The sequence below is a fragment of the Roseibium marinum genome (assembly GCF_002906165.1).
GTDB classification, from domain to species: domain Bacteria; phylum Pseudomonadota; class Alphaproteobacteria; order Rhizobiales; family Stappiaceae; genus Roseibium; species Roseibium marinum.
Genome location: NZ_PPCN01000008.1, coordinates 57,672 through 170,676, shown reverse-complemented (window position 1 = coordinate 170,676; position 113,005 = coordinate 57,672). Strand labels below are relative to the sequence as shown.

The 113,005-nt window shown below is 59.8% G+C and carries 107 protein-coding genes and 1 tRNA gene (2 of these 108 only partly in view); 47 read left to right on the top strand and 61 right to left on the bottom strand.

All coding sequences use genetic code 11. From position 1 onward, the window contains the following. From uvrB to CLV41_RS27825, 3 genes are all read right to left on the bottom strand, one after another. Positions 1-1,929: the 5' portion of an excinuclease ABC subunit UvrB gene (uvrB, locus tag CLV41_RS17895; RefSeq protein ID WP_103223793.1), read on the bottom strand. Its footprint begins 993 nt before the window's first position; the window shows 1,929 of its 2,922 coding nt (coding positions 1-1,929); it begins with the start codon at positions 1,927-1,929; its stop codon lies beyond the left edge, outside the window. 177 nt (positions 1,930-2,106) lie between these two features. Beyond that, positions 2,107-3,621 (bottom strand): choline-sulfatase, encoded by a 1,515-nt coding sequence (betC, locus tag CLV41_RS17890; protein ID WP_103223792.1) that lies wholly within the window; start codon positions 3,619-3,621, stop codon positions 2,107-2,109. A gap of 79 nt (positions 3,622-3,700) precedes the next feature. Further along, the gene (locus tag CLV41_RS27825; RefSeq protein ID WP_170107244.1) at positions 3,701-3,865 is read right to left on the bottom strand and encodes a hypothetical protein; all 165 of its coding nucleotides are present in this window, start codon (positions 3,863-3,865) and stop codon (positions 3,701-3,703) included. Positions 3,866-4,016: 151 nt separating this feature from the next. Here CLV41_RS27825 and CLV41_RS17880 point away from each other — a divergent pair, with 151 nt between their 5' ends. Continuing rightward, entirely contained in the window at positions 4,017-4,493 is a 477-nt protein-coding gene (locus CLV41_RS17880; protein ID WP_103223790.1) for a MerR family transcriptional regulator, read from the top strand. Then, positions 4,447-4,830: a carboxymuconolactone decarboxylase family protein gene (locus CLV41_RS17875; protein ID WP_103223789.1), complete on the top strand. Its 384-nt coding sequence runs from the start codon at positions 4,447-4,449 to the stop codon at positions 4,828-4,830. Before CLV41_RS17880 ends, CLV41_RS17875 begins: the two co-directional genes overlap by 47 nt. 337 nt (positions 4,831-5,167) lie before the next feature. On the opposite strand, the gene CLV41_RS17870 is transcribed toward CLV41_RS17875, so the two are convergent. Further along, positions 5,168-5,467 carry a SelT/SelW/SelH family protein gene (locus tag CLV41_RS17870; protein WP_103223788.1) on the bottom strand — a complete coding sequence of 100 codons (300 nt, stop codon included), beginning with the start codon at positions 5,465-5,467 and terminating at the stop codon, positions 5,168-5,170. Positions 5,468-5,538: 71 nt separating this feature from the next. Here CLV41_RS17870 and CLV41_RS17865 point away from each other — a divergent pair, with 71 nt between their 5' ends. Further along, positions 5,539-6,411 carry a choline kinase family protein gene (locus tag CLV41_RS17865; RefSeq protein WP_170107243.1) on the top strand — a complete coding sequence of 291 codons (873 nt, stop codon included), beginning with the start codon at positions 5,539-5,541 and terminating at the stop codon, positions 6,409-6,411. A 264-nt stretch (positions 6,412-6,675) separates the two neighbouring features. On the opposite strand, the gene CLV41_RS17860 is transcribed toward CLV41_RS17865, so the two are convergent. Beyond that, positions 6,676-7,638: a DUF1624 domain-containing protein gene (locus CLV41_RS17860; RefSeq protein ID WP_103223786.1), complete on the bottom strand. Its 963-nt coding sequence runs from the start codon at positions 7,636-7,638 to the stop codon at positions 6,676-6,678. A 383-nt stretch (positions 7,639-8,021) separates the two neighbouring features. On the opposite strand from CLV41_RS17860, the gene CLV41_RS17855 reads away from it, so the two are divergent. Further along, a complete protein-coding gene (locus CLV41_RS17855) occupies positions 8,022-8,282 on the top strand; it encodes a hypothetical protein (RefSeq protein WP_146048600.1) in 261 nt (86 codons plus the stop codon). Here the strand turns inward: CLV41_RS17855 and CLV41_RS17850 are convergent. The 4 genes from CLV41_RS17850 to CLV41_RS17835 form a co-directional block, all read right to left on the bottom strand. Continuing rightward, the gene (locus tag CLV41_RS17850) at positions 8,279-8,689 is read right to left on the bottom strand and encodes a DUF3775 domain-containing protein (protein WP_103223784.1); all 411 of its coding nucleotides are present in this window, start codon (positions 8,687-8,689) and stop codon (positions 8,279-8,281) included. The genes CLV41_RS17855 and CLV41_RS17850 overlap by 4 nt on opposite strands. Positions 8,690-9,304: 615 nt before the next feature. Next, positions 9,305-9,550 (bottom strand): hypothetical protein, encoded by a 246-nt coding sequence (locus CLV41_RS17845; protein ID WP_146048599.1) that lies wholly within the window; start codon positions 9,548-9,550, stop codon positions 9,305-9,307. A 47-nt stretch (positions 9,551-9,597) separates the two neighbouring features. Next, positions 9,598-9,825, bottom strand: a complete 228-nt coding sequence (locus CLV41_RS17840; protein ID WP_146048598.1) for a hypothetical protein — start codon at positions 9,823-9,825, stop codon at positions 9,598-9,600. 420 nt (positions 9,826-10,245) lie between these two features. Beyond that, the gene (locus CLV41_RS17835; protein WP_103223781.1) at positions 10,246-10,653 is read right to left on the bottom strand and encodes a RidA family protein; all 408 of its coding nucleotides are present in this window, start codon (positions 10,651-10,653) and stop codon (positions 10,246-10,248) included. A gap of 69 nt (positions 10,654-10,722) precedes the next feature. Here CLV41_RS17835 and CLV41_RS17830 point away from each other — a divergent pair, with 69 nt between their 5' ends. The 4 genes from CLV41_RS17830 (at position 10,723) to CLV41_RS17815 (ending at position 14,866) form a co-directional block, all read left to right on the top strand. Continuing rightward, the gene (locus CLV41_RS17830) at positions 10,723-11,295 is read left to right on the top strand and encodes a TetR/AcrR family transcriptional regulator (RefSeq protein WP_103223780.1); all 573 of its coding nucleotides are present in this window, start codon (positions 10,723-10,725) and stop codon (positions 11,293-11,295) included. 320 nt (positions 11,296-11,615) lie between these two features. Next, complete coding sequence (locus tag CLV41_RS17825) at positions 11,616-12,683, top strand: hypothetical protein (RefSeq protein WP_208987576.1); 1,068 nt, start codon at positions 11,616-11,618, stop codon at positions 12,681-12,683. A 312-nt stretch (positions 12,684-12,995) separates the two neighbouring features. Beyond that, a complete protein-coding gene (locus CLV41_RS17820) occupies positions 12,996-14,195 on the top strand; it encodes a pyridoxal phosphate-dependent aminotransferase (RefSeq protein ID WP_103223778.1) in 1,200 nt (399 codons plus the stop codon). A gap of 191 nt (positions 14,196-14,386) precedes the next feature. Further along, positions 14,387-14,866, top strand: a complete 480-nt coding sequence (locus tag CLV41_RS17815) for a DUF992 domain-containing protein (RefSeq protein ID WP_103223777.1) — start codon at positions 14,387-14,389, stop codon at positions 14,864-14,866. Between the two features lie 92 nt (positions 14,867-14,958). Here the strand turns inward: CLV41_RS17815 and CLV41_RS17810 are convergent, their stop codons facing one another. Then, positions 14,959-15,222 carry a hypothetical protein gene (locus tag CLV41_RS17810; protein ID WP_146048597.1) on the bottom strand — a complete coding sequence of 88 codons (264 nt, stop codon included), beginning with the start codon at positions 15,220-15,222 and terminating at the stop codon, positions 14,959-14,961. Positions 15,223-15,812: 590 nt separating this feature from the next. Between CLV41_RS17810 and CLV41_RS17805 the strand changes: the two genes are divergently transcribed. The 3 genes from CLV41_RS17805 to CLV41_RS17795 all read left to right on the top strand — a co-directional run bounded on the left by CLV41_RS17805 (position 15,813) and on the right by CLV41_RS17795 (position 21,483). Further along, positions 15,813-17,879 (top strand): elongation factor G, encoded by a 2,067-nt coding sequence (locus tag CLV41_RS17805; RefSeq protein WP_103223775.1) that lies wholly within the window; start codon positions 15,813-15,815, stop codon positions 17,877-17,879. 179 nt (positions 17,880-18,058) lie between these two features. Then, on the top strand, positions 18,059-19,021 hold the full coding sequence (gene msrP / locus CLV41_RS17800) for a protein-methionine-sulfoxide reductase catalytic subunit MsrP (RefSeq protein WP_103223774.1): 963 nt from the start codon (positions 18,059-18,061) through the stop codon (positions 19,019-19,021). A gap of 746 nt (positions 19,022-19,767) precedes the next feature. Further along, positions 19,768-21,483: a thiamine pyrophosphate-dependent enzyme gene (locus CLV41_RS17795; protein WP_103223773.1), complete on the top strand. Its 1,716-nt coding sequence runs from the start codon at positions 19,768-19,770 to the stop codon at positions 21,481-21,483. Between the two features lie 148 nt (positions 21,484-21,631). Here the strand turns inward: CLV41_RS17795 and CLV41_RS17790 are convergent, their stop codons facing one another. The 3 genes from CLV41_RS17790 to CLV41_RS17780 all read right to left on the bottom strand — a co-directional run bounded on the left by CLV41_RS17790 (position 21,632) and on the right by CLV41_RS17780 (position 24,597). After that, positions 21,632-22,528 (bottom strand): LysR family transcriptional regulator, encoded by an 897-nt coding sequence (locus tag CLV41_RS17790; RefSeq protein ID WP_103223772.1) that lies wholly within the window; start codon positions 22,526-22,528, stop codon positions 21,632-21,634. A 31-nt stretch (positions 22,529-22,559) separates the two neighbouring features. Next, a complete protein-coding gene (gene trxB / locus CLV41_RS17785; protein WP_103223911.1) occupies positions 22,560-23,528 on the bottom strand; it encodes a thioredoxin-disulfide reductase in 969 nt (322 codons plus the stop codon). A gap of 64 nt (positions 23,529-23,592) precedes the next feature. Continuing rightward, positions 23,593-24,597, bottom strand: a complete 1,005-nt coding sequence (locus CLV41_RS17780; protein ID WP_103223771.1) for a mitochondrial fission ELM1 family protein — start codon at positions 24,595-24,597, stop codon at positions 23,593-23,595. Positions 24,598-24,832: 235 nt separating this feature from the next. On the opposite strand from CLV41_RS17780, the gene CLV41_RS17775 reads away from it, so the two are divergent. After that, positions 24,833-25,300, top strand: coding sequence for an Lrp/AsnC family transcriptional regulator (locus CLV41_RS17775; RefSeq protein ID WP_103223910.1), 468 nt, complete (start codon positions 24,833-24,835; stop codon positions 25,298-25,300). 13 nt (positions 25,301-25,313) lie between these two features. Here the strand turns inward: CLV41_RS17775 and CLV41_RS17770 are convergent, their stop codons facing one another. From CLV41_RS17770 to CLV41_RS17755, 4 genes are all read right to left on the bottom strand, one after another. Then, a complete protein-coding gene (locus CLV41_RS17770) occupies positions 25,314-25,796 on the bottom strand; it encodes a hypothetical protein (protein WP_103223770.1) in 483 nt (160 codons plus the stop codon). Between the two features lie 252 nt (positions 25,797-26,048). Continuing rightward, a complete protein-coding gene (greA, locus tag CLV41_RS17765; RefSeq protein ID WP_103223769.1) occupies positions 26,049-26,522 on the bottom strand; it encodes a transcription elongation factor GreA in 474 nt (157 codons plus the stop codon). Positions 26,523-26,631: 109 nt separating this feature from the next. After that, positions 26,632-29,994, bottom strand: a complete 3,363-nt coding sequence (gene carB, locus CLV41_RS17760; protein ID WP_103223768.1) for a carbamoyl-phosphate synthase large subunit — start codon at positions 29,992-29,994, stop codon at positions 26,632-26,634. A gap of 172 nt (positions 29,995-30,166) precedes the next feature. Beyond that, entirely contained in the window at positions 30,167-30,445 is a 279-nt protein-coding gene (locus tag CLV41_RS17755; RefSeq protein WP_146048596.1) for a helix-turn-helix domain-containing protein, read from the bottom strand. Positions 30,446-31,437: 992 nt separating this feature from the next. Here CLV41_RS17755 and CLV41_RS17750 point away from each other — a divergent pair. Further along, the gene (locus CLV41_RS17750; protein WP_208987575.1) at positions 31,438-31,812 is read left to right on the top strand and encodes a MerR family transcriptional regulator; all 375 of its coding nucleotides are present in this window, start codon (positions 31,438-31,440) and stop codon (positions 31,810-31,812) included. Between the two features lie 221 nt (positions 31,813-32,033). On the opposite strand, the gene carA is transcribed toward CLV41_RS17750, so the two are convergent. Beyond that, on the bottom strand, positions 32,034-33,215 hold the full coding sequence (gene carA / locus CLV41_RS17745; RefSeq protein ID WP_103223765.1) for a glutamine-hydrolyzing carbamoyl-phosphate synthase small subunit: 1,182 nt from the start codon (positions 33,213-33,215) through the stop codon (positions 32,034-32,036). Between the two features lie 247 nt (positions 33,216-33,462). Between carA and CLV41_RS17740 the strand changes: the two genes are divergently transcribed. From CLV41_RS17740 to CLV41_RS27595, 5 genes are all read left to right on the top strand, one after another. Continuing rightward, positions 33,463-33,948, top strand: a complete 486-nt coding sequence (locus CLV41_RS17740) for a GatB/YqeY domain-containing protein (RefSeq protein ID WP_170107251.1) — start codon at positions 33,463-33,465, stop codon at positions 33,946-33,948. Positions 33,949-33,974: 26 nt separating this feature from the next. Beyond that, positions 33,975-34,199, top strand: a complete 225-nt coding sequence (locus CLV41_RS27600; RefSeq protein ID WP_146048595.1) for a hypothetical protein — start codon at positions 33,975-33,977, stop codon at positions 34,197-34,199. Positions 34,200-34,444: 245 nt separating this feature from the next. Then, positions 34,445-36,376 carry a DNA primase gene (dnaG, locus tag CLV41_RS17735; protein WP_103223909.1) on the top strand — a complete coding sequence of 644 codons (1,932 nt, stop codon included), beginning with the start codon at positions 34,445-34,447 and terminating at the stop codon, positions 36,374-36,376. Positions 36,377-37,039: 663 nt separating this feature from the next. Then, entirely contained in the window at positions 37,040-39,034 is a 1,995-nt protein-coding gene (gene rpoD / locus CLV41_RS17730) for an RNA polymerase sigma factor RpoD (protein WP_103223763.1), read from the top strand. Between the two features lie 176 nt (positions 39,035-39,210). After that, positions 39,211-40,401: a DUF930 domain-containing protein gene (locus tag CLV41_RS27595; protein ID WP_146048594.1), complete on the top strand. Its 1,191-nt coding sequence runs from the start codon at positions 39,211-39,213 to the stop codon at positions 40,399-40,401. Between the two features lie 22 nt (positions 40,402-40,423). Here CLV41_RS27595 and CLV41_RS17720 read toward each other — a convergent pair whose 3' ends face one another. Together CLV41_RS17720 and CLV41_RS17715 are read right to left on the bottom strand one after the other, a co-directional pair. Beyond that, complete coding sequence (locus tag CLV41_RS17720) at positions 40,424-40,990, bottom strand: hypothetical protein (RefSeq protein ID WP_103223761.1); 567 nt, start codon at positions 40,988-40,990, stop codon at positions 40,424-40,426. A gap of 70 nt (positions 40,991-41,060) precedes the next feature. Continuing rightward, complete coding sequence (locus CLV41_RS17715; protein WP_103223760.1) at positions 41,061-41,984, bottom strand: M91 family zinc metallopeptidase; 924 nt, start codon at positions 41,982-41,984, stop codon at positions 41,061-41,063. 251 nt (positions 41,985-42,235) lie between these two features. On the opposite strand from CLV41_RS17715, the gene CLV41_RS17710 reads away from it, so the two are divergent. Then, entirely contained in the window at positions 42,236-42,631 is a 396-nt protein-coding gene (locus CLV41_RS17710; RefSeq protein WP_103223759.1) for a DoxX family protein, read from the top strand. Positions 42,632-43,117: 486 nt separating this feature from the next. Next, on the top strand, positions 43,118-43,549 hold the full coding sequence (locus CLV41_RS17705) for a ketosteroid isomerase-related protein (RefSeq protein ID WP_103223758.1): 432 nt from the start codon (positions 43,118-43,120) through the stop codon (positions 43,547-43,549). A gap of 119 nt (positions 43,550-43,668) precedes the next feature. Here CLV41_RS17705 and CLV41_RS17700 read toward each other — a convergent pair whose 3' ends face one another. Next, the gene (locus tag CLV41_RS17700; RefSeq protein WP_103223757.1) at positions 43,669-44,469 is read right to left on the bottom strand and encodes a crotonase/enoyl-CoA hydratase family protein; all 801 of its coding nucleotides are present in this window, start codon (positions 44,467-44,469) and stop codon (positions 43,669-43,671) included. Between the two features lie 83 nt (positions 44,470-44,552). On the opposite strand from CLV41_RS17700, the gene CLV41_RS17695 reads away from it, so the two are divergent. After that, a complete protein-coding gene (locus CLV41_RS17695) occupies positions 44,553-45,158 on the top strand; it encodes a TetR/AcrR family transcriptional regulator (RefSeq protein WP_103223756.1) in 606 nt (201 codons plus the stop codon). Between the two features lie 64 nt (positions 45,159-45,222). Here the strand turns inward: CLV41_RS17695 and CLV41_RS17690 are convergent, their stop codons facing one another. From CLV41_RS17690 to CLV41_RS17670, 5 genes are all read right to left on the bottom strand, one after another. Further along, entirely contained in the window at positions 45,223-47,115 is a 1,893-nt protein-coding gene (locus CLV41_RS17690) for a bifunctional sugar phosphate isomerase/epimerase/4-hydroxyphenylpyruvate dioxygenase family protein (RefSeq protein ID WP_103223755.1), read from the bottom strand. A gap of 16 nt (positions 47,116-47,131) precedes the next feature. Beyond that, positions 47,132-48,406 carry a TRAP transporter large permease gene (locus CLV41_RS17685; RefSeq protein WP_103223754.1) on the bottom strand — a complete coding sequence of 425 codons (1,275 nt, stop codon included), beginning with the start codon at positions 48,404-48,406 and terminating at the stop codon, positions 47,132-47,134. Beyond that, positions 48,403-48,879 carry a TRAP transporter small permease gene (locus tag CLV41_RS17680; protein WP_208987574.1) on the bottom strand — a complete coding sequence of 159 codons (477 nt, stop codon included), beginning with the start codon at positions 48,877-48,879 and terminating at the stop codon, positions 48,403-48,405. Before CLV41_RS17680 ends, CLV41_RS17685 begins: the two co-directional genes overlap by 4 nt. A gap of 115 nt (positions 48,880-48,994) precedes the next feature. After that, positions 48,995-50,014, bottom strand: coding sequence for a DctP family TRAP transporter solute-binding subunit (locus CLV41_RS17675; RefSeq protein ID WP_103223752.1), 1,020 nt, complete (start codon positions 50,012-50,014; stop codon positions 48,995-48,997). A 110-nt stretch (positions 50,015-50,124) separates the two neighbouring features. Next, the gene (locus CLV41_RS17670) at positions 50,125-51,009 is read right to left on the bottom strand and encodes a shikimate dehydrogenase (RefSeq protein WP_235867169.1); all 885 of its coding nucleotides are present in this window, start codon (positions 51,007-51,009) and stop codon (positions 50,125-50,127) included. Between the two features lie 177 nt (positions 51,010-51,186). Here CLV41_RS17670 and CLV41_RS17665 point away from each other — a divergent pair, with 177 nt between their 5' ends. The 4 genes from CLV41_RS17665 (at position 51,187) to CLV41_RS17650 (ending at position 54,282) form a co-directional block, all read left to right on the top strand. Beyond that, positions 51,187-51,852: a TetR/AcrR family transcriptional regulator gene (locus CLV41_RS17665; RefSeq protein WP_103223750.1), complete on the top strand. Its 666-nt coding sequence runs from the start codon at positions 51,187-51,189 to the stop codon at positions 51,850-51,852. Between the two features lie 112 nt (positions 51,853-51,964). Continuing rightward, positions 51,965-52,315 (top strand): ArsR/SmtB family transcription factor, encoded by a 351-nt coding sequence (locus tag CLV41_RS17660; RefSeq protein WP_103223749.1) that lies wholly within the window; start codon positions 51,965-51,967, stop codon positions 52,313-52,315. Next, a complete protein-coding gene (locus CLV41_RS17655) occupies positions 52,308-53,423 on the top strand; it encodes a permease (protein ID WP_103223748.1) in 1,116 nt (371 codons plus the stop codon). Before CLV41_RS17660 ends, CLV41_RS17655 begins: the two co-directional genes overlap by 8 nt. Positions 53,424-53,433: 10 nt before the next feature. After that, positions 53,434-54,282 (top strand): transglutaminase-like domain-containing protein, encoded by an 849-nt coding sequence (locus tag CLV41_RS17650; protein WP_103223747.1) that lies wholly within the window; start codon positions 53,434-53,436, stop codon positions 54,280-54,282. Positions 54,283-54,412: 130 nt separating this feature from the next. Here the strand turns inward: CLV41_RS17650 and CLV41_RS17645 are convergent, their stop codons facing one another. Next, a complete protein-coding gene (locus CLV41_RS17645; protein WP_103223908.1) occupies positions 54,413-55,099 on the bottom strand; it encodes a dimethylsulfonioproprionate lyase family protein in 687 nt (228 codons plus the stop codon). A gap of 194 nt (positions 55,100-55,293) precedes the next feature. Here CLV41_RS17645 and CLV41_RS17640 point away from each other — a divergent pair, with 194 nt between their 5' ends. Continuing rightward, a complete protein-coding gene (locus CLV41_RS17640; RefSeq protein WP_103223746.1) occupies positions 55,294-56,391 on the top strand; it encodes an NAD(P)/FAD-dependent oxidoreductase in 1,098 nt (365 codons plus the stop codon). 48 nt (positions 56,392-56,439) lie between these two features. On the opposite strand, the gene CLV41_RS17635 is transcribed toward CLV41_RS17640, so the two are convergent. Continuing rightward, the gene (locus tag CLV41_RS17635) at positions 56,440-56,940 is read right to left on the bottom strand and encodes a cytochrome b (RefSeq protein WP_103223745.1); all 501 of its coding nucleotides are present in this window, start codon (positions 56,938-56,940) and stop codon (positions 56,440-56,442) included. 348 nt (positions 56,941-57,288) lie between these two features. Here CLV41_RS17635 and CLV41_RS17630 point away from each other — a divergent pair, with 348 nt between their 5' ends. Beyond that, positions 57,289-57,900 (top strand): GNAT family N-acetyltransferase, encoded by a 612-nt coding sequence (locus CLV41_RS17630; RefSeq protein ID WP_103223744.1) that lies wholly within the window; start codon positions 57,289-57,291, stop codon positions 57,898-57,900. A gap of 88 nt (positions 57,901-57,988) precedes the next feature. Here CLV41_RS17630 and CLV41_RS17625 read toward each other — a convergent pair whose 3' ends face one another. The 3 genes from CLV41_RS17625 to CLV41_RS17615 form a co-directional block, all read right to left on the bottom strand. Next, positions 57,989-59,467 carry a methyl-accepting chemotaxis protein gene (locus CLV41_RS17625; RefSeq protein WP_103223743.1) on the bottom strand — a complete coding sequence of 493 codons (1,479 nt, stop codon included), beginning with the start codon at positions 59,465-59,467 and terminating at the stop codon, positions 57,989-57,991. Positions 59,468-59,827: 360 nt separating this feature from the next. Beyond that, the gene (locus CLV41_RS17620) at positions 59,828-60,601 is read right to left on the bottom strand and encodes an SIMPL domain-containing protein (protein ID WP_103223742.1); all 774 of its coding nucleotides are present in this window, start codon (positions 60,599-60,601) and stop codon (positions 59,828-59,830) included. 110 nt (positions 60,602-60,711) lie between these two features. Continuing rightward, positions 60,712-61,782 carry an AI-2E family transporter gene (locus CLV41_RS17615; RefSeq protein WP_103223907.1) on the bottom strand — a complete coding sequence of 357 codons (1,071 nt, stop codon included), beginning with the start codon at positions 61,780-61,782 and terminating at the stop codon, positions 60,712-60,714. A gap of 338 nt (positions 61,783-62,120) precedes the next feature. On the opposite strand from CLV41_RS17615, the gene CLV41_RS17610 reads away from it, so the two are divergent. Next, positions 62,121-62,197, top strand: a tRNA-Ile gene (locus CLV41_RS17610). A 92-nt stretch (positions 62,198-62,289) separates the two neighbouring features. On the opposite strand, the gene CLV41_RS17605 is transcribed toward CLV41_RS17610, so the two are convergent. The 8 genes from CLV41_RS17605 to CLV41_RS17575 form a co-directional block, all read right to left on the bottom strand. Continuing rightward, positions 62,290-64,431 carry a class I tRNA ligase family protein gene (locus CLV41_RS17605; protein ID WP_170107242.1) on the bottom strand — a complete coding sequence of 714 codons (2,142 nt, stop codon included), beginning with the start codon at positions 64,429-64,431 and terminating at the stop codon, positions 62,290-62,292. After that, positions 64,421-65,827 (bottom strand): B12-binding domain-containing radical SAM protein, encoded by a 1,407-nt coding sequence (locus CLV41_RS17600; protein WP_103223740.1) that lies wholly within the window; start codon positions 65,825-65,827, stop codon positions 64,421-64,423. The genes CLV41_RS17605 and CLV41_RS17600 overlap by 11 nt, the downstream gene beginning before the upstream one ends. 10 nt (positions 65,828-65,837) lie before the next feature. Beyond that, positions 65,838-66,833: a hypothetical protein gene (locus tag CLV41_RS17595; RefSeq protein WP_103223739.1), complete on the bottom strand. Its 996-nt coding sequence runs from the start codon at positions 66,831-66,833 to the stop codon at positions 65,838-65,840. Next, on the bottom strand, positions 66,833-68,194 hold the full coding sequence (locus tag CLV41_RS17590) for a radical SAM/SPASM domain-containing protein (RefSeq protein ID WP_103223738.1): 1,362 nt from the start codon (positions 68,192-68,194) through the stop codon (positions 66,833-66,835). Before CLV41_RS17590 ends, CLV41_RS17595 begins: the two co-directional genes overlap by 1 nt. Further along, a complete protein-coding gene (locus tag CLV41_RS17585; protein ID WP_170107241.1) occupies positions 68,191-68,481 on the bottom strand; it encodes a PqqD family protein in 291 nt (96 codons plus the stop codon). Before CLV41_RS17585 ends, CLV41_RS17590 begins: the two co-directional genes overlap by 4 nt. Before the next feature lie 94 nt (positions 68,482-68,575). Beyond that, positions 68,576-68,743, bottom strand: a complete 168-nt coding sequence (locus CLV41_RS27820) for a hypothetical protein (protein ID WP_170107240.1) — start codon at positions 68,741-68,743, stop codon at positions 68,576-68,578. A gap of 903 nt (positions 68,744-69,646) precedes the next feature. Next, positions 69,647-69,931: a hypothetical protein gene (locus CLV41_RS17580; RefSeq protein WP_103223736.1), complete on the bottom strand. Its 285-nt coding sequence runs from the start codon at positions 69,929-69,931 to the stop codon at positions 69,647-69,649. Between the two features lie 128 nt (positions 69,932-70,059). Continuing rightward, a complete protein-coding gene (locus CLV41_RS17575; RefSeq protein WP_103223735.1) occupies positions 70,060-70,590 on the bottom strand; it encodes an ABC transporter permease in 531 nt (176 codons plus the stop codon). A 100-nt stretch (positions 70,591-70,690) separates the two neighbouring features. Here CLV41_RS17575 and leuD point away from each other — a divergent pair, with 100 nt between their 5' ends. After that, positions 70,691-71,317, top strand: coding sequence for a 3-isopropylmalate dehydratase small subunit (gene leuD / locus CLV41_RS17570; RefSeq protein ID WP_103223734.1), 627 nt, complete (start codon positions 70,691-70,693; stop codon positions 71,315-71,317). Positions 71,318-71,543: 226 nt separating this feature from the next. Here leuD and CLV41_RS17565 read toward each other — a convergent pair whose 3' ends face one another. Next, positions 71,544-72,248, bottom strand: a complete 705-nt coding sequence (locus CLV41_RS17565; protein WP_103223733.1) for a Crp/Fnr family transcriptional regulator — start codon at positions 72,246-72,248, stop codon at positions 71,544-71,546. Between the two features lie 225 nt (positions 72,249-72,473). Between CLV41_RS17565 and CLV41_RS17560 the strand changes: the two genes are divergently transcribed. Both CLV41_RS17560 and CLV41_RS17555 read left to right on the top strand, forming a co-directional pair. Beyond that, on the top strand, positions 72,474-75,053 hold the full coding sequence (locus CLV41_RS17560; RefSeq protein WP_103223732.1) for an EAL domain-containing protein: 2,580 nt from the start codon (positions 72,474-72,476) through the stop codon (positions 75,051-75,053). A 9-nt stretch (positions 75,054-75,062) separates the two neighbouring features. After that, the gene (locus CLV41_RS17555; protein ID WP_103223731.1) at positions 75,063-76,421 is read left to right on the top strand and encodes a globin-coupled sensor protein; all 1,359 of its coding nucleotides are present in this window, start codon (positions 75,063-75,065) and stop codon (positions 76,419-76,421) included. Positions 76,422-76,729: 308 nt separating this feature from the next. Here CLV41_RS17555 and CLV41_RS17550 read toward each other — a convergent pair whose 3' ends face one another. After that, positions 76,730-77,878 (bottom strand): MFS transporter, encoded by a 1,149-nt coding sequence (locus CLV41_RS17550; protein WP_146048592.1) that lies wholly within the window; start codon positions 77,876-77,878, stop codon positions 76,730-76,732. A gap of 287 nt (positions 77,879-78,165) precedes the next feature. Continuing rightward, positions 78,166-79,419 (bottom strand): Zn-dependent hydrolase, encoded by a 1,254-nt coding sequence (locus CLV41_RS17545; RefSeq protein ID WP_103223729.1) that lies wholly within the window; start codon positions 79,417-79,419, stop codon positions 78,166-78,168. A 147-nt stretch (positions 79,420-79,566) separates the two neighbouring features. On the opposite strand from CLV41_RS17545, the gene CLV41_RS17540 reads away from it, so the two are divergent. From CLV41_RS17540 to CLV41_RS17520, 5 genes are all read left to right on the top strand, one after another. Further along, positions 79,567-81,126 (top strand): ABC transporter substrate-binding protein, encoded by a 1,560-nt coding sequence (locus CLV41_RS17540; RefSeq protein ID WP_103223906.1) that lies wholly within the window; start codon positions 79,567-79,569, stop codon positions 81,124-81,126. A 362-nt stretch (positions 81,127-81,488) separates the two neighbouring features. After that, positions 81,489-82,433, top strand: a complete 945-nt coding sequence (locus CLV41_RS17535; RefSeq protein ID WP_103223728.1) for an ABC transporter permease — start codon at positions 81,489-81,491, stop codon at positions 82,431-82,433. Next, positions 82,433-84,370 (top strand): dipeptide/oligopeptide/nickel ABC transporter permease/ATP-binding protein, encoded by a 1,938-nt coding sequence (locus CLV41_RS17530; RefSeq protein WP_103223727.1) that lies wholly within the window; start codon positions 82,433-82,435, stop codon positions 84,368-84,370. The genes CLV41_RS17535 and CLV41_RS17530 overlap by 1 nt, the downstream gene beginning before the upstream one ends. Next, entirely contained in the window at positions 84,367-85,377 is a 1,011-nt protein-coding gene (locus CLV41_RS17525; RefSeq protein ID WP_103223726.1) for an ABC transporter ATP-binding protein, read from the top strand. The genes CLV41_RS17530 and CLV41_RS17525 overlap by 4 nt, the downstream gene beginning before the upstream one ends. Before the next feature lie 132 nt (positions 85,378-85,509). Then, on the top strand, positions 85,510-86,292 hold the full coding sequence (locus tag CLV41_RS17520) for a FadR/GntR family transcriptional regulator (protein ID WP_103223725.1): 783 nt from the start codon (positions 85,510-85,512) through the stop codon (positions 86,290-86,292). 108 nt (positions 86,293-86,400) lie between these two features. Here CLV41_RS17520 and CLV41_RS17515 read toward each other — a convergent pair whose 3' ends face one another. From CLV41_RS17515 to CLV41_RS17480, 8 genes are all read right to left on the bottom strand, one after another. After that, positions 86,401-87,312, bottom strand: coding sequence for an SMP-30/gluconolactonase/LRE family protein (locus CLV41_RS17515; RefSeq protein WP_103223724.1), 912 nt, complete (start codon positions 87,310-87,312; stop codon positions 86,401-86,403). A 10-nt stretch (positions 87,313-87,322) separates the two neighbouring features. Continuing rightward, positions 87,323-88,273, bottom strand: coding sequence for an ABC transporter permease (locus CLV41_RS17510; protein WP_103223723.1), 951 nt, complete (start codon positions 88,271-88,273; stop codon positions 87,323-87,325). Between the two features lie 25 nt (positions 88,274-88,298). Continuing rightward, the gene (locus CLV41_RS17505; RefSeq protein ID WP_235867167.1) at positions 88,299-89,339 is read right to left on the bottom strand and encodes an ABC transporter permease; all 1,041 of its coding nucleotides are present in this window, start codon (positions 89,337-89,339) and stop codon (positions 88,299-88,301) included. A 5-nt stretch (positions 89,340-89,344) separates the two neighbouring features. After that, entirely contained in the window at positions 89,345-90,868 is a 1,524-nt protein-coding gene (locus CLV41_RS17500) for a sugar ABC transporter ATP-binding protein (protein WP_103223721.1), read from the bottom strand. A gap of 271 nt (positions 90,869-91,139) precedes the next feature. Beyond that, positions 91,140-92,276: a sugar ABC transporter substrate-binding protein gene (locus CLV41_RS17495; protein WP_103223720.1), complete on the bottom strand. Its 1,137-nt coding sequence runs from the start codon at positions 92,274-92,276 to the stop codon at positions 91,140-91,142. 192 nt (positions 92,277-92,468) lie between these two features. Then, positions 92,469-93,197 (bottom strand): FadR/GntR family transcriptional regulator, encoded by a 729-nt coding sequence (locus CLV41_RS17490; RefSeq protein WP_103223719.1) that lies wholly within the window; start codon positions 93,195-93,197, stop codon positions 92,469-92,471. A 252-nt stretch (positions 93,198-93,449) separates the two neighbouring features. Continuing rightward, the gene (locus tag CLV41_RS17485; RefSeq protein WP_103223718.1) at positions 93,450-93,779 is read right to left on the bottom strand and encodes a hypothetical protein; all 330 of its coding nucleotides are present in this window, start codon (positions 93,777-93,779) and stop codon (positions 93,450-93,452) included. Positions 93,780-93,993: 214 nt separating this feature from the next. Next, complete coding sequence (locus CLV41_RS17480) at positions 93,994-94,728, bottom strand: LexA family protein (RefSeq protein ID WP_103223717.1); 735 nt, start codon at positions 94,726-94,728, stop codon at positions 93,994-93,996. Positions 94,729-94,832: 104 nt separating this feature from the next. On the opposite strand from CLV41_RS17480, the gene CLV41_RS17475 reads away from it, so the two are divergent. Continuing rightward, the gene (locus CLV41_RS17475; protein WP_146048590.1) at positions 94,833-95,270 is read left to right on the top strand and encodes a hypothetical protein; all 438 of its coding nucleotides are present in this window, start codon (positions 94,833-94,835) and stop codon (positions 95,268-95,270) included. Next, the gene (locus tag CLV41_RS17470) at positions 95,270-95,689 is read left to right on the top strand and encodes a hypothetical protein (protein ID WP_103223715.1); all 420 of its coding nucleotides are present in this window, start codon (positions 95,270-95,272) and stop codon (positions 95,687-95,689) included. The genes CLV41_RS17475 and CLV41_RS17470 overlap by 1 nt, the downstream gene beginning before the upstream one ends. Before the next feature lie 42 nt (positions 95,690-95,731). Here the strand turns inward: CLV41_RS17470 and CLV41_RS17465 are convergent, their stop codons facing one another. Further along, on the bottom strand, positions 95,732-96,076 hold the full coding sequence (locus CLV41_RS17465) for a hypothetical protein (RefSeq protein ID WP_103223905.1): 345 nt from the start codon (positions 96,074-96,076) through the stop codon (positions 95,732-95,734). A 95-nt stretch (positions 96,077-96,171) separates the two neighbouring features. On the opposite strand from CLV41_RS17465, the gene CLV41_RS17460 reads away from it, so the two are divergent. Then, on the top strand, positions 96,172-96,531 hold the full coding sequence (locus tag CLV41_RS17460; protein WP_103223714.1) for a DUF6362 family protein: 360 nt from the start codon (positions 96,172-96,174) through the stop codon (positions 96,529-96,531). Positions 96,532-96,596: 65 nt separating this feature from the next. On the opposite strand, the gene CLV41_RS17455 is transcribed toward CLV41_RS17460, so the two are convergent. From CLV41_RS17455 to CLV41_RS17430, 6 genes are all read right to left on the bottom strand, one after another. Further along, positions 96,597-97,889 carry an amidase family protein gene (locus CLV41_RS17455; RefSeq protein WP_103223713.1) on the bottom strand — a complete coding sequence of 431 codons (1,293 nt, stop codon included), beginning with the start codon at positions 97,887-97,889 and terminating at the stop codon, positions 96,597-96,599. A gap of 235 nt (positions 97,890-98,124) precedes the next feature. Continuing rightward, the gene (locus tag CLV41_RS17450; RefSeq protein WP_103223712.1) at positions 98,125-98,778 is read right to left on the bottom strand and encodes a DUF2848 domain-containing protein; all 654 of its coding nucleotides are present in this window, start codon (positions 98,776-98,778) and stop codon (positions 98,125-98,127) included. Between the two features lie 12 nt (positions 98,779-98,790). Next, positions 98,791-100,071, bottom strand: coding sequence for a TRAP transporter large permease (locus CLV41_RS17445; protein ID WP_103223711.1), 1,281 nt, complete (start codon positions 100,069-100,071; stop codon positions 98,791-98,793). Then, the gene (locus tag CLV41_RS17440; protein WP_208987573.1) at positions 100,068-100,601 is read right to left on the bottom strand and encodes a TRAP transporter small permease subunit; all 534 of its coding nucleotides are present in this window, start codon (positions 100,599-100,601) and stop codon (positions 100,068-100,070) included. Before CLV41_RS17440 ends, CLV41_RS17445 begins: the two co-directional genes overlap by 4 nt. Before the next feature lie 12 nt (positions 100,602-100,613). Beyond that, positions 100,614-101,660, bottom strand: a complete 1,047-nt coding sequence (locus tag CLV41_RS17435; RefSeq protein ID WP_103223710.1) for a TRAP transporter substrate-binding protein — start codon at positions 101,658-101,660, stop codon at positions 100,614-100,616. A gap of 36 nt (positions 101,661-101,696) precedes the next feature. Beyond that, positions 101,697-102,524, bottom strand: a complete 828-nt coding sequence (locus tag CLV41_RS17430; protein WP_103223709.1) for a putative hydro-lyase — start codon at positions 102,522-102,524, stop codon at positions 101,697-101,699. A gap of 114 nt (positions 102,525-102,638) precedes the next feature. Between CLV41_RS17430 and CLV41_RS17425 the strand changes: the two genes are divergently transcribed. Then, positions 102,639-103,517 carry a LysR family transcriptional regulator gene (locus CLV41_RS17425; protein ID WP_103223708.1) on the top strand — a complete coding sequence of 293 codons (879 nt, stop codon included), beginning with the start codon at positions 102,639-102,641 and terminating at the stop codon, positions 103,515-103,517. An 81-nt stretch (positions 103,518-103,598) separates the two neighbouring features. Here the strand turns inward: CLV41_RS17425 and CLV41_RS17420 are convergent, their stop codons facing one another. The 4 genes from CLV41_RS17420 to CLV41_RS17405 all read right to left on the bottom strand — a co-directional run bounded on the left by CLV41_RS17420 (position 103,599) and on the right by CLV41_RS17405 (position 105,853). Beyond that, positions 103,599-104,330: a matrixin family metalloprotease gene (locus CLV41_RS17420; protein WP_170107239.1), complete on the bottom strand. Its 732-nt coding sequence runs from the start codon at positions 104,328-104,330 to the stop codon at positions 103,599-103,601. 402 nt (positions 104,331-104,732) lie between these two features. Then, a complete protein-coding gene (locus CLV41_RS17415) occupies positions 104,733-104,951 on the bottom strand; it encodes a hypothetical protein (protein WP_103223706.1) in 219 nt (72 codons plus the stop codon). Between the two features lie 162 nt (positions 104,952-105,113). Beyond that, positions 105,114-105,524, bottom strand: a complete 411-nt coding sequence (locus CLV41_RS17410) for an SRPBCC family protein (RefSeq protein ID WP_103223705.1) — start codon at positions 105,522-105,524, stop codon at positions 105,114-105,116. After that, entirely contained in the window at positions 105,521-105,853 is a 333-nt protein-coding gene (locus tag CLV41_RS17405) for an ArsR/SmtB family transcription factor (RefSeq protein WP_103223704.1), read from the bottom strand. The genes CLV41_RS17410 and CLV41_RS17405 overlap by 4 nt, the downstream gene beginning before the upstream one ends. Positions 105,854-106,182: 329 nt before the next feature. On the opposite strand from CLV41_RS17405, the gene CLV41_RS17400 reads away from it, so the two are divergent. The 7 genes from CLV41_RS17400 to CLV41_RS17370 form a co-directional block, all read left to right on the top strand. Then, the gene (locus CLV41_RS17400; RefSeq protein WP_103223703.1) at positions 106,183-107,211 is read left to right on the top strand and encodes a LacI family DNA-binding transcriptional regulator; all 1,029 of its coding nucleotides are present in this window, start codon (positions 106,183-106,185) and stop codon (positions 107,209-107,211) included. A gap of 219 nt (positions 107,212-107,430) precedes the next feature. Then, entirely contained in the window at positions 107,431-108,750 is a 1,320-nt protein-coding gene (locus tag CLV41_RS17395) for an ABC transporter substrate-binding protein (protein ID WP_103223702.1), read from the top strand. Between the two features lie 150 nt (positions 108,751-108,900). Next, complete coding sequence (locus CLV41_RS17390) at positions 108,901-109,848, top strand: carbohydrate ABC transporter permease (protein ID WP_103223701.1); 948 nt, start codon at positions 108,901-108,903, stop codon at positions 109,846-109,848. Then, positions 109,845-110,786, top strand: a complete 942-nt coding sequence (locus CLV41_RS17385) for a carbohydrate ABC transporter permease (protein WP_103223700.1) — start codon at positions 109,845-109,847, stop codon at positions 110,784-110,786. Before CLV41_RS17390 ends, CLV41_RS17385 begins: the two co-directional genes overlap by 4 nt. Then, positions 110,783-110,971: a hypothetical protein gene (locus CLV41_RS17380; protein WP_103223699.1), complete on the top strand. Its 189-nt coding sequence runs from the start codon at positions 110,783-110,785 to the stop codon at positions 110,969-110,971. Before CLV41_RS17385 ends, CLV41_RS17380 begins: the two co-directional genes overlap by 4 nt. A gap of 4 nt (positions 110,972-110,975) precedes the next feature. After that, positions 110,976-112,073 carry an ABC transporter ATP-binding protein gene (locus CLV41_RS17375; RefSeq protein ID WP_103223698.1) on the top strand — a complete coding sequence of 366 codons (1,098 nt, stop codon included), beginning with the start codon at positions 110,976-110,978 and terminating at the stop codon, positions 112,071-112,073. Next, on the top strand, positions 112,066-113,005 hold the 5' portion of the coding sequence (locus tag CLV41_RS17370; RefSeq protein WP_103223697.1) for an ABC transporter ATP-binding protein. The gene runs 56 nt beyond the window's last position; 940 of the gene's 996 nt are visible here — the first part of the coding sequence; it begins with the start codon at positions 112,066-112,068; the stop codon falls past the right edge of the window. The genes CLV41_RS17375 and CLV41_RS17370 overlap by 8 nt, the downstream gene beginning before the upstream one ends.

The window sequence follows — 113,005 nt, the reverse complement described above, 5'->3', positions numbered from 1 at the left end:
GAGCGTGGTCACCAGCGTGCGGTAGCCCTTCAGCGCCACCTCGCGCACTTCGCCGAGAAGATCGTCCACCTGGCTGGTCGCCGGGCGGATTTCCACCGGCGGGTCGATCAGGCCGGTCGGGCGGATGACCTGTTCGGCGAAGACGCCGCCGGACTGGTCCATCTCCCAGGAACCGGGGGTGGCGGAGACCGCGACGGATTGCGGCCGCATGGCGTTCCATTCCTCGAAGCGCAGCGGCCGGTTGTCCATGCAGGAGGGCAGGCGGAAGCCGTATTCGGCCAGCGTAGCCTTGCGGCGGAAGTCGCCCCGGTACATGGCGCCGATCTGCGGAATGGTCACGTGGCTCTCGTCGGCGAAGACGAGGGCGTTGTCGGGCAGGTATTCGAACAGGGTGGGGGGCGGCTCGCCGGGCTTGCGGCCGGTGAGGTAGCGCGAATAGTTCTCGATGCCGGCGCAGGAGCCGGTGGCCTCCAGCATTTCCAGATCGAACACGGTGCGCTGTTCCAGCCGCTGCGCCTCCAGCAGACGGCCGTGGTGGTGCAGTTCCTCCAGCCGCTGCTTCAGCTCGGCCTTGATCAACCTGGTGGCCTGGTTCAGCGTCGGCTTGGGGGTGACATAGTGCGAGTTGGCGTAGACCTTGACGCTTTTCAACTCGCCGGATTTCTGGCCCGTCAGCGGGTCGAACTCGGTGATCGCCTCGATCTCGTCGCCGAACATGGAAATGCGCCAGGCGCGATCCTCATAGTGGGCCGGGAACAGCTCGATGGTGTCGCCGCGCACGCGGAAGGCGCCGCGCTGGAAGGCGGCGTCGTTGCGCTTGTACTGCAGCGCCACCAGATCGGCGATCAACTGGCGCTGGTCCATGCGCTCGCCGACCTCGATGGCGAAGGTCATGGCGGTGTAGGTCTCCACCGAGCCGATACCGTAGATGCAGGAGACCGAGGCGACGATGATGACGTCGTCGCGCTCCAGCAGCGAGCGGGTGGCGGAGTGGCGCATCCGGTCGATCTGCTCGTTGACCGAGCTTTCCTTCTCGATATAGGTGTCGGTGCGCGGCACGTAGGCTTCCGGCTGGTAGTAGTCGTAATAGGAGACGAAATACTCGACCGCGTTGTCCGGGAAGAAGGACTTGAACTCGCCGTAGAGCTGGGCGGCGAGGGTCTTGTTGGGGGCGAGGATCAGCGCCGGGCGCTGGGTGCGGGAAATCACCTGCGCCATGGTGTAGGTCTTGCCCGAGCCGGTGACGCCGAGGAGCACCTGGGTCTGTTCGCCGCCGCTGATACCCTCCACAAGCTCGGCGATGGCGGTCGGCTGATCGCCACGCGGCTCGTAGGCCGATTTCAGCACGATCGGTACGCCGCCTTCCGATTTCGCCGGCCGGTCCGGGCGGTGCGGCACCCACAATTCGCCGTTCTTGTGCAGCGGATTGCCGCTTTCGATCAGCGCGGACAGCGCCTCGACGGTCGCGGTCGCCCCCTGGTTTCCGGTCAGCTCGCCAAATTTGCTTTCCTTGTTCTTCTTCTTGTTGTCCTTGCGGTGCTCCTTGAGCTTCTTTTCAAGGCTTTCGGCCTCTTCCAGCGACATGTCGAGCCCGGCCACCGGATTCAGCCCGCCCGCCGCCCGCTCGCGGGCGCTGTCCGCCTTGCCGATGGAGGTGCCACGGGCCGATCTGGTGGTTTTTTCCTTCTTCGCACTCACGGGCGTTCGCGCTGGCGCGCTGTCGCGCTTGCCTCCGCTTTGCTTCTGAGATGCTTTTTCCTCGCGGGTCTCTTTCGGCGCCGGCCTGTCCGCTTCTTCGGCTATTTCCGCGGCCCAGTCACTCACGGAGCCGGAAAGAGGCGTGCCGGAGAGGGGCTTCTGCGGTGCTTCGCCGAAGCCTTCCGGGGAGATAGTGTCGTCGGAAAGGGTTTTGGTGGGGCGTTTGCTCATGCCCTGCAATATGGTCCGGTTGCGCCTGCGAGAAAAGGGGGCGGTTGCGGCTTTGTTCCGGAAATATCGACTTCCTGCCGGTCTCCTGACAGGAGGGTGTCAGGAAGCGCGGCGTTCAAACCGGAGCGCCGGGTGTGCGGGATAGCGATCTGCCGTTGGAGTGAGGGGGCTTTGCGCTCACTCCCCCCGTGGAAACCTCTGCCCCTCTTCCACCTCGTTCAGATCCATATGATTGCGCATGTAGCGTTCGGAGGCCTTTTGCAGGGGCTGGTAGTCCCAGGGGAAATAGGCGCCGTTGCGCAGGGCTTCGTAGACGATCCAGCGGCGGGCCTGGGACTGGCGGACTTCGGCGTCGTAGGCGGCCAGGTCCCATCGCCGGCCGGCCAGTTCCGCGAAGCGGACGGCGGTTTGCGCGTGAGCGGGATCGGCGGCGAGGTTGGTGAGCTCAAACGGGTCGTCGGCCAGGTTGAAGAGCTGCGGCGGGTCGAGTTCGCAGTGAATGTATTTCCAGTCGCCCTCGCGGATCCCGACCAGCGGCGCATAGGAGGCTTCGGCGGCGTATTCCATCAGCACGGGTTCGCCGCGCGGCGTTCCCTGAGCCAAGGGAACCAGGCTGATGCCGTCTGTCCAGGGCATGATCCCGCTCATGTCGATGCCGCCGAGGTCGCAGACCGTCGGCAATACGTCGAGCGTGCTGACGGGCGTTGCGATGCGCTGTGGCGCAAGGTCCCTGTCGGCGATCATCAGCGGCACACGGGACGAGCCTTCGAAGAAGGTCATCTTGAACCACAGGCCGCGCTCGCCGAGCATGTCGCCGTGATCGGAGACGAACAGGATCGTGGTGTCGTCGGCCAGGTGCATCGCCTCGAGCGCATGCAGGATCTCGCCGATCTTGTCGTCCAGATAGGAGATATTGGCGAAATAGGCGCGGCGGGACTTGCGGATGTCGTCTTCCGTGATGTTGAAACCGCGCCAGTCGTTGGCATCGAATATGCGCTTCGAATGGGGATCGTGATCTTCATACGCCATTGCCGGGATTTCCGGCAGCAAATGCTCGCAATCCTCGTAAAGGTCCCAGTATTTCCGGCGCGCCACGTAAGGATCGTGCGGGTGGGTGAAGCTGACCGTCAGGCAGAAGGGCCGGTCGTATTTGCCGCGGCCGTAATCGTGGATCTTGCGCACGGCCTGAAAGGCGACATCGTCGTCATATTCCATCTGGTTGGAAATCTCGGCGACGCCCGCGCCGGTGACCGAGCCCATGTTGTGGTACCACCAGTCGATGCGTTCGCCCGGCTTGCGGTAGTCGGGCGTCCAGCCGAAATCGGCCGGGTAGATGTCGGTGGTCAGGCGTTCCTCAAGGCCGTGCATCTGGTCCGGTCCGACGAAATGCATCTTGCCGGAGAGGCAGGTGGTGTAGCCGGCGCGGCGCAGGTGGTGGGCATAGGTCGGAATGTCGGAGGCGAATTCGGCGGCGTTGTCGTAAACGCCGGTCCGGCGCGGCAACTGGCCGGACATGAAACTGGCTCGGCCCGGCGCGCAGAGCGGCGAGGCGGTGTAGGTGTTTTCGAAGCGCACCGAGCGCTCCGCCAGTTTCTTCAGGTTGGGTGCGTGAAGAAATTCCGCCGGACCGTCGGGAAACAGCGTCCCGTTCAACTGGTCGACCATCAGGATCAGGATGTTCTTGCGGTCCATGGCTCGGCGTTCTCTCTCAGGTTCGGAAATCTGCGGTCTTCAGCACAGATTGGATGATGAGTTTTTTTTGATTGATCGATCAATCAAAATCGACACGGAGTTTGGGTTTTGCGGCGGAGCGGTGATCGGCGACAGGTTTTTCACCAACAGTCAGGGTTCCGTCCTGATAGTGAGCGAGGTCGTCCTTGCGGACAAGTGCGGCAAAGCTGCGCGCCGATCCGCAAAGCCGATATATTTCGCGCAACAGACGCGGCTCGCTCCGGATGGTTCGGTTTCGCCTCACTTCTTTGGAGTGATCGCGGAGGGGGTAATGTTTGCATCAGGGAAAAATAATTCTTGACCTGGAGTGCGCTCCAACTCGTAAGTCAGGGAAATCGTCCTGTTCGGAGACAGACATGCGTATCGGTGATCTAGCTGAAAAGTCGGGGCTTTCGACCGACACATTGCGATACTACGAGAAGATCGGTCTCATTCCGCGTCCCCTCAGGGATGCGGGAGGACGGCGGATCTATGATGGGACCATCCTGCGCTGGATCGAATTTCTCGACCGGCTGAAGGCGACCGGCATGGGGATCAGGGACCGGCTGCGCTATGCGGAGTTGCGGACCCTGGGCAGCGCATCGCTTGCCGAACGCAGATCCTTGCTGGAATCGCATCGCAGGAAGGTTGTCGCGGATATCGCGCGGCTGACCGAAACGCTGGAAGTCCTGGACGATAAGGTTGTTCTCTACAGAAGGATGGAAGCGGGCGAAACCGTCGATCCGGCCTTCGAAAGCTGCGCCCGCACCGAACACGGCGCGCCGCCAAATCAGGACAGTTCCCACCATGACAGACGCACTGGAGCGCGGCCGCGCGCTGATAGAAAAGCTTAATCCCGACCTCGAAGCCGTCCTTGCCGGGCGGTATGACGATCTGCTCCCGGGCTTCGCCGAGAGCCTCGTCGAATGGGCCTATGGGCGTCACTATGCCCGTCCCGGCCTGGATCTGAAGACCCGTCAGCTGTGCACCATCGCGGCGCTGACGGCGCTGGGCGGACAGACCGGGCCGCAACTGAAGATCAATATCGAGCACACGCTGGCGACCGGTGCGAACCGCGAGGAGGTCATCGAGGCCATCTGGCAGATGGCGGTCTATGGCGGGTTGCCGGCGGCCATCAACGGGCTGAACGCCGCGCGTGAGGTCTTCGACGAACTGGACGCGGCCGCCTGAGGGCACAGTTTCCACCGTCATCAACTCTGTCGAGCGACGTGAGAGGCTGAGCACAGCCCTTACAGCGGTTATTCCGGACGAGTGAGACGCAAGTCGAACGCAGGTCCGGAATCCAGCGCATCAGCGCGGGTGTGAGCGAGTTTTCTACAGTCATCGCTTTGGAAGAAATAGCCGCGCCTGGGGCGCGAATGATGCGCTGGATTCCGGGTCGGCGCGCAGCTTAGGCTGCGCTTGCCCGGAATGACGCCGGAGAGGCAGGCGCTCCGGCTCTCTGTTCGCTCAACGGGGTTGATGACGGAGGGGATGAGGGACGTGGTGCGTGTCTCTGACGTCAGGATCAGCCGCCGGCTTTTGGCAGGTCGGAATGGCCGAGGTCCTTCTCCGGCCACAACAAGTCGCGAAGCCGCTGTTTCAGAACCTTGGCTTCCGGGAAACCGCCGTCCTGCTTGCGGTCCCAGACCGGTTGGCCGTCGCAGGTGATGGTGAATGTACCGCCGGTGGCCGGGACGAGCGTGACCGCGCCGGTTTCCTCTGAAAAGGTGGAGAGAATTTCCTGGGCCATCCACGCGGAACGCAGCAGCCAATTGCATTGGCGGCAGTAGGTGATGATGATATGGGGAGCCGGAACGTCCGTCATGGCGTTCTCCTTTTCAGAACAGGTGATCTTCAGCGCTTGTGCCACATTCTTCAACCAATACGCCAGACGCCTTGAGCGCGGATATTCTCAAGGCTTTCGAGCGCCATCCGGACCTTTTGGAGATTTGCGGGGCGCCCGGCAGAGCCGTGCCGCAGGCCGGTCTGACCAACCGCGTCTACCGGCTTGAAGCCGAGCGCGGCCTCTTTTTCCTGCGCCTGCCGAGGCCCGAGAATGCCGGGCTTATCGACAGGCAGGCGGAGGCGCGGAACCTCGGTCTGGCGGCGGAGCTCGGGCTCGCGTTGCCACCGCTGTATGTCCATCCCGGCGAAGGCATTCTTGTGACCGGGGCGGTGGACGTCATGGATTGCGCGCCGGAGGATTTCCCGTCCCGGCTTGGCGATACGCTCGGCAGGCTTCACGGGTCCGGTGCGGAGTTCGCGGGTGTTCTCGATCCGGATGACGTCTACAGGGCGCAGCGGGATTTTCTTGCCTCGGCGGCGGAGCTCCGGCCGGAGATTGCGCCCCTCGATCAGGCCTTGCGGGAGCTTGCGAACCGGCCTGCGGATGCCGGCGCTATTCGGCGCGTGCCCGTTCATGGCGATCTCTCGCCGGGAAATTGCCTCTGGACACCGGATCGGCTGTGGCTGATCGACTGGGAATATTCCGCGATGGCGGATCCCGCCTGGGATCTGGCCTATGCGATCCTGGAACACGGGTTTTCCGAGGTTCAGGAAAGCGCCTTTCTCGCCGCCTACAAAGCAAAGCAGCCAACCTCCCTCGTCCCGGCCGGGGACCGGCTCGAAGCCATGAAAGCCAGATGCGATGCCGTATCAGCGCTCTGGGCGCTGGAGCAGGTGGCGAGAGGCCGGGATGCCGGTATTTTCCTCCCTTTCGCCCGGGGCAGGAGAGACCGCGCGCTGGCCCGGGTGCGCGTATTAATCTAGGGTCTGTGGACAATAAGGATTTGGTCGAGGTTTGGATGCAAAACGCCCAGTTCACGAAGCAAGGTCGCAGGAAGGGTGTTCCCTTTCAAGACATTGGGACGCCGAAATGGGCGTTTTGCGCCAAATCTCTTCGAGACGCGGCGGATTTCGGTCCCGACTGCGTCGGAAAGTCCTTGTGGTGGGCGGCACCACTGCGGACTTTCCTCCTGTTCGGACACCGAAATCCGGCTCGCGCCGCGACCCAAACCTAATTGTCCACAGACCCTAGTTCACCAGACCGGGCTTCAACTCCGGATCGGCGAGGCATTGCGCATACCTGCCGTTCATCCGGTCACGCAGGGACTGGTTTTCCGGGTCCTCGTTGAGCGCTGTCCAGATGCCGTCCGCCTTGAGAAAGGCGAGTGTGCAGCCACAGGCCTGCTCACATATATCGGGTGCGCCGAAATTCTCCTGACAGGCGGTGGAGCAATTGCGGACAAAGGCGTTTCCGGCCCGATCGACATCGCCCGCGACGAGCGTCGCGGCCCAGACGAGACCATAGAGCACCGGCTGGTGCAAAAGGTAGATGGGCAGGGAATGTCGTCCGATGAACCGGGTGAACCGGCCTGCGGGATCCGTCGCGCGGATGGCGGACAGTTTCTCCCAGATCCGGGCCCTGCGGAACAGCTTCGAGATGGCTACGCCCGAAAGTGTTGCTCCGGCCCAGGGTGCCAGCGGCACATAATCGACGCTGCCGAAGTCCGGCGTTCCCAGTCCCGTCCACAGCCAGAGCTGTCCGTTGAAGACGAAGGAGCTTGCCCAGAGGGGCAGGGTCAGAACGAAGGCTGCGGCGGCGGCCGCCATCCAGAGTGGCCAGCGGGTGAAGGGGAGGGCAATAATGCTGGAGGCGGCGATGCAGTGCAGAATGCCGAAGCGCACGAAACTGTCGCCGAAGGTGAACCAGGTCGCCAGGGAAACGGCTGCCGCGGCGGCGACGATCACCGCCAGCCGGCGCAGAAAGGCTTGCCGGCGAATGCCCCTGTGATGGGCCAGTTCCAGGCTGATGCCCGCGACAAACAGAAAGCTGCCGGCGATCGCGGCGGCGAAACCGCGCCAGCCCTCGCCCTGCGCAACAGCCCAGTCGACGAAACCGAACCAGGAAAGATCCCAGGACAGGTGATAGACCGCCATGGCGACAACGGCGAGACCGCGGGCGAGGTCGAGCACAGCCAGACGCGTTGAGGACATTTTCCGGTTTTCCGCAAAGTTCCACAGACCTTAGCGCGCCGGGAACGTTCATTTTGTGAAAGAGGTAGGCCTAACCGCTGAAAGTTACAACCAGTGTCGTGATCAGGGCCGTCGCGGCCACCATTGCGCCAACGTATGGCCACGGAGACGGCCGGTGAACGGTAAACACATCGCGGTTCGCCGGATCCTGCAGCATAGCCTTCAACCCCCTGGTCCCAAAACAGTCGGGCAAGAGTGCTGCAAACAGGACCGGACTGAAAGGCGGGCAGCCGGTTCCTGACCCGTTTTCCCAAGAAAACCGCCGCCTTGTGGACTATCCGGCAAAACCTGCCGGTCCGGCTTGACGTAACCTAGGGTGCGTGGACGAATTGGAGGCGCATTTCGTGAGAAAAGAGGCGGGAGATGGCCGGGAAGGATCCGCGGAGCGTATCGGCGATACGGTCAAGGATTTTTTCGCGTCGGATCGAAGCCTCTTGTCTCACCCGAAGGACCGGGTCTCCATCGCCCAATCCCAGCGCCAATCCGTCTTGATGATGGGCCGGCATCACCTGCACCGGAATGACTTGATCTTGAACGATGCAGCTCCCGGCGAAATGCATCTCCAACTCGTCCACACGGCCAAGCCTGTTGGAATTCCGATCTAAAGATCGAGGGCGTCGAGGCCGGCTTCCATGTGGTCGGCCAGCAGCGGCATGCCGAGCAGGTATTTCGCGGTGGGACCGACAGCGCGTTCACGGGCTTCCTGGAGGGCCTGTTCAAAATCCTCGGCCTCGAAATCGCCGCGGCCGATCCAGGTGATGGCGACCAGCTCGGCAGCTTCGTCAACGTTGAGGTCCTCGATCAGTTCGCGCAGTTCCTCATCGGAGAGGTCGTCGTTTTCCTCCTCCGCCAGACCGTCGTGACCGTGGCTCTGTTTCAGTGCGTCGGCGTCGAACTCCACGTCGCCCTCATGGCCGTCTTCGAACGTATCCTCCAGCGAGGAGGATACCGCTCGGGCCTTTTGGGCCAACAGGCGGATCGTATCCGCGGATAAAGTCAGGTCGATGTCCATGTCTGCCTCCGGCGAGCCTTCCCATCCTTTATCGATTCACTTTGCCCCCTTGGCAATGGTGATGATGTGAATCTGTCTCACGGGTGCCCGGAATTCGGGAGCAGATGCGCGAACCTGCCGGGCGCCGCGTGGAAGGCATTTCAACCTTTCCCCCAGGTTATCCCCGGTATTCTTGAATGATAAACGCGCATCGGGTTAATTGCCGGTTCTTCCAGCCCTTCAGGCAATAACTGTCTTGCAGACAGCCGGACGTGTTGCTTTACTTGGCCAACAAACAAATTTCCGCTCTTGACCGGGAGCCGCGCCGATGGCGCAGGACCTGGGTACCAGCCGGACTTCGGGCCTTCACGGGTCCTGAAATTAAGCCGGGGGCAAAGCGGAGAACATTTTACCGGGGGCGGACCGGGCACTTGGGGCCCGGCTTTCATACGAGACAAGTATGAGGCCGGGCCTCGGCTTTACTAGGCTTGTGCCTTGGCTCGCCCAGGCGAAATCATGATTTTATGGGTCCGCAGCCTGACTACCGGGAGCTTGTTTCGAATTCGATCGAGGGAAGCGCCGCAAATGTTGTGGCCGTCAGGTTGAATCACCCAATTGCCCCGAAGGGAATTGCCCTCAATAGGGCTGATGCATGCCTGGGGACGCGCGCATTTGTTGTCCCGACGGTTGCGAAGATTTTTCCGTCAGGATTTGCTGTGCGTGCTGCCCTTGCGGGGTGGCCATGGCGGCGGCGGCCATCAGGCCTCCGGCAAGCAGCAAGCCGAGAAAGATGGCCTGCAGGAGCGGGCGTGCTTCATTAAAATCGCTCTTCGCGGGGGCCTGCCCGCGGCTTTTCACTGTTCTAGGGTGTGCCATCGTCACGTCATCCGGTCTGTATTCAGTGGCCGGTTTGGCCGGCAGTCGTTCAATCAGTTCTTGCGGCCCGGGGCCCGGGCCAGTTCGCCGAAAAGGCGCCGGCCCATCCGGAATGTCAGCGCCGTCATCGCCAGGAAAGCGGCAAGCGGCGGAGCAAGCATCGGTTCCAGTGCGTAGATCATCAGCAGCAAGGGTCCGGCCGCCAGCATATAAAACAAAGCCGGTGGGAAGCTTGCGCCGGATTTGCCGGGCGATGTGACGTCAGTTTCCGGTGATTGCATGGGTGCCTCCTTCATCCTCGGAGCCGATACTCTCCGAAATAATTGCGCCGGCACCCGGACGCCATTCAGGCTGCAGATGTGAGTTTTCGTGACAATTTTGAGGCAAATTTTAAAGATTGCGGTCGGGGGCCAAAGAGGACCGTCCAGGCCGGGGCGGGACGGCCAGTCCCGCGAGCGCCCAGGCTTTGCTCCGCCACGATCCCAAAGGGAATGAAGTCGGGCTCTGAGACTGTGAGCTACAGCACTTTAAAAGAATACGGAGTCGCTTGATGGGCTGATAAAATCCACCGAAGGCTGGTTTTTCACGCCCGCCGGACAGCGTTGCGGTCAGCTTGTGGCCAGAAAGGCCACGGCTCTGACCGCGCCTTGCCGGCAGACCCGAAAAACGGGTCAAGCGGCTCCGTATTCTTTTAAAGTGCTCTAATTCGGCAGTCTGACCGTCAGTTCGAGTTCAACCTGCAGATCCGGCGCGGCGAGGGCCGCGACGCCGACCCCGGTAATACAGGGCTGGGCACCGCCGAAAAACGCCAGCAAGGGTGGAAATGCCTGTTCCAACCGTTCCGGCGTGAGATCGGTCATGAAACAGCGCGCGATGACAATATCTTCCGGCGCGGCACCGATGGCGGTCAGGGCGGAGCTGGCGTTGGCTGTCACGAGTTTCATCTGCTCGACAAGGTCACCGGGAACCGGCAGTCCGTCCGGGCGCCAGGCAACCTGGCCGGACACATAAGCCATGCGGCCCGCCTCGACGATGGAAATCTGGGAATATCCCAATTTCCCCGCATCCGGTAAGGAAGACGGGTTCATTCGGGTGATGGCTTGTGTCATAAGGAGGGCTACCTTTGCAGCGTCTGTGTATTCATATGTGATGAAAACCACTACAAATGTAGAGAAAAAATGTCAACGAAAAAAGCCGCCCGGCGGGAGCGCATCCTCAACGGCGTAATCGATCTGCTGGCCGGGCGGGGCCTGGAAGGCGTGACCCACCGTGCCGTTGATGAGGCGGCGGCCCTGCCGCAAGGTTCGACATCCTATTATTTTCCGAAAAAGTCGGCCCTTTTGGGCGCGGCGGCGGAGCATCTTGCCGGGCTCCTGGAAAAAGACTGCGACGAATTGCAGGTCGGATTTGCTGAAAAGGCAGCCGCGGAAGGGCTGGACGCGGCGGTTGCCTATGTGGCGGAGGAACTCGTGACCTACACCGACGCGTCCCGCCATCTGTTCCTGGCGCGGATGGAATTGACCCTGGCTGCCGCGCGCCGCGAGGATCTCGCTGGTGTCGGGGTGCATCTGACGGCAGCGGCGCGCCGGCCGATAGAATTTTTTCTGAAACTGATTTCCGAGGGCAGGGAGGATGTGCCGATCGAAACATGCGCGGCGCTGATTGACGGCATTTCGCTGATGTATGCCACCGGACAAGGGCCCAAGCCGACCACCGAGCAGGTCGCATCCGTCTTCAAGTCTATTCTCTAGATCAGCGGGTGTTCAATCGAAAACGATTGTAGCGGGAGAGGCTCCCGCTTCATGGGGCGGACCCGACATCAGCGGCCTCACCATTAATCTCCTGTAAAAATGACAATGAAAAATCTATAAAACCATGGAGTACACTACGCTAAACTTGAAAAATTGTGCGAAACACTTCGATTTTAAGATGCCATTTTAATGTTTGTTTTCTTTTAAGACAGATACTCCTCTCAAGGGTGAACGTCTACAAACAGGTCGGGCAAGGGATGACATTCAACGTAGCGCGAAGAACTGCTGCCGAAAAGCCTCAGGAGCCTGTCAATTCGCCGGTGACGCCTTCTGAAAAGGAGGAAGAAAGTCCGGCGCTTTCCCTGGCGGGTCTCCAGTTCTTCATCGCCGATATAAGCCGGAAGACGATCCTCTGGCACGAGATCGGCTCGCAGACCTTCAACAGCGAAGTCAAGGATCTGCAGGAGGCCCCTTCCAACGAGGCCCTGCGTCATCTGTCGCCGGAAGACCGCAAGACCATCCTGCGTCTGGTACAGGGGGCGATCCGCGAGGGCCAGGCCGGCCCGTTCGACGTCGGCGGCGGACCGGACCACCGCATTCCGGGTATTCCGATCGTCGCCCACAAGTATGAACTTCCGGACGGGCGCATAATCGCGATCTGTTTCCCGTCGATTGGCGAAAACGACGACAATCCGGGGCGCATGGTGCTCGGACTGGCGCCTATCCTTCAGCATTTTGTCGCCTCTTCAAATCGGGTGGTTCTGCTGGTCGACAATTTCGGCTACGTGCGCTTCGCCAGCGAGGGCTTTGTCAAATGTTTCCAGATTGAAGACGCCCGGATGATCCTGGGGCGCAACGTCGCTCATATTCAGAAAAAGGTCGGGAAAACCATCGTTTCGTTGGCGCTGGCCGCCCTCACCCGGCGGGCGAGCGCGACGGGTCGGGGCAAATTCCTGCTCCCGAACAATGACAGTCTCGAGCTCAACTACGATGCCATGTATTTCCGTATCGGCGGCTCCGTCGGCGGCGTCTTGTTCTCGGCCGGCCATGTCAGCGGGGATGTCGACTTCGCGAGGGTGTTTGAAATCTGCAGCGCACCGATCCTGGTGATCAATGGCAAATCGCGCATGATCGTTGCCGCCAACAATGCTGCCCTGAAAGCTTTTCACCTGACAGCCGACGTTATCGGCGAACGGCCCATCACGGAAATGCTGCTGCATGCCAACAGCTATTCCTCCCTGCTGGAGGCTGCGAAGCAGGGCTCTGAAGTACCGGTTTCAGTCCCGGTGAACCTGCTGAACGGCCAGACCAAGAAAAAGCGGTTCAAATGCACCCTGCTGGATGCGGACAAGAAAGAGCCGAAACTGATTTTGGAGACCCGGAGCTAATACATAGCGTAATTCCGGCGGCCACTCTCCCGCTTCAGCCCATTGGGGCGTTCGGTGCGACCCCGCATCATAGGCTTGGGAGAGTGGCCGCCGGAATTACGCTATGTATAAAGCGTGTCGCGGCAGGTGGACTGCCGGATACTCCCATACGTTAAGATCGATCGACTTTCAGACCTCCAGTGGATTTCGACTGGAGGTCTTTCGATTCGAGACGAGCCTTCGGCTCCATCGAAATTCGGATTGGGACTTGTCTTCCAGAGCGCGCGGATCTAGGGTCCGCGCGCTGTTATTCCCGCTTTCCTGGAGGATATTATGGGCTTTCTCGCTGACGCATTGGCGCGTGTACAACCTTCCGCGACCATAGCTGTCACCAACAAGGCGCGCGAGCTTAAGGCCGCCGGCCGCGATGTTATCGGACTTGGCGCCGGCGAGCCGGATTTCGACACGCCGGACAACATCAAGGCGGCAGCCATCAAGGCCATCAACGAAGGCAAGACCAAATACACCGCCGTCGACGGTATTCCCGAGCTGAAGGCGGCGATTGCCGCGAAATTCAAACGGGAAAACGGCCTTACCTACGAAATCAATCAGATCACTGTCGGCACCGGTGGCAAGCAGGTGCTTTACAACGCACTCGTGGCGACGCTGAACCCGGGCGACGAAGTCATCATCCCGACACCCTACTGGGTCAGCTATCCGGACATGGTGCTGATGGCGGGCGGTGAGCCGGTCATCGTGGAAGCCGACAAATCGACATTCAAGATCACGCCGGAAGCCCTCGACGCGGCAATCACCTCGCGCACCAAGTGGCTGATCTTCAACTCGCCGTCCAACCCGTCGGGAGCCGCCTACAGCGAAGCGGAACTGAAGGCGCTGACCGATGTCCTGGTCAAACATCCCCATGTCTGGGTGATGACCGACGACATGTACGAGCACCTGGTCTATGACGACTTCAGGTTCACAACGCCGGCGCAGATCGAACCGGAGCTCTATGGGCGCACGCTGACGGTCAACGGAGTGTCCAAGGCCTATGCCATGACCGGCTGGCGGATCGGCTATGCGGGCGGGCCGGCCGAACTGATCAAGGCGATCGCCAAGGTCCAGTCGCAGTCGACGTCCAACCCGTGTTCCATTGCCCAGTGGGCGGCGGTCGAGGCGCTGAACGGCACGCAGGATTTCATTCCGAAGAACAACGAGATCTTCAAGGAGCGCCGGGATCTGGTGGTCTCCATGCTGAACCAGGCGAAGGGCCTTTCGTGCCCCATGCCGGAAGGGGCGTTCTATGTATTCCCGTCCTGCGCCGGAACCATCGGCAGAACCGCACCCTCCGGCAAGGTGATCGAGAGCGATGCCGACTTCGTCACCGAACTTCTGGAAACGGAAGGTGTTGCCGTCGTGCAGGGATCGGCATTCGGTCTCGGCCCGAACTTCCGCATCTCCTACGCGACCGCCACCGAGGCGCTCGAAGAGGCCTGTACCCGCATCCAGCGCTTCTGCGGCAATTTGAAATAAAGACGCTTTTCAGCGACTTATGTCAGGAAGGGCGGCGTTTGCCGCCCTTTTTCGTTCGTTTGTTTCGCCCGGTCGCGGCGCGATGGGTTTATCGCCCCGATTTTGACGCGATGGACACGCATACCACGGTGTTGCCCGCTACCGCTGAGACGGTGCGGGCTTTTTACGCTCTTGATTAGGAGACTTCCTGAATGCGTTTTCCCTTATTTGCCCTTGCCGCGGCCGCGCTTTTCGTTTCCGGTCCGGTCCTGGCGGACGAAAACAGCCCGACAGTTGAAATCGGAACGCTGAAATGCCTCGTGGAGGGCGAGCACAGCTTTATCGTCGGCTCCACCGCGACACTCGGCTGCAGTTTCAATCCGGCCGATGGCGGCGCGGTTGAATATTACAGCGGCAAGGTCCGGGACTACGGCCTGGATATCGGCAAGACCAGCGAAGGGACCCTGGTCTGGGGTGTGCTGGCACCCTCCGCCAACCGCAAGCCGGGCCTGTTGGCCGGCACTTATGGCGGCGTGACCGCCGGTGCGAGCCTGGGAGCCGGGATCAACGTGAATGCGCTCGTCGGCGGCTTCGACCGTTCGATCGCGCTGAACCCGTTCAGCGTGGAAAGCAAGACCGGCACCAATCTGACCCTCGGTGTAAGCAAGATGACGCTTGAGCGCATCAACTGATCGCGAGATAGAGAGCCCATCCCCGGCTACCGCGCCGGGGACCGTGGCTCCTCCGCACCCTCAATCCATTGTGAGGATTGCTCCGCCGCCGTCTATTGCCCTTCCCGGCAGGTGGCATTCGCGCCCGCGCAAGGTCCGGTGCTTACGTTTGGCCGCATGTTCTGGCGGTTGATCTCTTGCGTGCGGTTCAGCCGGTTCGAGTTGTCGTTGCGCTGGTTGGTCGACAAATCCGATTCCTGGCGGTCGAGGTTCCGGTTGAGCTGTTGCTCGGCGGAGGGCAGGCGCGGAGAGCTGGACTGCGGCAGCACGCGAAGCTGGTTACTTTGGGCGGACGCGGAAATTGTGCAAAGGATCAAAAGCCCTGCTCCCAAAGCCGCCGCCGTCCGTGAGGAAAGCGAGGGGCACATTGCCTTATCGCGTTTTTTTTGCATTCGTTGAGTCCCTTTCAGGTACTTGCCGCTAAGCTGTTACGCAGTCTGGATGATAACGGATGACCTGGGCCGGGAACAGGATGCAGGTCAAACGAATTGCTGCGCTGCCGCGTAAGTTTCCCTTGCGTTGACGTCCTGATCGGCGCGACCATGAAAAACCGCCCCTGATCGATGCGCCGCAGAATTTGGGGCCAGGTGCCCGGGATTCTTGAAGATCTGGACCTGTATCGCAGCACGGTCAGGTTGCCGGTTCTCTTCAGATCCTGGCGTATCGGGTATCGGCCTTCGATCCCATCCGGGCGAGACGCGGCAGGCCCGCGTTCCTAGAGCGAGATGAGCTAAAGATGAATTGTTTCATGGCGGAATGCGGTCCATTCGACAGGGCGCGGAATGCCATTCGCTCCGTCCGCGGACAATCGCCCCGCGGCCGGACGGTTCCTCTTTAAGTCATCTCGCTCTTGCCGCCGGCCTTGCCGCGTTGTTGAGGGAATTTCCTCGAACACGGGAGGTAAACGATGGCAATCAATACCAATGGAAGGGGATCTGAAGCGGACGGTGCGCCGCGCTGCATCGCCCTGGTCGGTCCGTTCGGCAGCGGCAAAACCAGCCTGTTGGAGGCTTTGCTGGCGCGAACGGACAAAGTGGCCCGTCAGGGAACCGTGGCGGACAGGAACACGGTGGGCGATGCCGCGCCGGAAGCTCGGGCGCACGGCATGAGCGTGGAACTCAATATCGCGGATGCCACCTATCTGGATGACCGGTTCGTATTCGTCGATTGCCCTGGTTCCGTGGAGTTTCTGAGCGAAATGGACGGGGCGCTCAGCGGCGTCGATCTGGCCGTCGTTGTCGCCGAGGATGACGAGCGCAAGGTTCCTGCCTTGCAGCTTATCCTGAAAGCTCTTGAAGCCCGCGCCATCCCGCGGGTTTTGTTTTTGAACAAGATCGACAGGAGCAGCCGGCGTGTGCGGGATGTCCTCAACGTGTTGCAGCCGGCCTCCGCGGTGCCGTTGGTGCTGAGACAGATTCCGATCTGGGAAAACGGTCAGGCGACCGGGTTCATCGACCTCGCCCTGGAGCGGGCGCATGTCTATCACGAGAAGGAACCGAGCACGCGGATCGACATGTGCGACGCGGACCGGACCCGCGAGCACGAGGCCCGCTTCACAATGCTGGAGCATCTGGCCGATCATGACGACGATCTCATGGAAGCGCTGCTGGAAGACATCGCGCCCGACCGGGATCAGGTTTTCGCCGATCTCGTCAACGAGATGCGGGACGGACTGATCTGTCCGGTCTTTTTTGGTTCCGCCGAGCATGGAAACGGCGTCAGCCGCTTACTGAAAGCACTTCGCCATGAGGTGCCGGGTGTCGATCTGCTCGCGGGCCGCGTTCTGGGCAAACGCAATCGCGATGCGCTGCAGGTGATCAAGACCCTGCACACCCAGCACGGCGGCAAACTGTCCATCGCCCGGGTTCTCGACGGACAAGTCTCCGACGGCGACAGCCTGTTCCTGAACGGCGAGCGGGAAGTGAAGGTGTCCGGCCTGTTTTCGATCTTCGGCCAGCAGGCGTCGAAGATCGCAACGGCCGGCAAGGGGGCGCTGGTCGCGCTCGGCCGGATGGAAGATGTCAGGACGGGAGACCTGCTCTGCTTCGATACGGACGCGCTTTCAAGTCTCTACCTTGCCGAGGCGCGGCCGCCGGTGCTGGCCACCGCCATTTCCGCTGCCCAGCGCAAGGATGAAGTCCGCCTGTCAGCGGCCTTGGCCAAACTCGCCGAGGAAGATCCGTCTCTGACCATAAGCCAGAACCAGATCACGGCGGAGACGCTTCTGGCCGGCCAGGGCGAAATGCATCTGCGTGTCGCCCAGGAACGGCTTGCCGGAAAATACGGGTTGGACATCTCGGTCTATGCGCCGCATGTGCCCTATGCCGAAACCATCCGGTCCGGCACCAAAATACGCCGGCGGCACAAGAAGCAGTCCGGCGGGCACGGACAGTTCGGTGATGTTGCGCTGGAAATCGGGCCGCTGCCGCGCGGCGAGGGTGTTCAGTTCACCGACACGATTTCCGGCGGGGTGGTGCCCAAACAGTATATTCCTTCCGTGAAGGACGGCGTGCTGGAAGCTCTCGGCCGCGGGCCGCTCGGCTTTCCGGTAGTCGATGTATCCATATGCCTGACGGATGGTTCCTATCATTCCGTCGACAGCTCGGACCAGGCTTTCAAGATGGCAGGCATTCTCGCGATCCGGGAGGGCCTGCCGGAGTGCAAACCGGTGCTTCTGGAGCCGATCCAAAAGGTGGTGATCGCCTGTCCCAGCGAGGCTACCGCCAAGGTGAACGCCATCGTCTCGGCGCGGCGGGGACAGTTGCTCGGCTTCGACGCACGGCCCGGCTGGCCCGGCTGGGACGAGATTCAGGCCTTGATGCCCGAAGCCGAAATCGGCGATCTGATTGTCGAATTGCGCTCGGCAACGGCGGGTGTCGCAAGCTACACGGCCGAATTCGACCATTTGGCCGAACTCTCCGGAAAAGCCGCGGAACTGGCCCTGCAGCGCTCCGGCAAGCAGCAGGCCGCGTGAAAAGACGCCTGGCTCTCCCGCATCCCGAGGAGGGGCATTCGTGCCCCTCCAGGGTACGGATCCATGAAATTATGCTTTCAGGTCGTTCAGGTAACGAAAATTCCGGACCCGGTCACCAGGGCGTTATTTGCCATTGAAAGACGTTTCCGCTTTCCTCACGGATAAACGGGAGACTTGAAATGAACATTTTGAAAAAGCGCAGCTGGGATCTCCCCGAGCGCGAAGCTACACCTGAGCATATCTTCATGAACCGCCGCCAGATCCTCGCCGGGCTCGCCGGTGGCGGCGCGCTGCTTGCCAGCGGCCTTGCTCCGCGCCCGGCATTCGCCGAAGAAGACCCGAGCGCGGGGCTTTATCCGGTCAAGCGCAATGCAGCATATGAGCTGGACCGCGATCTGACAGCGGAAGAAATCGCCTCCAAATACAACAATTTTTATGAGTTCGGAACGCACAAGCAGACCTGGCCGGCGGCGCAGAAGCTCAAGATCCGGCCCTGGACCGTCACGCTGGACGGCATGATCGACAATCCGCAAACCCTCGACATCGACGATCTTCTCGCCAAAATGCCGCTGGAAGAACGCCTCTACAGGCATCGTTGCGTGGAAGCCTGGTCGATGGCGGTGCCCTGGTCCGGCTTCCCGCTGGCGGAACTGGTCAAGCTGGCCGGTCCCCAGAGCGGCGCAAAGTACATCCGCTTCGAAACCTTCTTCGACCCGGCCGTCGCCAATGGCCAGAACCAGTCGTGGTATCCTTGGCCCTATGTGGAAGGCCTGACGCTCGAAGAAGCCACGAACGAGCTCGCTTTCATGGCGACCGGTATTTACGGCAAACCGCTTCCCAAGCAGTTCGGCGCGCCGGTGCGCCTGGTAACGCCTTGGAAATACGGTTTCAAATGTATCAAGTCCGTCGTGAAAATCTCTTTCACGGACGAGCGTCCGGTGAGTTTCTGGGAAGAAATCCAGCCGCAGGAATACGGCTTCTGGGCCAATGTGAACCCGTCCGTTCCACACCGGCGCTGGCCGCAGTCCTCGGAATCCGTGCTGGGTACCGACGAGCGCCGCAACACATTGCTCTACAATGGCTATGAGGAGCAGGTTGCCGGGATCTACAAGGATATGACCGGCGAACTTCTGTTCTTTTAGAGCGTGACGCGTTTGAGCGGATTCATGGATTCAGGAGGACGCCCGAGGCAGCGTTTGCATTGCAAATGCGTTCGGGCGATTTCCTGAATTCAATTTAACGCGGCACGCTTTAATGACGGATTTACACGTCAGCGGAGAATAGGCAAAAAAAAGCCGGGTCCCAAAAGACCCGGCAGTCTGAATTGATTCACTGTAAACAGCGAATCACCTTCCAGAGGGGAACAGCTGATCTGGACATCACAGGGAGGAGGACGTGATGTCCGTCTGACCAACAGTGATGCTTATATGCGGTGCACAAGCTGCATAAACAAGAGGCAGCGGCGCAGGTCTGCCATGCGTTTGACGCATGTCTTGATTGTTGGCTTTTTCGTTTCTAGAAAAGTAGTTAATTCAATTACTTACACAGTCTTACCTGCCGATTTTGCTTCTCGTTTTTCTGTTTCTGGCTGGAAATGACAGGGATTTCAGAGTTTTTTCGGAATTTGCATTGTTGGTGAGCATATCGGAATTTGCCCAAATAGGAGGCTGAATAAACATTGCCTTTCGTTGCGGCAAACGACGCAGTGCTTGGCAAAAGCAACTGAAATAAAAGGGTAAATTTCGAAAGGCGGCTAATATAAGCGACGTGTCCCCGCCTTCAGATGGACGCAGACAAGACGGTTTGAAGCGTTAATATCTCCCAACCGGCCTTCAAGTGATTCTACACGAGGGCAGGTTATGTATTTGAATTTTTTTTGGAGAAAGCCATGCGCGTCGCCGAACTCGTTCTTGAAGCCCTTTATCAACATGGCGTACGTCAGGTTTTCGGAATCCCCGGAGACGCCATAAACGACTTCACCTACGCGCTTCACAATCGCTCCGACATGGATTTCGTTCTTGTCCGTCACGAAGAGGCCGGCGCATTCGCCGCCTCGGCGCAAGCCAAGCTGACCGGAGAGCTGAGCTGCTGCATGGGGACCGCCGGTGGCGGGTCGATCCATCTGCTGAACGGTCTTTACGACGCCAAGATGGACAAGGCGCCGGTGATTGCAATCACCGGCCAGGTGGCAACCGATTTCATCGGGACAGGCTATCATCAGGAAGTCGATACCGAACGTCTGTTTTCCGATGTTGCCGTCTATTCCAAGACGGTGATGGATCCCGGGCAGTTGCCGGGAATCCTTCTGGAAGCCATCAAGGCGGCCCTGTCCGAACGGGGCCCGGCTCATATTTCCGTACCCACCAACATCGCCGGCCGCAAGGTGCCCTTCATTCCCGGTAACCTGCAACTGGCCAAGGCCCAGTCACAGATCACTCCGGCGGACACTGCGTTGCGGCAAGCGGCCGATCTGATCGGCAAATCGGTAAAACCCGTGATCCTTGCCGGCATAGGCGGCGCGGAGGCGAAGGCGGACATCCTGGAACTGGCCCGGAAACTGAAAGCGCCGATCGTCCGTACGCTTCGGGCCAAGGACTGGATCGACGAGCATCACATTGAATGTGTCGGGGGACTTGGCCTCCTCGGCGGGCGGGCCGGTTCAAAGGCGATGGACGGATGCGACTGCCTGATCATGCTTGGGACCGATTACCCCTATGTCGATTTCTATCCGAAGTCGGCGAAAACGATCCAGGTCGACCGGGATATCCGGCAGCTTGGCAAGCGCACGACGATCGATGTGCCGCTTCACGGCGATGTCGGATCGACGCTGAAGGCCCTTGTTCCGCTGATTGCGGACAAGACCGCGGATGGGTTCCAGCAAAGCATCAGGGAAATCCACGAAAAGGAACGCAAGAGCTGGGCAAAGGACGAAACGTCCTCGGATACGCCGTTAAAACCGCAGACGGTTCTTGCGACTGTTGGCAGGCTGGCGCCGGAGGATGCCGTGTTCCTGTGCGACACAGGTACGGTGACGGCGTGGTCCGCCCGCCACCTGACTGTAGGCGACGGCCAGAGGTTCGTCCTTTCCGCCTGTCTCGGCACAATGGCCTTCGCCATGTCGGGCGCGCTGGGCGCACAGCTCAGGTTCCCGGACCGGCCGGTTGTCGCGCTCGCCGGCGACGGCGGATTTGCCATGCTGATGGCCGATTTCGTGACGGCGGTGCGCTACAATCTGCCGATCACCGTGGTTGTTCTGGAAAACAAGAAGCTCGGTTTCATCGCGCTGGAACAGGAAGGCAAGGGACTGCCCGAGCATTCCATCGATCTCGTCAATCCGGATTTCGTTGCTTTCGCCAAGGCCTGCGGCGGCGTCGGTCTTCGCGCCGACAGCTATGACGGACTGCAGTCTGCCCTGAAGGAGGCTTTCAGCAACAACCTGCCCACGGTCATCAACGTCGCGGTCGATCCCGAGGCGCTCATCGTCCCGCCTGAAATCAACATGAATCAGGCCTATCATTTCGGTCTGGCCAAAACGCGCGAAAGTGTCGAAACAATTGAAAATGCGCTCAAGGAGCACATGGGCAAGAAGGATGCGAGTGACTGACCGGATCAACCAGTCTGATCAGCGCGCAAGACGCTAGAGCATGTTGCGTAAAATTGAATTGAGGAGATCGCCCGAACGCATTTGCAAAGCAAACGCTGCCTCGGGCGTCTTCCTGAAGCCATGAATCCGCTTAAACGCAACACGCTCTCTAATAAACCCACTTTTCCGCGCTGGTCAGCAGAAATTCGCGGAAGGCCGTAACACGGGCGGTGTTTCTGAGTTCTGACGGGTAGACGAAATAGGTGTCGAAAATGGGCACCTTGTCTTCCTGTTCCGTCAGCAGCGGAACCAGTGCGGACCCCTGGTCGATGATATAGTCCGGCAGGACGGCAATGCCGACACCGGACTGTACGGCGCGTTTGATGGCGACCAGATTGTTGGCCTTGAGCACGGAACGGCGCGGATTGCTTGCCGCGCGTCCGGCGCTTTCCAGCCAGTTCATCGACCGCAGGTAGGCGGGGGTCTGTTCTCCGAACGTTATGATGCGGTGGTTGTCCAGGTCCTCGATGGAATTGGGGACCCCGAAGCGCTGAAGATATTCCGGTGCGGCATAGACATGAAAATGCACCGTGAACAGCTTGCGTTGAATCAGATCGGGCTGGGTCGGCTGCCGCAGGCGGATGGCGACATCGGCCTCGCGCATGCCAAGATCCAGCTCATCGTCATCGAAGATCAGATGCAGATCGACATCCGGATAAAGGTCGATGAAATTCTTGATGCGGGAAGTGAGCCATGTGGAGCCAAGGCCGACCGTGGTGGTCACCCGCAGGGCGCCGGAGGGTTTTTCCTTGCTGTCGGTGAGGCTGGACTGCACCGCTTCCAGCTTCATCAGAACATCGCTGGCGGTACGGTAGAGCAGGTCGCCCTGTTCGGTCAGCAACAGGCCGCGCGCATGGCGGTGGAAGAGGGAGACACCCAGATCCTGTTCCAGTGCGCTGACCTGCCGGCTGACGGCTGACTGGCTCATGTGCAGCGTATCACCCGCGTGGGTGAAACTGCCTGCCTGAGCGGCCGCATGAAAGATACGTAGCTTGTCCCAGTCCATGCGAGCCCCTTCCGGAGGACGGTCAGCGGGCCTATTCTGCCGCCTGCCGTGTGGATGCCGCTTCATGTTCGGCCAGAAACTTCTCCGCTTCAAGGGCTGCCATGCAACCCATGCCGGCAGCGGTGACCGCCTGGCGGTAAATGTCATCGGTCACGTCACCGGCCGCGAAGACGCCGGCAATGGAGGTTCTGGTCGAATCCGGCGCCGTTTGCAGGTATCCGTTCGGCTTCAGGGTCAGTTGATCCCTGAAGAGCTCCACGGAAGGAGCATGGCCGATGGCAATGAAGACACCATCTGTGGAAATTTCCCGGAATTCGCCCGTGGTGGCGTGTTTGAGGCGGATGCCGGTCACGGCCTTGGGCATGCCGCCACCGAGAATCTCGTCGATCTGGTGATCCCAGATCACGTCGATCTTCGGATTCTGGAACAGGCGGTCCTGCAGGATCCTTTCGGCCCTCAGGCTGTCGCGGCGGTGCACGAGCGTGACCTTGCTTGCCAGGTTAGCCAGGTAAAGCGCTTCTTCAACGGCGGTGTTGCCGCCACCGACCACGACAACTTCCTTGTTGCGGTAGAAAAAGCCGTCGCAGGTCGCACATGCGGAAACGCCGGCGCCCATGTAGTCCTGTTCGGAAGGCAGCCCCAGCCAGCGGGCCTGGGCACCGGTGGCGATGACAAGCGTGTCCGCCGTGAAGACCGTGCCGCTGTCAGCCTCCAGACGGAATGGACGCTGGCTGAGGTCCGCGCTGACGATGGTGTCATTGATGACCCTGGTGCCGACATTTTCCGCCTGCTTCTGCATCTGCTCCATCAGCCAGGGGCCCATGATGGGATCCGCGAAGCCCGGGTAGTTTTCGACATCGGTTGTGATGGTCAGCTGACCACCGGGCTGAATTCCGGCGATCAGCGTCGGTTCGATCATGGCACGGGCCGCGTAAATTGCCGCCGTGTAACCGGCCGGACCGGAGCCGATGATCAGAAGTTTGCTGTGTTGCGTGCTCATGAAACGCATCTTCTCCTGTACTAGCCTTACGCTCTAATCTGTCCCGGGGCTGGTGCTGCCAGCGTCAGCCTGCCGGGGGTGCCTTGTCCTGCAGCCGCAACGCCGCGAAGCCGGCAAGAATGCGTTCCGCGATCACGGGCGTTGCGTCAATCGGCTCGTAGGTAGTGGTTTTCAGCGGACCTGGAAAGGGGTGAGTCACGCCGAGACGCCGCAAAGTGTCCAAAAAACGAGTGATCTTGCCGTGACCACCGCTTGGATGGAACACATGAACCGGTTTGCCGGTGGCGGCGGCCTCACCGATCATGTTGGTGGAGTCCGCCGTCGCGACAATGGCATCCGCCTTTGCAAGGTAAAGTCCGAGCGGATTTGAGGTCTCTCCCGTCCAGTACAAGTGACCTCCGGATTTCGCCAGGCTGGCCAGGCCGTAGGCCAGGCCGGGTGGGGTGCGGCGGGACGCAGTGATCATGAGAGCGGCACCGCCATCGCGCGCGATCCGGCGCAATCCGTTCAGCAACCGGTTCTGGTCCTCTTCGGTAAAGGTGTGATGACGGCTGTCACCACCGATCAGAACCGCGACACGGGGCCGGGCGAGGGCGTCGATTTCAGGGGATTTCCGCGCCCGCAGTTTCGCCAGCGTGGCTGCCGGGAAACAGTGCGGCGATGTCGGTGTCACAAGAACGTTGCGCCCGCGCAGCCTGTCGTGTTCGGGAACCCATATCAAGTCCGCGGCATCGGCTCCCGTGCGCGGATCCTTCAGAAATACCGTGAAGGTGCGGCCCCTGGAAAGCCGCTTGAGGCGGCGCAGATAGGCGGCCGCGCGGCGACCGGAGGCGATCGCGATATCGGGATAGGGCGGGGCGAGCGGACTGCCTGGCCTTCCTTCCCATTCCCGCGGGTCGGTCGGGCCGAAAGGCAGCCACCAGGAGAAGGGCGGACGCGGCGCTACACGCCGTGCTTCATATGGACAGTCCAGGGCTTGCGCAACGCCGGTGCATTGCACCAGGTCGCCGGCTTTGCCATCGGTGAGAATCCAGACAGAAGAAGGGGAGGTCTCCAGCGGTCTCGTCATTTTTGGCGAGGTTCCCCAACCTAATCTTTCGAGATCGTGCGTGATTTTGTTATAGTCTTGCACAAACGCGCAAAAAATCATAATCCGGCACGCAAGATACGTTAGCTCGGGATTCTCTTATCCCGCAAGACGACAAGGCCGGTTCGGTGGCAACAACCCACATCTAGTTCAACCCGCTTTCATGCACACCCGCAGGAAAGCCGGCCTGGCCAGGCGAAGTTCGAAGGAGACAGGTTTGAAAGCGCGGCTCGATGCCATTGACTGGCAGATCCTGAAGGAACTGCAAGACGACGGCCGGATGACCAATGTTGAACTGGCAAGGCGTGTCGGCATTTCCGCGCCGCCCTGCCTGCGCCGGGTCAGGGCGCTGGAGGAAGCCGGGCTCATTTTAGGATACCGGACACTGCTGGATGAAAAACAGCTCGGCTACGATGTCACGGCCTTCGCCATGGTCGGCCTCCACAGTCAGACCGAGGCCGATCTGATCGCTTTTGAGGAGACGGTGCAGAAATGGCCGCTCGTGCGGGAAAGCTACATGCTCTCCGGCGAGGTCGACTTTCTGCTGAAATGCGTCGCCCCGGACCTGCAGACCTTCCAGAACTTCGTGATCCGCGACCTGACGGCCGCGCCGAATGTGGACAGCGTCCGCACGGCGCTGACCATCCGCCGGACCAAGTATGAACCGGTCGTACCCATCGGTTGATCGCAGGAACGATTTAACTGGCGGTCTCACCGGACCTTTGTGTGAAATGTTTCAATCTGCGGCGCAGCCGGCGGATCAGGGAGATGTCCCGGAGCGCGACCGCGACCAGTGTAAAGGCAATGCTCAGCAAAAGGCATGTGGTCAGGATCGCGACCGGCAGCATCTGGTTATAGTGGAACGTATCCAGGGCCTGATCGACCGGCTCGACACCGGAATAAAAACGGCTGCGGACCATTTCACGATAAGGATCGAGCCTAAATGTGCCGTATTTCAGGTAGCGCAGAGAGAAAACGGCGACGATGACGGTCGCGGCAAAAACGGCCAGGAAACCGAATATGCGCAGCGCAAACCCGATGGCGCGCTCCTGCCGGCGGGCGACAAGGCGTTTGAAAACCCCTTGCTCCGCCGCGCTCAACCGGGAATAGGCAACCCAGCGATAAATCCACAGCGGTACCGCCGCGACCAGAAGCCAGACCACAATTGCATTGAAAACCATCGACTGCCCTCCGACACATGCCGGTGTTACCTTAGCTGGTGACCGGCAGGCGTCAAAGGGCAAGCGTGCGTGACAAGGGGTCGTACCCTGAAGTGTGTCGCGTTAAATCGAATTCAGGAGATCGCCCGAACGCATTTGCATTGCAAACGCTGCCTCGGGCGTCTTCCTGAATCGATATATCCGCTTAAAGGCAACACGCTATAGAGTCATGAGGAAGTCTGATCAGAGTGGGTTGATCGGACTTGCTTAAGGTCAGCTGAATTTGACTTCGACGATCTCGTAGGAATGAGACCCGCCGGGCGCGGACACTTCAACGCTGTCGCCGACAGTCTTGCCGATCAGGGCGCGGGCGATAGGCGACGAAATCGAGACCTTGTTCTGTTTCACGTCGGATTCGACATCGCCGACGATCATGTAATGCTTTTTCTCTTCCGTATCTTCGTCGATCAGGAAAACCGTCGCGCCGAATTTGACGATGTCGCCGGACAGCTTCGTCACGTCAATGACTTCCGCGCGGGACAGTTTGTCCTCAAGCTCGGCAATGCGGCCCTCATTGTGACTCTGGGCTTCTTTCGCGGCATGGTATTCGGCATTTTCCGACAGGTCGCCATGCGCACGCGCTTCAGAAATGGCATCAACGATGCGCGGACGCTCACCCGTGGTACGCTGCTTCAGTTCATCCTGAAGCATTTTGTACCCGGCGGAGGTCATCGGAACTTTTTCCATGGGTCTCAGACCTTCAGCTTATTGGGTCCCCCTTCCTGAGGACCACGCTTCAAAAACAAACCAAGCCGGGAAAGGCGCGCTTTCCCGGCCGGTCGCGTGTGTATTAGACTTAGCCGAAGTAGGATTGTAAAGGTCTTACTTCAAGGCTTCCCGCTTTGTGGGCGGCAATGCCTTTGGCTGCAGCGACAGATCCGGCCAAGGTCGTGTAGAAGGGCACCTTGTTGAGGAGAGCGGCCCGGCGCATCGACCGGCTATCGGAGATGGCCTGCGCGCCTTCCGTCGTGTTGAAGACGAGCTGGACCTCACCGTTCTTGATAGCATCGACGATATGCGGGCGCCCTTCAAGCACCTTGTTGATTTTCTTCACCGCAATCCCGTTGCTTTCCAGGTAGCGCTGCGTGCCGGCGGTGGCGATGATGCTGAAGCCGGCAGCTTCCAGGTTGCGCACGGCCTCCAGCACGCCCGCCTTGTCTTCATCGCGCATCGAGACAAACACCGTCCCGTGATCCGGCACGCCCGTGCCACATCCGAGCTGGGATTTTGCGAACGCTTTGCCGAAAGCGGTGTCGAGGCCCATGACCTCGCCGGTGGAACGCATCTCCGGGCCGAGGATCGTGTCGACACCGGGGAAGCGGGCGAACGGGAACACGGCTTCCTTGACCGCGATGTGGTTCAGCTTTTTCTCCACCAGCCCGAAGGACGCGAGGCTCTCGCCAGCCATGATCCGGCTGGCGATCTTCGCAACGGGAACGCCGATGGTCTTGGCGACGAAGGGCACTGTCCGGGAGGCACGCGGGTTCACCTCCAGAACGTAGATTTCGCCGTCCCTGATGGCGAATTGCACATTCATCAGACCGCCGACTTCCAGGGCGAGCGCCAGGGCGCGGGTCTGGCGCTTGAGCTCTTCGATCATGTCTTCCTTGAGCGAGAACGCCGGGAGGGAACAGGCGCTGTCTCCGGAGTGAATGCCGGCTTCCTCGATATGTTCCATTATGCCACAGACAAAAACGTCCTTGCCGTCGCACAGGGCATCGACGTCAACCTCGATGGCGCCGTCCAGATACCGGTCGAAGAGCAGCGGGTTGGTGCCGAGAACCGTGTTGATCTGGCCGGTCTTGTCGTTGGGATATTTGGCGCGGACCTCGCCGGGAACCAGTTCCGGCAAAGTGCCGAGCAAGTAGGAGTTGAGCGCTTCCTCGTCGCGAATGATCTGCATCGCGCGGCCACCCAGAACGTAGGACGGGCGGACAACCAGCGGCAGGCCGAGCCTTCCGGCGATCAGACGGCCCTGTTCGACCGAATAGGCGATGCCGTTTTCCGGTTGTTTCAGATCCAGCTTGACAAGAAGCTTCTGAAACCGGTCCCGGTCCTCTGCCAGGTCGATCATGTCCGGAGAGGTGCCGAGGATCGGCACATCCGCTTTCACAAGCGCCTGCGCCAGTTTCAGCGGGGTCTGGCCGCCGAACTGGACGATGACGCCGTGCAGGGTGCCATTTTCCCGTTCCTTGCGGATGACCTCCAGGACGTCTTCCTCTGTCAGCGGTTCGAAATAGAGCCGGTCGGAGGTGTCATAGTCGGTTGAAACGGTTTCCGGGTTGCAGTTGACCATAATGGTCTCGTAACCGGCGTCCTCAAGGGCGAAGGCGGCGTGACAGCAGCAATAGTCGAATTCGATGCCCTGGCCGATCCGGTTCGGGCCCCCGCCCAGGATGACGACTTTCTTCTTCCCGGTCGGGTTGGATTCGCAGGCCGGTTTACCCATGAAGGGGGCTTCATAGGTGGAATACATATAAGCGGTCGGGGAGGCGAATTCCGCCGCGCAGGTGTCGATGCGTTTGTAAACCGGATGGACGTCAAGCTCTTCACGCAACCTGACCACATCGTGGGCATCCAGTCCGGAAAGACTTGCCAGGCGGGCGTCGGAAAAACCCATCGCCTTGAGCTTGCGCAGATTTGCGGCATCCTTCGGCAAGCCGATATTGCGGACCTTGCTCTCCATGGCCAGAATGTCCGCGATCTGTTCCAGAAACCAGCTGTTGATCCCGCTCGCCTGATGAATTTCCTCAATGCTCATGCCGAAGCGCATGGCCTGGGCAACATTGAGCAGACGGGTCGGCGTCGGGATCGCGACCGCGGCGCGCAGGGCGTTCCTGTCGTCGCCCTGGTCAAGACCCGGGATTTCGGTTTCATCGAGGCCGTTAAGACCGGTTTCCAGTCCGCGCAGCGCCTTTTGCAGGCTCTCATTGAAGGTGCGCCCGATGGCCATGACTTCGCCGACCGACTTCATCGCCGTGGTCAGCGTCGGTTCTGCGCCGGGAAATTTCTCAAATGCGAACCGCGGGATTTTGGTGACCACATAGTCGATGGTCGGTTCGAAGGACGCCGGGGTCGCTCCTCCGGTGATGTCGTTTTCCAGCTCATCGAGGGTGTAGCCGACGGCGAGCTTGGCCGCGATCTTGGCGATCGGGAAACCGGTGGCCTTCGAGGCCAGGGCGGACGAGCGTGACACACGCGGGTTCATCTCGATCACAACGAGACGACCGCTTTCCGGGTCGACCGCGAACTGCACGTTGGAGCCGCCGGTCTCGACCCCGATTTCGCGCAGCACCGCAATCGATGCGTCGCGCATGATCTGATATTCCTTGTCCGTCAGGGTGAGTGCCGGAGCAACGGTAATGGAATCGCCCGTGTGCACGCCCATCGGATCGACGTTTTCGATCGAGCAGATGATGATGCAGTTGTCCGCCGTGTCACGGACCACTTCCATCTCGAATTCCTTCCAGCCGAGCAGGCTCTCGTCGATCAGGACCTGGCCGACCGGCGAGGCGTCGATGCCGGAGCGGACGATGGTTTCGTATTCTTCCCGGTTGTAGGCGACCCCGCCGCCGGTGCCTCCGAGTGTAAAGGCCGGCCGGATGATGGCCGGCAGGCCGATTTCGTCGATGGCACGCATGGCCTCCAGATAGCCGGCATTGCGGTCATAGCCGACGATCCTGCCGTTTTCGTCGCGAATGGGCGGAGAGGAGGCGATGGCGGCACGGGGATTTTCCAGACCGATCACGTCCATAGCGGCACGGAACTTCTCCCGGTCTTCCGCCTTTTCGATCACCTCCGCCCGCGCGCCGATCATCTCGACACCGAATTTTTCCAGTATGCCCATCTCCTGAAGATCGAGCGCGCAGTTGAGCGCGGTCTGACCGCCCATGGTCGGCAGAAGGGCGTCCGGACGTTCCTTTTCGATGATCTTTGCCACCAGTTCCGGAGTGATGGGCTCGATATAGGTGGCATCCGCGAGGTCCGGATCGGTCATGATCGTTGCCGGATTCGAGTTCACCAGGATGATGCGATAGCCTTCTTCGCGCAGAGCCTTGCAGGCCTGGGTGCCGGAATAGTCGAATTCACAGGCCTGGCCGATGACAATCGGTCCGGCACCAATGATCAGGATGGAAGAGATATCTGTGCGTTTGGGCATCTCGGCTCGCGGCTCGCAGCGGCCAATCCGGATTAGCGGGCCCGCTATTCGGTCTGGCTCGGGTCTGAAGTGAATGACGATGTTGGCTGAGCGCGTCTTATAGGGAAAAGCGGAGCGCTAGGAAACCCCGGCCGGTCATCGAAGCGTAGTTTTCCGGCTCGGAGGGGGAAGTTCAGTCCGTTTCAGACACTTCCGGCGTCAGCGGCATGCTGGATTGGCCGTCAAAATCGCCGATTCCCTCGGAAAGGGCGTAGCAGGCAAGCCGAATGGATTTCGGAATTTCCACAGGCCGGCCGTCACGGTTGCCTTTCTCGTAATACTGAATCATGCGTTTCTTCAGTCCGAGCCGGTCGGCAGCGTCCTTTTGTTTCAGACCCAGCGTCCGGCGCCAGAGACGGAATTGCTGCGGGGTCATGCCGGGTGCAGGGTTTTTTGATTTTGATTCGGCCATATTACTTATATTCCGGAATAACTTGGGTCCTTGCGGTCACAGCCGGCAGTGCACGGGCCGACAAACCTGACAGAAATAACCTGCACGTTCGCTTGTCAATCGTGAAGTGCACAATGTGCTCCTTTTTATGAGTCCGTAGCCCAGGCCGTGTGGGCGAATTGGAGATGCATTTCGCGCTCAAAGGAATGCAAGTTGAACTCGAGGAGCAGAGCCTCGACATTGGAGACCCGAAGGTGGTTTCGGCAAATCGCCCGACTCGGCACGGCCTTGGGAACCGGATTTTACGGGGAAGGAAATTGTCCGCCACGCCCATGCGTGGGGTGCATTTATGTATGCAAAGCGAGCGTTCGGCGAATGCTTCCAATTTGTTTGGTGGCTATCGGAAAAGTAGTTCAACCGCTGGTGGCTCACATACAAGCCTGTCTTCATGGACTACTGTAATAATTGTCAGTGTTAAGGCAGGGGCAATTAAGTATTTTTCTCAGGCGGGATGCCGTCAAGTCAAGAATACCTGAAACAGGTTGCCATATTTCTGGCAAGTATATTTGCTTGGTTCAGATTATCGATAATTAATATTATGAGCCTTAACAAGCGTTTTGGTAACTCGTTAACTATTTATAGTTGTGTGAACTAGCTGGTGGTGATTGGGTTTTAGTACCCGTTAACCTGAAACTGCTGCGGAAAATGTCCAATAAATCCAATTTTTGCGTAGATTTTAACTGTTGATCCGGTGTAATAGTCTAATGCTTGGTCTCCATTGAGTTTGGTGTATGGAGGCTTGTGAAGCAGTAAACTATGCGCTTCGAGCTGCGGGGGCTGCTATTGCGGTGCAAGTGGGACCTGAGGACCGGGTGGTGGGACCTGGAAGTCAGGGTGTTGCAAGACCCAGCCAGACTTGAAACAAAAAAGACAAGATCGGGCTTAAAAGTATGAACAATGTAGCTACCAAGATGGTCGCTGTTCCGGACATAGCTGGACCGGGACAGGATGTCGTGTTGGATGATCGCGCTCTTGCGATATCGGAAATGTCGGAGCGTTTCGAGGTAACGCTCCGGACTTTACGTTTCTACGAGGAAAAAGGTCTCCTCAATCCCGTGCGTAAAGGTGCCCGCCGTTTTTACGGTGCGCGGGACGTCTCCAGGATGCGTATCATTCTTCAGGCCAAGAAAATCGGCCTGACGCTTGCCGAGATTCGCAGAGTGATCAAGCTGGTCGAAAGCAACACCAAGCGCAAGGACCAGTACAAGGAAATCCAGGAAATCTGCAAAAATCAGCACGAAATTCTGATTGAACAGAAACAGATGCTTGATGAGCAGGTTGCCGAGGTGACCGAGATCCTGACAGTATTTGACAACCTGGTTAGATGATCCGACCCAAAGCCGGATGAATAAAACCCCAGGCTGCATCCGCATTCCGGGGTTTTGGTCATATTGGCGCCGTCCTGGCTGATATGCGCCGGTTCCCTCGTCGGCCGGACCTCGATCAAACTGTTTTCACATATTCCGACACGAAAACGGTTTGATCGGTCCTGAAGCCTTCGAACATTCCGCCCGCGCTCACTGGAACCCAAAGGCACACTGAGGGGAGCTCAGGAAGCTTTGGCCGTTTCCATCAGGTCCGTGAACCGCTTGAACAGATAATGGCTGTCTCGCGGACCCGGAGAGGCTTCCGGGTGATACTGAACGGAAAACACCGGTTTATCCTTCATTGCCAGACCGCAGTTGGATCCGTCGAACAGGGATATATGTGTCTGTGCGACATTTTCCGGCAGACTTTCCGCATCAACCGCGAACCCGTGGTTCATCGAGGTGATCTCGACCTTGCCCGTGGTGTGATCGAAGACGGGATGATTGGCGCCGTGATGGCCCTGATGCATTTTCAGGGTTTTGCCGCCCAGCGCCAGAGCCAGCATCTGGTGCCCGAGGCAGATGCCGAAGGTCGGTACGCCTTTTTCGACGATATCGCTGATCATCGGAACGGAATAAGTGCCTGTTGCGGCCGGATCGCCCGGGCCGTTGGACAAAAAGACGCCGTCCGGATTATGCGCGAGAACCTCTTCCGCCGTGGCGGTGGCCGGAAGAACGGTCACCTCGCAACCGGCCTCGGTCAGAAGCCGCAGGATGTTGCGCTTGATACCATAGTCGATCGCAACGACCTTGAACCGGCCACCTGTTGACTCTCCATAACCCTCACCCCATTTCCAAGGGGTCTGGGACCAGGGATGCGACTGGGTTGTGGAGGCGTCTTTGGCAAGGTCCATGCCGACGAGACCCGGCCAGCCAGCTGCCGCGACTTTCAGGCTGTCCAGGTCGAATTGTCCGTCCGGAGCGTGGGCAATGACACCGTTGGGAACGCCTTTTTCGCGGATCAGCGCCGTCAGAGCACGCGTATCGATACCGCTGATGCCGATCAAATTGCGGCTTTTCAGCCAGGTGTCGAGATGTTTCGTCGCCCTGTAACTGGCCGGATCGGTAATGGATGCCGCCAGAACCACGCCGCGGATCCCGCTCTCGGAAGCCATGTTGACCGTCTCGATGTCCTCATCGTTGGCGCCGACATTGCCGATATGGGGAAAAGTGAACGTGATGATCTGACCGGAGTAGGAGGGGTCCGTCAGGATTTCCTGATATCCGGTCATGGCGGTATTAAAGCAAATCTCACCAACGGCTTGTCCGGTGGCTCCGAGGCCTTGCCCCTCGATAACACTGCCGTCGGAGAGCACAAGCAGGGCGGTCGCCGGGGTCTCAGACCATGCGTCTGCAATCGTCATGTCTTGTTTCCAGAGTCTGTTGGTGACATCATGCGCTGCAGGAAAGGCGTCTGGGGCAGGCTGAAGGTGCCTGCAATTGGCCGTCTGCATCAAGCGCGAGACTCTATGGGAAGCGGCTGGGATCGTCAATAATGATCCTGTGAAAAAAGATCTTTACAATTCAATAGCTTGGCTGAGCATTCACAAAGGGCGCGCAAGCGCCGGGAGCCTCAGTGCGACAGGGGTAGGGTAAACCATGCGCGATGCAATGCGCGACAGAATCAATGTTGCCTTGAAGGCAGCGCAGGACGAAGGTGACAAACGCCGATGCGCGACCTTGCGTCTTGTCCAGACCGCGGTGAAAGACCGCGAAGCCGCTGCACGCGAACACGGCAAGGACGGCGTAAATGACAGTGAAGTAATTGAAATACTTCAGAAAATGGTCCATCAGCGTGAAGCGTCTGCCGAGGAGTTCGAAAGCGGTGGGCAGCTCGACCTGGCGGAGCAGGAACGTGTCGAGCAGGATATCATCCGGGAATTCCTGCCTGCACAGCTCAGTCAAGACGAAATGCGGACGCTGTGCGAGGAGACGGTCAAGGACATCGATGCCCATGGCCTGCGCGACATCGGCCGCTGCATGAACGAGTTGAAAACCCGGTATCCGGGCAAGATGGATTTCGTGCAGGCTTCCTGCCTGATGAAGGACATGCTGCGCATCGACGGCAACGGACCGAAAGACGCCGGCAAAGGCTAGGTCACGAACTCATAAATGAGGATGAAATGGCATCGGAAATGGCGAAACCTGGCGAGGAAGGGCGTGCGGAGCGGGCTTTTGCCCGGTCAAACGCGCTGACACTGCGAGGTGAAACCATTTCCATGTCCTACGGATTTGACCGGATTGCTCCTCCTCGGCGTCGCGAAAGGTTTGAAAATGAACCACATTTCCTGCACTTCCACTCCTTGATGAAGAGCAATCCAATCAAACCATTTCATGCTCATTTATGAGTTCGTGACCTAGGTTGCGGACCCATAAAATTATGCTTTTGGCTCCGCGACCAAGATTGCCGCCAGGCTAGCTGCCCGGATCTGCCTTTCCGTCTATCAACAGGTCATCCAGAGGATCGCCTGAAGGACTGGCATCGCCCGTCCGGACCTTCTATTTTATCTATCGTCTTACGCTTGGTCCCGCGGCGCCTGTCGCGCCGTGAGGGGCCGCCCGTATCCACCGAACTATGGATTGTCCGCGTTCCATGCGTTTTGAACCGCGTCTTCTTGATGAAATCCGCGCCCGGCTGACCTTGTCGGAAGTCGTTGGCCGGCGCGTGAGCTGGGACCGGCGCAAGACGCAACCGGGCAAGGGCGATTACTGGGCCTGCTGTCCCTTTCATCAGGAAAAGAGCCCGAGTTTTCACGTAGACGACCGGCGCAACCGCTACAAGTGCTTCGGCTGCGGAGCCTCAGGAGATCATTTCACCTTCCTGTGCGAAACCGAAGGTCTGAGCTTTCCGGAAGCCGTTGAACGGCTGGCGGAACAGGCGGGCGTCGGATTGCCCGCACCGGACCCGCAGGCGGCCCGCCGCGAAAAGAAACGCGCCGGGCTCGCCGAAATCTGCGAGATGGCCGCACGGTTCTTTCAAAACGAATATCAGGGATCGCGCGGCGAGGTGGCCCGTGCTTACTGCGCCAAGCGCGGGCTCGCTGCCGAAACGCTCGCCGAATTCCGGTTCGGCTTCGCGCCCGACAGCAGGGATGCCCTGAAGGCCTATCTTGCCGCCCGGGAGGTTCCGGAAGCGGACATGATCGAGGCCGGGCTTCTGATCCGGCCGGAGGACGGCCGGCCCGCCTATGACCGGTTCCGGGGGCGGCTGATGATCCCGATCCAGGACGACCGGGGCCGGGTGGTCGCTTTTGGCGGGCGCACACTTTCACCGGACGGGCAGCCCAAATACCTGAACTCGCCGGAGACGCCGCTGTTTCACAAGGGCGTCATGCTGTTCAACGCCCACAGGGCGCGCGAACCGGCCTTCAAGTCCGGAGAGGCCGTTGTCGTTGAAGGTTATCTGGATGCCATCGCGCTGTGGCAGGCGGGCATCCGGCATGTGGTGGCATCTCTGGGAACGGCGTTTACCGAAGACCAGATCCTGCGGCTGTGGAAGTTCGCCCCCGAACCGGTGATCTGTTTCGACGGCGACGCGGCGGGTGTCGCTGCGGCACACCGGTCGATCGACCGGATTTTCCCGGTCCTCAAAAGCGGGTTTTCGTTTCAGTTCTGCTTCCTGCCGGACGGGATGGACCCGGATGACCTGATCAAGCAGCGCGGCCTGGCCGGTTTTGAGGCGGAGGTCGGCAGCGCGCAGTCGCTGTTCAACGTCGTTTGGGACCGCGAGATTTCCGTCTCGCGCCTGGACACGCCGGAACGCAAGGCGGCCCTTGAAAAACGGTTCGATGATCTGATCGGCACCATTCGCGATGAACGGGTGCGCCGGCGCTATCAGCTCGATGTCAGGTTCAAGCTGTCCAACCTGTTTTTCGAGCAGGCGCGGCAGAACAGGAAGGGCGGCAAGAAAGACGCGGACAGTCTCTGGCTTCCGGGAAAGGCGCGTGAGCGGGTCGCGGCAAGTGACGATTTCGGGATCGAGCGCCTGATACTCGGTCTGGGCATGCGCTATCCACATCTGCTGGACCGCAACTTCGAACGTTTTTCGGGGCTGCCCTTCGTCAATGAGCTGCACACCCAATTGCGGGACGTGCTGTGCCGGATCGTCGACGATCTTGAAACGACACCCGTTGCCGACCTGACAAGCGGCGTGGATGAGCCGCTCAAGGACATCATGTCCGAGATGATGCTGGAGACGATCGGCCTTCAGGAGCAAAGACAAGCCGAGTTTTCAGCCCTGAACCACCGGTTCCCGCTGTTGAATTCAAATCCGCCCGAGGATTTCGTCGAAGGGGCCTTTGTGCATTTTCTGGATGTTATGGAACTGAATGCCCTGGAAGCGGAGCTTGCCTCCGAACTGACCGGCGCGGACGAACAGCTGGACGAACAGGCCTGGACACGGATTCAGGCGCTTACCCGGGATCTCAGCCGGCGGCGGGAGGAATGCACTCGCGACGAAGCCGACCTGGCGGAGCGGGCGCGGAAAATCAGAACCGCGCCGCCTGTGGCCGCCGCCGCCCACTAGGGTGTGAAGCCATTTCCGATGCCATTTCGTCTTCGTTTATGAGTTCACACCCTATAGCATCTTGTCTGCGTTCAACCGAACGCAGGATGCTTTGCCACTCCAAGACCGATCAACAGACTTCCAATCGATTCCGATTGGAAGTCTGTTGATCCAGACAGGAGTTCCGCTTCAATTCCGACGCTGTCCGAGCGCCGGAATTGAGGCGGCAAAGGGGCCGAAGATACGGGATTTGTTTAAATTTCCGATTTTTCAGGTCCGAAAAGGCGAAAAAGCGCTTTTTCCAATTGACCAATGACGAATCACACTTGCGAATCGTGGGCTTCGAGCTAAATAGAAGTTTTGCAGCTCGCGTGCGCCGCAGCCTTCAAGCCTGCTTGCGGCCTATAGTCTGAACAAGGATGCTGCAAACCCGTTTGAATACCGCTTCGGTATCCGCGATACGGATGCGAATTTAAAAAGACCGTGTGCTTCGTCGATGATGAATTCTCACAATGTCGATAAGGGTACGGTTAATAGGGACTTAAGGGACACGGCTTACAAACCTACCCAAGGGTGATTCTTTCAGACGCCGCCGCAGGTGATGCTGGCGCGCTGAGGTGAATTTGGTTTGAAGCTTAACAAGGGGCGCTGCGTGGCCCTTCCGGCCACGAACTGGAGCACGACATGGTAGCCAAAGCGACGCAAGCAGACGACAGTCAGGAAACGAGCACGGACGGTCCGGACGGTCCGCTGCTGGACCTGTCGGATGCGGCCGTCAAAAAGATGATCAAAGCCGCGAAAAAGCGCGGCTATGTCACTTATGACGAGCTGAACGAAGTTCTGCCCTCCGAGCAGGTGTCGTCCGAGAAAATCGAAGACACGATGTCGATGCTCTCCGATATGGGCATCAACGTGATCGATTCCGACGAAGCCGAGGACGGTCCGGAAGAGGTTGACGCCGGTGAACTGGTGACGGCCGCTCCCACAGCGGTGGCCAAGACGACCACGGCGAAGGAACCGGCCGACCGGACGGACGATCCTGTGCGGATGTATCTGCGCGAGATGGGATCGGTCGAACTGCTGTCGCGCGAAGGCGAAATCGCGATCGCCAAGCGCATCGAGGCCGGCCGCGAAGCGATGATCGCGGGACTTTGCGAAAGCCCGCTGACCTTCCAGGCGATCATCATCTGGCGCGACGAACTCAATGAAGCCAAGGTTCTGCTGCGCGATATCATCGATCTTGAAGCGACCTATGCGGGGCCTGACGCCAAGGCCGGACCGGCCGTTGCCAATGACGATGTGGCTCCCGGCGAGGGTAACGCCGCCGAGACCCCAGCCGGCGGAGCCTCCGAGGAGACCGAGAATTCAGAAGAAAGCGAAGAGGACGACGACGACGACGAGTTCGAATCCAACGTCTCCCTTTCCGCGATGGAAGCCGAGCTGAAGCCGGGTGTCCTGGAAACCTTCGACAACATCGCCGACAATTACAAGAAGCTGCGCCGCCTGCAGGATCAGCTGGTGGAAAACAAGCTGGCGAACAAGACCCTGTCGCCGAGCCAGGAGCGCCGCTACAAGAAGCTCAAGGAAGACATCATTGTCGATGTGAAGAGCCTGTCGCTCAACCAGAACCGTATCGACGCCCTGGTTGCCCAGCTCTACGACATCAACAAGCGCCTGATGGGCTACGAAGGCCGGCTGCTGCGCCTGGCCGACAGTTACAATGTCGACCGGACCGACTTTCTGAAACAGTATCAGGGCGCCGAGCTCGACCCGAACTGGCTGCGCAAGGTGGCCAACCTTTCCACGCGCGGCTGGAAGAACTTCATCGCCAAGGAAAAGGAAACCGTTCGCGAACTGCGTCAGGAAATCCAGACGCTGGCGACCGAGACAGGTCTTGAAATCACCGAATTCCGCCGCATCGTGGCCATGGTGCAGAAAGGTGAGCGCGAGGCGCGTATCGCCAAGAAGGAAATGGTCGAGGCCAACCTGCGCCTGGTGATTTCCATCGCCAAGAAATACACCAACCGCGGCCTGCAGTTCCTGGATCTCATCCAGGAGGGCAATATCGGCCTGATGAAGGCGGTGGACAAATTCGAATACCGGCGCGGTTACAAGTTCTCCACCTATGCGACGTGGTGGATCCGGCAGGCGATCACCCGTTCGATCGCCGACCAGGCCCGCACGATCCGTATCCCGGTGCATATGATCGAGACGATCAACAAGATCGTGCGAACCTCGCGCCAGATGCTGCACGAGATCGGCCGTGAGCCGACCCCGGAAGAACTGGCCGAAAAGCTGCAGATGCCGCTTGAGAAGGTCCGCAAGGTCCTGAAGATCGCCAAGGAACCGATCTCCCTGGAAACGCCGATCGGCGACGAGGAAGATTCCCATCTCGGCGATTTCATCGAGGACAAGAACGCGGTTCTGCCGATCGATGCTGCCATCCAGTCGAACCTGCGCGAAACCACCACCCGGGTTCTCGCCTCGCTCACGCCGCGTGAGGAACGTGTCCTGCGGATGCGCTTCGGTATCGGCATGAACACCGACCACACGCTGGAAGAAGTCGGCCAGCAGTTCTCGGTGACCCGTGAACGTATCCGCCAGATCGAGGCCAAGGCGCTCAGGAAACTGAAGCACCCGAGCCGGTCGCGCAAGCTGCGGTCGTTCCTCGACAGTTGATTGGCTGCCTGAAGGGACAAGGCTTTAAAAAAGACCCGGCGGAGACGCCGGGTTTTTCGTTTACAGTGTGGTGACTGAGCCTGGTTCATTTTCCGGACCAGATGTCCGGTTTCCGAGAAGTCCGTTGCTCCCGTGAGGCCGCCATTTTGGCAATAATCGCAGACATGAAAGAGCCGATGGAAGACGTTGAGGTCTCCGACCGGCGGTTCCTGGGCGCGGGCTTTGCGATCTCGCTGGCGATCCATGTTCTCATCGCGCTGGCGTTCGCCGGCTGGCTGGTTCCGCCGTTGCCTGCACCGGAGGTCGAACCGATCGAGGTGGAACTTGTGTCGCCTGACGAGCTGCCGGCTCCAGAAGCGGAAACTCCAGAGCCGGAGGTCGCGGAAGCTGAACCGGAGGAGGCCCAGCCGGAAGCTGCCGGGGAAGCCGAGCCGCCATTGCCACCCGAACCGCCTCAGCAGCCGGAGGAGCAGCAGCAGGCAGACATCCAGGAGCCGCCACCGCCATCCGTGATGCAGCCGGTGACCGAATTCGGCGAAGAAGATGCCGGACCGCAAGACGACGACACGGATGAGCAGGATCAGGCCGTCACTGAAACGGTCGCCGGCGAAGAGGAGGATACCGAGGTCGAAGGGGAGGCTGAGGCGATCGAGGAGGAGAGTGACACCGCAGAGCTTGACGGGACGGCCCGGGACGAAGAGCTGATTTCCGAACCCGAACCCGAACCCGAACCCGAACCCGAACCCGAACCCGAACCCGAGACGGAGACGGAGACGGAGACGACTGACGCCGAACCGGAAGAAACCGGAACGGACGCTACGCGGGACGTTGGCGTGGACGGTGAGGAAAGGGCAGAGGATTTCGGCATTGTCGGGCCGATTGTGACTGACGCCACCCCGGCGCCCAAACCCGCCCGGCCGGCCGCTGTCGCGCGTCGGGAGACCAGCAGCCAAGATGCCAGTCAAAATACTGGCCAGAACGCAGGCCGGAACACCGCTCCGCGAAGGGATCTGCTTGCCGCCAGAGAACTCTATTCACGCGACATTCTGGACGACCCGCGCACCAGAACCGCCATGCGGGGCATGTCCCAGGGGGAGCGGCTCAACCTTCTGTGCATGACCGAATTACGCGCCCAGCTCACTGTCGCGAGCCCGGCGCCCCCCGAATTGCTGCCCTCGTTCCGCCCGCAACCCGGCACCGTCCTGGAACCCGGCCGCGCGGCCTTCAAAGGCCTCGGCAGGTGGTTCGACGTCGCCTTCCGTTGCGAGACGGACAGCGGCGTGACGCGGGTGGAGACATTTTCCTTCAAGATCGGCAAGGAGATCCCGCAAAGCCAGTGGCTGGAGCGGGGACTGGTGGGGTTTTAGAGCAATCCATACAGCCCAACAGTCATGAGAGATCGTAGACTTCGATCGTCCCGAGCGGACCAACCATCAATGTCTGCTGGGACTTGAACGGGAACGGATCGAAGGCGGCAAAGGTGCCCTGGTCCGTGGAAACTGCCTTCGCCAGCTTGCTCGTGCCATCAGCTCCAAGAAAATAGCCGATCCTGAAATACGCGTTCATGGAGAGCGTTCCGCTGGCGGGAGGGACCTCGTCGTGGCCGGTGTAGGGGCTCCAAGGAAAGACCGGTTGCACCTGTTTGACGCTCTTGTTGACAGATTGGCCCGGCTTGATGGCGGTCACGAAGGGTATGTTGACCCGTTCAACGAGCTTGTTTTCAGGCACTTTCACGATCTGGCGGCTGAGCACAATCTGTCCCTGCTCCACCGTTGCATAGCAAGAGTCGATCACCGGATAGACCGATCCATCATAGTCACCATGCAGAATATCGAAAAGATAGGCCGTCCGGTCGGATTTGTTGGTCACCTGATAGGAGAGGTCGAGGCCCGTGCCTCTCTCGCCAAGCTGCGCAGTCAGAGTGATAGCGTCGTTTTGACTGGTGAACGTTGGCATTGCAGCCGCTTTCTTCTGGAACAAACTGGTGAGACCGAGAACTGTCAGGCCGTAGAGGAAATTGCGCCTGTCAGTAATAGGTCCGCTGGGGCTGTTGGGGATCCCATTCATCACGGATTGAGTTTTCACTGTAAGGCTCATTGTCATAAGGCGGAATTCCTGCTGTTTTTACCTCTTCTTTGATGATCTGCGATTTCTTTGTCGGGTCGGAGGGATCGGGCTGGTTGTCATTGTCGACCTCGGTCACGTCGATCTCACCATAGGCGGCATGTTTGGCGTGGATCATTTCATGGGCAAGGCCGACTTCGGGCGGCCGGGTCATCCAAGTGTCGCTCGAACCGAGCGATGTCGTATTCGGGTTGTAATGCACCGTGGAATCCGAGCCGGAACCCGGATTTCCGCTGGAATCGACTGTGCCGGCATTGGTGAAGCCATCGACCTCGTTGCCGCCACCGGTTTCCTTGATGGTGATGGTCTTGCCGGACTTGTGCAGATCGTTCAGCATCTTTGCACCTGATGGTGTCTGCGCAATCTTGGCGAGCGCGGCCACCGTTTTTTCGCGGAACGCTTCCGTGCCTTCGACCTTTATCGCCGGGCCGACATTCGTTGTGCCGACGGGACCTGGCCCAGCGCCTGCTGCCGCACCGGCGGCTCCTCCAGCTCCCGCACCGGCACCTCCTCCGCCACCGCTGGCTCCCGACATGCCTATCAATACGGTCGGAAAGCCGGTGACAATCGCGCCACCTTTTAGGGTCAGGTCCGTCATCCGGGCCGCTGGCATTTTTTCTACCAGCACGTTCCACGCACCCGTCACGATCGGGTCACCACCCATTGGCGGCGGCGGGCCGACACAGACGCACATGTCAGTCACCCGCGCCTGGGGCATCTTTCCCGTCAGGACCGTATAGGCGCCTTTCCAGACAATTGGTGCCGGCACGCCCATGCACATGGGGCAGGTATGCATATCTGAAATTCGAGCGGCGGGAAATCCCATGAAAAGTCCAGCTTTTTTCTAAAAAACAATGTGGAAATTCTCATCCGCGCGCGCTTTATAGTCAATGCCGTCACATCACACTTTTCACGATTGCGACCGTTTCCCGTTTTCGGTTGCTGAAAAATCCGGTTGAATTTTCAAATGTATGAAAATAAAGAAATTTCAGACTTGGAAATTTAATGCGTGCATTATTTTTCTATCATAGGTAGTGTCTGCGTTGTGATTCATCCCAAGCCTGCCGAGAGGTCGCCATGGGCATTTCTGACAGTACGACACCCTATCTGCAAAGTCTTTTGCGTTTTGTGGCCGGTCTTGTTTTCTTGCAGCATGGCACGAGCAAGTTTCTGCATTTCCCTCACAGCCAAATGTCAGAAACACTGGTGATGAGCGCCAGTGGCATTGCCGGCCTGATCGAACTGACCGGCGGATTTCTGATCACAGTGGGCCTGCTGACCCGGCCCGCAGCCTTTCTCGCTTCGGGAACCATGGCTGCCGCCTATTTTACCGCGCACGCACCGCAGGGCTTTTTTCCGCTTCTCAACGGCGGCAGTGAAGCAGTGCTCCTGTGCTTTGTGTTTCTCTTCCTGTCCGCCGCCGGGAGCGGCCCCTTGGGCCTGGACCGGATCTTGTTCGGGAAAACTGCTTAGGGTGTGGCCTCATAAATGAAGCCGAAATGGCATCGGAAATGGCGAAACACCGTTAGGAAGCGTGCGCGGAGCGGGCTTTGTACCCGGTCAAGCACGCTGACGACACGGGATGAGGCCATTTCCATGTCCTCCGGATTTGACCGAATTGGTCCTCCAAAGATCAACCTGCTTTCGTGTGAACACGAAAGCAGACAAGTTGATCGCACGCGAAGTGGTCGAGCATCTTGTCCGTGTTCGAGTGAACACGGGATGCTCGAGCGTCGCGAAAGGCTTGAAAATGAACCACATTTCCTGCGCTTTCGCTCCTTGATGAAGACCAGTTCGACTCAAACCATTTCGGTTTCATTTATGAGTTCACACCCTGGGGTACGGACCCGGATCGAATGTGCCTGCGCAACTTAAATTAATAGCTCCGTCCCCCTTGCGCCGTTTTTTCCACGCAGGCAAAGTCGCGGTCAGGTCGCAGTCCAGCTCCAGCGAGATCCCATGCCCAACAAACAGTCCCGGTTTCTGATCGACACCTATTTCGCAGCGTTCAATGCCGGCGATACCAGGAAGATGGAAAGTCTGGTCGCCGACGATCTGGTTCATGACGTCAATCAGGGGGAGCGGCGGGTCGGCAAGGACAAGTTCTGGTCCTTCAATGTGCATATGAGCCGCTGCTACAAGGAGCGCCTTTCCGATATCGTGCTGTTCGTCAATGAAGACGGCAACCGTGCCGCGGCCGAATTCATCGTTCACGGCAGCTATATCGACACCGACGAAGGCCTGCCGCCGGCCAACGGCCAGACCTACAAGCTTCCGGCAGGCAGTTTTTTCGAAATCCGCGACGGCAAGATCGCCCGCATCACCACCTACTACAATCTGCAGACCTGGATCGACCAGGTGAAGGGCGAAAAGGTTGCGGAAAAGGCGTGACGCCTTGAGGTTCCCGCCGGTTCCGTTTGCCGTCGCCCTTGAGCCCCGCGTGCCGGGGCCCCGATCTGGCAGGTATTGATTGCCGCGAAACTGCGCAAGCGCACCGGCAAGGGTCCCGGTCAGGGCGTTTCGGCTCCGTCGTAGTCCGGTACTCGCCGCTCGATCCAGGCGTTGAGCCCTTCCCGGGCATCGCGGGTTGAGGCCATGCGCGCGAATTGCTCCTGCTCGATCTGAAGACCTTCGGCAATACCGGTGTTCAGGCCGCGGGTCACGGCCGTGAGGATACGGGCGGCGGCAAGGGGCGAGTGGCGCTGGATGCGGCCGGCCAGGTCGAATGCCGCGTCCAGGACTTTCTCCGGCGCCACAACCTTGTTGACCAGTCCGAGTTCGAAGGCCCGCTCCGCCGGGAACGGATCGCCGGTGAGCAGCAGTTCGAGGGCACGCTTTCGCCCGGCGAGCCGTGGCAGGCGCTGGGTTCCGCCGAAGGTGGGCGGGATGCCGAGATTGATTTCTGGCTTTGCGAAAAGGGCGGTATCGGCGGCAACGGCAAGATGCACCGCTTCGGCGATCTCGCAACCGCCGCCATAGGCAAGGCCGTTGACGGCGGCAATGACCGGCTTGGGGAAGGATTCCAGCCGTGCCGTCATCGCCTGGCCCCTGCGGCAGAAGTCCCGAACGGCGATGTCGGCTCCCGCCGCGATGCTTTTAGAGAATTCGTGGATGTCGCCACCGGCGGAGAAGGCGCGCCGCCCGGCGCCGGTGACGATGATCGCATGGATCGCATCGTCCCGTTCCAGTTCATCCAGATACCGCAGGATCAGGTCATTGGTGGCGTAGTTGAGCGCGTTGAGCCTTTCCGGCCGGTTGAGCGTCAAAAGCGCTGTTTTTCCCTGGCGGTCGAGTAGCACGGTCTCGGACATGGTTGTCTCCCTTTTCATCCTGATGTGCGGAGGCTAAAGAGTGCGAGCGTTGAAGTATATTCACTGGTGAGTATACTTCGGATATGAAACGACCTTCGTCAAACGCCCGGGACCGCATTCTGACGGCCGCGAACAAGCTGTTCTACGCGGAGGGCATCCGCGCGGTCAGCCTCGACACCATCGCGGCGAAAGCCGGGATCACCAAGAAGACCGTCTATTATCATTTCAAGAGCAAGGACGACCTGATCGAGGCCTATCTGGTCTCCCGGGACCAGCCCAATCTGGAATTGTTCCGAACCTGGTTCGAGGCGGCCGACGGGGCATTGCCGGACAAGGTCCAGGTCATCTTCCAGAACATCGCGGCTTCCGCCCGGCATCCGAAATGGAAAGGCTGCGGCTTCCTGCGCACGGCTGCCGAGCTCGCCAACATGCCCGGCCATCCGGCGATGAAGGTCGGCGCGGCCCACAAGAAGAAATTCGAGGCCTGGATGGCGGAGGAGTTTCAAGCCGAGGGGGCTGAAATGGCCCCGGATATGGCTTGCGATCTCGCCCGCCACGTCGTGCTGTTGCTGGATGGCGCCTTCTCGACGATCCTGGTGCACCGGGACGCGGCTTACGCCGAAGCCGCCGGGGAGGCGGCAAGAGTGCTGGTTGCAGGGGCTGTCGGGAGGGCGTCTCAACGCGCGTGACAGCAGGCAAAGACGCGGCCACTGGTTTTCTTCGAGGCGTTGCGTTGGTCGTCAGGTTAACCGTTCAGCGCGCGGGTGTGCCTTTGGCGCGGAACCGGCGTTTCTGGGCGGCGATGCGGAACTGGGCGTTGGCGGCGCCGTACCCCTTGTAGCCGCCACGGCGCTCGACCACCTCGAAGAAGAAACCCTCGCCATAAGTCGGGCTGTAAAGCTGGAAATATTCTCCGCTGCCGTCCCGGTCATAGAGGATGCCGGATGATTTCAGCGCATTGAGAAAATCTTCCTCCAGACCAAAACGGGCGTCGAGATCATCGTAGTAGTTGGGCGAGATCTCGAGTGGGGTGAATCCGTTGCGCGTGAGCGCTTTGACGGTCTGGAAGATATCTCCGGTTTCAAAGGCAATGTGCTGGATGCCGGACCCGAAGCCTTCGGAAATGAAATGTCCGGCCAGGGTCTTGCGATTTTCAGCGCCATTGAGCGTGACCCGCAGGCTTCCGTCCGCGTTTTCGATCGCCTGGCTGCGCACCAGACCGGCGGGATCGATGACATCCACCATGGCCGTCTTTTCCGTGTCGAAGATGGAGCGGTAGAACAAAAGCCAGGTCAGCATCTCATCGTAGTTCATGGTCTCGGCGATATGGTCGATGCGGGTCAGTCCGGCATCGCCGGGCTTGAGGCCGTCCTCGACCCGCTCAAACTCGGTCTCCCAGACCTGCGACAGATCCTTGCTGTCGTCGATGAAGTGGATGACGCTGCCGCCGAGGCCGCGAATGGCGGGGATTTTCAGTTCACCCGGTCCGACCGGCTGTTCAAAGGTCTTGGCGCCAAGCGTTTCCGCCCGGCTCACGGTGGCTTTCGCATCGGCGACCTTCAGACCTATGTCGCATACATTGGTGCCGTGGCTGATGTAGGAGGCGTGGGCGAAGCCATGCGGGTCCGTGTTGATGACGATGTTGATGCCGCCCTGGCGCCAGAGTTCGACATCCTTGGACATGTGCCTGCCGGTTTTCCGGAAGCCGAGGCTGGCGAGCATTGTCACGAGCTCCTCGGCTTCTTTGCGGTCGGCGGCGAATTCGACGAATTCGATGCCCGCGACCGGCACACGGTCGGGCATCTCCGGCACGATGATCCTGCCGCTGGATTCGGTCCGGCGGACCTGATCCATCAGGAAAAGCAGTGACCGGTAGCCGTCGACCGCGATGGATTTCGGCGACCCGCCACGGAACTGGTCGTTGAAGATTTCGAGGGACAGAACGCCGTCATAGCCGGTTGCGGCCACCGCCCGCATGAAGCCGGTGACATCCAGGTCGCCTTCGCCGGGCATGTTGCGGAAATGGCGGCTCCAGTAGAGCAGGTCCATGTCGAAATTCGGTGCGTCGGCCAGTTGGACGAAGAAGATCTTGTCGCCGGGGATCGCGCGGATCGTGTCCGGGTCGGTCTTGCGCGCCAGGGTGTGGAACGAATCCAGGATCAGGCCGATATTGGGGTGATCCGCCCGGCGGACGATTTCCCAGGCATCGCGGTGATCATTGATGAAGCGGCCCCAGGCCAGCGCCTCATAACCAACCCGGATGCCGCACCGGGCGGCCAGGTCGCCCAGTTCGCGCAGATCCTCGGCGGCCCGGTCGATACCGCCCTGCGCAAGCGGTGAGACATTCGAGCAGATCAGCACGAGATCGGCGCCCATCTCCTGCATCAGGTCGAATTTGCGTTCCGCACGCGCGAAAGTGCGGCTGCGTTGCGGCTCCGGCATGCCCTCGAAATCGCGGAAGGGCTGGAACAGGGATATTTCCAGGCCGTGGTCGTGCACCATCCGGCCGACATCCTTCGGGCTGCGGTCGAAGGCGAGAAAGTCATTTTCGAAGATCTCGATACCATCGAACCCGGCCGCGGCGATGGCGGACAGCTTTTCGGAGAAGTCTCCCGCTATGGAGACGGTGGCAATGGCGGTTTTCATCGGCTTCTCTTTTTGGCTAGTAGCCCATCGCCCGTGGCAGCCAGATAACTGTTTCCGGAACAAAGGTGAGGAGCAGGAGGACCAGCACCTCGACCAGGAAGAACGGCAGGATGGCCCGGGTCAGCCGCGCCATGCCCACCTGCGCGATGCCTTCGGCGACGAAGAGACACAGGCCCAGCGGCGGCGTGATCAGGCCGATCATCAGGTTGAAGATGACCAGAATGCCGAAATGGACCGGATCGATACCGAAGCCGACCGCCATGGGATGCAGGATCGGCACCAGCACGAGCATGGCGGCAATGCCTTCCAGGAACAGGCCGACGAACAGGAACAGGAGGATGGTTGCGATGAGGAAGGTGGTTCTGCTGTCGACATTGGTCAGCACCCAGTCGGTCAGCATGTTGGGTACGCGGTTGTAGGTGAGCACCCAGTTGGCGGCGGATACGGCTGAAATGATGATCAGGATGACCGCGCTGTCGCGCATGGCTTCGGAGAAGAGCCGCGGCAGGGCGGATAGCGCGATGTTGCGATAAACGAAGATCCCGAGAAAGAGCGCATAGGCGACAGCAAAGCTGGCGGCTTCCGTCGGCGTGACGATGCCGAGCAGGATCGAACCGACCACGAATACCGGCATGAGCAAAGGCAGGATGCCACCGAGCAGCGCCCTGCCCACGGGCTCGGCGGTCAGCCCTTCGCTCTGATTGCCCCGATCCACCTTGACCGTCAGCATCACGAAGACGGACAAGAAGATCGCCAGCAGGATACCCGGAACGATGCCTGCCAGAAACAAGGCCGGTACAGAGACGCCGGAGACGATCAGCGCGTAGATGATCACCGGGATCGATGGCGGAATAATCGGGCCGATGACGGAAGAGGCCGCCGTCAGTGCCGCCGCGAAGGGGCGCGAATAGCCGTGCTTTTCCATCTCCGGAATGAAGACGCGGCCGATGGCCGAGGTGTCGGCGACGGCCGAACCGGACAGACCGGCGAAGATCACCGAGGCCCAGATGTTGACGAGGGCAAGACCGGCGCGCAGGCGGCCGACGACAACATTGGCGAAGGCGATGATCCGGCCGGTGATGCCGCTTTCGTTCATGACTTCGCCGGCCAGTACGAACAGCGGAATGGCGAGCAGGGGAAAGGAATTCATCCCCTTGAACATCTCGGTTGCGACAAGGCGCAGGGAATAGGGTGCTTCACCGGTTCCCATGAAGACCAGAAGCGCCGCAATGATGGCAAGGGCAATCGGAACGCCGGTGGCCAGGCCGATCAGGAGGATTGCGTAGATCATGCAGGCACCGCCTTGAAAGACGAGATACGCTCAATGAACTTCAGGAAGGCCGCAACAGCCAGCATCGCGCCACCGATCGCGATGGCGTATTGCCAGGTGCCGACCTTCGCGATCCAGACAAGACCTTCAATGCCAGTGGTTTCGGCGAGCCAGTTGCCGGTGGACTTGAGACCGGAGGCATCGAGGTGGCCGCGGCGAACCGTGAAGGCGTGTCCGGAATACGCCAGCGCAATGCCGGTTACGCAACTGGCCAGATCGACGGCGGCAAAGAGTTTTTGCCGGGCGGCGTCAGGCAGGAAGTCGGTGATGACGGTGAAGCGGATATGCCGGTCCTGCATATAGGCGAGCGCCAGACCGAACATGACGCCGTAGATGGTCAGGTAGATGGGCAACTCCTCACCCCAGGAGACCGACTGGCCGACCGTATAGCGGCGGAGCGAGTTGACGAAGATGATGGCAAAGACCAGTGCCATCGAGAGTCCTGCTCCTGCGCCAAAAAAGCTTCGGGCAATTGCATTGAGCGTTTTCATGTCTCTGGCCCTGGTGGCGCCCCGGACCGCTTGAGGGTCCGGGGTTCCGGGTTTTGTGTTACTGGTTGGTCGACGCGACGGCTTCCTGGAGGCGGTCGATCCAGACCGCATCCTCACCCAGTTCGCCGCGCAGATATTCCACAACGGCCGGCTGGGCCTTTTCGGCGAAAGCCGCGATTTCCTCAGCCGTCGGGGAATAGACCTGCATGCCTTCAGCCTGAACCTTGTTCACGCCTTCCGCCGTGCCCCATTGCTGAATGGAGCGGCCCATGTTGCCGGCAACCCGTGCGGCACGCGCGACCACGGCCTGCTCGGCCGGGGAAAGGGACTGGAAGAACTCGTCCGAAATCAGAATGAAGTCGGCGGCGTAGACATGGCCGTCGAGGGTCATGAACTTCTGCAGCTTGTGCAGACCGTTGTTGTAGATCACGCCGACCGGGTTTTCCTGGCCGTCGACCACGCCGGTCGACAGGGCGTTCGGAAGTTCGGTCCAGGCGATCGGTGTCGGTTCGCCGCCGAGGCCCTTGACCATTTCCACGTAGAGCGGGATCGGCTGAACACGGAACTTCAGGCCCTCCATGTCCGCCGGGGTGCGGATTTCACGCGTGCCGTTGGTGAAGTTGCGGAAACCGGTCTCTCCAAAAGCCAGCGTTCTGAGGCCGGTCTGGGCCAGGCAATGCTCGGCCAGTGCTTCGCCGAATTCGCCGTCCAGAACGTCCCAGGCGACGGTCGCCGAGGAGAAGGTGTAGGGAATGTCGAGAACGGAGGCGGCCGGGCAGGCCTTGGACATGGCACCTGAAACCAGAACCACCTGTGTCACGTTATCCTGCGCCTGGGCGACGAGTTCGTCCTCATTGCCGAGCGCGCCGGCCGGGAACAACTCGACGGTCAGGTCGGTTTCCCCTTCGACGATATTCTTGAAGATGTGCGCGGCGGCACCCTTCTTTGAAGCCGTCCACTCGTCCGGGTCCACATGGGCGACGCGGATGGTCTGAGCCCCGGCTGTGCTGGTGGCGGTGGCGGCAAGACCCAGCGTGAGCAGGGCTGTTGCTGCCAGGGTTGAGAATTTGAAACGCATGACTTCCTCCCAATTGCGTTCTGGAAGAGCTTGCCTCCCGATGGGGGCAAGGTCGTCCAACACATTAAATACGATCAACCCGCTCAAGAATCCGATGAGAGCGGGCTGATCTAAGCATCCGCGGTTGCCCGCGGTATTATGTCGAAGGCGTCGAAGGCCGCCTTCATACGAACCGGATCGGCGCGCCGGCCGGTGAAGAGCGTGAAGGCCCGGACGGCCTGAAAGACCGCCATGCCGGACCCAGGCAGGACGCGGCATCCCATCTTTGCCGCCGCGGCCAGAAGTTCCGTTTCCAGAGGGAAATAGACAATGTCGGCGACCCACATTCCGGGCCGCAGCAAATGGAGCGGAAACGGTGTTCCAGGTGACTTGGCCATGCCGACGGGGCTGGCATTGACAAGGCCGGACAGATCCAGGCTGACAGCCTCGCCAATGCTGGTGACCGGCTCGACCGTCAGGCCCGGACGGTTTGCCTGAACCAGCCTGGCCAGTTGTCCGGCACGGGAAGGATCAAGGTCGAAGATCTTCAGGTGCCGGACGCCGCAATCCGCCAATGCGTGGGCAACGGCAACGCCCGCTCCCCCCGCGCCGATGAGAAGCACCGTCTCCAGGGGCGCGTCCGGCATGTTTTGCCGGAAACTTTCCGCAAACCCCCAGAGATCGGTGTTGTGGCCGATGCGTTTGCCGTCCCGGAACACGATGGTGTTGACCGACCCGACGGCCGCAGCGTTTGGCGAGAGTTCATCGAGAAGCGCTATTACTTCCATCTTGAACGGGTAGGTGACGTTGAGACCGTTGAAGCCGGTCATCTCCGCCGCGTGCACAATATCTTTTATGTTTTGTTCGTCAGTGGGAAGCAGATCGACATCGAGGATACGATAGACGCCGCGCATGTGCTGGGCCACCGCTTCCGACATATGCATTTCCGGGGTCCTCGATCGCGCGATACCGCGCCCGATCAGTCCGGCCAGCAAAATGTCACTCGCGCTGCTCACCCAGCTTCCTCCCGCAAACACAGCCTTTGACCGGCGCATCCTTTTCGAGGGGCTTTTCCTCCGGCGGCGGCTTCGTTCGGATCGCAAAATGTACTAACCAGTTAATTCAGTCAAGAGAAATGTACCGGACGGTTAATTAGAGCTGGCGCGATGTGGCGCGCTGGGCTAGAAAAAGGCATGTCGATCAACGAGACAGTGGCTTCTGAAAAAAGTTCCGCGCGCGCCCGCTGGAAGCAGGATCCTGAAGGTGTGCGGGCCAATATCCTCGCCGTTGCGCTTGAGGAATTCGCCGCCAACGGCCTTTCGGGTGCCCGAATGGATGAGATTGCCGCCAAGACACGATCGTCCAAGCGCATGATCTACTATTATTTCGGGGACAAGGAGACGCTGTACCTGAAAGCGCTCGAGGCGGCCTACAAGAAAGTCCGTCAGGGTGAGGAGCAGCTGGATCTCGAGCATCTTGGCCCGCGCGAGGCGCTGACGAGGCTTGTGGAGTTCACCTTTGAACACCATCGCAACAATCCGGCTTTCATCCGCCTGGTCATGATCGAGAATATCCACCACGGCCGGTATCTGGAGCAGTCGGCCGAGATCAAGAGTCTCAACGAAGCCGCCATCTCCCAGATCGAACGGGTCTATTCCAAGGGCGCCGCCACTGGCGTGTTCCGGGAAGGACTGGCGCCGTTGAGAATTCACTGGCTGATTTCCGCGATGAGCTTCTTCAACGTCTCAAACGCGACGACATTCTCCATGCTGTTCGGCCAGGAACTGCTCTCCGCAGCCGGACAGACCGCCCTGAAAGGGGATGTCTCGGAGACTGTGCTGCGGTTTGTGGCCGCCTGACCCGTAACGTTTCTCGGATCCTCTGCCGCCTGTCTTGCCCTGGCCGGTACAGCCGTTGACAGAATTAAGATAACCATATAACTAGAAATATAGTTATATTGGCGAGGCAGGAATGGATCTGGAAGAAGCCGCTCAAGGATTTGCCGCGCTGGGCTCGGAAGCCCGGCTGCAGGTGGTGCTGGCGCTGGTCAAGGCCGGCGGGAAAGGTCTGACGGTGGGGGATATCCAGTCCCGGACCGGGATGGCGGCCTCGACCCTTGCCCATCACCTGCGCTTCCTGTCCTCTGCCGGGCTCGTGCTGCAGGAAAAGGACGGCCGCTCGGTGATCAGCCGGGCGGCCTTCGATCATCTGGACAGCCTGGCCGGATACCTCCTCAAGGAATGCTGTGCAGAAGAAAACGGATGTGCGGACGACGGCGGCTGCGGTGCGCCCGACGCGGAATTGGAGATCTTGAATGACTGATACTCTGGAAACGCCCGGACTGGCCGAGAGCTCGGGAGCCGCGAGTTGCTGCGCACCCAAAACGGCCTGCTGCAGCACGCCGGCGCCGAAATGGTCGTGGAAGGCTATTCCCGGACAGAAATATCTGTTCTCGACCTGGGCCATCGTGCTGGGGGTGCCGTTGCTGGTGCTGATCCTCGATCAACCGCAATTCGTCTCCTTCGTCAGTTTCGCTGTCAGGGCTTTTCTGGGAACGCTGCCCTATATCGCCTTCGCCGTGGCGCTGATCGCCTGGCTCAAGGCCGCGGGCGCGGAGGCCTATGTGGGCAAGGCGTTTGAGGGAAGAGAAACGGTGGCCATCTGTCTCGCGGCGCTCTTCGGCGGTCTTGCCCCGTTCTGCTCCTGCGAGGTCATTCCCTTTATCGCCGGGCTTCTGGCCGTGGGCGCGCCGCTTTCGGCCATCATGGCCTTCTGGCTGTCCTCGCCGCTGATCGATCCGCCGACCCTGCTGATCACCGCCGGCGCACTCGGCTGGCCCTTTGCGATCGGCAAGGCCGTCTTCGCGGTCTCTCTGGGTCTGTTCGGCGGAGCGGCGGTTGCGCTTGCCATGAGGGCAGGGATTTTCGCCAATCCGGTCAGGAGCGGTTCGGTGGCGAGCGGATGCGGCTGCGGGGCGTCACCTCAGACGGGCCGCCCGGTCTGGATGTTCTGGCGGGAAAGCGTGCGGACAGCCAAATTCGGCGCCGAGCTGAAAGCCAATGCAGGCTTCCTGATCAAGTGGCTGGCGCTCGCTTACGTCCTGGAGGCCGCGCTTGTGACCTATGTTCCGGCGGATCTGATCGCAAGCGCGGTCGGTGGCGGTGGCTTCGGATCAATCGTGATTTCAGCGCTCGTGGGTATGCCCGCCTATCTCAACAGCTATGTCGCTCCACCGCTGCTCGCGGGCCTGATGGATCAGGGCATGGGGACAGGTGCCGCCATGGCGTTCATGATCGCGGGCGCCGTCAGCTCCATTCCGGCAATGGCGGCGGTCTGGTCGCTGGTCAAGCCATCGGTCTTTGCCACCTATCTTGGCCTCGGTTTCGCGGGCGCCGTTCTGTCCGGCGTGATCTTTCAGCTGGTTGTTTGAGGAGCAGGCCATGCGCACCAGTGTCACCGTTACCGTTGCCCCCCATGGGGAGCGCTCGCGCCGGCTTCTGGTTCCGGTCGGCCTGCCGACGCCGCACCAGATGCCGGCCGGCTTCGAGGTCACGGGCGGGAGCGTTGCCCTGACCGGTGAAAGCACGACCGGGCAGATGGCGGCGCTCATCACTCCGGCAGGCGGGGAGCCTGTGGAGGTGCGTTACAGTTACCTGGAGCGCGGGCCCGGTTATCCTGATGCGATCTTCGTCCCACGCCTGAACCGCTATACGCAGGCGGCGAAGGAGCTGGTGTCCGACGCGATCGCAATCGCCGAAGCGCAAGCAGACGGCCATGCCGCCATCCAGGCGCTGGTCAATGCCGCCGCAGAGAAGTTCCGCTACGCTCATCCCGATGTGCGCTTCAACGAGGGCTGCGACGAGGTTCCCTATCTTTCGTGCGGCTTGACGGAGGGGTCCTGCGTCGACATCAACACCTATCTGATCGCGAGCCTGCGTGCCGCCGGATACGAGGCGGGATACCTTACCGGCTATTTCTTTCCGCGGGAGAAGAACGGCTGCTGCGTGGACGGTCACTGCTGGGTGGCGACCCGCCACGACGGCGTTGTTCTGGAATGGGATATTGCCCACCACCTGAAGATGGGCACACGCGAAATCTGCTGCGGTCTCAATCCCAAGCCCGGTGACCGGGTGGCGGTGGCCCATTCCATGGGCCTGGCTTTTCCCGAGCTTGGCATCGCCTGCGAAAAGCTGATCAACGAGCCGGCCTGGGTGAGCGGTGACGGGCGGCTGGAAAAGGCCGAAGTCACCATCCGGCGCGAGATTGTCGGCAAGGCCGCTGCCGCGTAAGGGGGCTCGGGAGCGATGAAGTTCCGGCTCAGGGCCGGGACAGCGTAGTGTTTCAGTCGTTCCCGTTCTGCTTTCGGGCCGCTCTCGGGTCTTTCCGGACGGAGCGACGCGGAGATCGGGGACCATGTGTTCACCCCCGTTTGCGGCTGAAAACCATTTTCTGGTTGGCGAGCCGCTCCTTCGGGCCGGTCCAGGCATAGGCCAGAAGGGCCGGTTCGAGTTTGGAAACGGTAATGCGGTGTGTGTGTTCCGGCGGGTTGAAGATCATCGATCCGGGGGCGTAAACGCCCTGATGATTTTCCGAGACCGCGCCGGAAAGGCAGATATAGCTTTCCGAAATCTCGCTGTGGGAATGGGCCGGATAGGTGCAGCCCGGCGCGAACAGAACCAGCCCGAGGATCACCTCCGTCGTCAGGACAGGGCCGTTGGGGCCGCAGATTTCGGCATAGGCATAGGTCCTGTCGAGGCCGCGCGGCACCTTCTCGTACCCGTATTGCCAGATCAGATGACCCTGAATGCTTTCCACCGCGCGGATGAGAGGCGCGGTGCGCTCCTGCCGCCCTTCGTCCAGGGCACGCTTCAGATGCGCCGTGACCGGCTTTTGCGCCGGTGCGTCAAAGCGGATTTCCGAATTGGATTTGCTGACCCTGCTGATGGCCTCGCGGACGGTGCGTTGATGCGCGCGGATCTTCTCGCTGCCGCCGGAGGAAAGAAACCGGTAGGCCTCGTAAAATTCCCGCAACAGGTAGCCCCAGTCCGGATAATCCGACAAGCGCCGCTGCGCCAGGGTTTCTTCCGTCTCGTTGTCTGGTTCCATCACGTTCCGTCCTCCCGGACCTGAGAGATTTTCCCCTGAAATAATCCGCCTGAAGCTCCGGGGCACCTTTTTTTCCGGCGTCGGCAAATGCATAACCGGCATGTAGAGGTTACAGGGTCCGGTCTTGTCCATGAAATCATGAATCTCGGCCCCGTTTCCCGATCCGCCGGATCGCATCGCAGGATGGTTTTCGCATGACAGTACTTGTTGCCGGAGCCGGAATTTCCGGACTTTCCACGGCCTGGGCCCTGACGAAGCGGGGCGTGCCCGTCACGCTTCTGGAGCAGGGGCCGATCCCCAATCCCTTGTCGGCTTCCGGCGATCAGCACCGCATCATCCGCCGGGCCTATGGAGGTCAGGGCGGATATCAGCGCCGCATCGGCGCGGCCTATGACGCCTGGGACGAAATGTGGTCGGACCTTGGAGAAAAGCATCTGGTGGAAACCGGCTTCATGCTGCTTTGCCAACAGGAAGGCGATGGCGCGGACATCTACCGGGACGGCCTCATCGAAGGCGGCTACCCGTTCGAGGCGCTGTCGCCCGAAGAGACCGCCGCGCGCTACCCGTTTGTCGATCCGGCGACCATCCGCTACGGCGCGGTCAGCGAGGAAGGCGGCGTGTTGCTGTGCCAGAAGATAGCCCGCGGTCTGCGGGACTGGCTGAGCGCAAACGGCGCGACAATCCGGGAGAACTGCAAGGTGACGGCTGTCGATGCCGCGGCAGGCTCCGTCACCCTTGCCGACGGGTCCGTCCTGAGCGGCGACCATGTCATCGTCACGGCAGGCGCCTGGATGCTGGGCCTGTTTCCGGATCTTTCGGCAAACCTGGCCACCTATCGGACGGCCGTCGTTTATCTGACGCCGCCTGAGGATCTGAGGGAGGCCTGGGAGCGCAGTCCATGCATTCTGGATCCGGGTGGACCGATTGACGGCTATGTGCTGCCGCCGGTGCCCGGAACGGGTCTGAAATTCGGCGCGGGCATTCACAAATACAAGGCCTTGCCGGATCAGGACCGGGTGGCGAAGCCGGGTGAGGGCGAGATCCTGCGCGATTACTTCTCGCCGCCCTTCGCGCGGATCGGGGAGTACCGCGTCGACGACGTGGTGACCTGCGCCTATACCTTCACGGCTGACGAGCATTTCTTCGTCAAAACCGGGGACAGGACAACCATCGTCTCGGCCTGTTCCGGTCATGGCTACAAGTTCGGCGCCGTGGTCGGCCAGAAACTGGCGGAAGGGTTGATCGCGAAGGATATGGACAGCGCGCGGCTCTGGCTGGAAGCGCGGGACTGACCTCCCGCGTTCAGCTGAACGCGGGAGGTTTTATCATGTCAGGCTCCTTCAGGCGCGGCTTGAGATCATTCTCATCAGGCTGCGGTCCTTCAGGGCGAAATGGTGATAAAGCGCACCCGCCACATGCAGCGCGATCAGGATGATGAAGAGCGGCTTGCCTAGTTCGTGGATTTCTCCGGCCTCGCGGATGCCGCCAAACCAGGCGGCCAGACCGGTGAGCGGCACAACGATCATCAGCAGATAAAGCAGGCCGTGAACCGCCCTTGCGGCGAGTTCCTGAAGCCTGGAAGCGGGAACGGGCGCGGGAACGCCAAATCTGGCCCGGACAACCAGGCGAAGAACGGTAAGCACCAGCACGGCGATGCCGACCCAGATATGCGCATTGCCCATGAAGGCCGTCACGGCGTCCGGTGTGCCGTCACCGCGCAGGGCGCGTTCGAGGTCCTTCATGCTTTCGCCGAAAACGAGCTGGAAGAGAATAAGAGCGGCAATCGCCCAGTGAATAAGAATATGAACAGGACTGTAGGCAGCTGGCTGTGTCTTTGACATGGCGGGCTCGGCCTCCTTGGGTTGGGACAGGTCCAGTTTGAACGCCAGTTCGTTCTGCCATATTCTTCCGGCAGGTGTTAACGCGAAACTGTGTCACTCAGTAACAGCACGTATCCGGTAGCGCACCGGGTCTTCCGGGCGCGGCGATGGTTCATGCAATTTGTCAGGAAGCGAAATTTGACTTTACGGCTTCAAGTCTTTGCCCGGCCTTCTTCATCCGTATTCCAGGAGCAACCCGGTGATCCCCACTTCAGGAGTTTTTCTGCCAAAACTGCAATTTCGCCATGAATGTTCAGCGGATGATGAGCAGATGAAGCAGATCTTCTCTGACAATAAAAAGGATTGGCAATGGCGGTCGAGATCAGAAGCCTGACGGGCGATGACCTTAAGGAGACACTGGATGATCTCGCCCGCCTGAGGATATCCGTCTTCCGGGACTGGCCCTATCTTTATGAAGGCTCGCTCGACTACGAGGCCGGTTATCTCGAGCGCTATGCGCGCAGCGAAAACGCCGTGATCGTCGGCGCCTATGACGGGGGGAAGCTGGTCGGGGCCGCGACGGGCGAACCGCTCGGCGGCGAGCTGGCGGCTTTCCGGACGCCGCTGGAAGCACGCGGCTATGCGCCCGCGAATATTTTTTACCTGGCTGAATCCGTGCTCGATCCCGTCTATCGCGGTATGGGGATCGGCCACCGGTTCTTTGACGAACGCGAGGCGCACGCCAAACGCCTCGGTTTCACCCAGGCCGTATTCTGTGCCGTCATCCGCCCGGGTGATCACCCCATGAAGCCGGCGCAATACCGGCCGTTAGACGCGTTCTGGCGCAAGCGCGGCTACGGGAAACTGGATGGTGTGATCGTCCGGTTTCCCTGGATCGATATCGGCGACAGGCTGGAAACGGAAAAGCCGATGCAGGTCTGGACCCGGTCCCTGCAAAGCGATCCGCCTGCACGGGGGTGACCATGAAGGCGGAATGGTTCTTCACGCCGGTTTTTCAGAGAGCCGCCGACAGATGAACGCGACGTGGCCGCCGCAATGACCCTATGTATTACATCAGCGACTGAGAAGCTTCCCTGACATTGCGGGTCGCAGCGTCGATCTGGGCGGTTGCCGTGGAGATCGTCTGCATATTCGTCGTGATCAGGTCCACGCCCTGGGCGGCGGACTGCATGTTGGAGGAAATTTCGGTGGTGACCGCGGACTGCTGTTCGACCGCCGTGGAGATGCTGGTCGCAATTTCACCGATATTCGTGATGACCGACAGGATGGACTGAATGGCCTCGACGGCATGTTCGGTCGTTTCCTGAACCGAATTGACCTGCGCGGAGATCTCTTCGGTTGCCTTGCTGGTCTGGGAGGCGAGGCTCTTGACTTCCGATGCGACGACCGCGAAGCCTTTTCCCGCCTCTCCTGCCCTTGCCGCCTCTATGGTCGCGTTGAGAGCCAGAAGATTTGTCTGGTCGGCAATGCCGTCGATCAGTTCGATCACGGAACCGATGGTTCTGGCATCTTCCGAGAGGCCGGACATGATTTCGCTGGAACGCTCCGCCTCGCCGATCGCGTTGCGGGACACTTCCATCGCCGTTTGAACCTGGCGACTGATTTCCGAAATGGAGGCGACCAGCTCTTCGGCCGCCGCGGCGACGGTCTGTACGCTCGAGGAGGTCTGCTCGGAGGCGGACGCGGAGTTGGTAGCCTGCTCTGCGGCGGCGGAAATCGACTGGGAGATTTCCGACAGGTCCTGATCTATGCCTTCCCGAATGCCCTTGCGTCGGCGGCTTTCTAGCACCCGATCGGTGATGTCGCTCGCGAACTTCACCACCTTGAACGGCCGGCCGGAGGCGTCAAGGATCGGGTTGTAGGTTGCCTGGATCCAGATTTCCTTGCCGTTCTTTCCAATGCGCTTGAATTCATCCGCCTGGAATTTGCCTGCCGCAAGATTTTCCCAGAACTGGCGGTACTCGCTGCTGGCCCGATACCCGGGTTCCACAAACATGCTGTGATTCTGGCCCCTGATTTCGTCCAGCGAATAGCCGATAGTGGCGAGGAAATTTTCATTGGCGTCCAGAATGGTGCCGTCCAGCTCGAAATGGATAACCGCCTGGGAGCGGTTGATTGCGTTCACCTGACCTTCGAAATCCGCGTTGCGTTTCTTTTGTTCCGTGATGTCGGAGGCGATCTTGACGACTTTGACGACCTTTCCGCCGGCGTTCAGAACAGGATTGTAAGACGCCTGGATCCAGACCTCCCGGCCTCCCTTGCCGAAGCGCAGATATTCCGCGGCCTTGAATTCGCCGCGCCCAAGAGCGCTCCAGAAATTCTTGTAGTCCGGGCTGTTGGCGAGACCGGGGTCGACGAACATCCGGTGATGCTGACCCTGGACTTCCTTCAGGGTATAGCCGAGGGCATTCAGGAAGTTTTCGTTCGCGGTCAGAATCGTCCCGTCCGGTGTGAACTCGATCATTGCCTGCGAACGGCTGAAGGCTTCAACAATCGCTTTCCAGGAGTTGGTCTTAAAAATCGGCATGCGTTCTCTCCGGTCGCCGCAAAAATTTCTCTACAGATAAATAAAACCAAAAAAGTAAATAAAAATCTCATGAGAACATAAGTGCAGTTACGTAATTAAAAGTGCATATCTCGTTAAGATACTAGAAGTTGAAATAATTCCCACTGGTGTAAGCAAGTCGAAGGTATTATTGTAAAAAATTACCAATGAAAGCGACGGGATTCACAATTTGAGCTGGAAGTGCCCAGCTAATATTTGACTGGTCCGTAATAACTGAATGGTTGTTTCGTTATGTGAAGCGCGAGCTTTCGACATGATCCGGTTCAAGGATTCCGCCTGGTCCGGTGGAGCGGATGCGGGCGGTGCCGCATCCGCCTGCGTTTATTTCAGCAACCAGCGAATGGTGACATTGGCGCCGATGGTTTCCTCGCCGGCCTCGACCGGCACCGGCCCGGCCTTCGACATCAGCATGCTTTCCGCGCGCATCACCAGCGGCTGTGGCATCTGGATGCCGGTTTCGGCAATTGAAGCGATCTGCCCGAGTTCGACACCGGCGGCAGCGGCGAAGATCTCCGCCTTGTGGCGTGCGGCTTCGACGGCTTTTTTGCGGGCTTCATCGAGTTTGTCCTGCGGGTCACTGACTTCGAAGCGGATATTGTCCACCGAGTTGGCGCCGTTCTCCACGACGAGGGTCAGGAGGCTACCGAGCCTGGGCAGTTCGCGCACATTGACCTCGACGCCGTTACGGACCTCATAGCCGACGATCTTCGGCTGACGGTCGGAAGGTGTGTCGAACCGCTCATAGCGCGGCTGGATGGAGAAACCGCGCGTCTGGATATCCTTGGCCTCGATGCCATCGCCCTTGATCGCCGCTATGACCTTGGCAATGGCCGCCGAGTTCTGCGAAAGAGCCTCGGCCGCGGTGTCTGCGCCGGTGATCACATTGGTGCTGATGACGGCCATGTCCGGCGCCACGGAGACGGTTCCCTGGCCTTCCATGGTGATGCTGCCCGCGGCTGAGGCCGTTTCCTGGGCAATGGCCGGGGTATGGACGGCAAGCGCGGCGGCAAGACCAGTGGCAAGACTGGCGGCGAGCGCGACCCGGCGAGCAAAAGACAGGCTGCGCCGCGGCAGGCGTGAGCGCGAAACGGTCATGATAATTTCCTTTTCCAGAAAGCCATATCGGGCGGAAACATTGTCCTGCTTTGCGGCAGGGTCAAGGCTTGCCAGTTCAGCCTGCGTTCATGTTTGCAAGGTGCGCCGGATCACTCCGCGGTCGATGGCGGCGGGGCGCTCTTCAGACCGATATCTCCCGTCTGAGACAGGAGCACGGCAATCGGCCGGGACGCTTCGAAGCGGGCGCAGACGATGACGATCATGACGGTGAGCGGCACGCACAGGACCATGCCGACCACGCCCCAGATAGCGCCCCAGAAGGCCAGCGACAGCATGATCACCAGGCCAGACAGATTGAGGTTGGAACCCATCAGCCGAGGCTCGACAAAGTTGCCGATCGAGAACTGGATGAGGCCGAGCCCGGTCGCAATGGCGATAAAGGGGCCGAGCGTGTCGTAATAGACGATTGCCAGCAGGCTCGGGAAAATCACCCCGATGAGCGAGCCGATGGTCGGGATGTAGTTGAGCAGAAAGGCAATGAAGCCGAACAGGGCGGCGTAGGGCAGGCCGATGACGATCAGCACGAGGCTGGTCAGGAGGCCGGTCGCGATGGAGACCGTCGTCTTGATGGAGAAATAATGCATGATCGAGCGGTTGATTTCGGCCCGCATCGCGAAGGCCGACCGGGCCCGGTCCGAGTTCGGGAACAGTTTTTCGAACTTGCTGTCGAATGTGGACTGCTCGAAAAGCAGGAACAGCACATAGATGAAGACGAGGCTGGCGGAACCCGCAAGAGCGGTCACCAGACCGGCGCCGGCCGTCACCATGCGCGGGACGAGGGAATCCGGGAACAGGTCCTTGAGTTCTATCGGATCGTTGAGCTTGAAGTGGTTGGAGGCCTGATTGAAGAGATCCTCAAGCCGGCGCTGATAGGTGGGAGCGTCCTGGGCGAGCTGGGTGAGATTGACGGTGACGATATCGAGCACGAAGGTGCCGATCGCGAATATGCTCAAAAGGGCCAGCGGAAAGGCGATGAAGCCGGGCAGGCGCCAGCGGCCGATGGCGATGCGCCCGAACACGTGCGACAGCGCGTTGATCATGTACCAGACGATGAGGGCGATGACGAAAGGCAGCAGCAGGGAGCGGCCGACGACCAGCAGCCAGCCGATCATGCATACGAGCAGGACACTCAAGGTAACGGAAAGAAGCGGTGATCGCATGAAGGCTCCGGCAGGTGATTCAGGCATTGCTTTCAGTGCCATTTAGAACGGAAAGTGCCGGCGAACGGAACCGGTTTCTGGCCGCAGGCACAGGCGCGCGCGTCCGCCCGGGGGCACGCATGTCACTTTCCCGGACTTTTTTCCTCTCAGGCCGCAAAGCTCTTGCTCGGGAAAACTGCCGTGGTATAGGGAAACCTGACGCGCAAACCGCCGCTTCCGGCGGCGCAGCGTTCCGGAGCATCCTGTCTTCGCATGAATGCAGACAAGGCGCTCCGGCACCTGAAGATCGATCGGCCCTTGCGTTTTCATATGGCAGCATATGAAGCGGGTTGATCCAGGGGCCTGTAGCTCAACTGGTTAGAGCCGTCCGCTCATAACGGATTGGTTGGGGGTTCGAGTCCCTCCGGGCCCACCATTTCCTTTAGAATCAAAGCGTTGGAGCGGCGGGCATTTAAGTTTGGCCGTGTCTTGCGGCCTTGGCTTTTGCGACATGCTAGCCGGCGGGATTCAGGCTTGTGGCCAGGCCGTGGTCGCGGCGAGCAGCGTGGTTCGGCCGTGCCGGCTCCAGGCTTCTTCGGCCAGATGGGGGGCAAAGGGCGCGATCAACCGTATGAGGCTATCGCAGCCGTCCTTGAATGCCTCGTCCGTGGCCGGATGCCGCTCTGCAAGGGCAGCTTTCAAGATGCGGGTCAAGCCGTGGATTTCGTTAAGAACACCGCTGTACTGGTATTTTTCCAGAAAACCGGTTGACCGGCGCACGGCGCGGCGGATCTTCGCGCGGACCGCCCCGGACGCGCGCGTTTGCTCCTGCCCGGCAACGGGCTCATTTGCCTGTGCACCGATTCTGACCGCTGTCTCGTTCAGCGACCATACTGTTTTCAGCAGGGCCCGGGCGCGATCAAGGCCGTCATCGGACCATTCGAACCCCTTGTTCGGATTGGCGGACCACAGGACGTGAACCCGCAAGACGTCCGCACCGGCGGACCTGAGCACTTTTTCCGGGCTTATGACATTGCCGTGATGCTTGCTCATCTTGCGGCCGTTCAACGTAACCACATTGTGCCCGGCATAATTGGCGAAGGGCTCCGGGTCCTGAAGAAGACCCATGTCGTAAAGCGCATGGCCGAGAAACCGGTAAAGATGCATGTAAAAAAACGAATCCAGTCCGTTGTGGAACCAGTCGACCTGCATCCATTGGGTGAACGACCCGGCTTGGAACTCGAAATTCTCGTCCAGGAGGCCCGTGCAGGCCAAAAAGCACCAGATGACATCGAAATAGCAGTCGAGCGTATCTGTTTCGCGGCGGGCTTCATTGCCGCATCGCGGGCACGGGACGCAAATGAAGTCCCGCAGATCGGCGAGACCGTTCCGCAGGCCGCCAGCGGGAATGTCGGGCAGCAGGACGGGAAGTTCAGCGTCGGGCACGGGGACGGTTCCGCAGTGTTCGCAGTGAACGATCGGGATTGGCGTTCCCCAGGCGCGCTGGCGAGAAACCAGCCAGTCGCGAACGCGAAAATGGGTCGCGGGCCGTGTCATTCCGGTTTCGACCGGGCAGGTTTCGCCGCTTTCGATTATACCTCGGGTGCGGGCGAACATCCGGTCGCGCTGATCCATATCCGGAAAACCGAGCGTTGCGCCGTGGGCGAACCCGGCTTCGACATACTTGGCCGCGTAGACCGGAAGTGTCCGCCCGGTCCGCGGGTCAAGAACGCGGCGTCCGGTATCATGGCCGTGGGTGCGATGATCCTCATGTGGCGACGCGCGGCTGTGGGGCCGCTTCAACCGGTCTTCAGTAGAACCGGGCGCGGTGTTTCCGCCGGCCGCCGGATGCCCCGGCGCGATGGCGACGTAAGAGGCCGGATGCCGCACCCGGTCGGCGGCCACAAAAGCGGTTATCACCGTATCAGGCTCGTCGACGACCGGCAGGTCGATTTCATATCCTTCGACCGCTCCCATGAAACCCGCAAGCGTATTTCTGACCTGCGGTCCGAACCCGGAGACGCCCCCCAGGCTGTCGTGCAGTTGCCGGGAGTATCTGGACAGCTTCACATACCACTGCGTCAGAGACCGTGTTTCCACGGGCGTTTCGCATCGCCAGCAATTTCCGTCTTCAACCTGGATATGCGCCAGTGTCGTCCGGCAGCTTTTGCACCAGTTGAGATCGGCCTCGGCGCGGTAAACCAGGCCGGCTTCCCGGAGTTTGAGAAACAGCCACTGTGTCCACTTGTAGTAGCGCGGATCGCAAGTGCTATGGACATGGTCCCAATCGTAGCTCAGGCCCAGTGCCACCATCTGACCGCGCATGCGTTCGATGTTCGCCGCGGTCAAGTCACGGGGGGCGGCACCCTGCTTTTCGGCCGCCAGTTCGTTGGGCAGCCCGAACGCGTCGAATTCGAAACAGTACAGGACATTTTTTCCGCGCATGCGCTGATAACGCGCCATGACATCGCCCAGCACGAATGTGCGCACATGTCCCATGTGCAATGCGCCATTGGGGAAAGGACCGCCGTCGAAATTGTAGAACTTGTCTTTCTTGTCTCCTTGCCGTGCCTTGAAACAGCCGCTGAGTTGCCAGCGCTTCTGCCACTTGGCTTCCAGCCCGGCGAAATCAGCGAATGGATCGGCGACGGGCGGTTCCTCACATGGCAAGGCTCGCCTCCGGTGTTGCGGGCACCGTCGCCGGTTCGGAAAGAGGATGGTCATAGGCGCGTTGCAGCTCGTGTGGCGAGAGGCCTATCTTCTCCAGGTAATCCCATTTCCTTTGCAGCTCGGGTGTGGGGAAATGATAGAAGACAGAGAACAGGTCCGGCCTTGCGGCGATCATCTCACAGAGCCATGTCTTGTCGCCCTCGTAAAACTGAAGCTGGGACGATCGGTCCGGATCGAACCTGATGCGATCGCGATAGTTTCGGTAAAGAGGGCTGAGCGCATAGGGCAAGGCCAGGTTCAACTGGGGCGAGGCGCCCAGCGCCGCCATATAGAGGAGGAAAAAGGCCGTGTCTTTCAGCTCCTCATACGTCTCGTCCGGAAACCCCCAGACAAACGATGCCGTGACGAACGGCACATGATCGAGCGCCATTTTCACCATTCGGCTGCACTGATCCACGGTGGTTGACTTGACGATGGTTTCCAGCACCCGGTCAGATCCTGTTTCGATACCGAAAAAGACTTTCCGGCAGCCGGCGGCGGCCATCGTCTCCATAAGTTCAGCGTCTATGAGGTCGACGCGCGCATAACATCCCCACTCGAACTTCATGCCCCGGCTGATGATCCCATGGCAAAAGCCCATGATCATTTTGCGCGACAGGACGAAAGTGTCGTCGATAATGAAGATGTCCTTCGCGCCCATCTCCTTCACCAGCCATTCGAGCTCGTCCAGATAATGTTCCATGGGCCTGTGCACGTTGCGCCGGTTCCAATAGGGAGCGATGTCACAGAATGTGCATTCAAAGGGGCAGCCGCGCCCAAACTGGCTGTCGACCAGCCGGTAGCGGGAGAAATCGACCCGGTGATACGCCGGTGGATCCAGATCCGTCATGGACCGGATGCGCTCGCGCGCGGGCGTGGTGACCACCTGGCGGCCAAGACGGACATGCAGACCGTTGACGTCCTTTAAGGCGGAAGTGTCCCTTGGAGCATCGGACCATCGCTGGACCAGGTCCACGATCGTGCGTTCACCCTCGCCGATAACGGTGGCGTCAATGTCGGGGCAGTAGTCAAGCAGGGTTGCGCCCGCGCCGGCGGGGCCGATGCCGCCCAGAACGATCCGGACGTCCGGCCGTTCGCTTTTGATCAGTGCGCTGGCCCGGCAGATCAGCGGCAGAATATAGCTCATACAGCTGAATCCGATGATCGGAGCCGAGCCCCGGACGAAATGCGCGAGGGTTTCCGGGGTCCACGGCTCGGGGTCGCCGCAGAGCTGATAGTCACGGATTTCCACCTCGAAGCCCGCGGCTTCAAGTGCCGCCGTCAGGTAGAGAAGACCCTGGGGAGGCACATTCACGGCGCTGGGGAGCACGGCGTTGACGAGGGTAATATGAGCCATGCTTATCTCCTCAGGCCGGTACCGCGGCAAAACCTGAAATATGCGACAGCAAACTGTCGCGTGTGCGGGCAAGATCGGTCGAATTGACGGAAAGACATTGTGCGCTGTTGGCGAGATCGCAGACCAGATGGAAGTCGGCGGTCATGACAGCCACGTCCTCATGCACGAGGCCCATGGGGACCACCTTGTTGCGCAGCAGTTCCATGGCGGCTTCCGCCGAGTTCATGGGAACAGGACACCCGGGCTGCCGGTCAGCTCTGGAATGCAGAAAGAAGATGGCAACCGGAGTGAAGGCCTTGCCGGCGTCCCCGTTGCGCTGAACCAGCCACCGAGGCTCGTCGAGCAGCTCCAGATCCGGTTTTCGCTCTCTTACTCCGGGTATGTCCGGGGCTTCGCCGTCCGGGCCTCCCCGCAGGATGAACGCCAGCGGGAACGGCACGCATTTGCGGTCCCGGCGGCGGATCACCGTGGTGTCATCGGAGCAGAAGGACATACCCCTGTCCAGCAATTGCAGCGTCAGGGTTGTCTTGCCGCTGGCGGCCTCTCCCACAAGCAGGATGCCGTGTCCGCCGCCCACGTCCAGCGAGGCGGCGTGGAGCGTCAGGTGATCAGGCTGATGGCAGGCGACCAGATGCAATCTGAGGAATTTGGAGGCGTAGTAATGCAATAGGGTTTCGTCGCGCAACGACAGTGCGAACGGGAGCCAGTCCGCGACGAGGAAATGGCCGCCGCCGATCCGGAGGGGGTCGTCCGGCCGCAGAGCTTCTGCAAGCCAGCCATGCGGCGCATGGTCCAGTTCGACGAGTGCCAGACGGGCGTCCGCCGGTCCTTGATCCCTGGCGAGGAATGCACCGTAGACGAGACGAAGGCGCCGCAGTGCCCGGCTTGAGGTTGCCTTGACAACGATCCTTGTCCCGTAGATGTCCAGATCGAGCCTTTCCGGAAGCCGCCGGAAGAGGTCAGCGGCAAGTCGACCGGGATCCTTGATCTGGACGACGCCGCGCATTACACCGGCCCCGGTGCCCGGTTGGCAAGCGCAACGGCCACCTTGGGAAAGACCGCCCGATATCCGCGGCAATGCGGATCGGGCGCATTGATCTCACCGGTCGCGCAAAAGGCGGCCGCCACACTGCCCCCCCGGCAAATCTGACGCCATTCGCAATTCTTGCATTCGGGTGTCCTTTCGACACGTCTTCCCAGCATTGCGCGAAGTTCGCTCAGTCTCTTGCTCTTCAGCAGATCTGAAAAGGGTGTCTCCCGGATATTGCCAAGCCGAAAATGCTCAACGGCACCGAACGAACCCGGAAAAACCTCTCCTGACGATGTGATCCGCACGCTGCGCCACAAGGGGTGAACGCTGTCGTCGCACAGATCGGGAATGAATTGGCTGAGGATGTTTCGGGTGTCGTTCAGGTCGATCTCGGTCTTGCCGATGAGATCGATCGCGCGCCTGAACAGGACCTCCATCAACTGGACCCGGTCTTCCTCCGATAAACTCAACTCGCTTGCATGCGCGCTTGCCCGTCCGACTTCCTCATAGACGGAAATGTTCACCCTGCGAATGCCGCGTGCCTCGACAAATTCCAACAGCGGTTCAATCTCATTCAGATTGGATTTGACCGGTGTGAAGGACAGCGTGAACCGGTCCGGGCCGAGCGTCTCGAGTGCCTGATCGATGACCCGAATGATCCGCCGCGCCGTTGTGCCCCGGATTTTTTTGTTTACCGCGTCCGACACGCCGTCAAGGCTTATGGCAAGATTAAAGCCAAGCGTGTCTATGAGCTTCAGCAGGGCGGGCCGGAGGGTGGTGCCGTTGCTGATCACGGTTCCCGAAAGCCCCTGATCGGTGACGTAACGGGCGATCTCTGGAAAATCGGGATGAAGAACGGGTTCGCCGCCGGAAAGGGTGACGAAGCGGCCGCCTGCCGCCTGCAGGTCATCGATGATCGACTTGATTTCCCGAACGGTCAGAATTTCAGTCCGCTCCGGCGCACCGCCCATGAAGCAATGAACGCAGCGCAGGTTGCAGCGCGCCAGCATCTCGATATAGGCATGCACGACACTGTACGATGCCGGTGACGGTTCTTGAGCGGTTTTTGAAACCTGGCCGTTGCGAACCAGCAATCCGGTCGCCTCCAGATCATCCAGCCAGGCCACGAAGCGGTCACCCGGAACCGGGCCGAAACGTGCCTCGAAGCGCGAATGGATGGCTTGCGCGGTTGCACCAGGCCGGCCGCAAGACTGGATAATCGCCGCCGCGGCCGGATTCAGGACTGCCCATCTCCGGTTGACGCGGCTGAGGGCGAGCGTGTCGCCGCCGTGTTCGAGCCATGCCAGGGGCGGGGTGACATAACCGTGGCCGGTCATGATGAGCTCCCCGCGTCTAGAATGCCCATCGTGCCGAAACCCTTCAGCGTGTCCGTGACGTCGCTTAGAACGGCGTCGGCGTCAGTGCTGAAGTTTCGGGCCAGTTCCTCTGCTATATCGCGGCTGGACCTTGTTCCGTCACAAAGGCTCCAGATCCGGCCGGCGACATGATTGAGAATGTGGTATTGCTTCAGTGTGAGGTGCAAGACCAAGGTGTCCTGTCCCACATTGCGCCATTCCGTAACCTGACTGCGGCATGGATACCAGGTACCTTGTTCGCCTGACATGATACCGACCTCCATTTTCTGAATTCCATCGAGCAGCGATACAGGGAGATGGAGGCCCGGGGGAACCGGGCCTCCGGTGTTCTTCTCCGGCAGGTCAGCCAGAGAAGCCGCGTGCGGGGAACTTCGACCCTTTTTTCACGGCGCTCAATAAATCGCCCTGGGCCAGCGATTTCACTTTCGGCGGCTCGTAGGCAGGCGTGTCGCCGTCACGCTCGGCCACTTCGTTTTTTGTCACCGCTGTGTCTTGAATTGAGGACTCCATTGGTTTCTCCTACTTTCCCTCAGAATGGTGCCAAGCTTCCCCCCGCAAATCACTCACAATCGCGGACCGGATTTGGCGTTGATGTCGCAAACCCACTCTGAAGCCTGCTGCGCGGCGTTTGCCGCTCGTGCGAAAGTCTTTCGCGTTCTGGTACGCCCGACGGGATTCGAACCCGCAACCTCCGGGTTAGGAGTCCGGTGCTCTTGGGATGAAATCAAGCCGTTTTTGCCGCTAAACGTCATGTCCAAACTCCCTACCAGATGCATCTTCAATCGAAGGAGTCGAGAGAACGGGCATGACGCAAACCTTACTCGCGCTCCCCAGCTGACATAGCAAAGCCTGCAAGCAACATGCTCAATTTAGAGGTGTCTAGAAGCAAAACGGTCTCCATTCCTTCCTTTTGCCATTGAGCTACGGGCGCAAACAAGTGTCCGATCACTGCAATCAAATTTTCAGTGTACGGAAAGGCCGTTATTTTTGAATTTATTACAATCTATATTATTTTATCTGTGTATTTTTGGATATTTTTAAGATGGTAGCATTTTTTGATTATTGTTCAATAATAAATTTATAATAAGATTATTTTTAACACGCTTTGTGAAACAATTTTTGCAATAGATGTCTATCTTTACTTTATGTATAAAGTAAAGATAGAGAATATTCTATCGGTTCTCTGCCCTTGGCGGTTCGGCTGTGTCATGTTCCGCCAAGGGTTCGGAAACGTGCGGCGGCTGTAATCTCAGGGTGTGCCGTGCCGTTTCTTTCGCGTTCAAGCCCTGTCGTGCGATGTCCTGACAATCCGGTCTGGGGAAAAGCCGGATTGTTGCCGGGGATCTTGCTGGGGACGGACAATCGAGAGGCGACTGATGCTGGGGAATGATCGGGCTCAGCGCTCGCGGAATGCTAGTTTGCCATCCTGGCCTTAAGCCTGGCATCCAGCCTTTCGGCGAGCTTTTGGGTCAAATCGGACGCGCGATTAAATTCCTTCGCCAGCCTTTCTTGAAGACCGAAGAAGCCCGCTGCCCTCTCAGAGAGCAGCCTCGCTGCCTCGCTTTGCATCCTGGCCAGCAGAGCAACCCTCTCGCCAAGCCGTTTCAGCAACTCCGTTTGAGTCAACTCGTTGTTGTCCATACGCTCTTGTTCACCCCCTTTCATGTTGGCTGTGGTCATGTCGAGCGCGGCGAACACAAAAGGAATTCTCCGCGCCATCAAAGCGGGTATTGCGACATTTTTACTATATTCCGGTTGCAAGGAAATTCAACTCAATTTCTGAGTTCAACCGGTGGGGCTTTGTTGAAACGCCTCTCGGGGCCGTTTTACTTGTGCGGGAGAAATCCGGCCTCAGGCGGAAAGGGATTGCGGTGCCGGAACCGGGGCCATTTGGGCGTCGGCTGACTGATGCCGAGTTCGAGGAAGGACAGGGCCGAAATTTTCAGAATTGCGGAAGAGCAGCGGATGGCGAATTCGACGGCGAGAAGCCCGAGCAGGTTGGGAGCAATTTCGCTCAGCAGGATGAAACCGGGTCGTTCACCGCGAAGTTCCGCCGCGCGCACGAAATCGAGCGCGGCAATGGCGATTGTCTTGGCGCGCACCACGCGCACCACGCCAAGCGTGCAGACAATCCCGACGATCAGCGACAGGGAAAGGATCTCCTTGCCGAAGGTGAGCACGAGAATTGCGATCAGGAGGAGTTCCGGGATCGCCATCAGTGCATCCGTCAGGCGCATGATCGCGTCGTCGAGCCAGCCTCCGACATAGCCGGCGACCAGTCCGAGCAGGGTGCCGGCGAGAATGGAGACGCTGACGCCGGTCAGTGCGACCAGCAGGGCGACGCGCCCTCCCGACATCAGCCGGGACAGGTAATCACGGCCGATCTGGTCGGTTCCGAGCCGCTGCAGTGGCAGGCTACCTCATTGATGTACGCGGGCTGATGGAGGAATGCGATCAATGAAACCGTTTCTTGTCGAAACGGACGTAGCGGCCCCGCTGCCCCAGCCGAATGTCGATACCGATGGGATAATGCCGAAGCAAATTCTCAAGCGCATCGACCGCGAAGGATTGGCAGGCGGTGCTTTCCACGATCTCCGGTTTGATGCAACGGGCGGAAAGCGAACAGGCTTCGTTCTCAATCAGGCTTCGTATGACATTGCACGTTTCCCCGTCTGCGCTTCGAATTTCGGATGCGGGTCCAGCCGGGAATATGCGGTCTGGGACCTGATGCAGATCGGTATCCGTGCTATTATTGCACGCAGCTTCGCGGGGATCTTTTTCGGGAAATGCGAGAAAAACGGATTGCTTGCGATAACGCTCCCTGAAAAAGAAGTCGATGCGCTCATTCAAAAAGTATTGCAGGTGGATCGTACCAACCTGACAATCGATCTTGGAAAACAAACGATTTTGACGAGTGACGAGATAAGTGTTTTTTTCGAAATTAATCCTGCAAGAAAACAGCTCCTGATGGATGGAGCGGACCACATAGAACAAACTCTCGCCTTTGCTCCGGAGATTCAACAGTTTGAAGAGGCGCAAAAAACGGATCTATGCTTTTTGTGGAAGCGCCCGCCTGCCAGATAATTCCGTTTCTCGGATTGGAACTGCGCTTCCTGATCTCATGAACATCCGGATACCTGGAGAAATCGCTGCCGGCTTAATTCTTGCTGGTGGAATACTGGATGCATGGCGGACACCAGCGAGAGTGAATGGCTGGTAATAAAAACCGAAAGCTGCGGTAGCAGATAATCGCGGCCAGTACCGAATTTCTGTCCCTTAACGTCAGATTTTAGTATGTAAGTATGTTCCGTTAATCTGTAGAAATGCTTGCTTCGGTAACTCTGTCATAACAACTGCAAGCATGGTTCCTCAGAATATCCCTGTTTAAAATAGATATGATGCCTCGAGAATAGATTATTGCTTCGAACTCGAGGAGATCCGAACAAACCTGGCTAATTGTTGCCCGGCGCACTCCGAGAACTTCGGACATTGCCTTTTGCGTAAGCTGAAAGTCTGCTCCGCCCAGGCGGTCATCCGCATGAAGGAGCCACCGACTGACACGCTGCTCTGCGGTATGCAGGGTGTTACAAGCCACGCTTTCCATAAGTTGAATAATCAAGGCTTTCGAGTACCGGAGCATTACCTCGCGAACACATACAAAGCGTTGCATGGCTTCGTCCAAATCCGACATTGTGAGCCATGAGGCAATACCGGGAACTTGTACGATGGTCCTGCTGATCGAATCGGTTCCGCCCATTAGATAGGTGAAGCCAAGAAAGCCCTCATTTCCGATAGACGCCTTTTCGACGCTGCGACCGTCGCTCATCTCGGCCATCAGGGAAATGATGCCCGTGTGCGGAAAAATAGCGTGGGTGAAATTTTGGGACTTTTCGTAAAGCACACTTCCCGCTTCCAGAGGCCGTGTATCCATACGGCTTGCAAGGAAGGCTTGCGCCTCTGGTCGGGTAGCGCAAACAATACGGTTCTTAGTAAGTCGTTCTAAACGGTCAGTCATACCGGCTTATAGTATTGCCCGGGTCAATTAATATAGAGCACGGATATTGTTAAATTTTGTTAATCCACAGTTAACCAATTATATGTACGTTACCGTACTTATAAGAAATATACTTAACTAATTAAGTACAGGTGGCTCTATGCGGCGCAGTTTCAAATAACTTTCAGGCTTGTCCATGAAACTGGCCTGGCATGAGGCGCCGAGCTTATGAAATGAGGAACAGTGATGCCAAACACATCCTCCTTCGCCGGTGCAATTTTCTCCAATGCACCCGTTGGCCTGATCGTGTTCGATCAGCACGGTACAGTTGTTGATGCCAATCCTGAAGCTCTGAGGCAGTTGGAGCTTTCATTGGGTCAATTGCTCGGTTGTGGTGTCAATCAGACGCTATCGAACGCCGACGGGCACCCGCCCCTGGATGAAATTGCAGATGTTTTAAAACTGATTTTAGAGAGCTCGCAGGGTACAGCGGGGCATGTGGTGGAATTGCTTGTCGGGGGAAAGGTCAAGGCATTAAAAATCGATTCCCAGCCGATGATTGCGGACAACGGAGAGGCCTCGTGGCAGCTTGCAAGTCTGGTCGATGTGACCAAGGAGTGGGCTCAGTGCAAGAGCCTTGTGGCAGCCAAAGACTGGGTGGAAAAGACACAAGCAGAATTAAGTGCTTATAAAGCGGCCTTAGAGCGGCACGCAATTGTCGGAGTAACGGATCGTACGGGGCGTATCACCTATGCCAATCAGAAATTTTGCGAGATTAGCGGGTACAGCGCAGCCGAATTGATAGGGCAGAAGCACAGTCTTCTGAATTCAGGTCATCACCCAAAAGCCTTTTTTGCCGACATGTGGAGAACCATTTCCGGTGGCGATCCCAGGCATGGGGAAATCTGCAATCGGGCCAAGGACGCAAGTGAATACTGGGTCGACACCACAGTTGCACCGCTTCGAAATCCCGCCGGGCAGATAACCAACTACCTTTCAATTCGCTATGATATTACCGAAAAAAAGATTGCCGAAGCCGCCCTGCACGCAGAAGTTACTCGTCGGCGTGAGGCGGAAGCGCTTCTCCTGGATGTTATCGAAAGTATCCCCGACGCAGTCGGTGCCTTTGATCAAAACGACAGGCTTTTGATTTTCAACTCGGCCTATCGCGACTTCTATACCGATTCAGCCGCTGTAATTCAGGTGGGTGCTGATTTTGAAAGCATCTTGCGCCACAGCGTTTCAAGTGGCCAATTCGTACTTCCAAACGATAGTCCGGAAGGCCGGGAGATGTGGATCGCCCGGCGATTGCGTGAACATCGCGCCCCCGGCAATGTATCAATTCAGCAGCTTTCCAATGGTCGTTGGTTACAGGTTCGAGAACAGCGTTCGCAGTCGGGTTGTATCGTTGGGGTCAGAACTGACATCACAGCACTCAAGGAAGCCGAAAGCCTGATCAAGAGCCAGGCCGAGCGTGATCCGCTTACCGGTCTTTTCAACCGTTCGATACTGTTGGATCGCCTGACAGGGCCTGTGGAACGAAGCGTAAATTCTGGTGCTCAGGGTGCGTTGGTGGTTGCCGACCTCGACAATTTTAAAGATGTAAATGATACATTGGGGCATGATTGCGGGGATGAGCTGCTTGTGCAGATCGCCCGACGCATCAATGAAACAGTCCGCGTATCCGATACCGTGGTGCGGCTGGGTGGCGACGAATTCGCGATTATTCTACCGAATGTCAAGCGTGTCGACCAGATCGACCGCCTGATGCAGAAACTCATCAAGAAGATTGCCGCGCCGATCGAACTCGCCGGGAGATCCATCCGGCCAAGCGCGACCATGGGCATCTGTACTTTCCCGCACGATAGCGTCGATCCGGCCGAATTGTTGAAGTTCTCCGATATAGCACTCTATCAGGCGAAAGCGCACAATCGTGGACGCTATTGCTTTTTTAGTGAGAAGTTGCGCGAGGGTCTCGAGCGCAGGGAGGCAGTCGCGGATGCATTGCGCCTTGCACTTGAGAATGGCGAGATCGACATTGCGCTGCAACCGCAGTTCAAAATCGCTGACGGTGCGCATGCGGGGTTTGAGGCGCTAGCCCGCTGGCGCCATCGCGAAGGCGAGATGCCGCCTGGTCAGTTCATACCAGTCGCCGAGGAAACGGGGTTGATTATCCCGCTCGGTCAGTATGTTCTCGAACGTACTCTAGCGGAGGCCAGTCGTCTCAAGAAGTTGAGCCTGACTCCTGGTATTGTCGCGGTTAATGTTGCTGCTTCTCAACTTAAACTCGATAATTTTCCAGAAACTATCGAAACATTGCTGCGCCGATACGGGCTGCCACCGGAAGCATTGGAAATTGAAATCACCGAGAATGTATTGCTCGATCGGTCGAGCAGGCGGATCGGGCAGTCACTTCAGGCAATTCACGAAATAGGTATTCAAATCGCGCTTGACGATTTCGGTACGGGCCATGCGTCCCTATCGCACCTTAAACGAATACCGGTCGACCGGCTTAAACTGGACCGCTCTTTCGTGTGTGGGATCGGTATCAATGCCGGCGATGAAGTGATTGTACGCACCATTCTCAATCTTGCCCAAAGCCTTGGAAAGTCAGTTGTCGCAGAAGGTGTCGAGACACGAGATCAATTGAACTTCCTTAGAAACCTGGGGTGCGATATCGGCCAGGGATATTTACTGAGCGTGCCCTTGGCTCCTCAAAAAGCGGAGCGCTTTCTACGCAAGAATGTTTCGTGCTCAGTAACTGGCCTGCCAGCGGAGCCTGCATCGCCCTACAGCAGTGTGTCACCGATTACATGCACAATATAGAGGGTTATTATGACAAAAATTACACTTCAGGACCGCCTGACATTTCATAGACTCGATGAAATCACGGTGGAAAGCCTTCGTTCGGAGAGTAAACTCGTGCTGGATGTTCTTTCCCGCGCGCTTGACGACTTCTACGATCACGTTCGAAAGTTTCCGCAAACACGGAAGTTTTTTAGCGACGATGCCCACATGGACAAGGCAAAAGCCGCTCAGGTCCACCATTGGTCACTCATTACAGCGGCAAAATTCGATGAAGACTACGAGAATTCTGTTCGCACAATCGGCGAAGTACACAACCGAATTGGGTTGGATCCAAGCTGGTATATCGGCGGTTACGGTTTTCTCGTGACGGCACTGAACGAACATATTCTCAGGAATATTCTCAGATGCGGTTTCGGCACCATGCCTTCCTCTCGAAATCGAGATCGGGCCGCGCGTCTTCAAACGGCGATTACTCGCGCCGCCATGCTGGATATGGATATCGCAATTTCAGTTTATCTCGAAGCAGGCCGTCGTGATCGCGACGAGACCCTGGCACGGCTTGCTTCTGAATTTGATCAGCGGGTCGTTGGCATCGTCGACTCGTTTGCCGTATCGGCAACAGATATGCAATCGGCTTCACAAACCCTGTCGGCGGTCGCAGAAGAGGCCTCTGCTCAGTCGATGGCTGTGTCTGCGGCATCGGAAGAAACCACCACCAACGTGCAAACTGTAGCTACAGCCGCGGAACAGCTTGCTATCTCAGTACAGGAGATTGCCCGGCAGGTTTCTGACTCTACCCAAATCAGCCTAGGTGCTGTTGACGAAGCCGAGCAGATGAACACCAAGGTTCAGTCGCTGTCTTCTGCAGCGCAAACGGTTGGTGAAGTGGTCAAGCTGATCAGTGACATCGCCGAACAGACCAACCTCCTGGCGCTCAACGCGACCATTGAAGCGGCTAGAGCCGGTGAGGCTGGTAAAGGCTTTGCGGTTGTAGCCTCTGAGGTGAAACAGCTGGCAACTCAAACCGCGAATGCGACGTCGGATATTTCAGCTCAGATATCGGCTATTCAGAATGTCACCGATGATGCGGTCGGTGCGATCCAACGGATCAGCGAGACGATCGGAAAAATGAATCAAATCTCGACGGCCATTGCTTCTTCCGTCGAGGAGCAGGACGTAGCGACACAGGAAATCGCTCGTAATGTTGCCGAAGCTGCCGTGGGTACGCAGGATGTTTCCAGCAACATATTCGGCGTCAAACAGGCAACAGAAGAGACCGGAAAGACATCGACCCTGGTGCTTGCGTCAGCAAGCCAATTGGCTGAGCAAGCGGATGCGATCAAGAGCGAGCTGGGAGAATTCATCAATTTGATCCGAGTAGTTTAGTGAACAAAACGGAATGCCAACAATAGATGAAATTGTGTTGGACGGCGAAATTTAGGCAAACGACTTCTTGTTCTTTTCAAGAAGCCATTTGAGCTGCCTGTCTCTGTCTCTGTCTCTGTCTCTGTCTCTGTCTCTGTCTCTGTCTCTGTCTCTGTCTCTGTCTCTGTCTCTGTCTCTGTCTCTGTCTTTAAGTTATCTCCGTTCTTTTGGGGTACTTGACCTCTCACTACGGATGCCCGGTTTTCAAGGCTTTCGGTGGTGGTGGGCGTTCCCTCCAAGCCGGCCAATTCCTCCGTCTGTCGATTATTCTACCGTGTCCCTGCAGCTGCAATTGTTGCTGCCGTCGCACGCTCGCCCGCCCTGGTCAGAAACGGCGCCAGCAGGAAGCTGAGACACAGCATCGGCGCAAGGAGCATGAGGCCGGTTCTGATGTCGGTGAGATCGGCGAGCGCGCCGATTGCCAGCGGTCCGGCGAGGAAGCCCATGAGAGCGATGAAGGACAGGATCGCGACATTCGAGGCCGGGCTGGTTCCCGGGGCGGCCGAGGCGGCGGTGACGCCGAGCGGGAAGGCGAGGGCGGCGCCGATGCCGAGGACCGACAGGCCCGCCATGGCAGCCGGTATGGCTGGGGCCATCCAGACGACGGCAAGGCCGAGGAGACCGATGAGGGCGAGGCATTGGGCCAGCCGGCCGGCGGATATTTTCTGGCGCAGGCGGTCTCCGGAAAGCCGCGTCACAGCGGCGGTCAGGATGAAGACGGAGACGCCGAGGCCCGCGATGCCGGGGGTGGCGGTGAAGGCGTCGCGCAGGAAAATGGCGGCCCAGTCCGCGACAGCCCCTTCGACGAGTGTCGTGCCGAAGGTGAAGAAGCAGACGCCGAGCAATACGGGATGCGGCAGCCTGAAGCCGCTTCGCCGCGCCGTTGCGGGTTTTTCCGCCACGGAAGCCGGCAAGGGCAAAATGACGGTTGCCGCGGCTGCCTGCACGAGGATAGCAATGCCGAGGCCGACGTAAAACGGCTCCAGCGCGTATCCCGCGACGAGGGAGCCGATCAGCGTGCCGGCCAGCAACCCGAAACTCCAAAGGCCATGCGCCTTGCTCATGATCTTGTGGCGGGTGCGGGTCTCGTAGTCGTCGGCAAGCACGTTCAGGCCGAGTTCAAGTATGGACATCGACCCGCCGACCAGAGCAAGCGAAGCCATCAGAACCAACTGCGAAGGCGCCAGAAAGGGCAGCAGCATTGCCGTGAGGAAAAGCGGGTAGACCAGAAGCGTGAGCCGCCGGGCGCCGAGCCAGTCGGCCAGCCGGCCCGCGAAGAGAAGCGCGGTGAGCGTCCCCACCGGCATACCGGCGAGGGCGATCGCCAGGGCGCCGTTCGAGAGGCCGAGGCTGGTCTGAATGCCGGGAATATGCGGAAACCAGGCTCCAAAGGCGATTGGCTGGAGGAAAAAGATCAAACAAATTCGCTTCGCCTGCGACAAACGACACCTCCGGAATATGGTCTGAAATGCGGTTCGGAACTGCCTGAACAGGACAACAACCTTGAGAAACCTGCATAAGACGGAAAAAGCTCAAAAACAACAAGCAGGTTGAGACCAGTCGGGAGGGACTTGCGCTTCCGCGTTTTCGTGCGCCCCGTACCGGCAGGCCTGCGCGGCAGAATTGCCGACAGCGAATGCCTCGAACCACGCTCTGAGGGGCGCGAAAAACCCAGGAGCCGCCTAGAACTTCTCACGCGGTGTTTTCAATCCGGTTTCGCCCGGCAAAGTTCGATCAGGGCCTGGAGCATCAGGTTGGCGCCTTTTTCGATGTCCTGCCAGTTGCTGTGTTCTTCCGGTGCGTGGCTGATGCCGCCGCGGCTCGGGACGAAGATCAGGCCGGACGGGCAAAATGCCTGCATCGTCTGGGCATCGTGTCCGGCACCGGACGGCATGCGCCTGGCGGGCAGTCCATGCCGAGCGGCAACAACTTCGAGAAGATCGGCAACATGCGGATCGAGCAGGGCAGGGGAGATCCAGCTCCGTTCGGTGGCGGTCAATTCAAGCTTGTGCTTTTTTGCAGTGGCTTCGGCATTCAGTGTCATATTTTTGCACAGGATACGCATCACCTCTTCGGAGGTGTCGCGAATGATTACCGAAAAGACGGCCCGGCCGGGAATGGTGTGGGGCTGGTTGGGGGTGAGGGCAACATGGCCGATGGTGATCCGGCTCTGATCGGTGCCGTGGGCCTCGATCAGGTGCGGGATCGAATGCGCCACGTCCGCAAGGCCGGCAAAGGCGTCGGCGCGCAGGTTCATGGGTGTGGTGCCGGAATGGTTCGCCGTGCCCTTGAAGTCCAGTTCCAGGTAGCAGATGCCGGAGACCCGGTCGGCGATACCGATCGGGACCTGTTCCTGTTCCAGAATTGGGCCCTGCTCGATATGAAGTTCGAGAAAGGCTGCGATCGAGCCAGGCCGCCGGGCGGCGGCTAGAACGGTGCCGGCATCGAGGTCATGGGTTTCAAGGACCTCGCTCAGGCGATTGCCTTCCGCGTCCACGGCCCGGGCAATCCATTCCCGTGTGACCTGTCCGGTGATCGCCTGGGAGCCGAGCATGCCGCCGAAGCGGCCTTCTTCTTCGGAAGTGGCGGCGATTTCGACAGCGGTGGCAGGCTCGATCCCGGCGTCCTTCATGGCGAGAACACATTCCAGCGCCACGCAGGCCCCGAGGGAGCCGTCATACGCCCCGCCGTTGACGACCGTGTCCAGGTGAGATCCAGCCATGATGCAGGGACCGTCTTCAGGGCCGAACCGGCCGAACACGTTGAGCGCGCCGTCGGTCCAGACGGTCAGGCCCTCTTCACGCATCCTGGCCGCGAACCAGGACCGGCAGTCTGTGTCTTCGCGCGAGAAGCCGGGCCGGTTATAGCCGCCTGTCCGAGGGGCGAAGCCGAAGCGGTTGACCCCTTCCAGGAGCGATTTCAGCCGCTCCAGATCGATGCGGACTCGAGGCAGTGGCATCCGGATTCCTCCCGTTGATTCAGCGCTTAAGCGTTTTTCTGGCACTGGGGTCGCCACCCTCAGGCTGAAATTAGTATTAAATAATTATTGCGGCTTCGCAATTAATCATGATTAATTAGTTCGCAGAACACAACGAGGGGAATGGTCATGAAAAAAGTCCTAGCCGCGGCGTTCGCTGCGGTCTTTCTCGCCTTCGCGCCCCAGGCGCAGGCGCAAACTCCGCCCAATGTGCTGGTCATCGGCCAGATCGCGGAGCCGAAGTCGCTCGATCCGCAGGCGGTAACCGCCGTGAACGATTTCCGCATTCTGGTGAATCTTTACGACGGGCTGGTCCGCTACAAGGACGGTACGCTGGAAGTCGAACCGTCGCTCGCCGAGAGCTGGACGATCTCCGACGACGGCAAGTCCTATACATTCAAGTTGCGCGAAGGCGTGACTTTCCACGACGGGTCGCCGTTCAACGCCGAGGCGGTCAAATTCAACTTCGACCGCATGTTGAAAGAGGATCATCCCTACCACGATACGGGACCCTTCCCGCTGTCCTTCTTCTTCTCCACGGTCGAGGAGGTCGTCGCGGATGACGAGACGACGGTAACCTTCAAGCTCAGCGCGCCTTACGCGCCGTTCCTGTCCAACCTTGCCTATCCGACCGGCCTGATCGTCTCGCCGGAAGCGGTCAAACAGCACGGCAAGGATTTCGGCCGTAATCCGTCCGGCACGGGCGCCTACAAGTTCGGCGAATGGGACGCGAATGCCAAGATGGTTGCCGTCAGGAACGAGGACTACTGGGACGGGGCTCCGGATCTGGAAGCGCTGATCTTCCGGCCGATCACCGATGCCAATACGCGGATTGCCGAAATGCTGTCCGGTGGTCTGGATGTCATGGTCGAGGTGCCGCCCGACAGCCTGCAGCAGTTCAAGTCGGACGAAAGCTTCACGGTGCTGGAGCAGGCCGGACCTCACGTCTGGTTCCTGATCCTAAATGCCAAGGAAGCGCCCTTCAACAACAAGGCCGCCCGTCAGGCCGCCAACTACGCCATCAACAAGAAGGCGCTGGTGGAAAACATCCTGCAGGGCACGGCTGAAGTTGCAGCAGGCCCCACACCTCCGGCGTTCGCCTGGGCCTATAACGAAGGCCTGGAGCCTTATCCCTATGATCCGGAAAAGGCCAAGGAACTGCTCAAGGAAGCCGGTTACAACGGTGAGGAAATCACCTTCTACGTGACCGAAGGCGGCTCCGGCATGCTCGATCCGGTTGCCATGGGAACGGCCATTCAGGCCGATCTTCAGGCGGTCGGCATGAACGTCAAGATCGAGACCTACGAGTGGAACACTTTCCTCGGCAAGGTGAACCCGGGTCTGGAAGGCAAGGCAGCTATGGCGGAAATGGCCTGGATGACCAACGATCCGGACACGCTGCCGTTCCTGGCGCTGCGCACCGAAGCGATGCCCGACAAGGGCGGGTTCAACTCCGGCTATTACTCCAACGCCAAGGTGGATGAGCTTCTGGAAAAGGCCCGTCAGGTCACCGACCAGGACGAACGTGCCGCGCTCTACAAGGAAATGCAGGAAATCGTGCAGGAAGACGCCCCGTGGGTGTTCGTTGCCAACTGGAAACAGAATGCCGTCACCAAGGCCTCTGTCGAAGGTTTCAAACTGCAGCCCTCCTTCTTCCTGATGCTCCAGGACGTCAAGAAGCCCCAGTAGGCTGAAAACACGGTCCCGGCGGATTTGGGTCCGCCGGGATACTGGAATTTGCGCCGGGCACGCAGGGCGAGTTCGGCGCAAGCGGATTCTCCTTCGGGAATGGTCCTGGTCCTGCTCATATTGCGGTTCATGGAGCGATCGAGAACTCCATATTCCGCGCCGTCCCGGCCTTGAGCCGGGACCTGCCACGAGACCCCGGCTCAAGGCCGGGGAAGCGTAAGGGGCGAAAGCCTCACACGGGCCTGACACGGCGATGATGCCGTTGCAGGTGCTGTAATGATCCTCCTCGGGAGAGGCGAGCGGAGCATGAACCTCGGTTCGAAGTCCTTTGGGGCAGCTCTGCGTGAAAGAGGGAGAGACCAATGGCTGGCTATATCGCCAGGCGCCTGCTGGCCGCCATTCCGGTGCTGTTCGGCCTGACCATCATCGTCTTCCTGATCATGGCGATGATCCCGGGCGATCCGGCGACCGCCATTCTCGGCTCCTATGCGACGCCCGAGAATGTCGCCAAGCTGAACAGGGATCTCGGTCTCGACAAGACCCTGTTCGAGCAATATGTCATCTGGATCGGCAACCTCTTCCAGGGCGACCTCGGCCGCTCCTATACGCTCAACCGGCCGGTGCTGGACGAGGTTCTGGAGCGCTTTTCGGCAACGCTCATCCTCGCCGGGACCTCGCTTGTCCTGTGTTCGATTTTCGGATTGCTCGCCGGGATCGTTTCGGCCGTACGCCAATATGGCTGGGCGGACAAGGTCATCACACTGCTGGTGCTGATCGGCATTTCGACGCCGTCTTTCTGGCTCGGCCTGATCCTGATCCTGATCTTCGCGGTCAACCTGCGCCTGTTTCCCGCCTCCGGCATGTATGCAATTTATGGCGGCGGCGATCTGCCGGATCTCATTCATCACCTGACGCTGCCCGCGCTGACCCTGTCGGTGGTCGCGACCGGCGTGATCGCGCGCCTGACCCGCACCGCCATGCTGGAGGTGCTGCGGCAGGACTATATCCGCACGGCGCGCGCCAAGGGGCTCTCCGAGCGCAAGGTGATCTACAAGCACGCCTTCAAGTCGGCGCTGGTCGGCGTGGTGCCCGTGATCGGCATTCAGGCCGGTTTCGTGATCGGCGGGGCGGTCTATATCGAGACGGTTTTCCAGTGGCCGGGCATCGGTTCGATGCTGGTGACCGCCATTTCCACGCGCGATCTGCTTCTGGTGCAGGGCGGAGTGCTGGTCGTCGCCGCCACCTATGTGCTCTTCAATCTGCTTGCCGATGTGGTGCAGACCCTTCTCGACCCGAGGCTGCGCTGATGACGGACACGGCTCAATCGGCGGCCGCGAAATCCAAACGGTCATCCGCCCGGCCGGGAACGCTGGCTCTTCTCTTGAACAACACCCTGGCGACGGGCGGGTTGGTCGTGCTCGCCGCGATCTGCCTGATCGCGCTCGCCGCGCCCTTGCTGCCGCTGGCCAATCCGGACGTGACGGCCCCGGTGGACCGGCTGCTGCCGGTCTTCAGCGACGGCCACCTTCTGGGCACCGATCATCTCGGCCGGGATCTCCTCTCCCGGCTGATCTGGGGGACGCGGGTTTCGTTGGCGGTCGGCCTGTCGGCGACCTTCATCGCCGCCTTTTTCGGGTCGCTGCTGGGGCTGATCGCCGGATATGCCGGCGGGCGGGTGGATACCTTGATCATGCGCGGCATCGATATGGTCATGGCCTTTCCCTATATCCTGCTGGCGCTGGCCATCGTTGCCGTGCTCGGGCCGGGGCTGCTCAACGCGCTTTACGCCATCGCGCTGGTCAACATTCCGTTCTTTGCCCGTAACATCCGCGGCATCACGCTCGGCCTGTCGCGCCGGGAATTCGTCGACGCGGCCCGGCTGTCGGGCAAGTCGCCCGCGCAGATCCTGTTCATCGAAGTCCTGCCCAATGTCCTGCCGGTCATCGTGATCACCATGTCGACCACCGTCGGCTGGATGATCCTGGAAACGGCCGGTCTGTCCTTTCTGGGGTTGGGTGCCCAGCCGCCGCAGGCCGATCTCGGCTCGATGCTGGGGGAAGGGCGCAAGATCCTGTTCACCGCGCCGCATGTTTCGGTCATTCCCGGCCTGATGATCTTCGCGCTGGTGATGAGCATCAATCTCTTCGGCGACGGGGTGCGCGATGTTCTCGATCCGCGCCTGCGCGCAGGCTCCCTGACCCGCCCGGTTTCCCGCACGGCGGTGGAACGCGGTGATACGCCCGTTCCGCCCCCTTCCGAAAAGGGCGGCGTGCTGGATGTCAGGGACATGAGGACGGAGTTTGAGATCGGCGGCTCGGTCTACAAGGCCGTCGGTGGCGTCGATCTCAATCTCGCTGAGGGCGAGTGTCTGGGGATTGTCGGCGAATCCGGATCGGGCAAATCCGTCACCGCCATGTCGATCATGGGACTGGTGCCGACCCCGCCGGGGAGGATCGCGGGCGGGGCGGCCTATCTCGACGGTGAGGATCTGTTCGCGGTCAGCGACAGGCGTATCCGCAAGCTGCGCGGCGGCGCGGTCGCCTATGTGTTTCAGGACCCGCTCTCGACCCTGCATCCGCTGTTCACCGTCGGGGAGCAGATCAAGGAGGCGATCGGCACGCATCAGCCCTTGTCTTCGGCCGAGGTGAAAAAGAGGGCCATCGAGCTGTTGTCGCTGGTGCGCATTCCCAATGCGAAGGAGCGGCTGTCCGCCTATCCTCACGAGTTGTCCGGGGGCATGCGCCAGCGTGTCTGTATCGCCATGGCGCTCGCCAATGACGCGAAGGTGCTGATTGCCGACGAGCCGACCACGGCGCTGGATGTCACCGTGCAATCGCAGATCCTGACGCTGATGAACGGCCTGCGCCGCGAACGCAATGCGGCAATCCTGTTCATCACCCACGATTTCGGCGTCGTTTCCGCGCTCTGCGACCGGGTGGCGGTGATGTATGCCGGGCGGATCGTGGAGACCGGCAGGACGGGTGAGGTGCTCGCCAGACCGCAACATCCCTATACGGCAAAGCTGATCGAATGCGTTCCCGTGCTGGGCGAGCCCGAGAGGCGGCTGGACGCGATCGAGGGGCGGCCTCCCGTCGTCAACAACCTGCCCGACGGATGCGCCTTCGCCGACCGTTGCCAGCGCGTCAAACCCGAGTGCCGATCCGGCGATATCGCGCTGGTCATGTCGTCCGAAGAACGCGGCGTGCGCTGCCTTTATCCGCTCAATACGGAGGGAACCGCATGAGCGTGGTGAGTGCAAGACAGTCCGAAGGCGACACCTTGCTGGGCATTGAAGATGTCGAGCGGGTATTCGGCGGCGGACGCAAACTGTTCGGCGGGGACAAGCCTGCGGTCCATGCCGTTCAGGGGCTGACGCTGAATGTGCGCAGGGGGGAGACCCTTGGCGTGGTCGGGGAATCCGGCTGTGGCAAGTCCACGCTCGCACGGCTGGTGGTCGGGCTCGATCTGCCGACATCCGGGACGATAACCTTTGACGGCGAGGATCTTGCCGGCCTTGCCAAAAGGAACCGCAAGGCGCTTGCCCGCAAGGTTCAATATGTCTTTCAGGACCCGGTCGCCTCGCTCAATCCGCGCAAGACGATCCGTACGATCCTGGAAGCGCCGCTGAAACATTTGAGCGGTCTCGATGCGCGGGGACGGGAAAAGCGTCTTCAGGAACTACTGGAGGCGGTCAACCTGGCACCGGAATTCCTGGAGCGCTATCCGCACGAGTTTTCCGGCGGTCAGGCGCAGCGCATCGGCATTGCCCGGGCGCTGGCGGCAGGGCCCGAACTGATCGTGCTGGACGAGCCGGTCTCCGCCCTGGACGTATCCGTTCAGGCGCAGGTGTTGAACCTTCTGGATGCCCTGAAGGAACAGTTCGGGTTGACCTACATCTTCATCAGCCACGACCTGTCGGTGGTCGAAAGCGTCAGCGACCGGGTGGCGGTGATGTATTTCGGACGCATGGCGGAACTTGGCCCGGCGAAGGAAATCTTCAGACATCCGCTGCATCCCTATACGGACCTTCTTATGCGTTCCGCGCCGGCGCCCGGCCGGCACGATCTCCTGTCCGAGGATGCGGCGGCGGAATTGCCCGATCCCTACAATCCGCCTCCCGGCTGCGCCTTCGCGGCAAGATGTGCGCGAAAAACGGAACTCTGTCATTCCGTGAGGCCGGCGCCGGACGAGGCGCGGGGGGAGGGCGCGAACCACTTCGCGGCTTGCCATCATCCGTTGCCACGGGCATAGGCATTTGGAACATTCTGCGTTCAATTGAAGACAGGATGCTCCAACACTTTAAGATCGATCAACTTTCGGGCGCGCAATCGGTTCCGATTGAACGCCGCATGACCTTTAAAAGGATTAGCAGTTTATCCGGCCATGAGAATTCCAGAGGGCGCCAGCGACCCGAAAACCAGGAAACGTCTGCGGCGGACTGATCTCACCGCCCTGCAGATCCGCGAGCAGATCGTCGAGGAGGGTCTTCAGCCGGGAGACCGGGTACCACAGGAATGGCTGTCGCCGGAGGCCGTCAAGGTTTCGCGCGGCACCTTGCGCGAGGCGCTGAAGGTGCTGGAATACCAGGGGCTGATCTCGACCAAGAGCGGACCGGGCGGCGGGGTCTTTGTGGCTTCGGTGGAACCGGGGGAAGCGATCCGGCTGCTGGATAATCTCTTCCTGTTCGATCAGCCGTCGATCACCGACATCTATACGCTGCGCAAGCAACTGGAACCGGAGTTGGCCGCATGCGTGGCGGGCAATCTGACGGAGCCGGCATTCCAGTCGCTGCAGACCTGTATCCGCCTTTACGAGGACGAGCCGAAAACGGCAGAGGAAGAATACGCCCAGCGGCTCGCGGAACTCGATTTCCACGAGGAACTTGCCCGGCACTGCTCCAATCCGATCCTGGCTTTCACCTGTTCTTTCCTGCTCAGCCTGCTGCGCGACATGACCGTGTGCCGGTCGATCTACAAGGAGCCGAACCCGGGGCTCAGGGAAACCGGCCTGCATTATCAGGTCCGCCTTCTGAGGGCGATCAAGGCGGGCGATGCGGAACTCAGCCGCATGATCATGCGCGGTCACATGTTCGAGGCGGAAAAATACATGCTGGAACGGGCGGCAATGCGCACCCGGGGAGGAAGGCAGCAAAGCAGCCCATCGTGACGTGAAGCTTCAGACCAGCCGGCCGTTCAATCTCCGTTGCCTGCAACCTTCTGAATTTCTTCGACATCGTTGCGCAGCACAGTGAAGACCGTGTTCATAAAAAGAAACTCATAGCGTCGCCCCTCGCGCCCTGACGTAAATCGCCCGGATCGAGGTCGTTGCGCAGATGAAGAGGCGGTTGCGTTTCGGGCCGCCGAAGCAGAGGTTGGCGACGACCTCGTCGATCGGGATCTTGCCGAGCAAGGTGCCGTCGGGCGCGAAGCAGTGGACGCCGTCGCCGGCGGAGGACCAGATATTGCCGCTTGTATCGACGCGGAAGCCGTCGAAAAGACCGCTGTCGCAGAATACAAAATCCTCGCCTTCGCCCACCACGGTGCCGTTGGGGCCGACCGGATAGCGGCGTATCTTCGGCGCGCAGCCGGGGAAATGGGTCCGGCCGGTGTCGGAGACATAGAGGAAATCCTCTTCCGGGGTGAAGGCCAGACCGTTGGGCTGTTTCAGGTCGTCGATGACCCGGCTGATGTGTCCGTCGAGGCCGATGCGGTAGACGTGCCGTCCGTCCTGCTCCATTGGCGCGGCATCGCCTTCATAGTCGCTGTCGATGCCGTAGGAGGGGTCGGTGAACCAGACCGAGCCGTCCGATTTCACGACGACGTCGTTCGGGGAATTGAAGCGCTTGCCGTTGAAGCTGTCGGCAAGGACCGTCTTCGAGCCGTCGACCTCGTAGCGGCTGACACAGCGGCCCCGGTGCTCGCAGGCGACCAGCCGGCCGAGACCGTCGACGCAGTGACCGTTGTGATTGCGGCAGGGCTGTTCGAAGGTGGCGATGGCGCCGTTCATCTCGTCCCAGCGCATGATCCGGTCGTTGGGAATGTCCGACCAGACAAGATATCGACCGGCCGCTAAATAGGCGGGACCTTCCGTCCAGCGGCCGCCTGTCCAGAGCGTATCCAGCCCGGCGTTCTTGTGAATCAATCCGGCAAACCGGTCGTCGCGGATGTCGTAGTTGTCGCCGCTCATGATGCCTCCCTCAAGACGTGACGCGCTGATTGCGTCCGTAGACCAGCAGCATACCGATGATCACGCTGCCGTAAATGATCTGCCGCCCCGCTTCCGGCATCTGCATGATCGACAGCACGGAATTGAGCAGCACGATAAGAATGACGCCGATCAGCGTACCGATGTAGCGGCCCTTGCCGCCGAGAATATGCGTGCCGCCGAGGACGACAGCGGCGATGGAGGGCAGAAGGAAGGCGTTGCCCATGCCCTGGTAGGCCTTGGCGGAATATCCGGCCAGTAGCACGCCGGCGGTAGCGGCGCACAGGCTGGAGGCCACGAAGGCACCGATGATGACCGAACGGGTGCGGATGCCGGAAAGATAGGCCGCGCGCTCGCGCGACCCGGTGGCGTAGATCGAGCGGCCGAAGCCGGTTCGTGCCAGCACGAGCATGATGATGAGCGAAACCACGCCCCAGACGACGATCGCGGCCGGGATGCCGACAATCTTGTCCTTGGCGAGAAACAGCATCAGCGGCGTTGCCTTGTCCTGCGGCGCAAAGCCACCGGTCTGGGCGACCATCAGGCCGCGCAGAACCGTGTCTACGCCCAGAGTGAAGATCATCGAGGGAATGCGCAGATAGGCGACGCCGAAGCCGTTCAGCAGTCCGACCGCGACCCCGACGGCAAGAGCGGTCGGCAGGGCAAGGTCGCCGCCGACCGCCGTTGCCGTCATGGCCGCGGCGGTCAGCGTCCAGGGAATGGAAAGGTCGATATGCCCCAGCAGGATGACCATCATCATGCCCGCGGCGCAGATGCCGAGAAACGACCCGGTCTGCAATTGCTGCAGAAGATAATTCGCGGACAGAAGCGGCGCGGTTCCGGTGGTCGAAAGTGTATAGGCCGTTCCGGCGATCAGGATGACCACGATGAAGAGCGAGGCGATGACGATCGGCCGGTTTTCAGTAGAAATAGACATGCGCATTCTGGGTCATTTCCTCATGAACAGGCTACCTGAAGAGATCGAGCTGGTTCTTCACCCTCAGTGTGCGGAACGCTCCGAAGGACACGGCTGCGAGAAGGACGAGACCCTCGATCAGCGGCTGCAGCAGCGGGTCGATGTCGAGAATCCGGAAGTAGAACGAAATCACGCGCAGGATCATCGCGCCCACGAGGCTGCCGATGGCACCGCCCGTGCCGCCCAGCAGGGACGTGCCGCCCAGAACCACGGCGGCGATGGAATTCAGCGTGTAGGCGCCCGCCTGCTGGATATCCGCGTTGCCGGACGAGGTCTGGATGGCAAGGTAAAGGCCGCCGCAGGCCGCGAGAAAACCGCCCAGCGTGAAGGCGGCGATCTTGGCCCGGTTGATAGGCAGACCGGACATATAGGCCGCTCCTTCCGCCGAACCGATGGCGTAGACCGTGCGTCCGGTGACCGAGCGGCGGAATGGCACCCAGACGACAATCGCGACGAAGACCACCAGCAGGAAGGGTACCGGGATGTCGGCGAAGGGGCGCAGCCACCAGGCATCGCCACCCTGTGCGAGCCCGTAGGTGTCGGCAAAATCCCAGACCGAATTGGTGAGTGCCCAGCCCAGGTCGCCATCCACGTTACCGCCGGGTTCCGGCCTGATCAACAGCGCAAGACCTATGGCGATGGCGCCTGTCGCGAGCGTCGCGATGATCGGCTGGATGCGGCCATAGACGACGATGCAGCCGTTCATCAGCCCGAACAACGTGCCCGTGAGCAGAGTGAGGCCCATGCCGAGCAGGATCTGTGCCGGCGAGCCGTGCAGGAATTCAGAGGCGACGCAGTTGGTCAGGGTCATCACCGCGCCGACGGAAAGATCCAGCCCGCCAAGCAGAACCGGCAGGGTCTGCGCCATCGCGACGAAGGCTATGGCGACGGTCTCGTTGGAATTCTGTATGGCCACGGCGGAGGAAAAGCCGCGCGGGTGCATCATGTTGTAGGTGAGATAGAGGGCAAGCAACAACAGGACCGCGATGGCAAATCCCAGGTTCTGCGACACCCCGCGTTTTACGGAAACCATTCGCATCATGCTGCCTCGATCCCGATGTTGAGCGAGGCCGCGACCAGGCTTTCCTCGGAGATCGCGTCACCTTCCTGCTCGCTGACGACGCGGCCGGCGTAAAGGACCGAGACCCGGTCGCAACAGCCGATCAGTTCCGCGTAGTCCGACGAGTAGAAGAGGATCGCCTTGCCATCGTTCGCGAGGCTGCGCATGAGTTTGTAGATCTCCTGTTTGGTGCCGACATCGATGCCGCGCGTGGGGTCGTTGAGCAGGATGACGTCCGGATCGATCATCAGCCATTTGGCGATCACCACCTTCTGCTGGTTGCCGCCGGACAGCGTCATGACGGGATCCGCCGGAGATCCGGCCTTGATCTGCAGTTTTGAAATTCCGGCGCTGATTTCCGCCCGAGCCTTTTTCGGGTTGATGAACGGACCGCTGGAAATGTTCGCAAAGCTGGCGGCCAGAAGATTGTCCGCGATCGACATGCCGAGCATCAGCCCCTCGGTCTTGCGGTCCTCCGGCACGAGGGCCAGGCGCGTTGCCGCGGACTTGGCGGCGGCGGGCGAGGAGGGGATGCCCTTTGCGTTTCCGATGAGGACGTCACCTTCCACATCGCGCAGCACTCCGAAAAGCGCCAGCAGAAGTTCCTTCTGTCCCTGGCCGTCCAGTCCGCCGAGGCCGACAATTTCGCCGCGTCCGACGGCAAGATCGACACCGTTGAGACGTTTGCCCCATTTCAGCCCCTTCACGCTGAGAAGCGGGGGCTCGCGCAGCCCCGCGGGCGGCAGCGGTGGTTTGGGGGGGAATTGGGCCTCCACGTCCCGGCCGATCATCAGGCGCACGATCTCGCCTTCGCTTCGTTCGCCCTTGGCGAAGGTCTCGATGTGCTGTCCGTTGCGGAAAACGGACAGGGTGTCGCAAAGGGCGTCCACCTCATGCATCCGGTGGGAGATGAAGAGGCTGGCCACGCCCTTGTCCCGGAGATCGCCCAGGAGATCATAGACGGTCTGGACGTCACGGGTGGTCAGGGCGGACGTCGCTTCGTCGAGAATGAGCACCTTGGGGTCGCGGCCCAGTGCCTTGGCGATTTCCACCATTTGCCGGCGGGACAGAGACAGTTCGCGGACAAGGGCGTTCGGATCGATATCCTCGCAGCGGACCCGGGCAAGAAGGTCTTCGGCGCGCCGGACCTGCGCCCGCCTGTCGATCAGGCCGAAGCGGCGCGGCGGGTGGGAGATGGAAATGTTATCGGCCACCGAAAGATCCGGTACCAACGAGAGTTCCTGGAACATGCAGACGATCCCGGCATCGTTGGCGGCTTGCGGAGAGGGAAATGTTACCGGTCCGCCCTCAAGCAGGATCGTGCCCTCATCGGGTTGCAGCACACCCGACATGATCTTGATCATTGTGGACTTGCCGGCTCCGTTTTCGCCCAGAATGGCGTGAATGGATCCGGGCCGGCATTTGAAATCAACACCTTCCAGGGCGCGGATCCCGGCAAAGAACTTCGAAATGCCGCGGTATTCGACTATGGCTTCGGTCATGCGTTTAGGCCCGCCGGGTCTGGAGCGCCCTGCGTTCAAGTGAACGTGGACAAGGTGCTCTAACACTTTGAAACGATCGACTTCCGGACGGTCAACCGGTTTCGACTTTGCATCCGTAGATCTGGTTCAAACTGCTTTCATGTCGTCGGCATGAAGACAGAAAAGGTGACCGGTTCCGTTCCGGGAGCCGGTCCCATAATCTTATGGGTCCGTACCCTAAGAAAGCAGTCCCGGTGACAAGACCGGAACTGCTCCAGCAATGGCCTGAGTGTTATTTCACGTCTTCTTCCGACTGCGACATGATCGCAGGACCGGAGATGTTCACGCCGCAGGGCGGGAACTCGTTGACCGTGAAGAAGTTGTCGGGCAGGTCGGACCAGTAGTTCTTGCCGTCCTCCAGCTCGTCATATGTCGCCATCGGCAGCGGCACGGAAATGAGCTGCGGCATGACATTGCCTTCAAGCGCGGAAATGGCCGCCTTCATGGAGATCGCCACGAGCCCCGGAGACTGGCCGATGGAAATGCCCTTCAGGCCTTTATCCGAATTTTCGGCCATCAGTTTGCGGAAGCCGTTTTCAGCTTCCCCGGACACCGGGATCATCGGATGTTCCGCATCGAGCAGCGCCTGGACCACGCCGGTGGTGCCGCCCTGGGCCAGAACGGCGTCGAATTCGCCATGCACGGCAATGGCATCGGCCACCACCTTCTGGGCGGTTCCGTCATCCCAGTTGCCGACCACTGAAACACGTTCCCAGTTGCCGCCGGATTCATCAAGCACCTCGTTGATGCCGATCGAACGGTCGCGGTCGACGGAGTTGCCGGCCAGCCCGCGGACCTCAAGCACCTTGCCGGAGGTCTTGCCGATGGCCGCAAGCTCTTTCAGAACATGCGTGGAATAGGCACGGCCCATGGCGAGCTGGTCTTCGTTGACCTGCATCACCTTGTCCGTGTCGAGCACGTTGTCGAAGGGAACGATCACCACATTGTTCTTGTCGGCCAGCCGGATCACGCGGTCGAAACCCTCCGGGGAGACGGCAATGGTGATGATGGCGTCATAGCCCTGGTTGATGAAGTCCTCGATGGCGCCGAGCTGGGCGGGCGCATCCGTGCCGGTCGAGACGACCTTGAATTCCTTGATCTTGTCCTTGATCGAGGGATCCTCGGCATAGGCCTTTGCCGTCTTGATCATCTGGATGCGCCAGGTATTGCCGACGAAGCCGTTGACCACCGCGATCCGGTAAGGCGCCGGTTTGGCGTCCCACTTGAAGAACTTGGTGGTCTCGGACCAGGGTGCGAAGCACTCCGGGTCGGCGCCCGGTCCGGACACCACTTCCGGTCCGGCCAGAGCCATATTCGCAGACAGAACGAACGCCGATACGGCTGTCGTCAGTTTCAGCAAGGTTTTCATTTCACTTCCTCCCATTAATACGCCTGCCAGAGCATCTTGCGTTCATTCGAACGCGGGATGCGCCAACATTCCAGAAACGACCAACTTCTGGATGAGCAGCCGAATTCGACCGGTCATCCGTTGATCCTGCTGTGCCCTTGTGGCCGGTCGGCGCTTCCGGCCTGCCGTATTCGGTTCCGGGCATACGGTTTTTCAGGCGGATTCCTCCATCTCCTCACTGAAAAACCGGAATCCAATCATCAGGTGACTGCGCAGACGGTACTGAAAGGCCAGCCGGTCGCGCGCCGCGAGCGCGTCAACGACGTCCTGATGCTCGCTGAAGGTTTCGGTCATGAAGGTCCTGCGGGTCTTGCCCTTCTGCATGATCCGCAGGATGACGGGTTTCATCACCGCGTAAACATCGAGAACGGCGTGGTTGTCCAGGATCGAGACCAGGCGCACATGGAAAGCGAAGTCGATTTCCGACGCCTCGTTCAGGTCGTGGTTCTCGGCCAGACTGGCGTTGATTTCGGAAAGATCGTCCAGATCCTCCTGCCGCAGCCGGTCGAAAAAGAGGTCCGCCGAGCCGACTTCGATGAGGCTGCGGAAGGCCTGGACGTCGCTGAAGGTCTTGCGGGAGATCTCCATGGTATTGAACGAGAACAGCTCGAACGCCCGTGTCATGCGGTTGTCGGTGATGGTTGCGCCGATCTTGGGGCGTACATCCACCAGTCCGTAGGCCTTCAGGATACGCATGGCCTCGCGGACGGTGTTGCGGCTTGCATTGAACTGCGCGCACAGATCGCGCTCGGTCGGCAGGTGGTCGCCGACCTTCAGCTTGGAGCTCGCGATCAGGTTGCGAATTTGCTGCACGACCGCGTCGACCGCGGATTCGCCTGCAGGGCCCGCCTTTCCGGGTTCGCCGCCCAATTCTGCACTCATTACCGTTCTCAAAATCCGTTTTCAGTGTTTCGCAAGGTCAAGTTCTTATTTGTTGGACCAAGAAAGTCCTAATGAGAGTTTTTATGGCTGTCAATGGTGAGGTTGGGTTGCGGGACGCTGCGATGCAATTCCTAAAATTGGCAGAAATATCGCTATAATATCAATCGATAACGCTGCTGCTTGTGCAGTTTTATGAAAGGCAGGATGTAAAAACTTTTATTTGTCCAACCAGAGAAAGTTCTTGAGGGGAGGTCATGCCGCCACCCGGACCCGAATGCCGGCAAGTCTGCCGTTCAGGCGCTCCGCGCTGTAGTCCGACCAGTTTTCGTCCGCGATCCCGTCCTCGACTTCCGGCTCGAGTTCAGGGAAGGCGGCGGCCAGGACGTCGCCGGTGATGTCGTTGCACCAGCCCTCTGCCGGATTGGTTTCCAGGATGGCCCGAACATTTTCAAGCTGGCCGCCGCGGATGTCGCCGACAATTCTGCGAAGGGACATGTCCTCGAATTCCGTTTCCGGCAGATAGAGGGACCCTTCCAGCTCGCAGATCACCCAGAAGAACGACATGTCCAGGTTCAAAGACATCAAAACACTCCTTTCCGATACAATCAACAGTTATACGCATAATGCGTATAAGTCAATTGGATGGCATGTATTTATACGCTGTGCGCATACGCGGGCTTTTTCTGGTGTTCTGGGTCGGGAAAGCGCTGACGCGCGGTGCGCCGTTCGGACCGGGAGAGCGGTGGCGGGGCGCGCTTCGGTTGGTCGGGATTGTTGAGTGGGTTCCCGCTGGCGCTCAAACGATCTGGCGGATGACGGTCAGGATCTTGGCAATGATGCGGACTTCCGTTGCCTCTTCGTCGAGTTCGTTGAAGATGATCGGGTCCTGGAAGCGCGGGTCGTCGGATTCCGGGCGCAATTCAATTCCGCCATCGCGGCGAATGATGCGCTTGGCCGTGCGTTCGATGGTGTGTCCCCCATCTCTTGAGCGCTCCACAACCGCCAGGTCGCCTGACCTGATATCAATGCCGGCCTCGAGATAGTCGAGGCAAAGGACGAAGTCGCCGTCGCGAGCGATCCGGTTCAGGCTTTCACCATTGATCTGCAACAGATACTGGTATTCGTTCGGGTAGCGCAGGTCGCCGGCCATCGTCGCTTTTCTGGTGGCGTCCGTCTCGAACAGGCCTGCTTCCATCCACAGGCCCGCGGCTACCTGGCCCTTGATTTCCAGCGGCCTTGCCGCCTGCGGCGATGCGAGGGCGGCCTCCAGATCCGTGATGGAGTCCGGGGCCAGCGCCAGAACTTCCTCCCTTGTCACCGGCTGCTCGCCCTTGCCGGTGAGAACCGGCAGCAGTTTGGCGACAAAGTCCGCGGGCAGGGCGGGTTTGGAATAGTCCTGACTGAAATAGCGCTGGATGGACGATGCGTTCTGGTAGCCCATCGCGCGTGCGATGGCGCGGATGGACAGTCCGCTGCGGTTTTTCAGATCCGCAAGCTGCCTGGATACGGCGGATTGGGTGGTCTCTTCCATGTTCGTCTCTGCCGTGCCGATTGGGGTGCGTACGTGATAGCAGTAGAAATCGTATGAATTCCACGTTGACATGTATACGCATAAAGCGTACGAATTTGCAAGCAATGAGTTTGGTGATTGGAAAACATGATGGAAATGCGAATGTGTCCCGAGGGTCCGGCCCACCTGCCGGTGAAGGACATGATTTCACGCCGGCGCGGAGGAGAGGCTTTATGAATGAACTCAAGGAACAGATCGAGTCCGCGCGTGAGAAAGTCGCCTATTGCCGGATCCGGGCGGAGCGGCCGAGTGCCCGCCTGGAAGACGAATTCGCGCTGGAAAAGGCGCGCACCCGGTTGCTCACTCTGGAACTCCGGCTTCTGAAGCTGGGGCAAGGCCAGCGCGCTGGGGTCAATCCGAAGGTATCCGATGGAAAGATCATTAGAACAAAACGAGAACAAAAAGTGTCAACGGCACGGGAAAGGGCCGAAGCCGCCTTCGGCTCCCTGCAACGGGTGCCCAAAGGTCTAAACACCTCCCAAGCATTGAAAGGCAATGACTGATGGCGTCGGGCGGGCATGTGGACAGGATCGCCGCCGAATACGGCGTGCAATTCGTCAATCACACCAGGCGTGCGGAGGGGCGTCACCAGTCCAAGGCGCGGCGCACGTGTCAGACGCTGCTGAAAAAGCATGGGCCGGAGCATCTGCGTCTGGTCTTCGGTCTGATCAATACGGAGCAGAACCGCGGCAACTGGTCGGCGCCGTGCCTGACGGCGGTCTCCTGGCTGGTGACGAGAAAACCGGAATGGATCGACCGCAGGGGATTTCTGGATCTCTTCGACCAGCTCGACCTGGACGATCTGCTCAAGCGCGCCAAACATATCAACCCCTCCGCTCCGACGCTCACCCTGTCGGTCCTGCTCTCTTATGAGCTGGACGGGCTGATGGCGGCTGAGGCAGGCCGGGTAAAAGCGGCTTGAAGACTGGCCCGCCAGTTCCCATGGCGGGCCAGCAGCGATGCATTACGAACTGCGGCAGTTCTTCGATTTCATTGCGAGTTCAATGGACTGCACTTTGCCCTTCGAAACAGCTAGGTCGCCCTCTTTATCGCCGCCAGTCGCACTTGAGATCGGAATGCCAACAAGGAAAACACCAATGGCGTCACCTGTTTGCGCACTGCGCTGCGCGTCTTCCAGTGTCTCAAGCCGATCTTTCTCCAGTTGCAATTCTTTCTCTAAATTGGAGCAAGATTGGCCGGTATACGCAGCAAGCGGAATATCAGCAGGTTTGATTGCGTCCGGCCCCTTTGCACAAGCTGCAAGTGTTAGACACGTGACGGCAAGAGCTGTTGAAATCTTAAAGTTCATCCCGTCCCCCCCAATTTCTTCTCTTCGAAGGTTGTTTAGTACGCCCAGACAGCTTCGGCGCGCAATAGAGATGTGCAACATAAAGGTTTCCAACCATGCTGAATGTTACACCTGAAGATGTCCTGGTACGCCTGATCGAAGCAGTCGAAGTGATTGCCGTGACGGGGAAGGGAGACGGGCCGCAGGCGGTGTTGGCGGCCTGGCCGGAATACAAGGGCAAAATCGCCAAGCGGCGGCGTCACTTTTCCCCTGCGCAGGTCAGCAGGGCGGAAGAAGCGTTGGGCTGGTTCTTCCTTGTGGAGGATGCCGACGCCCGCCGGGCGCTGCAGTTCGAGGTCATGTGCAAGGCCGGGGGAGGGAAGTTCTCCGCAGTCTGCCGGAAATACGGCTGGAAACGCTCGACGGTGACGAGCCGGAACCGGGTTGTCCTGAAGAGGCTGGCGGAAAGGCTCTGAAAATCTCACCCCGCAACGGTCGTTCCCGGCGTCGGGAAATCAATCACCTGACGCCGGGCGCTTTTTCAATTGTTCCGATCCATCGCCGCGAGTGCCTCTTCAACCGCCTTCCCGCACGCCAGCAAAGCGTCGTCCCGTTCGCCCGAGGCAATGAGCATGGCGCTCAGGACGTTGCCCGCGTGCCGATAGGGCAGGGCGAGGCTGCAGGCGTCGGCGATGTTGGCCAGGGTCGGGTTGCGCAGGGCCAGGAGGTTCATGCGGTTGAAGGTGTCGTCGTCGGCTAGATCGTCTATTTTCGGGGGCAGGATCGGGGTGGTCGGCAGCAGGAGCATGTCGCCACCCAGTTCTTCGCGGAAGGCCGCGATGAATTCCGCGCGTCGATTGAGGGTCCGGCGGTAGTCAATCGCGGTTATTTCAGCGGCCCGCGCCATGCGGGCATGGACGCGCGGATCGAAGCATTCGGGCGAGCCCTGGAAATGATCCTCGTAATGGGCGCGCGATTCCACCGCCGTCATATGCCACGGCGGTACATCGCCATAGAGTTTCATTGAGTCCAGGTCCTTGCGGATCACATCGAAACCCTTGTCCTGCATGTGCCGAACAACGGCCTCGAAGCCTTCGGCGACCTGAGGTTCGATCTCGTCGAACCCGAAATTGCCCGGAATGACCAGACGGGCGGACGCGGGAGAAGAAGGGACGGTGGGACGACCGGCCATCACCTGCCAGGCGAGTTCACAGACCGCCACGGATTTTGCCATCGGCCCGAAACTGTCGAGGCTGTCCGACAGCGGCTTGCCGCCTGTCAGTGGCACGGAGGCCTGGGTGGGTTTGAATCCGGTGATGCCGGTGAAGGCCGCCGGGATGCGGAGCGAGCCGCCGGTGTCACTGCCGATTGCCACGTCGCAGAGGCCGAGAGCGACCGAGACCGCGCCGCCGCTGGTGGAGCCGCCGGGTGCGCAGCCGGGATAGGCCGGGTTCTGCGGGGTGCCGTGATGTGGATTGAGGCCGAGGCCGGAATAGGCGAATTCCGACATGTTGGTCAGTCCGACGAAGACGCCGCCTGCCGCATCGAGCCGGGCAATCGCGGGCGCGTCGGCTTGTGCCGGAGGATCGTTGCGCAGAACCTTCGTGCCGGAGGTGGTGATCTCTCCCGCGACATCGAACAGCGCCTTGACGCTGACAAGAGCGCCGGAAAGCGGCGTTTTCAGACCTGCCGCCGCCTTTGCCTGGCCGCGAGCCCGGTCTTCAAGCAGTCCGGTGAAAACCGCCTTCGCCGCAGGGTTGCCGGAAGCAGCCTGAAGAGCAGACTCCAGACGGCTCTCCGCGGTTTCAACTGCCCAGGGAAACGGTGCGCTCATGAACTAGAATCCTCGAAAACATCGGTCCAACAGAAATGGCCCGGATTTACCATCGTCATCAAGCCGGTTTCGGCCGGAACCGGAAGATGCCATCACCACCCGGTCGTCCCGGTTTTGAGCCGCGGCCTTGTGGCAGGTCCCGGATCAGGTCCGGGACAGCACCAGGGATGCAGCAGGGCTTTCTGCCAGGATCGCAGCAAACAGATTTACCTCGCTTCGACGCATCCGATGGATATCACGAAACGATTTCAAGAAAAGTGCTGGTGTAGCTCCATGCGATCGACTGGCCGGAAACCGGGTCTTCCAGAGCCATCTTGAATTCGGCGGAAGCCCGGACACCGCCGATGGCCGGAAGGGTGCCGCACAGCATTGCCGTGCCATCGCGAAGATCCGCCCCGGCGATCAGCTGCTGAAGCGGCAGGATCGAGGCCAGAGTTCCGTCCTGGTAGGCGACCCAGTCACCGCCTTCACGGATCCAGGATTGAAGCTTCAGGCTATCGAGATGGTCTGCGACGTCTTCGAGGAGCCAGAGCGTGTCCGCGACGGGCTTGGCGCAGGCCTGTTTGGAACAGGCGACCGAATAGGTCTCCAGCGCCCGGTCCGTATGATCCGAGGCAAGTCCCAGCCAGATCCGGCCGTCCTGCTTCAGAAGAAAGGGTTCCGCCTCGCCGGAGGATTGGTCGCCCAGCACCTGAATGGAAGCTTCCTGTGTCAGCAGTGCCGGCGCGCACTGGTAATAGAGCGGGACAGAGGAAGGCGCCGGGACGCCGATGGCGGCAAGTTCCTCGATATGGTGGTCCACCGCGGCCCGATCGCGGCCGGTCCAGCCGGCGACGATGAGCCGGTCCGGAGTGCAGGAGAGCACTCCTGTCGCCGTTTTGAATTGCATGGGAAATCTCTCTCAGAGGGTTGAGGGAAGGAAGAGGGCCAGTTGCGGCATGAGGATCAGCAGCCCGACCATCGCCAGCATCGCCAGCGCATAGGGAATGCAGCCCAGCATCACATCGCTGAAGCTTCCCGATTTGCGCGCCGCCTGGACCACATAGAGGTTCAGCCCGACCGGCGGAGTGATCAGTGCCATTTCCACCAGGATGATCATCAAAATGCCGAACCAGATCTTGTCGTAGCCGAGCTGGACGACGATCGGCACGACGATCGGGATTGTCGCCACCATCAGCGACAGGGTTTCGATGAAGAAGCCGAGGACGATGTAGATCAGGACGATCACCAGCAGCGTCTCAAGGGGACCGAGGCCGAGCCCGCCCAGAAGATCCTGCAAAGCCCGGCTGACGCCGGCCGCCGTCAGCGCGAAATTGAGGACATAGGCGCCGATAACCACCAGCATGATCATGGAAGACGTCTTCACCGAACCGCGCATGGCTTCGGAAAGCATCTCCCACGTCAGCGCCTTCTGGTGGGCGGCGATCAACAGGGCGATGGCAACGCCGACGGTTGCCGCCTCCGTTGGTGTGGCCCAGCCGGCGTAAATCGAGCCGACGATGGCGGCGAAGAGGCCGAATATCGGAAGAAGATCGGCAAGCCCCGCCAGCTTTTCCGCTGCCGTGCTCGAGCGCCGGGGACCGCCGAGGGAGGGCCAGATGACACACAGGATGATGGTGGTCACCATGAACAGGCCGGCCAGAAGCAGGCCCGGGACAAGCCCGGCGAGAAAGAGCTGCGGGATCGAGCTTTCGGTCAGGAAGCCGTAGACGATCAGGTTGATCGATGGCGGGATCATGATGCCGAGCGTGCCGCCGGCGGCAATCGCGCCGGAGAAGAGTTTCTGGTTGTAGCCGAGTTCCTGCGCCTGCGGCATGGCGACGGTCGCCACCGTTGCCGCCGTGGCGACGGACGAGCCGGAGGTCGCCGAAAACATGGTCGAGGTGGCGATGTTGGCGTGAATCAGTCCGCCCGGCATCCATGCCACCCATTTTTCCAGCGCGGCATAGGTCCGCCGGGCGACGCCGCTGCGCACCAGGATTTCACCCAGCAGAACGAAGAGCGGAATGGCGATGAGCGTGGCGCTGTTGGAAGACGACCAGACCACCTGGCCGAGCCCGCGCATCAGGGGAAACGGGCTGAAGAACGTGTCGATGCCGAAGGCCAGCAGGAACAGGACGATGCCGACCGGAATGGACAGCGTCAACAGGCCGAGCAGACCGAAGGATGTGAAGGAAATCATGCTTCCCCCCGCGCACCGGCGATTTGGTCAACGGACCGGTAGTCGGCCTTCGTGAATTTCACCAGGACGGAAACAAGCAGCAGGCTGGCCGACACGGCGAACCAGACCCAGCCCGCCCACCACAGCGACTGGGGTATCCACAGAGGCGTTTCAAGCGGCGTGTTGGCGCGCGCGCCGGTGGAAAGGGTCTTTTCCAGCACGGCCCAGCCCCGCCAGGCGACCACGATGGCCGTTGCCGCCAGGCAGAGGAGGGAAATGATGTCGAAGACCGCGCGTCCGAAAGGGACGAGACGCTGACGGAGCAGGTCGATGCGCACATGCGCCTGCTCCGTCAGGGCGTAGCTTATGCCCCAGCTCGTGGTGACGGCCATCACGTATCCGGAGATTTCGTCGACGCCCCCGAGTGAGGCCCCCAGCCGGCGGGTGACAATCTCCACCAGGGTGAATGCGACGCATGCCATCAGCACAAGGCCGACACCGATCGCGAGACGGTCATTCAACCGCCGGATGAGGGATACCAGGGACATCATCGGAGTGGAGCCTCAGTTCGTGTCAAGTTTTACGCCGGTGACTTCGCCGACCGTATCGCTCCAGCGCTTCGCCCAGTCTCCGCCCGCGCGTTCCGCCCAGTCCGGCAGAACTTCGGTGATCAGGACTTCCCTGGCTTTCGCCAGGTCGGCGTCGCTCGCCTCGACAAGCACCAGATTTCTGGCTTCACCGTAGGGACATTCGCCGCTGCCGGTCAAACAGACTATGTCGTTCTCCAGGGCGTTCTGGGCGCTTTCCCAGGCGGGCGCCTCAAGATATTCTTTTACGCCATTTTCAAGAACGGCCTTCTGGTCGTCGCTGAGCGTGTTCCACTTGTCCAGATTGATCGCGGTGACGACAGGATCCCAGCCGCCGAGCGGGATCGGCATCAGATGCGTGGAGACTTCCCACCAGCCGGCATTGTAGCCCGACCCGGCGCCGGTGATCGCGCAATCGACGACGCCGCGCTGCAGGGCGCCCGGAACTTCACCGAAGCCGACATTAACGCCTTCGGCACCGAGAGCTTCGAGAAACTTGGCGGTCATGCGGCCGGAGGCACGCACTTTCTTGCCCTTCAGGTCGTCCAGCGAGGCGATATCGGCATTGCAGAAAACCACCTGCGGCGGGTAGGGAGCAATGCCGAGGACCTTGGCGTTGAAGACGTCCTTGTAGATGTCGTCGACCATGGGCCTTGCCGCATCGACAGCCTTTTTCGCCGTGGCGGCGTCGGGTGCGATCAGCGGCACGTCCAGGGCCTCGAGCGCGGCGCTGTCGGACACGGCGTAGTCGGCAACGGTCATGCCGACATCGAAGACGCCCTGCGAGAGAAGGCGGAACACGTCACCGCCGCCGATGCCCATCTGGTCGTGGGTGGTGAGTGTCGCGGTCAGGTCGCCGCCCGAGAGTTCCGGAAGTTTCTCTGTCCAGAACGGAGCTTCGTATTGCTTGTGCAGCGGCAGGCCGCTCCAGCTGCCGACCACGGCGAGTTCCTCAGCCTGGGCAATTGTGCCGGCGGAGAGTGCGATCACGGAGATCGCGGAGAGCTTCAATAGGGTCTTCATATGTAGTTCCATCCTCTGTTTTTTTTGGTATTTCAATCAGTTATCACTGTAGGGGTAGAGCGGGTCGGTCCGTTCATCGACATCGGAGATGAGCATGGCGCCGGGCGCATGGGTGATCGACAGGGGCAGCTTCGCCGCCATTATGGCGGCCTGCGGGGTCACGCCACAGGCCCAGAAAACCGGGACTTCGCCCTTGCGGATTTCGACCGGCTCGCCCCAGTCCGGGGCATTCAGATCGGAAATGCCGATGGCGTGCGGGTCACCCGCATGAACCGGTGCGCCATGGGCCAGCGGGTAGTTGCGGCAGATCTTGCGGACTTCCTCCAGCCGGTCTTCGGGCACCGGCCGCATGGAGACCACAGTGCCGCCGCCGAAAGGGCCGCTCGGCACAGTTTCGAGCGTCGTCCGGTACATGGGGACGGTGACATTATCGTCGATATGGCGCATGGCGATACCGGCCCGGCGCAGCGCGTTTTCAAAGGTGAAGGAGCAGCCGATGGCGAAGGCGACCAGATCATCCTGCCACAGGCCCGAAAGATCGGTGACCTGTTTTTCCAGTCCGCCGAAACGGTAGATATTGTAGCGTGCCGCGTCGGTGCGGATGTCGACATCGGCTCCGAGCCGGGCGATTGACGCTTCGCCCGGAGCGGAGATCCCCGCCAGGGGACAGGATTTGGGATTGTTGCGGCAGAAAGCGTGAAAATCGGCTGCGAAATCAGCCGGCACGATTGCCAGATTGCACTGAAGCCTGCCCTTGGCAAGACCCGCCGTGTGGCCGCTGTAGCGGCCGAGCCGGATCGCCCGGCGCACGTCGGACGGGGTCATGTCGGCCAATTGGGAAAAGTCTGCAAGCGCAGTCGTCATGTCCACCTCGAATATGGGTGGTAAAATGCTGGGCCGGATCTATTATCAAGTCAAATCGTGAATTTCTGTCCAAAGTGATCAGGTTTTCTGATCACTTGAAAGAGGTGTGTTTTCATGACCCTTGAACAGCTCAGGACGTTCCTGGCAGTTGCGCGGATGGGAGGTGTCAGGCGCGCGGCCGAGCAGATGAATATCTCTCAACCGGCTGTTTCCGCGCGTATTTCCAGCCTGGAGAGCTATCTTGGCACTGAACTCTTCGCCAGGGTGTCTACCGGTGTGGTGCTGACCCGGAAAGGGATGCTGCTGCGGCAGCATGCCGAACAGGTGATGGCGATCCTGGAGCGGATCAAGGGGGATGTGATGTCGGAAGACAGCATCAGCTCTCTCCTGAGGCTGGGCGTCGCGGAGACCGTCGCACAGACCTGGCTGCCGGAATTCCTGCGCGAACTGCACCGAAACTTTCCCCGGCTGAAGATCGAGGTCTCGGTCGATATCTCCCTCAACCTGAGGGAGATGCTGCTGGACCGGTCCCTGGATCTGACGATCCTGATGGGGCCGATCTCGGAATACAGCGTCGACAATCTGGATCTGCCGCCCTTCGAGCTTGCCTGGTACCGGCCGGTGGATCTTCCGGACCCGGATCTCAGCGTGACACCGGTCATCACCTATAACCGCAATTCACGCCCCTACCGGGAATTGATGCAGCAGCTTCGCGACCGTCACGGTATCGCGGCGCAGATCTTTCCGACGAATTCGCTATCGACGGGCTTTGAAATGGTGGCGTCGGGGATCGGTGTCGGCATCCTTCCGCAGGAACTCGGCCGCCGGCTCGTGGAGGAGGAACGTATCGCGACCTTCGATCCGGGCTGGCTGCCGTCGCCGCTTCGCTTCACAGCGGCCTATATCGGCGAGCCGCGCAATGAGCTGATCACGCGCGCGGCCAGGGTCGCCCAGCAGATCGCGATCGCGCATCATGAGGCGATTTACGCGTGAGGGGATGGCCTTACCCGGGCCACCTTCCGGCGGTTCAGTCAGACGGCTTATGCGGAGCTGTCGTGCTCCAGACGGGCTCGTTCAGTCGGCGCCCGGGCCGTAAAGCCATCTCGCTCCCTCAATGTCGCCTGGCTGGAGGGAGCGGAACGTCTCACGGTATTTGAAATGCATGATTGAGCTTCCGCGCAGGTAGTGGTCGAGACCGATCGCGTGGCCAATCTCGTGGGCGAATGTGTATCTGAGATCATAGGATTTCAGATCGCCGTCGAAGCCGATTTTCCATTTGTGCGCCGGATTCAGGCAAACAGCGGAGCGGGTGATTTCGGCGATCTTGAACTCGCCCGAGAGGTCTTTCTCCTCCGCAGCTTGCAGGCTTGGCCTGTTGAGCCCCCGGCCGGCGCCCATGGACCTTGCCGGCAAAAGGGGAAGCGTCTTCGCGTAACGGACGCTGGTGAAGGCATATCCGCGCGGCAGCGACTGCGCGCCGACAACGATGTTGGCCTCGCTGACGCTGGCAATTTCCTCAAAGGAAACGCCGCTCGCGTCTTCCCAGAGCCGGAAGGCCTCTGCTGCTTCCTTGCGTATGTCCGCCGGGGCATAACCGGAAAGCCGCGCAAGGCGGTCCAGACTGTCCATGGCGCGGCAGTTGCGTGCATTTTTCTGAACAAGAGGACGGTCGGCGAAGGCATAGGTGACATGCGCCGGTGTCCCGAGCCGCACCTGCCCCCATTTCACCAGAAGACCGTCAAGCTTGAGCGGAGAAAATCCCCTGCCTCCAGCCGCTTGCGCCGCGCAGCAGACATTGAGGGTCAAACCCGCAAATATTAAAAAAGAAATCACAGACTTCAACATCAGGCCCTTTATAGTCGAGAGGGGCGCGCATGAAATGCAACTATCTTCGTGAGTCAGAAAACCCAGATGCTCCTACCCTATCCGATCGACCGTCTATCGGTATGGATATGAGGTGTTCTGTCTCCCGCGCTTTATTCGGCTACCAGGCGCGGCAATACTGTCTGATCCAAGTTCATTGTCACGATAACGTCAAATTAATTCCTCGAGAACCCGTTCGAGAAGGAGATACCCAGTTTTCTGGAAAGGCGCGGAGGAACAAAGGGATTTCCGGAGTTGGGGACCTGTTTGCTCCGGCCCGGTCAATCGAGCTTCGAGATCCGTTTCGGGCTGAAGAGCCGGGAACGTCCTTTGCTGTCACACGATTTACCCCGCGCTGCGCCGGCGGTTCACATAAGGCAGGGCGAAGAGATAGAGGCCGGACAGCAGGAGCAGGATCAACGGAAACAGAGCCAGCAATCCGATCCAGAGGGCGGGCTGCTCGCTTTCGATCGTGAACATGGCGATGATGTTGACGATCACGGCGGCGGTGAAGGCAATCGACAGCCAGCGATGTATCTGCCGTATCCATGTATTCCAGTTCATGACGGTTTCTTCCTTGTGCTCGAAGCAGCTTCCTGATCTTCAGCTGGAAGGCGGCCGGAGCATCCGGACTTCAGGTGAATGCTTGAAAATCGCTGCAACTTTCGGAAAAATATTGGCTTTTCCGCATTGTTGAGATTTTGATTCAACGCGGGCGGATACAGATCATTCGAGTTTTGCCAGCAGTGCTTCCATTGTATCGATGAAACGCGGCCAGGCGGCCATCGCGCCACGATGGTAGGCAAGCTGATGTTGCTGGAAACCGTGTTGCTCCATCCGCAGGATCGTTCCGGTTTCCGTGGGTGTGAGCGTCCATGTCACCACACTTCGAAGATCCTTGGTGTTCCAGGAATAGGAAAGGGTCCGGTGTGTCTCGACAGTCCGGACCTCGCAATTGACGATGCCCCAGTCAGCGCTGAGGTCGAACCGATGGCCGGTAACCGGCCTGAATTCGTTCTTCATGAGCCATTCCTCGATCAGCTGCGGCTGGGTGAGGGCGCGCCAGATCTTTTCAGGTGGAAAGGCCACTTCCCGTTCGACGACAACGGCAAGGGTTCCGGCATCGGTATCTGTCATTGATCCATCCTTTTCAGCAGATCTTCCAGGTCGTCGAAGCGGCTTTGCCAGAAGCCGGTCATCCGCTTCGTCCAGTCGGTCAGGGGGGCAAGAGCGTCGATCCGTGCGCTGTAATGTGTCCGTCGGCCCTCCTGGCGGTCGCGCACCAGGCCGGCCTGCTTCAGGACGCCGAGATGTTTGGAGACCGCCGGCTGCGAAACGCCAGCGCGCGCCGTCAACGCGACGACCGTCTGCTCGCCCTCCCGGCAAAGCCGCTCGAAAATCCCTCGCCGCGTCGGGTCCGCGAGGGTCCTGAACAGAATTTCGTGCGGCTGTTGCGTCACATTCATAACTCCTTGGTTATCGATTTAATCCATAGCTTGTGAGTTATGATTAAGTCAAGACGTCTCGTTTTCGGGGCCGCTTCGTACCCCGGCTGGACGATGGAACTTTGACTGTCGTGTTGCTGGGGCAAGCAACCGAAGCCTGCACGCCGATCTTTGCGGGCAAGACTTCAAGGCTGGCCGCAAGTGCCGGGAAAGTTGTGGGGCAGTTGGCGAGCTTTCTCAGTCAATTATCTGATTTTCCTTGGGAAAATTCAGGCCGACGGTGGTGGGTCGTCCAATTTTGATTGACGTATGTCAGTTGTCCGCGCAATTTTACCGTCTCTGGAGGTGCAATGGTCAAACCCACCGTACATGATATTGCGCGCGAGGCGGGCGTCAGCCTGTCGACGGTCGACAGGGTGCTGAACGGCCGGACCGATGTGCGGCCGAAAAATGCCGAGCGGGTGAGGGCGGCGGTCGAAAAACTCGGCTATGTGCGCGACACCTATGCGGCCAATCTCGCCAAGCAGCGGCGTTACAGGTTCCTCTTCGTCCTGCCCGAAGGACCGAACCATTTTGTCGAGACGATTGCCGCGGCCGTTCACGAGGCCGCAAGCGCCCAGGTTGCCGACCGGGTGGATGTCGAGGTGATGTTCGTCAATGCCGCCGATCCGCACGCGGTTGTCGAGCGGCTGAAACAGCTGAACCTTGCCACTCTGGACGGCGTGGCGATCATGGTGCCGGAAACTCCGCAGGTCCGAGACGCCATCGCGCATATCAAGAGCGCGGGTGTCTACGTGGTCGCGTTTGTCTCGGATCTTCCGAACAGCAAATGTGACCACTTCGTCGGGATCGACAACTTTTCCGCCGGCAAGACGGCAGGGGCGCTGCTCGGCAGATTTCTGCGCAACGAGGCCGGAAGCATTCTTGTCGTCACCAATTCGATGGTTGCACGCGACAGTATCGAGCGGCGTTTCGGACTGGATGAAGTGCTTTCCCGCGATTTTCCGCGGCTTAAAGCGTTGCCGACCGTCGAATTTCATGACGATCCGCAGAGGATCCGCGTAACCCTGGATCATGCGGTTGCGGACCAGGCCGACCTGAAGGCGATTTATTCCATGGGCTCGGGCAATGCCGCGATGCTGGACGCGCTGCGGGAAAACGCGCAATTGAGTCATCTCATCGTGGTCGCGCACGATCTGACCGCCGTTACGCGCCAGGCGCTGCTCGATGACGAGATCGATGCGGTGATCGCCCAGAATGTCGGTCACCTTGTGCGCAGCGCTCTCAGGGTCCTGCGGGCCAAATGCGACAAGACCCTGATTTTCGAGGCTCAGGAGCAAATCCGCATCGAAATCATCGTCCGCGAGAATCTTTATTAGCGCAGGCCGGAACTTCGGCGACATCCTTAAAACCGATAGAAAACAATAACAAACAGGTCTCCGCGGGACTTGTGCCAGCGGGTTTGAGATAAAAAGAAATACGTATGTCAGAAATTTTATTGACGTGACATACGTATGTCAGATACCATTGTTGCGCACTTGGAGGAGTGCTGCTGCCGGCGGAAGCCGGTGCGCGACCAATTCGGGAGGAAATCATCCATGAAATCTGCGAAACTTCTCGCTGCGACCGCTCTATTGGCGGCAAGCGGACTGGCTGTATCGAGGGCTCAGGCCGATGATCTGACACTGTGCTGGGCGGCCTGGGATCCGGCCAACGCACTTGTTGAACTTTCCAAGGAATTCGAAGCCGAATTCGGGCACACGATGAACTTCGAGTTCGTGCCCTGGCCGAACTTCGCCGACCGGATGCAGAACGAGCTGAATTCCGGCGGCAAGCTGTGCGACCTGCTCATCGGCGACAGCCAGTGGATCGGCGGCGGCGCCGAGAACGGCCACTATGTGAAGCTGAACGATTTCTTCGAGCAGGAAGGCATCAGCATGGACGATTTCGCCGCGGCGACGGTCTATGCCTATTCCACCTGGCCGAAGGGCACGCCGAATTATTACGCCCTGCCGGCCATGGGCGATGCCAACGGCTGGTTCTACCGCAAGGACTGGTTTGAAAAGCCGGAAATCCAGGCCGCGTTCAAGGAAAAGCACGGCCGCGATCTTGCGCCGCCGAAAACGCAGGCCGAGCTTCTGGAAGTCGCGCAATTCTTTCAGGAGCGTGAAATCGACGGCCAGACGCGCTATGGCGCGGCGATCTTCACCGAACGCGGTTCGGAAGGCATCACCATGGGCGCGACCAGCTCCATGTATCCGTTCGGTTTCAAATACGAGATGACACCGGGCAAATACGACATGGAAGGCGCGGTGAACTCGCCTGAAGCCGTTGCGGGTCTCGAGTTCTACAAGGACCTCTACAAGACTGCGACGCCTCCGGGCTATACCGACAGTTACATGGAACAGTCGCTGGACGCGTTCAAATCCGGTCAGGTGGCCATGGCCATGAACTGGTTTGCCTTCTTCCCGGGACTTTATGCGGATCCGGATGTTGGCGGCGAGAAAATCGGTTTCTTCGTCAATCCTGGTCAGAATGTCGAAGCCTCGACGCTTGGCGGGCAGGGGATCTCCGTGATCGCCTATTCCGACAAGCAGGAAGCGGCGCTTGAATATGTCAAATGGTTCGCCCAGCCTTCCGTTCAGAAGAAATGGTGGGATCTCGGCGGTTATTCCTGTCATGTCAGCGTCCTGAACGACCCGGGGTTCGCGGACAGCGCCCCCTTTGCGTCGGACTTCCTTCTGGCCATGGATAACGTGAAGGACTTCTGGCAGGAGCCGGCCTATGCCGAACTGCTGCTGGCGACGCAAAAGCGCTTTCATGACTACGTCGTGGCGGACGTGGGCACGGCAAAGGAAGCACTCGACAAGCTGATCGAGGACTGGACCGAGACCTTCGAGGACGAAGGCAAACTCTGAAGCCGCCTTTCCAGAAATCAACAGGCGGCGGCCCGCCCACCAGGCGGGCCGCTCCGATCTTAAGGTTCGTTCGGGCTGCCGGGTCAGGCTGACCCGCAATGACCGGCCGGCCGGGATCCATCCGGATCTGTTTCTCCAAAAGAGCGTCATATGTCCGACACCCCAATCGACCGAGTGGTAAAAGCAACGCCGCCTTCCGTTGCCGCAAAAATCAGAGGGCTTTCCGACCGCACGATTGCCTGGCTTTTTGTCGCGCCGACCATTTTCCTGCTGCTCGCGGTAAACATCTTTCCGCTGATCTGGACGATCAATCTGAGCTTCACCAATTTCCGCGCCAACCGGCCGAACAGGGACGTCGACTATGTCGGCTTGCGCAACTACGAGCGCATCCTGACCGACGGCGACATCTGGCTGACGATGCAGGCGACGGCGCATTTCCTGTTCTGGACGATTTTCCTGCAGGTGCTGATCGGTTTCACCCTGGCCTGGCTGATCAACCGGAAATTCAAGGGCAACGATCTTTGGACGACGCTGATCGTGCTGCCGATGATGCTGTCGCCGGCGGTGGTCGGGAATTTCTGGACCTTCCTCTATCAGCCGCAGATCGGCTTGTTCAATTACGGCATCTCATTTTTGACCGGGGCCGACCCCTCGTCATTTCAGATGATCGGGGATGTCGCGCTGGCGCCCTGGTCCATCGTGATCGTCGACACCTGGATGTGGACCCCCTTCGTCATGCTCATATGTCTGGCGGGGCTGCGATCGATACCGGACTATATCTATGAGGCGGCGGAAATCGACCGGGCCAGCAAGTGGCGGCAATTCTGGACGATCACCGTACCCATGGTGCTGCCTTTCCTCATGCTGGCCGTCCTGTTCCGCGGCATCGAAAACTTCAAGATGTTCGATCTTGTCGTCCAGCTCACCGGTGGCGGGCCGGGCTCGGTGACGGAACTCACCTCGATCAATCTCAAGCGCGAAGCCTTCGAGAAATGGCGCACGGGGTATGCCTCCGCCTACGCGATCATCCTGTTCGTCACCGTCTTCGGCCTTGCCTCGATCTACGTCAAAGCTCTCAACAAGGTGAAAGAAAGATGAGCAGCTATTCGATCACCGAACCGTCTTCGCGGCAGAAGTGGGTGGCCGGTACGCTGGTCATCGCCTATGCGGTCATCACGCTGCTGCCACTGGTCTGGATCCTGACAACCGGGTTCAAGTCGCCCGTCGATGCCATCGCCTATCCGCCGAAGGTGCTCTTCGAGCCGTCTCTGGAAGGCTATGTGAACCTCTTCACCACCCGCACGCGGGTCACGGCTGAACAGTTGGAAGCCCTGCCGCCACCCGCCTCCTGGTATGAACAGATCGTCCGCAACCGCGATATGGTGATCGCCGGTCCGTCCCGCTACGGCGAGCGGTTCCTCAACTCCGTGATCATCGGTTTCGGGTCGACATTCCTGTCGGTCTTCCTCGGGACACTGGCCGCCTATGCCTTTTCCAGGTTCAAGGTGCCGATGAAGGACGATCTCCTGTTCTTCATCCTGTCGACACGGATGATGCCGCCGATCGCGGTCGCCATTCCGATCTTCCTGATGTTCAGAACCCTCGGGTTGTCGGATACCCATCTGGGCATGATCCTGCTTTATACGGCGGTGAATATCTCGCTTGCGGTCTGGCTCTTGAAGGGGTTCATCGACGAGATTCCGCGCGAATACGAGGAGGCGGCGCTCATCGACGGCTATACGCGGTTTCAGGCCTTCTACAAGGTCGTGCTGCCGCAGGCGGCCACGGGGATCGCATCGACCGCCATCTTCTGCCTGATCTTCTCGTGGAACGAATATGCCTTCGCGGTGCTGCTTACTTCCGGCACGGCCCAGACCGCACCCCCCTTCATTCCAACCATTATCGGCGTTGGCGGCCAGGACTGGCCGGCGGTGGCGGCGGGCGCGACGCTGTTCCTGGTGCCGGTCATGGTGTTCACCATCTTGCTGCGCAAGCATCTCCTGCGCGGAATTACCTTTGGAGCGGTACGCAAATGAGCGCCTTCATCAGCGGTCTGTTCCGCTTCCGCCGCGGGGCCTGGGAACTGCTCGCATCCCTGCTGATTGCCGTTGGCGTGATCATGCTGATGCAGCCCCTGGTCCTGTGGGCCTACACCTATTCCTTCATTGTCACGCTGACCGGAACGGTGATGTTCCTCGTCGTCAGCCATTTTCCGGAATAACGCCATGGCCGAAATCGTGATCAGAAACCTCAGGAAGGAGTTCGGCGACTTCACGGCCGTGCAGTCTTCCTCCTTCAAGATCGAGGACGGAGAGTTCTTCATGCTGCTGGGGCCATCCGGCTGCGGCAAGACCACCACGCTCAGGATGATCGCCGGGCTGGAACTGCCGACCTCCGGAGAGATCTATATCGACGGGGAGGAAGTCGGGCAGAGACCGGCGCGCAAGCGGGACATCGCTTTCGTCTTCCAGATGTTCGCCCTTTATCCGCATATGAACGTGCGCAGGAACATCAGCTATCCGCTGGTCAGCCAGGGCATGCCGAAACAGCAGGTCGCGGAAAAGGTCGATGAGGTCTCCCGCATCCTGGGCATTGGCGACATTCTCGACCGTCCGGTGAGCGGGCTGTCCGGCGGCGACCGGCAACGGGTGGCGCTGGGGCGCGCCATCGTCCGCGATCCCAAGGCCTTCATGATGGATGAGCCGCTCGGCGCGCTCGACGCCGAGTTCCGCGAACACATGGCGGAGGAGTTGCGCGCGCTGCATGATCGCATGAATGCAACCACGGTCTATGTGACCCACGACCAGCTTGAAGCCATGCAGATGGGCGACAAGATCGTCGTCATGAACCACGGGGTGATCGAGCAGTTCGGCACACCGAGGGACATCTACGACAAGCCGGCCACCATGTTCGTCGCCGATTTCATCGGTTCGCCGTCAATGAATTTCCTGAGGTTTCACGGGCAGGTGCATGCAGGTTCCAACACAGTTGTCGTGCATCACGAGGAACTTGAGGTGCCAAGGTTGCAGGAACCGTTTGAGGGCGACCTGGTGTACGGCATCCGGCCGGAGCACATTTCCCTGAGCGACGGCGGAACCTATCGCGGCGAGGTGATCGCCAGTGAATATCTCGGCACGACGCAGATCGTGACACTGAACACCGGCAACGGAGAATTGAAGGCGCGGATCCCCTCGGATCAGCCGGTCCGGGCGGGAGAAAATGTCGGTCTGGAATTCCATGGCGCCGCCGTCACGCTGTTCGACAACCAGACAGGCAGGGCGTTGCGGTCGGAGCTGAACGAGGGAGTGCTGTCCCATGTCTGAGGTCAAGCTTTCCGGGCTCTCGAAATCCTTCGGGGCCACACTCGCCGTCGATAAGGTTACCATGAGCATTCCGAATGGGGCTTTCGTCACGCTGCTCGGCCCGACGGGCGCCGGCAAGACGACGATCCTGCGGCTGATCGCCGGGCTGGAACAGCCCGATACGGGGGATGTGGTAATTAGCGGGCGGTCGGTGGTCAAGGATACGCCGGCGCAGCGCAACGTCGCCATGGTGTTCCAGCAGTATTCGCTTTATCCGCATCTGAGTGTCAGGGACAACCTGGCCTTTCCGCTGCGCTCACCGCTTCTGAAGACGCCGGAGGACCTGATCGACCGCAAGGTGGCGGAAGTCGCTGAAGTCCTGAAGATTTCGCACAAGCTCAACAACCGGGCGACAAATCTCTCCGGCGGCGAGATGCAGCGCGTCTCCATCGGCCGGGCGCTGGTGCGTAATCCGTCCATCTACCTGATGGACGAACCTCTGAGTTCGCTGGATGCGAAACTGCGCTCGGACCTGCGTATCGAGCTGAAGCGCATCCAGGAAAACACGGGCGCGACGCTGCTCTACGTCACCCATGACCAGATCGAGGCGATGACCATGGCAACCCATGTCGGGGTTCTCGATCAGGGCAGGCTGGTGCAGTTCGGGTCACCGCGGGAGATCTATGAAAATCCGGTCAATCTTTATGTGGCGGGGCGCCTCGGTCAGCCCCGGATCAATGTGCTGCCCGCGGACATGTTCGCCGGAGCGCCGACCGGCGCGAAAACAATCGGTCTGCGGCCGGAGCATATTTCGCAAGGGGAGGGCAAGGCCTGCGATGTGAGGCGGGTGGAGCATCTTGGCGACCAGATCCGTCTGCATCTCTCGCTCGAAGGCCATGACATCGTCACCCTTTCGGAAAACCGCAAGAATTATGAACCTGGCGATACCGTCG

What these genes read in the sequence shown, in the direction of transcription:
- betC (WP_103223792.1), bottom strand. Translation starts at nt 3,621, where the DNA reads ATGGACCGCAAGAACATCCTGATCCTGATGGTCGACCAGTTGAACGGG.
- CLV41_RS17880 (WP_103223790.1), top strand. Translation starts at nt 4,017, where the DNA reads ATGCGTATCGGTGATCTAGCTGAAAAGTCGGGGCTTTCGACCGACACA.
- CLV41_RS17875 (WP_103223789.1), top strand. Translation starts at nt 4,447, where the DNA reads ATGACAGACGCACTGGAGCGCGGCCGCGCGCTGATAGAAAAGCTTAAT.
- CLV41_RS17870 (WP_103223788.1), bottom strand. Translation starts at nt 5,467, where the DNA reads ATGACGGACGTTCCGGCTCCCCATATCATCATCACCTACTGCCGCCAA.
- CLV41_RS17860 (WP_103223786.1), bottom strand. Translation starts at nt 7,638, where the DNA reads ATGTCCTCAACGCGTCTGGCTGTGCTCGACCTCGCCCGCGGTCTCGCC.
- CLV41_RS17850 (WP_103223784.1), bottom strand. Translation starts at nt 8,689, where the DNA reads ATGGACATCGACCTGACTTTATCCGCGGATACGATCCGCCTGTTGGCC.
- CLV41_RS17840 (WP_146048598.1), bottom strand. Translation starts at nt 9,825, where the DNA reads ATGCAATCACCGGAAACTGACGTCACATCGCCCGGCAAATCCGGCGCA.
- CLV41_RS17835 (WP_103223781.1), bottom strand. Translation starts at nt 10,653, where the DNA reads ATGACACAAGCCATCACCCGAATGAACCCGTCTTCCTTACCGGATGCG.
- CLV41_RS17830 (WP_103223780.1), top strand. Translation starts at nt 10,723, where the DNA reads ATGTCAACGAAAAAAGCCGCCCGGCGGGAGCGCATCCTCAACGGCGTA.
- CLV41_RS17820 (WP_103223778.1), top strand. Translation starts at nt 12,996, where the DNA reads ATGGGCTTTCTCGCTGACGCATTGGCGCGTGTACAACCTTCCGCGACC.
- CLV41_RS17815 (WP_103223777.1), top strand. Translation starts at nt 14,387, where the DNA reads ATGCGTTTTCCCTTATTTGCCCTTGCCGCGGCCGCGCTTTTCGTTTCC.
- CLV41_RS17805 (WP_103223775.1), top strand. Translation starts at nt 15,813, where the DNA reads ATGGCAATCAATACCAATGGAAGGGGATCTGAAGCGGACGGTGCGCCG.
- msrP (WP_103223774.1), top strand. Translation starts at nt 18,059, where the DNA reads ATGAACATTTTGAAAAAGCGCAGCTGGGATCTCCCCGAGCGCGAAGCT.
- CLV41_RS17795 (WP_103223773.1), top strand. Translation starts at nt 19,768, where the DNA reads ATGCGCGTCGCCGAACTCGTTCTTGAAGCCCTTTATCAACATGGCGTA.
- CLV41_RS17790 (WP_103223772.1), bottom strand. Translation starts at nt 22,528, where the DNA reads ATGGACTGGGACAAGCTACGTATCTTTCATGCGGCCGCTCAGGCAGGC.
- trxB (WP_103223911.1), bottom strand. Translation starts at nt 23,528, where the DNA reads ATGAGCACGCAACACAGCAAACTTCTGATCATCGGCTCCGGTCCGGCC.
- CLV41_RS17780 (WP_103223771.1), bottom strand. Translation starts at nt 24,597, where the DNA reads ATGACGAGACCGCTGGAGACCTCCCCTTCTTCTGTCTGGATTCTCACC.
- CLV41_RS17770 (WP_103223770.1), bottom strand. Translation starts at nt 25,796, where the DNA reads ATGGTTTTCAATGCAATTGTGGTCTGGCTTCTGGTCGCGGCGGTACCG.
- greA (WP_103223769.1), bottom strand. Translation starts at nt 26,522, where the DNA reads ATGGAAAAAGTTCCGATGACCTCCGCCGGGTACAAAATGCTTCAGGAT.
- carB (WP_103223768.1), bottom strand. Translation starts at nt 29,994, where the DNA reads ATGCCCAAACGCACAGATATCTCTTCCATCCTGATCATTGGTGCCGGA.
- CLV41_RS17755 (WP_146048596.1), bottom strand. Translation starts at nt 30,445, where the DNA reads ATGGCCGAATCAAAATCAAAAAACCCTGCACCCGGCATGACCCCGCAG.
- carA (WP_103223765.1), bottom strand. Translation starts at nt 33,215, where the DNA reads ATGACGATTGCAGACGCATGGTCTGAGACCCCGGCGACCGCCCTGCTT.
- CLV41_RS17740 (WP_170107251.1), top strand. Translation starts at nt 33,463, where the DNA reads ATGCGCGACAGAATCAATGTTGCCTTGAAGGCAGCGCAGGACGAAGGT.
- CLV41_RS27600 (WP_146048595.1), top strand. Translation starts at nt 33,975, where the DNA reads ATGGCATCGGAAATGGCGAAACCTGGCGAGGAAGGGCGTGCGGAGCGG.
- dnaG (WP_103223909.1), top strand. Translation starts at nt 34,445, where the DNA reads ATGCGTTTTGAACCGCGTCTTCTTGATGAAATCCGCGCCCGGCTGACC.
- rpoD (WP_103223763.1), top strand. Translation starts at nt 37,040, where the DNA reads ATGGTAGCCAAAGCGACGCAAGCAGACGACAGTCAGGAAACGAGCACG.
- CLV41_RS27595 (WP_146048594.1), top strand. Translation starts at nt 39,211, where the DNA reads ATGGAAGACGTTGAGGTCTCCGACCGGCGGTTCCTGGGCGCGGGCTTT.
- CLV41_RS17720 (WP_103223761.1), bottom strand. Translation starts at nt 40,990, where the DNA reads ATGCCAACGTTCACCAGTCAAAACGACGCTATCACTCTGACTGCGCAG.
- CLV41_RS17715 (WP_103223760.1), bottom strand. Translation starts at nt 41,984, where the DNA reads ATGGGATTTCCCGCCGCTCGAATTTCAGATATGCATACCTGCCCCATG.
- CLV41_RS17710 (WP_103223759.1), top strand. Translation starts at nt 42,236, where the DNA reads ATGGGCATTTCTGACAGTACGACACCCTATCTGCAAAGTCTTTTGCGT.
- CLV41_RS17705 (WP_103223758.1), top strand. Translation starts at nt 43,118, where the DNA reads ATGCCCAACAAACAGTCCCGGTTTCTGATCGACACCTATTTCGCAGCG.
- CLV41_RS17700 (WP_103223757.1), bottom strand. Translation starts at nt 44,469, where the DNA reads ATGTCCGAGACCGTGCTACTCGACCGCCAGGGAAAAACAGCGCTTTTG.
- CLV41_RS17695 (WP_103223756.1), top strand. Translation starts at nt 44,553, where the DNA reads ATGAAACGACCTTCGTCAAACGCCCGGGACCGCATTCTGACGGCCGCG.
- CLV41_RS17690 (WP_103223755.1), bottom strand. Translation starts at nt 47,115, where the DNA reads ATGAAAACCGCCATTGCCACCGTCTCCATAGCGGGAGACTTCTCCGAA.
- CLV41_RS17685 (WP_103223754.1), bottom strand. Translation starts at nt 48,406, where the DNA reads ATGATCTACGCAATCCTCCTGATCGGCCTGGCCACCGGCGTTCCGATT.
- CLV41_RS17680 (WP_208987574.1), bottom strand. Translation starts at nt 48,879, where the DNA reads ATGGCACTGGTCTTTGCCATCATCTTCGTCAACTCGCTCCGCCGCTAT.
- CLV41_RS17675 (WP_103223752.1), bottom strand. Translation starts at nt 50,014, where the DNA reads ATGCGTTTCAAATTCTCAACCCTGGCAGCAACAGCCCTGCTCACGCTG.
- CLV41_RS17665 (WP_103223750.1), top strand. Translation starts at nt 51,187, where the DNA reads ATGTCGATCAACGAGACAGTGGCTTCTGAAAAAAGTTCCGCGCGCGCC.
- CLV41_RS17660 (WP_103223749.1), top strand. Translation starts at nt 51,965, where the DNA reads ATGGATCTGGAAGAAGCCGCTCAAGGATTTGCCGCGCTGGGCTCGGAA.
- CLV41_RS17655 (WP_103223748.1), top strand. Translation starts at nt 52,308, where the DNA reads ATGACTGATACTCTGGAAACGCCCGGACTGGCCGAGAGCTCGGGAGCC.
- CLV41_RS17650 (WP_103223747.1), top strand. Translation starts at nt 53,434, where the DNA reads ATGCGCACCAGTGTCACCGTTACCGTTGCCCCCCATGGGGAGCGCTCG.
- CLV41_RS17645 (WP_103223908.1), bottom strand. Translation starts at nt 55,099, where the DNA reads ATGGAACCAGACAACGAGACGGAAGAAACCCTGGCGCAGCGGCGCTTG.
- CLV41_RS17640 (WP_103223746.1), top strand. Translation starts at nt 55,294, where the DNA reads ATGACAGTACTTGTTGCCGGAGCCGGAATTTCCGGACTTTCCACGGCC.
- CLV41_RS17635 (WP_103223745.1), bottom strand. Translation starts at nt 56,940, where the DNA reads ATGTCAAAGACACAGCCAGCTGCCTACAGTCCTGTTCATATTCTTATT.
- CLV41_RS17630 (WP_103223744.1), top strand. Translation starts at nt 57,289, where the DNA reads ATGGCGGTCGAGATCAGAAGCCTGACGGGCGATGACCTTAAGGAGACA.
- CLV41_RS17625 (WP_103223743.1), bottom strand. Translation starts at nt 59,467, where the DNA reads ATGCCGATTTTTAAGACCAACTCCTGGAAAGCGATTGTTGAAGCCTTC.
- CLV41_RS17620 (WP_103223742.1), bottom strand. Translation starts at nt 60,601, where the DNA reads ATGACCGTTTCGCGCTCACGCCTGCCGCGGCGCAGCCTGTCTTTTGCT.
- CLV41_RS17615 (WP_103223907.1), bottom strand. Translation starts at nt 61,782, where the DNA reads ATGCGATCACCGCTTCTTTCCGTTACCTTGAGTGTCCTGCTCGTATGC.
- CLV41_RS17600 (WP_103223740.1), bottom strand. Translation starts at nt 65,827, where the DNA reads ATGGCTCATATTACCCTCGTCAACGCCGTGCTCCCCAGCGCCGTGAAT.
- CLV41_RS17595 (WP_103223739.1), bottom strand. Translation starts at nt 66,833, where the DNA reads ATGCGCGGCGTCGTCCAGATCAAGGATCCCGGTCGACTTGCCGCTGAC.
- CLV41_RS17590 (WP_103223738.1), bottom strand. Translation starts at nt 68,194, where the DNA reads ATGACCGGCCACGGTTATGTCACCCCGCCCCTGGCATGGCTCGAACAC.
- CLV41_RS17585 (WP_170107241.1), bottom strand. Translation starts at nt 68,481, where the DNA reads ATGTCAGGCGAACAAGGTACCTGGTATCCATGCCGCAGTCAGGTTACG.
- CLV41_RS27820 (WP_170107240.1), bottom strand. Translation starts at nt 68,743, where the DNA reads ATGGAGTCCTCAATTCAAGACACAGCGGTGACAAAAAACGAAGTGGCC.
- CLV41_RS17575 (WP_103223735.1), bottom strand. Translation starts at nt 70,590, where the DNA reads ATGTCGGGAGGGCGCGTCGCCCTGCTGGTCGCACTGACCGGCGTCAGC.
- leuD (WP_103223734.1), top strand. Translation starts at nt 70,691, where the DNA reads ATGAAACCGTTTCTTGTCGAAACGGACGTAGCGGCCCCGCTGCCCCAG.
- CLV41_RS17565 (WP_103223733.1), bottom strand. Translation starts at nt 72,248, where the DNA reads ATGACTGACCGTTTAGAACGACTTACTAAGAACCGTATTGTTTGCGCT.
- CLV41_RS17560 (WP_103223732.1), top strand. Translation starts at nt 72,474, where the DNA reads ATGCCAAACACATCCTCCTTCGCCGGTGCAATTTTCTCCAATGCACCC.
- CLV41_RS17555 (WP_103223731.1), top strand. Translation starts at nt 75,063, where the DNA reads ATGACAAAAATTACACTTCAGGACCGCCTGACATTTCATAGACTCGAT.
- CLV41_RS17545 (WP_103223729.1), bottom strand. Translation starts at nt 79,419, where the DNA reads ATGCCACTGCCTCGAGTCCGCATCGATCTGGAGCGGCTGAAATCGCTC.
- CLV41_RS17540 (WP_103223906.1), top strand. Translation starts at nt 79,567, where the DNA reads ATGAAAAAAGTCCTAGCCGCGGCGTTCGCTGCGGTCTTTCTCGCCTTC.
- CLV41_RS17535 (WP_103223728.1), top strand. Translation starts at nt 81,489, where the DNA reads ATGGCTGGCTATATCGCCAGGCGCCTGCTGGCCGCCATTCCGGTGCTG.
- CLV41_RS17530 (WP_103223727.1), top strand. Translation starts at nt 82,433, where the DNA reads ATGACGGACACGGCTCAATCGGCGGCCGCGAAATCCAAACGGTCATCC.
- CLV41_RS17525 (WP_103223726.1), top strand. Translation starts at nt 84,367, where the DNA reads ATGAGCGTGGTGAGTGCAAGACAGTCCGAAGGCGACACCTTGCTGGGC.
- CLV41_RS17520 (WP_103223725.1), top strand. Translation starts at nt 85,510, where the DNA reads ATGAGAATTCCAGAGGGCGCCAGCGACCCGAAAACCAGGAAACGTCTG.
- CLV41_RS17515 (WP_103223724.1), bottom strand. Translation starts at nt 87,312, where the DNA reads ATGAGCGGCGACAACTACGACATCCGCGACGACCGGTTTGCCGGATTG.
- CLV41_RS17510 (WP_103223723.1), bottom strand. Translation starts at nt 88,273, where the DNA reads ATGCGCATGTCTATTTCTACTGAAAACCGGCCGATCGTCATCGCCTCG.
- CLV41_RS17505 (WP_235867167.1), bottom strand. Translation starts at nt 89,339, where the DNA reads ATGGTTTCCGTAAAACGCGGGGTGTCGCAGAACCTGGGATTTGCCATC.
- CLV41_RS17500 (WP_103223721.1), bottom strand. Translation starts at nt 90,868, where the DNA reads ATGACCGAAGCCATAGTCGAATACCGCGGCATTTCGAAGTTCTTTGCC.
- CLV41_RS17495 (WP_103223720.1), bottom strand. Translation starts at nt 92,276, where the DNA reads ATGAAAACCTTGCTGAAACTGACGACAGCCGTATCGGCGTTCGTTCTG.
- CLV41_RS17490 (WP_103223719.1), bottom strand. Translation starts at nt 93,197, where the DNA reads ATGAGTGCAGAATTGGGCGGCGAACCCGGAAAGGCGGGCCCTGCAGGC.
- CLV41_RS17485 (WP_103223718.1), bottom strand. Translation starts at nt 93,779, where the DNA reads ATGTCTTTGAACCTGGACATGTCGTTCTTCTGGGTGATCTGCGAGCTG.
- CLV41_RS17480 (WP_103223717.1), bottom strand. Translation starts at nt 94,728, where the DNA reads ATGGAAGAGACCACCCAATCCGCCGTATCCAGGCAGCTTGCGGATCTG.
- CLV41_RS17475 (WP_146048590.1), top strand. Translation starts at nt 94,833, where the DNA reads ATGAGTTTGGTGATTGGAAAACATGATGGAAATGCGAATGTGTCCCGA.
- CLV41_RS17470 (WP_103223715.1), top strand. Translation starts at nt 95,270, where the DNA reads ATGGCGTCGGGCGGGCATGTGGACAGGATCGCCGCCGAATACGGCGTG.
- CLV41_RS17465 (WP_103223905.1), bottom strand. Translation starts at nt 96,076, where the DNA reads ATGAACTTTAAGATTTCAACAGCTCTTGCCGTCACGTGTCTAACACTT.
- CLV41_RS17460 (WP_103223714.1), top strand. Translation starts at nt 96,172, where the DNA reads ATGCTGAATGTTACACCTGAAGATGTCCTGGTACGCCTGATCGAAGCA.
- CLV41_RS17455 (WP_103223713.1), bottom strand. Translation starts at nt 97,889, where the DNA reads ATGAGCGCACCGTTTCCCTGGGCAGTTGAAACCGCGGAGAGCCGTCTG.
- CLV41_RS17450 (WP_103223712.1), bottom strand. Translation starts at nt 98,778, where the DNA reads ATGCAATTCAAAACGGCGACAGGAGTGCTCTCCTGCACTCCGGACCGG.
- CLV41_RS17445 (WP_103223711.1), bottom strand. Translation starts at nt 100,071, where the DNA reads ATGATTTCCTTCACATCCTTCGGTCTGCTCGGCCTGTTGACGCTGTCC.
- CLV41_RS17440 (WP_208987573.1), bottom strand. Translation starts at nt 100,601, where the DNA reads ATGATGTCCCTGGTATCCCTCATCCGGCGGTTGAATGACCGTCTCGCG.
- CLV41_RS17435 (WP_103223710.1), bottom strand. Translation starts at nt 101,660, where the DNA reads ATGAAGACCCTATTGAAGCTCTCCGCGATCTCCGTGATCGCACTCTCC.
- CLV41_RS17430 (WP_103223709.1), bottom strand. Translation starts at nt 102,524, where the DNA reads ATGACGACTGCGCTTGCAGACTTTTCCCAATTGGCCGACATGACCCCG.
- CLV41_RS17425 (WP_103223708.1), top strand. Translation starts at nt 102,639, where the DNA reads ATGACCCTTGAACAGCTCAGGACGTTCCTGGCAGTTGCGCGGATGGGA.
- CLV41_RS17415 (WP_103223706.1), bottom strand. Translation starts at nt 104,951, where the DNA reads ATGAACTGGAATACATGGATACGGCAGATACATCGCTGGCTGTCGATT.
- CLV41_RS17410 (WP_103223705.1), bottom strand. Translation starts at nt 105,524, where the DNA reads ATGACAGATACCGATGCCGGAACCCTTGCCGTTGTCGTCGAACGGGAA.
- CLV41_RS17405 (WP_103223704.1), bottom strand. Translation starts at nt 105,853, where the DNA reads ATGAATGTGACGCAACAGCCGCACGAAATTCTGTTCAGGACCCTCGCG.
- CLV41_RS17400 (WP_103223703.1), top strand. Translation starts at nt 106,183, where the DNA reads ATGGTCAAACCCACCGTACATGATATTGCGCGCGAGGCGGGCGTCAGC.
- CLV41_RS17395 (WP_103223702.1), top strand. Translation starts at nt 107,431, where the DNA reads ATGAAATCTGCGAAACTTCTCGCTGCGACCGCTCTATTGGCGGCAAGC.
- CLV41_RS17390 (WP_103223701.1), top strand. Translation starts at nt 108,901, where the DNA reads ATGTCCGACACCCCAATCGACCGAGTGGTAAAAGCAACGCCGCCTTCC.
- CLV41_RS17385 (WP_103223700.1), top strand. Translation starts at nt 109,845, where the DNA reads ATGAGCAGCTATTCGATCACCGAACCGTCTTCGCGGCAGAAGTGGGTG.
- CLV41_RS17380 (WP_103223699.1), top strand. Translation starts at nt 110,783, where the DNA reads ATGAGCGCCTTCATCAGCGGTCTGTTCCGCTTCCGCCGCGGGGCCTGG.
- CLV41_RS17375 (WP_103223698.1), top strand. Translation starts at nt 110,976, where the DNA reads ATGGCCGAAATCGTGATCAGAAACCTCAGGAAGGAGTTCGGCGACTTC.